The 82459-nt window shown below is 68.2% G+C and carries 81 protein-coding genes and 1 tRNA gene (1 of these 82 cut by a window edge); 44 read left to right on the top strand and 38 right to left on the bottom strand.

The window, feature by feature from the left end; all coding sequences use genetic code 11:
- The 4 genes from FHS74_RS16185 to FHS74_RS16170 all read left to right on the top strand — a co-directional run.
- A partial coding sequence (locus FHS74_RS16185; RefSeq protein ID WP_211106333.1) for a thiol-disulfide oxidoreductase DCC family protein occupies positions 1-491 on the top strand: 491 nt, incomplete at its 5' end.
- A 20-nt stretch (positions 492-511) separates the two neighbouring features.
- Positions 512-1819, top strand: a complete 1308-nt coding sequence (locus tag FHS74_RS16180) for an SDR family oxidoreductase (RefSeq protein ID WP_184802345.1) — start codon at positions 512-514, stop codon at positions 1817-1819.
- Positions 1819-2289, top strand: coding sequence for a DUF2269 family protein (locus FHS74_RS16175; protein WP_184802343.1), 471 nt, complete (start codon positions 1819-1821; stop codon positions 2287-2289). The genes FHS74_RS16180 and FHS74_RS16175 overlap by 1 nt, the downstream gene beginning before the upstream one ends.
- Before the next feature lie 25 nt (positions 2290-2314).
- Positions 2315-2611: a putative quinol monooxygenase gene (locus FHS74_RS16170; RefSeq protein ID WP_184802341.1), complete on the top strand. Its 297-nt coding sequence runs from the start codon at positions 2315-2317 to the stop codon at positions 2609-2611.
- 8 nt (positions 2612-2619) lie between these two features.
- On the opposite strand, the gene FHS74_RS16165 is transcribed toward FHS74_RS16170, so the two are convergent.
- From FHS74_RS16165 to FHS74_RS16150, 4 genes are all read right to left on the bottom strand, one after another.
- Entirely contained in the window at positions 2620-3315 is a 696-nt protein-coding gene (locus FHS74_RS16165) for an RluA family pseudouridine synthase (protein ID WP_184802339.1), read from the bottom strand.
- Positions 3316-3431: 116 nt separating this feature from the next.
- The gene (locus FHS74_RS16160) at positions 3432-4520 is read right to left on the bottom strand and encodes a hypothetical protein (protein WP_184802337.1); all 1089 of its coding nucleotides are present in this window, start codon (positions 4518-4520) and stop codon (positions 3432-3434) included.
- A 201-nt stretch (positions 4521-4721) separates the two neighbouring features.
- Positions 4722-7130 (bottom strand): penicillin acylase family protein, encoded by a 2409-nt coding sequence (locus tag FHS74_RS16155; protein ID WP_184802335.1) that lies wholly within the window; start codon positions 7128-7130, stop codon positions 4722-4724.
- Between the two features lie 176 nt (positions 7131-7306).
- The gene (locus tag FHS74_RS16150) at positions 7307-8569 is read right to left on the bottom strand and encodes a UbiH/UbiF/VisC/COQ6 family ubiquinone biosynthesis hydroxylase (protein ID WP_184802333.1); all 1263 of its coding nucleotides are present in this window, start codon (positions 8567-8569) and stop codon (positions 7307-7309) included.
- A gap of 383 nt (positions 8570-8952) precedes the next feature.
- Between FHS74_RS16150 and FHS74_RS16145 the strand changes: the two genes are divergently transcribed.
- The 5 genes from FHS74_RS16145 to FHS74_RS16125 all read left to right on the top strand — a co-directional run bounded on the left by FHS74_RS16145 (position 8953) and on the right by FHS74_RS16125 (position 15289).
- Positions 8953-9291 carry a P-II family nitrogen regulator gene (locus FHS74_RS16145; protein ID WP_184802399.1) on the top strand — a complete coding sequence of 113 codons (339 nt, stop codon included), beginning with the start codon at positions 8953-8955 and terminating at the stop codon, positions 9289-9291.
- A gap of 184 nt (positions 9292-9475) precedes the next feature.
- A complete protein-coding gene (locus tag FHS74_RS16140; RefSeq protein WP_184802331.1) occupies positions 9476-10762 on the top strand; it encodes an aminotransferase class I/II-fold pyridoxal phosphate-dependent enzyme in 1287 nt (428 codons plus the stop codon).
- A gap of 172 nt (positions 10763-10934) precedes the next feature.
- Positions 10935-13679 carry a DNA translocase FtsK gene (locus FHS74_RS16135; protein WP_184802329.1) on the top strand — a complete coding sequence of 915 codons (2745 nt, stop codon included), beginning with the start codon at positions 10935-10937 and terminating at the stop codon, positions 13677-13679.
- 129 nt (positions 13680-13808) lie between these two features.
- Positions 13809-14450 carry a LolA family protein gene (locus tag FHS74_RS16130; protein WP_184802327.1) on the top strand — a complete coding sequence of 214 codons (642 nt, stop codon included), beginning with the start codon at positions 13809-13811 and terminating at the stop codon, positions 14448-14450.
- A gap of 53 nt (positions 14451-14503) precedes the next feature.
- Positions 14504-15289 (top strand): gamma-glutamyl-gamma-aminobutyrate hydrolase family protein, encoded by a 786-nt coding sequence (locus FHS74_RS16125; RefSeq protein ID WP_184802325.1) that lies wholly within the window; start codon positions 14504-14506, stop codon positions 15287-15289.
- A 12-nt stretch (positions 15290-15301) separates the two neighbouring features.
- Here FHS74_RS16125 and FHS74_RS16120 read toward each other — a convergent pair whose 3' ends face one another.
- A complete protein-coding gene (locus FHS74_RS16120; protein WP_184802323.1) occupies positions 15302-15844 on the bottom strand; it encodes a glutathione peroxidase in 543 nt (180 codons plus the stop codon).
- A 179-nt stretch (positions 15845-16023) separates the two neighbouring features.
- On the opposite strand from FHS74_RS16120, the gene xth reads away from it, so the two are divergent.
- Positions 16024-16818, top strand: a complete 795-nt coding sequence (gene xth, locus FHS74_RS16115; RefSeq protein WP_184802321.1) for an exodeoxyribonuclease III — start codon at positions 16024-16026, stop codon at positions 16816-16818.
- Between the two features lie 9 nt (positions 16819-16827).
- Here the strand turns inward: xth and FHS74_RS16110 are convergent, their stop codons facing one another.
- From FHS74_RS16110 to FHS74_RS16090, 5 genes are all read right to left on the bottom strand, one after another.
- Positions 16828-17688, bottom strand: coding sequence for a hypothetical protein (locus FHS74_RS16110; protein ID WP_184802319.1), 861 nt, complete (start codon positions 17686-17688; stop codon positions 16828-16830).
- Positions 17689-17775: 87 nt separating this feature from the next.
- A complete protein-coding gene (locus tag FHS74_RS16105; RefSeq protein ID WP_184802317.1) occupies positions 17776-18072 on the bottom strand; it encodes a hypothetical protein in 297 nt (98 codons plus the stop codon).
- Between the two features lie 202 nt (positions 18073-18274).
- Positions 18275-21016, bottom strand: a complete 2742-nt coding sequence (locus FHS74_RS16100) for a bifunctional acetate--CoA ligase family protein/GNAT family N-acetyltransferase (protein WP_184802315.1) — start codon at positions 21014-21016, stop codon at positions 18275-18277.
- Positions 21017-21237: 221 nt separating this feature from the next.
- Positions 21238-21774 carry an inorganic diphosphatase gene (gene ppa / locus FHS74_RS16095; protein ID WP_184802313.1) on the bottom strand — a complete coding sequence of 179 codons (537 nt, stop codon included), beginning with the start codon at positions 21772-21774 and terminating at the stop codon, positions 21238-21240.
- 181 nt (positions 21775-21955) lie between these two features.
- Positions 21956-22936, bottom strand: coding sequence for a PfkB family carbohydrate kinase (locus FHS74_RS16090; protein ID WP_184802311.1), 981 nt, complete (start codon positions 22934-22936; stop codon positions 21956-21958).
- 90 nt (positions 22937-23026) lie between these two features.
- On the opposite strand from FHS74_RS16090, the gene FHS74_RS16085 reads away from it, so the two are divergent.
- The gene (locus FHS74_RS16085) at positions 23027-23731 is read left to right on the top strand and encodes an EI24 domain-containing protein (RefSeq protein ID WP_184802309.1); all 705 of its coding nucleotides are present in this window, start codon (positions 23027-23029) and stop codon (positions 23729-23731) included.
- Between the two features lie 82 nt (positions 23732-23813).
- Positions 23814-24608, top strand: coding sequence for a bactofilin family protein (locus tag FHS74_RS16080; RefSeq protein ID WP_246463165.1), 795 nt, complete (start codon positions 23814-23816; stop codon positions 24606-24608).
- Positions 24609-24689: 81 nt separating this feature from the next.
- On the opposite strand, the gene nth is transcribed toward FHS74_RS16080, so the two are convergent.
- Both nth and FHS74_RS16070 read right to left on the bottom strand, forming a co-directional pair.
- A complete protein-coding gene (gene nth, locus FHS74_RS16075; RefSeq protein ID WP_184802307.1) occupies positions 24690-25331 on the bottom strand; it encodes an endonuclease III in 642 nt (213 codons plus the stop codon).
- A 164-nt stretch (positions 25332-25495) separates the two neighbouring features.
- Positions 25496-26407 carry a LysR family transcriptional regulator gene (locus FHS74_RS16070; RefSeq protein ID WP_184802305.1) on the bottom strand — a complete coding sequence of 304 codons (912 nt, stop codon included), beginning with the start codon at positions 26405-26407 and terminating at the stop codon, positions 25496-25498.
- 138 nt (positions 26408-26545) lie between these two features.
- On the opposite strand from FHS74_RS16070, the gene FHS74_RS16065 reads away from it, so the two are divergent.
- Entirely contained in the window at positions 26546-27310 is a 765-nt protein-coding gene (locus FHS74_RS16065; RefSeq protein ID WP_184802303.1) for an SDR family oxidoreductase, read from the top strand.
- 81 nt (positions 27311-27391) lie between these two features.
- A complete protein-coding gene (locus tag FHS74_RS16060) occupies positions 27392-27883 on the top strand; it encodes a DUF2244 domain-containing protein (RefSeq protein ID WP_184802301.1) in 492 nt (163 codons plus the stop codon).
- Here the strand turns inward: FHS74_RS16060 and FHS74_RS16055 are convergent.
- From FHS74_RS16055 to FHS74_RS16045, 3 genes are all read right to left on the bottom strand, one after another.
- Positions 27880-30360, bottom strand: a complete 2481-nt coding sequence (locus FHS74_RS16055) for a patatin-like protein (RefSeq protein ID WP_343066928.1) — start codon at positions 30358-30360, stop codon at positions 27880-27882. The genes FHS74_RS16060 and FHS74_RS16055 overlap by 4 nt on opposite strands.
- A gap of 88 nt (positions 30361-30448) precedes the next feature.
- Positions 30449-31249 (bottom strand): 4-hydroxy-tetrahydrodipicolinate reductase, encoded by an 801-nt coding sequence (gene dapB, locus FHS74_RS16050; RefSeq protein WP_184802298.1) that lies wholly within the window; start codon positions 31247-31249, stop codon positions 30449-30451.
- Positions 31250-31314: 65 nt separating this feature from the next.
- Positions 31315-32259, bottom strand: a complete 945-nt coding sequence (locus tag FHS74_RS16045; protein ID WP_184802296.1) for a zinc ABC transporter substrate-binding protein — start codon at positions 32257-32259, stop codon at positions 31315-31317.
- Positions 32260-32428: 169 nt separating this feature from the next.
- Here FHS74_RS16045 and FHS74_RS16040 point away from each other — a divergent pair, with 169 nt between their 5' ends.
- The 3 genes from FHS74_RS16040 (at position 32429) to FHS74_RS16030 (ending at position 34491) form a co-directional block, all read left to right on the top strand.
- Entirely contained in the window at positions 32429-33259 is an 831-nt protein-coding gene (locus tag FHS74_RS16040; protein WP_211106332.1) for an ATP-binding cassette domain-containing protein, read from the top strand.
- Positions 33252-34043, top strand: a complete 792-nt coding sequence (gene znuB / locus FHS74_RS16035) for a zinc ABC transporter permease subunit ZnuB (RefSeq protein ID WP_184802294.1) — start codon at positions 33252-33254, stop codon at positions 34041-34043. The genes FHS74_RS16040 and znuB overlap by 8 nt, the downstream gene beginning before the upstream one ends.
- A gap of 166 nt (positions 34044-34209) precedes the next feature.
- The gene (locus tag FHS74_RS16030; protein WP_184802293.1) at positions 34210-34491 is read left to right on the top strand and encodes a hypothetical protein; all 282 of its coding nucleotides are present in this window, start codon (positions 34210-34212) and stop codon (positions 34489-34491) included.
- A 30-nt stretch (positions 34492-34521) separates the two neighbouring features.
- On the opposite strand, the gene FHS74_RS16025 is transcribed toward FHS74_RS16030, so the two are convergent.
- Positions 34522-35895: a penicillin-binding protein activator gene (locus tag FHS74_RS16025; RefSeq protein WP_184802291.1), complete on the bottom strand. Its 1374-nt coding sequence runs from the start codon at positions 35893-35895 to the stop codon at positions 34522-34524.
- Between the two features lie 38 nt (positions 35896-35933).
- Here FHS74_RS16025 and rsmI point away from each other — a divergent pair, with 38 nt between their 5' ends.
- The 5 genes from rsmI to FHS74_RS16000 all read left to right on the top strand — a co-directional run bounded on the left by rsmI (position 35934) and on the right by FHS74_RS16000 (position 39772).
- Positions 35934-36938, top strand: a complete 1005-nt coding sequence (gene rsmI / locus FHS74_RS16020; RefSeq protein ID WP_184802289.1) for a 16S rRNA (cytidine(1402)-2'-O)-methyltransferase — start codon at positions 35934-35936, stop codon at positions 36936-36938.
- Positions 36925-37314: a YraN family protein gene (locus tag FHS74_RS16015; protein WP_184802287.1), complete on the top strand. Its 390-nt coding sequence runs from the start codon at positions 36925-36927 to the stop codon at positions 37312-37314. Before rsmI ends, FHS74_RS16015 begins: the two co-directional genes overlap by 14 nt.
- A 115-nt stretch (positions 37315-37429) precedes the next feature.
- Complete coding sequence (locus FHS74_RS16010; RefSeq protein ID WP_343066927.1) at positions 37430-38335, top strand: SirB1 family protein; 906 nt, start codon at positions 37430-37432, stop codon at positions 38333-38335.
- 42 nt (positions 38336-38377) lie between these two features.
- Positions 38378-39334 carry a glutathione synthase gene (gene gshB / locus FHS74_RS16005; protein WP_184802284.1) on the top strand — a complete coding sequence of 319 codons (957 nt, stop codon included), beginning with the start codon at positions 38378-38380 and terminating at the stop codon, positions 39332-39334.
- A 240-nt stretch (positions 39335-39574) separates the two neighbouring features.
- On the top strand, positions 39575-39772 hold the full coding sequence (locus FHS74_RS16000) for a hypothetical protein (RefSeq protein ID WP_184802282.1): 198 nt from the start codon (positions 39575-39577) through the stop codon (positions 39770-39772).
- A gap of 30 nt (positions 39773-39802) precedes the next feature.
- On the opposite strand, the gene FHS74_RS30490 is transcribed toward FHS74_RS16000, so the two are convergent.
- The gene (locus FHS74_RS30490) at positions 39803-40042 is read right to left on the bottom strand and encodes a DUF1289 domain-containing protein (protein ID WP_184802280.1); all 240 of its coding nucleotides are present in this window, start codon (positions 40040-40042) and stop codon (positions 39803-39805) included.
- Positions 40043-40267: 225 nt separating this feature from the next.
- Here FHS74_RS30490 and FHS74_RS15990 point away from each other — a divergent pair, with 225 nt between their 5' ends.
- A complete protein-coding gene (locus tag FHS74_RS15990) occupies positions 40268-42292 on the top strand; it encodes a PAS domain-containing sensor histidine kinase (protein WP_184802278.1) in 2025 nt (674 codons plus the stop codon).
- Between the two features lie 51 nt (positions 42293-42343).
- On the opposite strand, the gene FHS74_RS15985 is transcribed toward FHS74_RS15990, so the two are convergent.
- Both FHS74_RS15985 and FHS74_RS15980 read right to left on the bottom strand, forming a co-directional pair.
- Complete coding sequence (locus FHS74_RS15985; RefSeq protein ID WP_184802276.1) at positions 42344-42862, bottom strand: glutathione peroxidase; 519 nt, start codon at positions 42860-42862, stop codon at positions 42344-42346.
- A gap of 52 nt (positions 42863-42914) precedes the next feature.
- Complete coding sequence (locus FHS74_RS15980; RefSeq protein WP_184802274.1) at positions 42915-43583, bottom strand: sulfite oxidase-like oxidoreductase; 669 nt, start codon at positions 43581-43583, stop codon at positions 42915-42917.
- Positions 43584-43898: 315 nt separating this feature from the next.
- Between FHS74_RS15980 and FHS74_RS15975 the strand changes: the two genes are divergently transcribed.
- A complete protein-coding gene (locus FHS74_RS15975) occupies positions 43899-46328 on the top strand; it encodes a mechanosensitive ion channel domain-containing protein (protein WP_281384655.1) in 2430 nt (809 codons plus the stop codon).
- A gap of 30 nt (positions 46329-46358) precedes the next feature.
- Here the strand turns inward: FHS74_RS15975 and FHS74_RS15970 are convergent, their stop codons facing one another.
- Positions 46359-46994, bottom strand: coding sequence for a regulatory protein RecX (locus FHS74_RS15970; protein WP_184802272.1), 636 nt, complete (start codon positions 46992-46994; stop codon positions 46359-46361).
- Positions 46995-47149: 155 nt separating this feature from the next.
- Between FHS74_RS15970 and FHS74_RS15965 the strand changes: the two genes are divergently transcribed.
- From FHS74_RS15965 to FHS74_RS15955, 3 genes are all read left to right on the top strand, one after another.
- Positions 47150-47989 carry an ABC transporter permease gene (locus FHS74_RS15965; protein WP_246463163.1) on the top strand — a complete coding sequence of 280 codons (840 nt, stop codon included), beginning with the start codon at positions 47150-47152 and terminating at the stop codon, positions 47987-47989.
- 4 nt (positions 47990-47993) lie between these two features.
- Positions 47994-48854, top strand: a complete 861-nt coding sequence (locus FHS74_RS15960; protein WP_184802270.1) for an ABC transporter permease — start codon at positions 47994-47996, stop codon at positions 48852-48854.
- A gap of 115 nt (positions 48855-48969) precedes the next feature.
- On the top strand, positions 48970-50358 hold the full coding sequence (locus FHS74_RS15955; protein ID WP_184802268.1) for a hypothetical protein: 1389 nt from the start codon (positions 48970-48972) through the stop codon (positions 50356-50358).
- Positions 50359-50627: 269 nt separating this feature from the next.
- Here FHS74_RS15955 and FHS74_RS15950 read toward each other — a convergent pair whose 3' ends face one another.
- Positions 50628-50834 carry a hypothetical protein gene (locus FHS74_RS15950; protein WP_184802266.1) on the bottom strand — a complete coding sequence of 69 codons (207 nt, stop codon included), beginning with the start codon at positions 50832-50834 and terminating at the stop codon, positions 50628-50630.
- A 752-nt stretch (positions 50835-51586) separates the two neighbouring features.
- Here FHS74_RS15950 and dnaK point away from each other — a divergent pair.
- From dnaK to FHS74_RS15935, 3 genes are all read left to right on the top strand, one after another.
- Entirely contained in the window at positions 51587-53506 is a 1920-nt protein-coding gene (dnaK, locus tag FHS74_RS15945) for a molecular chaperone DnaK (protein WP_184802264.1), read from the top strand.
- A gap of 150 nt (positions 53507-53656) precedes the next feature.
- On the top strand, positions 53657-54799 hold the full coding sequence (gene dnaJ / locus FHS74_RS15940) for a molecular chaperone DnaJ (RefSeq protein ID WP_184802262.1): 1143 nt from the start codon (positions 53657-53659) through the stop codon (positions 54797-54799).
- Positions 54800-54879: 80 nt separating this feature from the next.
- On the top strand, positions 54880-55461 hold the full coding sequence (locus tag FHS74_RS15935) for an LOG family protein (RefSeq protein WP_184802260.1): 582 nt from the start codon (positions 54880-54882) through the stop codon (positions 55459-55461).
- A gap of 179 nt (positions 55462-55640) precedes the next feature.
- Here FHS74_RS15935 and FHS74_RS15930 read toward each other — a convergent pair whose 3' ends face one another.
- The 9 genes from FHS74_RS15930 to hisB form a co-directional block, all read right to left on the bottom strand.
- Positions 55641-56051, bottom strand: coding sequence for a type II toxin-antitoxin system death-on-curing family toxin (locus tag FHS74_RS15930; RefSeq protein WP_211106331.1), 411 nt, complete (start codon positions 56049-56051; stop codon positions 55641-55643).
- A 21-nt stretch (positions 56052-56072) separates the two neighbouring features.
- On the bottom strand, positions 56073-56306 hold the full coding sequence (locus FHS74_RS15925; protein ID WP_184802258.1) for an AbrB/MazE/SpoVT family DNA-binding domain-containing protein: 234 nt from the start codon (positions 56304-56306) through the stop codon (positions 56073-56075).
- Between the two features lie 61 nt (positions 56307-56367).
- Positions 56368-56730, bottom strand: a complete 363-nt coding sequence (locus tag FHS74_RS15920) for a histidine triad nucleotide-binding protein (RefSeq protein ID WP_184802256.1) — start codon at positions 56728-56730, stop codon at positions 56368-56370.
- Positions 56731-56760: 30 nt separating this feature from the next.
- On the bottom strand, positions 56761-57078 hold the full coding sequence (locus FHS74_RS15915; RefSeq protein WP_184802253.1) for a phosphoribosyl-ATP diphosphatase: 318 nt from the start codon (positions 57076-57078) through the stop codon (positions 56761-56763).
- Between the two features lie 3 nt (positions 57079-57081).
- Positions 57082-57843 (bottom strand): imidazole glycerol phosphate synthase subunit HisF, encoded by a 762-nt coding sequence (gene hisF / locus FHS74_RS15910; RefSeq protein ID WP_184802251.1) that lies wholly within the window; start codon positions 57841-57843, stop codon positions 57082-57084.
- On the bottom strand, positions 57843-58583 hold the full coding sequence (hisA, locus tag FHS74_RS15905) for a 1-(5-phosphoribosyl)-5-[(5-phosphoribosylamino)methylideneamino]imidazole-4-carboxamide isomerase (protein ID WP_184802249.1): 741 nt from the start codon (positions 58581-58583) through the stop codon (positions 57843-57845). The genes hisF and hisA overlap by 1 nt, the downstream gene beginning before the upstream one ends.
- 21 nt (positions 58584-58604) lie before the next feature.
- Positions 58605-59189 carry a GNAT family N-acetyltransferase gene (locus FHS74_RS15900; RefSeq protein ID WP_184802247.1) on the bottom strand — a complete coding sequence of 195 codons (585 nt, stop codon included), beginning with the start codon at positions 59187-59189 and terminating at the stop codon, positions 58605-58607.
- Between the two features lie 98 nt (positions 59190-59287).
- Positions 59288-59953: an imidazole glycerol phosphate synthase subunit HisH gene (hisH, locus tag FHS74_RS15895; RefSeq protein ID WP_184802245.1), complete on the bottom strand. Its 666-nt coding sequence runs from the start codon at positions 59951-59953 to the stop codon at positions 59288-59290.
- 32 nt (positions 59954-59985) lie between these two features.
- Positions 59986-60609, bottom strand: a complete 624-nt coding sequence (gene hisB / locus FHS74_RS15890) for an imidazoleglycerol-phosphate dehydratase HisB (protein ID WP_184802243.1) — start codon at positions 60607-60609, stop codon at positions 59986-59988.
- A 139-nt stretch (positions 60610-60748) separates the two neighbouring features.
- On the opposite strand from hisB, the gene hslV reads away from it, so the two are divergent.
- The 3 genes from hslV (at position 60749) to FHS74_RS15875 (ending at position 63225) form a co-directional block, all read left to right on the top strand.
- Complete coding sequence (hslV, locus tag FHS74_RS15885; RefSeq protein ID WP_184802241.1) at positions 60749-61309, top strand: ATP-dependent protease subunit HslV; 561 nt, start codon at positions 60749-60751, stop codon at positions 61307-61309.
- A gap of 8 nt (positions 61310-61317) precedes the next feature.
- A complete protein-coding gene (gene hslU, locus FHS74_RS15880; RefSeq protein WP_184802239.1) occupies positions 61318-62628 on the top strand; it encodes an ATP-dependent protease ATPase subunit HslU in 1311 nt (436 codons plus the stop codon).
- Between the two features lie 390 nt (positions 62629-63018).
- A complete protein-coding gene (locus FHS74_RS15875; protein WP_184802238.1) occupies positions 63019-63225 on the top strand; it encodes a hypothetical protein in 207 nt (68 codons plus the stop codon).
- A gap of 201 nt (positions 63226-63426) precedes the next feature.
- Here FHS74_RS15875 and FHS74_RS15870 read toward each other — a convergent pair whose 3' ends face one another.
- From FHS74_RS15870 to FHS74_RS15860, 3 genes are all read right to left on the bottom strand, one after another.
- The gene (locus FHS74_RS15870) at positions 63427-63618 is read right to left on the bottom strand and encodes a hypothetical protein (RefSeq protein ID WP_184802236.1); all 192 of its coding nucleotides are present in this window, start codon (positions 63616-63618) and stop codon (positions 63427-63429) included.
- Between the two features lie 402 nt (positions 63619-64020).
- On the bottom strand, positions 64021-65271 hold the full coding sequence (locus FHS74_RS15865; protein WP_184802234.1) for a dicarboxylate/amino acid:cation symporter: 1251 nt from the start codon (positions 65269-65271) through the stop codon (positions 64021-64023).
- A 145-nt stretch (positions 65272-65416) separates the two neighbouring features.
- Positions 65417-66475 carry an amino acid ABC transporter substrate-binding protein gene (locus FHS74_RS15860; RefSeq protein ID WP_246463162.1) on the bottom strand — a complete coding sequence of 353 codons (1059 nt, stop codon included), beginning with the start codon at positions 66473-66475 and terminating at the stop codon, positions 65417-65419.
- A 578-nt stretch (positions 66476-67053) separates the two neighbouring features.
- On the opposite strand from FHS74_RS15860, the gene FHS74_RS15855 reads away from it, so the two are divergent.
- Both FHS74_RS15855 and FHS74_RS15850 read left to right on the top strand, forming a co-directional pair.
- Positions 67054-67518 carry a (2Fe-2S)-binding protein gene (locus tag FHS74_RS15855; RefSeq protein ID WP_184802232.1) on the top strand — a complete coding sequence of 155 codons (465 nt, stop codon included), beginning with the start codon at positions 67054-67056 and terminating at the stop codon, positions 67516-67518.
- A gap of 17 nt (positions 67519-67535) precedes the next feature.
- Positions 67536-69710, top strand: coding sequence for a xanthine dehydrogenase family protein molybdopterin-binding subunit (locus FHS74_RS15850; protein ID WP_246463161.1), 2175 nt, complete (start codon positions 67536-67538; stop codon positions 69708-69710).
- A 363-nt stretch (positions 69711-70073) separates the two neighbouring features.
- Here the strand turns inward: FHS74_RS15850 and FHS74_RS15845 are convergent, their stop codons facing one another.
- Positions 70074-70550: a MarR family winged helix-turn-helix transcriptional regulator gene (locus FHS74_RS15845; RefSeq protein WP_184802228.1), complete on the bottom strand. Its 477-nt coding sequence runs from the start codon at positions 70548-70550 to the stop codon at positions 70074-70076.
- 352 nt (positions 70551-70902) lie between these two features.
- Here FHS74_RS15845 and FHS74_RS15840 point away from each other — a divergent pair, with 352 nt between their 5' ends.
- The 3 genes from FHS74_RS15840 (at position 70903) to FHS74_RS15830 (ending at position 73517) form a co-directional block, all read left to right on the top strand.
- Positions 70903-71994, top strand: a complete 1092-nt coding sequence (locus tag FHS74_RS15840; RefSeq protein ID WP_184802226.1) for a fumarylacetoacetate hydrolase family protein — start codon at positions 70903-70905, stop codon at positions 71992-71994.
- Positions 71995-72022: 28 nt separating this feature from the next.
- The gene (maiA, locus tag FHS74_RS15835; RefSeq protein WP_343066925.1) at positions 72023-72694 is read left to right on the top strand and encodes a maleylacetoacetate isomerase; all 672 of its coding nucleotides are present in this window, start codon (positions 72023-72025) and stop codon (positions 72692-72694) included.
- Between the two features lie 76 nt (positions 72695-72770).
- Positions 72771-73517 (top strand): DUF599 domain-containing protein, encoded by a 747-nt coding sequence (locus FHS74_RS15830; RefSeq protein WP_184802224.1) that lies wholly within the window; start codon positions 72771-72773, stop codon positions 73515-73517.
- A gap of 36 nt (positions 73518-73553) precedes the next feature.
- On the opposite strand, the gene FHS74_RS15825 is transcribed toward FHS74_RS15830, so the two are convergent.
- Entirely contained in the window at positions 73554-74645 is a 1092-nt protein-coding gene (locus tag FHS74_RS15825; protein ID WP_184802222.1) for a lysine-2,3-aminomutase-like protein, read from the bottom strand.
- A 207-nt stretch (positions 74646-74852) separates the two neighbouring features.
- Here FHS74_RS15825 and FHS74_RS15820 point away from each other — a divergent pair, with 207 nt between their 5' ends.
- The 3 genes from FHS74_RS15820 to FHS74_RS15810 all read left to right on the top strand — a co-directional run bounded on the left by FHS74_RS15820 (position 74853) and on the right by FHS74_RS15810 (position 77889).
- A complete protein-coding gene (locus tag FHS74_RS15820) occupies positions 74853-76880 on the top strand; it encodes an alpha/beta hydrolase family protein (RefSeq protein WP_211106330.1) in 2028 nt (675 codons plus the stop codon).
- A gap of 222 nt (positions 76881-77102) precedes the next feature.
- A complete protein-coding gene (locus tag FHS74_RS15815; protein ID WP_184802220.1) occupies positions 77103-77546 on the top strand; it encodes a BPSL0067 family protein in 444 nt (147 codons plus the stop codon).
- Positions 77533-77889 (top strand): STY0301 family protein, encoded by a 357-nt coding sequence (locus tag FHS74_RS15810; RefSeq protein ID WP_211106329.1) that lies wholly within the window; start codon positions 77533-77535, stop codon positions 77887-77889. Before FHS74_RS15815 ends, FHS74_RS15810 begins: the two co-directional genes overlap by 14 nt.
- Positions 77890-77973: 84 nt before the next feature.
- Here FHS74_RS15810 and FHS74_RS15805 read toward each other — a convergent pair.
- Both FHS74_RS15805 and FHS74_RS15800 read right to left on the bottom strand, forming a co-directional pair.
- A tRNA-Arg gene (locus FHS74_RS15805) sits at positions 77974-78050 on the bottom strand.
- A gap of 89 nt (positions 78051-78139) precedes the next feature.
- Positions 78140-78613: a hypothetical protein gene (locus FHS74_RS15800; protein WP_184802216.1), complete on the bottom strand. Its 474-nt coding sequence runs from the start codon at positions 78611-78613 to the stop codon at positions 78140-78142.
- A 341-nt stretch (positions 78614-78954) separates the two neighbouring features.
- On the opposite strand from FHS74_RS15800, the gene FHS74_RS15795 reads away from it, so the two are divergent.
- Both FHS74_RS15795 and FHS74_RS15790 read left to right on the top strand, forming a co-directional pair.
- Positions 78955-79350 carry a hypothetical protein gene (locus FHS74_RS15795; protein WP_184802214.1) on the top strand — a complete coding sequence of 132 codons (396 nt, stop codon included), beginning with the start codon at positions 78955-78957 and terminating at the stop codon, positions 79348-79350.
- Positions 79350-79562, top strand: a complete 213-nt coding sequence (locus FHS74_RS15790) for a helix-turn-helix transcriptional regulator (protein ID WP_184802212.1) — start codon at positions 79350-79352, stop codon at positions 79560-79562. The genes FHS74_RS15795 and FHS74_RS15790 overlap by 1 nt, the downstream gene beginning before the upstream one ends.
- Before the next feature lie 3 nt (positions 79563-79565).
- Here FHS74_RS15790 and FHS74_RS15785 read toward each other — a convergent pair whose 3' ends face one another.
- Complete coding sequence (locus tag FHS74_RS15785) at positions 79566-80435, bottom strand: pirin family protein (protein WP_184802210.1); 870 nt, start codon at positions 80433-80435, stop codon at positions 79566-79568.
- Positions 80436-80721: 286 nt separating this feature from the next.
- On the opposite strand from FHS74_RS15785, the gene FHS74_RS15780 reads away from it, so the two are divergent.
- Positions 80722-82459 carry the 5' portion of a glycoside hydrolase family 31 protein gene (locus FHS74_RS15780; RefSeq protein WP_184802208.1) on the top strand. The gene runs 728 nt beyond the window's last position, so only the first 1738 of its 2466 coding nucleotides appear in the window; it begins with the start codon at positions 80722-80724; its stop codon lies off the right edge, out of view.

The following is an 82459-nucleotide window of genomic DNA, read 5'->3' as shown; positions in this document are numbered from 1 at the left end:
ATTGCCATGGGAGCCAGTATGAACCCGCACAAAAGGGGTCCCGATTGGACGCCGATCACCCCTCATACGGGGTCCTTATTCCACGCCGATTCACAGACCGGCCCATCATCATCTTCGACGGTCATTGCGTGCTCTGTTCCGGCTTCGCACGGTTCGTGCTGCGTCATGATCGCGTGGGCGCCTTTCGCCTGATGGCCGCGCAGACGCCGCTGGGGGCGGCGCTGTACCGGCACTATGGTTTGGACCCGGTGGACTACCAGACCAACATCGTGCTGGAGGATGGACGGGCGCGGTTGAAGTCCGATAGCTCCATCCGTGTCTTTGAACTCCTGGGCTTCCCCTGGTCGTTGATGACCGTCGGCCGGCTGTTGCCCCGGCCCCTGCGCGACGCCCTCTACCGCGTCATCGCCCGCAACCGGCTGCGCTGGTTCGGCCGGCAGGACGTCTGCTACGTTCCCAGCCCGGAAGAGCGGGACAGGTTCATCACCTGACATCCGGCGGGGGACGGCGCATGCGGGTTCTGGTCATCGGGGCGTACGGCCTGATCGGCGGCTATGTGGTGGCGCGGCTACTGGGCGAGGGGCATGCCGTCACCGGCGCCGGGCGTGAGGTGGGGGCGGCGGCCCGGGCGGTGCCGCAGGTCCGCTGGGTCCGCATCGACATGGCCACCGCGGGCGTCGACGATTGGCTGCCCCTGCTGGCGGATGCACAGGCGGTGGTGAACTGCGCCGGCGCCTTGCAGGACGGCCCGCGCGACGACCTGATCGCCGTGCACCTCGATGGCGTGGCCCGCCTGGCGGCGGCCTGCGTACAGGCGGGCGTACGGCGCCTGGTCCACATCTCCGCCGCCGGTGTCGCCGCCGGCCGGGGGCTGGGCCGCCAAGGCGACCGCTTCAACGACACCAAGCTGGCGACCGAGGCCTTGCTGCGTGCCAGCGATTTGGACTGGATCATCCTGCGCCCCGGCCTGGTGCTGGCGCCGGCGGCCTATGGCGGCAGCGCCCTGTTGCGCGGCCTGGCCGCCTGTCCGCTAGTGCTGCCGGTGGTGCATGCCGAGGTGCCGGTGCAGGTGGTGGCGGCGACCGACGTGGCGTTGGCGGTGGCGCGCGCCCTGCGGCCGGAAACCGCGGCGCGGCGCGGCATCGATCTGGTGCACGCCGAGCCCGTCACGCTGGCCGACTTGGTCATCACCCTGCGGCGTTGGCTGGGCCTGGCCCCGGCCCCGGTGTGGCGCCTGCCGCCCGCCCTCGCCCGCCTGGCGGCCCGGGGCGCCGATGCCCTGGCCTGGGCCGGCTGGCGCAGCCCCCTGCGCAGCGCCACGCTGGACCAGTTGCGCGGCGGCATCGCCGGCGATGGCCAGGCCATGATGCGGGAGTTGGGTTTGGCGCCCCTGTCGCTGGCGGACATGCTGGCCGCGTATCCCGCCGGTGTGCAGGAACGCTGGTTCGCCAAAAGCTATTTCCTGAAGCCAGCGATGCTGGCAATGCTATCATTTTTCTGGATCGTTTCTGGCCTGATCGGCCTCCTGCGGGTGCCCCAGGCCGCCGCCGTGCTGACGGCGGCGGGGCTGGCGCCGGGATACGCCGCCGGGGCGGTGCTGCTGGGTTCCGCCGCCGACATGGCGCTGGGTGTCGGTGTCCTGTTCCGCCGCCGGACCAAGGCGGCACTGCTGGGCATGGTGCTGGTCTCCGTCGTGTACCTGGCGGGCGGCACCCTGTGGCGGCCGGATTTGTGGCTGGACCCGATGGGACCCTTCCTCAAGACCCTGCCGGCGGCGATGCTGGCGCTGGCGGCGCTGGCCGTGCTGGATGACCGCTGATGGATCTCTATACCCTGGTGAAGGTGGGCCACATCATCGGCGCCGCCGTGCTGTTCGGCACCGGCGCCGGCATCGCCTTCTTCATGGTCATGGCCCATCGCGGCAAGGATGCCGCCCTCATCGCCCACACCGCCCACATCGTGGTGGTGGCCGACACCCTCTTCACCGCCTCGGCCGTGGTGGCCCAGCCGCTGACCGGCGGCCTGCTGGCCCATATGGCGGGATACCCCCTGTTTGGCGGGTGGATCGGCCTCAGCCTGATCCTCTATCTTGTCACCGGCGCCTTCTGGTTGCCGGTGGTGTGGATGCAGATCCGTATGCGCGACCTGGCGCGGGTGGCGGTACGGACGGGCCAGCCACTGCCGCCGGCCTATTTCCGCCTGTTCCGGGTGTGGTTCGCCTTCGGCTTTCCCGCCTTCACCGCCGTGCTGGGCATCCTGTGGCTGATGGTGGCCAAGCCCGGATTCTGAAAGACGTCAACAAGGAACCCCGTCCATGATCGCCCAGATGGTTCGCCTGGAAGTCGTCCCCGAATTGCGGGACCAAGCGTTGGCCTTGCAGCGGGCCAATGTCCTGGGCACCCGCGCGGAGCCTGGCTGCCGCCGCTTCGATTTCGCGGCGGCGGTTGACGAGCCCGGCGTCTACTTCCTGTGGGAGGTGTTCGACAACCAGGCGGCCTTGGATGCCCACTACGCCGCCCCGCACTTCCAGGCGTGGAAGACCTGGATGATGGCCCAGCCGGAGGGTGCGGTGGTCCGCACCCGCGTTCCCATTGATGTGCCGTGGTTATGAGGGGTGGGCTACTCCCCCGCCCAGCCGCAGCGCTTCAGCGCCGCGCGCAGGTGGGCGGGCACGGGGGCCTCGGCGCCCACCGGGTCGCGGCTGGGATAGAGGGGCAGACTGATGCCGCGCGAATGCAGGTGCAGGGCGCCCGCCGGGCCGCCATAAGCCGGGTCGCCCAGCAGGGGACAGCCGACATGGGCCATGTGGACGCGGATTTGATGGGTGCGGCCGGTGCGGGGGTTCAGCTCGACCCAGGCGATGGGGCCGTCCGGTGTCTCGGCCCGGCCGCGCACCCTGTAGTCGGTGACGCTGGCCTGGCTGTCCGGCGTGCCCTCGGGCACTACCTCCATCTTCCAACCGTTCCGGTTGGTGCGCTTGAACAGGGCGGCTTCGATGCGCCCCTCCTCGGCCGGGGGGGATCCCGCCACCACCGCCCAATAGGTCTTGGACACCCGGCCTTCCTGGAACAGCTTGCCCAGCTTGCGCAGCGCCTTGGGATGCCGGCCCAGGATCAGGCAGCCGCTGGTGTCGCGATCCAGGCGGTGGGCCAGGGTCGGCGCCCGGGGCAGGCCGAAGCGCAGGGCGTCGAAATGGCGTTCCAGATTGTCGCCGCCGCCGGGGCCGGCATGCACGGGCAGGCCCGCCGGCTTGTCGATGATCAGCATCAGCGCGTCGCGGTACAGCACACGCGCCTGGATGTCCTCTGGCTTCATGGGGAACGGGTCCTTAGGGGTGGCGCCGCACCGGCGGCGCCACGCTGCCCCAGCCCTTACCCCGTCAGCCGCAGCTGATCAAGCCCATGGGATCAAGCCCATGGGGGGCCACCCCGTTACGGGTCGCGCGACGGCGCCGCCGCCACCTGCTGGGTGACCCGGCCGGCACCCAGGGCCGACACGAAGGCCGGCTGGGCCGCCAGGATGGGTGTGGGCGCCGGCTGGCGGTTCAGGCCGTGGTGTAGGGCGATGTCCAGCACCCAGGTGAGATAGGTGTCGATCATGCCGCCGACATGGAAGGCGGGGCAGCCGGTGAACAGCCGGTCATGGCCCGTGGTCACGGGACGGATGCCGTCCAGCCGCAGGTCCAGGCGGCGGTCCGTCCCCTCCCCCACCAGGCGGAAGGGCGACCCCTCATGTGTGGTGGGGTTCACGGCCGAGTCGCCGTGGGGGTGCAGATGGGCCGCCTCCAGGAAGGCGACGATCATGCCCAGGCTGCCCGAGGCCAGCGTGGCGATCTCCTTGCGCGACCGCCACAGCATGGCGCGCCATTCCGCCGGCGGCAGGTCCACGCCCAAATGATAGGCCGCCTCCACCAGGCTCCAGCACACATGCAGGGCGGTGTTGCTGCCGGTCTTGGCGATGCTCAGCACGGAATGGTCGGCGCGCTGGTACAGGGCGGAACCGGTGAAGAAGCGGCGGGCGGCGCGGGCCATGCGGCCGAAGGGGCAGGCGATGGGGGCCTGCGGGGCGCCGCGCGCCTCCAGATCCGCCATCCAGGCGTCCAGCTCGCGGTTCAGGCCCAGGCAACCGGCGGTGCGCAGCAGGCCGAAGCGGTGCTGCGCGCTCATCCATTGCGGCAGAGCGGCGAAGGGGCCTTGCCCCGTGTCCTTCATCCGCTCCATGGCGGTGCCCAAGCGGTGGCGGAAATCGCGGAACAGGAAAACCAGGTGCAGGTTGCCCTTCAGCCGGTCGATGTTGTCGCGGCTCAGCGTCAGGTCGGCATGGGCGCGGGCGAGATAGCTGTCCAGCGCGTGCGGGTCGCCGGTCAGGTCCATCATCTCCAACACCGGCGTCACGGCCAGGCGCTGGATGCCGGCGGCGGCATGCGCCTCCTGATAGGCCCGGGCGAAGGAACCGCTGGGGGCCTCCGTCTCCAGGGCGGGATCGGTCGTGTTCAGGCCGGAAACAACGCCACCATCCATGATGCAGGTACCCCGCAGATGAAACCGGGGAACACCAAGCACGGGGCGGGCCATGCATCGATCACAACGGAATCAATGCATTACTGCAGAGACGGCGAGTTGTTGCAGAAAGCAAGCGGGCAGATTCTGCCGGTTTCCTTGCGAAAAGCCCAGCAGGAATTGCCTAAAGCATGACTACGTTGATGGCAATGTCGCGAACGATCAGGGCGTGGCCGGGGCCTTGCCGGGTTCCAGCGTCATGCGCCACCGGGTGGGACCGGGCAGCAGGGGCGTGGGCCGGCCCTGCACCCAATCCTCATGCCCCTTGTTGTAATAGGGCGACAGCATGTGGCCGCTCTGGCCCGTGGGCATGTGGAACAGGCCGGTGTCCTCATGGCCCGGCGACACCACCAGCCGCTCCGACGCGCCGAAGCTGGGGGCGGCCACGCGCGGCTGGTACAGGTCGCCGGGCACTGGTTCCGATGGCGGATCGAGATAGGGGCTGAGGACGGGCGCCACGTTGGACAGGGGGTGGCGGATGGCCAGGCGGTTGCGCTCGCCCCAGGTGAAGTGGGCGATATCGCCGCCGTTCTGCCCGATGCGGTCACGCACATCCTTCAGCGCCGCGTCCAGCACGGCGTCCCAGCTCTTGTACCCGGGGGGGACCAGGCCCTGCGGCTTGGCGGTCAGCAGGCGGCGGGCGGGGCCTTCGGACTGATGGCTGATCAGGTCATCGGCATGGGCCCCCGCCGGGCCGGCCATGGGGGCGGTGTAGGCCTGGTACAGCCTGTCGACCACGGCGCTGCGGAAGGTGCGCACCAGACGATACCCGACGGAAGGGATGGCGGCGCGCCCGCCCCAGCTTTCCACCGGGGCCACCAAGGCCGCCAGCCCCGGGTCGCTGACCCGTTCGCCCAGGGCCTGCAGCATCAGGCGCTGCCAGAAATCCAGCAGGGTGGCGCGGTCGTCCAGCTGGATGGCCAGCAGGTCCTTTTCGGTGAAGCTGTCCTTGGCCAGCAAATCGTCCCGGATTTGGCCGGCGCGGGCCCCCAGGCCATAACCGCCGAAGCCCAGCTTGGCCAGGGCGTCCCCGCCCACCACGCGGGTGTTGGCCGTCCACAGCCGGCCGTTCTCCGGGTTGGTGATCACCGGCACCTCGGCCGGCGACAGATAGCCGTTCCAGCCGGCCTTGCCATCCCCCCAGGGGGTGGGCAGCGTGCCGTCATGGCCGAAGCGGCGGGGCACCAGGCCGACGATGGTCCAGGCGATGTTGCCCTTGGTGTCGGTCACCATCATGTTCTCGTTGGGAATCGGCAGGCGATGGGCGATGGCCACCGCCTCGTCCACCGAACCCGCCTGTTCCAGCGCGGCGCCGGCGGTCATCACCTCGGCCCCGACATCGTGGGCCACCCAACGGTAGGCCAGCTTATGGCCCTGGGGATCGGTGCCCACCACCGGGCCCCAGTCGCTGTCCTCCACCATCAGGCTGGGACAATTGGTGGCGCACAGCGGCTCCAGATGCTTCACCAGGGCCTTGGCACCCTCCGGCGTCTTGTAGTGGTCCGGGTCTCCGTCCACGGCCTCCAGCACGACGACATCCCCGGTGTCGACATAGGCGTCGGTGTAGCCCCAGGCGATGTGCTTGTTGCTGCCGACCACCATCAGCGGGTTGCCGGGCAGCGTGACGCCCACGATGTCCAGGGTGGGCGCGTCCGCCCCGGCGGGCTTGACCACCAGGCGGGCGCGATACCAGGTGTTGGGCGTGCGCAGGCCCAGATGCATGTCGTTGGCCACCATGCCGGCGCCGGTGCCGGTCAGGCCGCCGGCCACCGCCCAGTTGTTGCTGCCGCGGATCAGGGCCTCCTGCTGCTGCGGCGCCTGGCCCACCTTCACGGCAGGAACATAGCTTTCGGGCATGGGCGGGTCGGGCAGCTTGCTGCCGTCCAGCGGCGCGTCCAGTTCCGTCCCCTTGGGGTAAAGGAAATTGGCCATGACGGGGCCCAACTGGTCCATGGCCAGCGCCAGCCGCTGTTCTTCCCACCCGTCGGAGGATTGCAGGTCGAAATACATGGCGTCCACGACCAGCAGCGTGTCCTCCAACCCCCAGGGCTTGGGGGTCTGGCGCAGCAGGGTGTATTCAAAGGGCGCGCGGCGCAGGCCGCCCAGGCCGGCATTCACGCCCGCGGTGTAGGCGGCCAGCATGGCGCGCTGTTCCGGGCTGGACCGCTCCACCGCCGCCTTGGCCCGGGCGCGGAAGCGGTGCACGCGGTGCGGGGTGTCCATCTTCACCGTCGCCGGGCCGATCAGTTCGGACAATTCGCCGGCGGCGGTGCGGCGCAGCAGGTCCATCTGGAAGAAACGTTCCTGGGCATGCAGGAAGCCCAGGGCGTAGATCAGGCTGGCGCGGTCGGGACCGGTCAGGGTGGGCACGCCGTTTTCGTCCCGCTCCACCGTCACCGGGCCGGTCATGCCCGGGATGGCGGCGGTGCCCTCAAGCTGTGGCAGGCTGGCGTTCAAGCTCCAGGCCGACCAGGCGCCCAGGCCCACGAAACCCACCACCGCCACGCCGGCGATCCCGCCCAGCCAAGCCAGAACCCGGCGCCCGGTGCGGCGGTCGGTCGTCGTTCCCATTGCTGTCCCCATGCGTCAGGCCCGGTTGTCCGTGGCCGATCGGTTCTGGCGCCTAAGCCCGTATCCACCCGTTCCACGACGGCCGCGCATTCTCGTCCAATGTATTGGCCCAAGGCAACAAATCCCCTGCAGGAATTCCTGCAGGGGTCCATGGACGCTCAGACCGGTGGGGTGATCTACAGCCGCTCCCCCCGCACCAGGCGGGGCAGGTCGCCGACGATGCCCATGGCATGGCGCATGAACAGCTTCTTCAACGGCTTCAGCGGCGGGGCGTTCACGGCGGCCAGGCCCAGGCCGCGCGCCACCTTCAGCGGGCCGATGTCGTTGGAAAACAGGCGGGTCAGGCCGTCGGTCACGCCCAGCAGGCTGACATTGTCGAAGCGGCGCCAGCGCTGGTAGCGCTCCAGCGTCGCGGCCCCGCCCACGTCCAGGCCCAGGCGCCAGGCGTCGACGATGACCTCCGCCAGGGCCGCCAGGTCGCGCAGGCCCATGTTCAGGCCCTGGCCGGCGATGGGATGCATGGCGTGGATGGTCTCGCTCACCAGCGCCAGGCGGCGATCGATGTAGCGCTCAGCATGCCGCCAGGACAGGGGATAGCTGTGGCGCCCGCCGACAGGGCGCACGACGCCCAGCCAGTCACCGATGCGGGACTGCAACTCGGCGGTGAAGGCGGCGTCATCCAAGCCCATGTAATAGGGCACGGCCGCACTCTTGTCCGACCAGACGATGGAGGTGCGGTTGCCGGTCAGGGGCAGCATGGCGAAGGGCCCGCTGGGCAGGAACATCTCCACCGCCACGCCGTGGTGGGGGAATTCGTGTTCCACCGTCACGGCGATGGCGGTCTGGTCGTAATCGTCGCCCACCAGGCGGATGCCGGCGTCCTTGCGGCACAGGCTACCCCGGCCGTCGGCGCCCACCACCAGGCGGGCGCGCACCCGCCGGCCATCGGCGAGGGAGATGGTCGCCATGGTGGGGCCGCGTTCCAGCGCGGTCACCGCCACCGGCGCCAGATGGGTGACGGACGGCAGTTCCGCCAGCCGCGCGAACTGCGCCCGGCGCAACACCACGTTCTCGACGATATAGCCGAAGGGCTGGTCGCCCACCTCGCGGTGGTCGTAATGCAGGAAGGTCGGGCGGTTCTGGTCGGTGACGCGAATGTCCAGGATGGGGCCGGCGTCGCCGTTCAGGTGGGCCCACACCCCGGCACCGTCCAGGATCTTCATGCTGCCGTGGGAGATGGCGGTGGTCCGGCCGTCGAAGGTGGCGGTCAGCTGGTGGGCCGGGCTGTCACGGTCGATGCAGATGGTGCGAACCCCGGCGGTACCCAGGGCCGCCGCCAGCGACAGACCGGCCAAGCCACCGCCGACGATGGCGACGTCGGCGGTCAGGTCGGTGGTATCGGTGGGCGCGGAGACTTCGGTGGACGCATCGATCGACATGGGGCTACGCCTTTGGCGGAGGGAAACTCAAGATCGCAGCATCGCGACCGCGCCGGGGCTTGTCCAGTGCCGCGCATATGACCGTTCCTCAGGCCCCTTCTGCCCATAATTTATGCAATTGCCCCCGCTTTGTCGGCTATCGGCTCAAGCCAGGGCAATCCGTCGGCATCGTCTGCGCGGAAAAGCGGCGAAATGCCGGGGCATTCTCCGCGTGACCTGTCCTTTGGCGCCACTCTTTGGGATGGCGCGCGACAAAGATGTGAACGCGGCACGCTTCTTGAAGACCGGGGCGCCCAGAAACGCCCCGCCGCCGTCCGTTCCCCGACCGGGGCCGCGGGTGCCGGTCCAGGGGGCGCCCGGTCCCTGGCGTTTGAGGAATGCCGATGAAGCTCGTGGTGGCGGTGCTGAAACCGTTCAAGCTGGATGAAGTGCGTGAGGCGTTGGCGGACATGGGGCATCTGGGCGTCACGGTCAGCGAGGTGCGGGGCTGCGGCCGGCAGCAGGGCCGGACGGAGATCTACCGGGGGGCCGAATACGCCATGAACTTCCTGCCCAAGGTGAAGATCGAGGTGGCGGTGCCCGACGACCAGATGGAAAGCGTGGTGGAGGCCATCCAGGCCACCGCCAACACCGGCCGCATCGGTGACGGCAAGATCTTCGTCATGAACATCGCCGAGGCGGTGCGCATCCGCACCGGCGAACGCGGGCGGCCCGCCCTGTGATCAGGGACGGAAAGGGCGCCCGGCTTTTCATCGACTTTCTAAGCGTTTAAGAACAATCCTCGGATTCTAGGGCGCTTTCCAGCCAGGCGCGGCGGGCGGGCGGGTGCCGCGGCGCTTGTATGGGGGCAGGGCCGCCGCTAGTATCGGCCCACCTACCCGATATGACGCGGACACGATTTTTCCCATGGAACTGGCGGCCGACTCCCGGCTCTCTGTCTCGACGGCCCTTGGCTTCGCCGCCCCGGTCCTCAATGGCCGCCTGGGTGGCCTGTCGGAATATCCGTTTTCACGGCTGGCCGCTTTGCTGGCCGACGTGACGCCGCGCTGCAACACGGCCCCCCTGATGCTGTCCATCGGGGAACCGCAGCATGAGCCGCCGGCCCTATTGGCCCAGACACTGGCGGCGGCCCCGGCGGCTGATTGGGCCAAGTATCCGCCCACCATCGGCACCCTTCCGTTCCGCGCCGCCGTGCATGGCTGGCTCTGCCGCCGCTATGGCCTGCCCGCCGATTTCGTCGATGTGGACAAGGGCATCCTGCCGGCCACCGGCACGCGCGAGGCGCTGTTCCAGGTGGCCCTGCTGGCGACGCCGCAACAGAAGGACGGGCGCCAGCCGGCGGTGCTGATCCCCAACCCCTTCTATGCCGTCTATGAGGGGGCGGCCGCCCTGGCCGGGGCGGAACCGGTGTTCATGCCGGCGACCCGCGAAACCGGCTTCCTGCCTGATTTGGACGCCCTGTCGCCCGCCTTGCTGGCCCGCACCGCGCTGATGTACCTGTGCACGCCGTCCAACCCGCAAGGGGCGGTGGCGGACCTGGCTTACCTGAAGAAGGCCATCACGCTGGCCCGCGCCTACGGCTTCGTGCTGGCGCTGGACGAGTGCTACGCCGAGATTTGGGACAAGGCGCCGCCGCCCGGCGGCTTCGAGGCCGCGCTGGCCCTGGAGGCTGAAGGGCGCGGACAAGCCGGGGGCGATCAGGGGGTGGCCAACCTGCTGGTCTTCAATTCCCTGTCCAAGCGCTCCAACGCCGCGGGCCTGCGCTCCGGCTTCATCGCTGGGGACCCGGCGCTGATCAAGGCCTTCACCCACCTGCGCAACTATGGCCTGGCCGGCAACGGCCTGCCCGCCCAGGCCGCCGCCGCGGCGCTGTGGAACGATGATGCGCATGTCGAGGAAAACCGCCGCCTCTACCGGCTGAAGATTGACGCGGCGGAGGCGGCGCTGGGCGGCCGCTACGGCTTTTACCGCCCGGCGGGTGGTTTCTTCCTATGGCTGGACGTGGGCGATGGCGAGGCCGCGACCCGCGCCCTGTGGGGGGAGGCCGGCCTGCGCGTGCTGCCCGGCGCCTATTTCACCCGGTCCGAACCCGACGGCGGCAATGCCGGGCGGCCCTTTATCCGCGTGGCCCTGGTGCATGATACCGAAACGGTGGCGCGGGCGTGCGAGACCATCGCCCGGGTATTGGGCTGACCGGCCCCGCTACCCGTCCGTTTGGACCCGGCGTCCTGGTGATCGGCCTGACATAAAGTTGCCTGATACCGCGTTTAACTCCTGGGATCGGTTCCCCGCCCTGACCGGCACCGGCATCGATTCCCCATCCGTTCACCCAAGCCCGTAAGTTTTCAGGAACGAGCGACGGCCCATGACGACCCGCCTTGCCTCCACCCCCGGTTCCCGGGGCAGCCGCGATCCCCTGTCCTCGGGCCAGGGATCCGCCGGATCCAGGTCCGGCCCCACCGGTCCCGGCAAACGCCGGCGCGGCAGCCTGCTGCCCGACGGCGCCTCGCAATTCCTGCTGCGCCGCGCCGCGGAGGTGGGGGGCCTGTGCGTGGTGCTGCTGGCCCTGGCGCTGGCCGCCGTCCTGTTCAGCTACGACCCCAACGACCCCTCGCTGAACACCGCGGGTCCCCACGGCGCCGTGCACAATGTGGCGGGCGTCATCGGCTCCTACGCCGCCGACGTGCTGGTGCAATGCTTCGGCTTGGCCGCCTATCTGCTGGCCGTCATCATCGCCGGCTGGGGCGCGCGCATCCTGCGCCACGACCCGCCCAGCTTCTGGGCCGGCCGTCTCGCCGCCGGGCTGATCGCCGTCATCCTGGCCGGCGTCTCGCTGGGTGGCATCTCCGCCCCCTTCGACGGCGGGGCCGGCGGCAATGTCGGGCGCGTCCTCGTCACCTTGACCGACCATTTTTTCATCGCCCATCTGGGGTGGGGCAGTCCGCTGCTGCTGGGCCTGGTGACGGCGCTAGCGACCATGGCGCTGATCGTCGTGGCCTTGGGGGTGCCCTTCTACCAGGCCTTCGCCGCCGTGGGCGCCGCCTACGGCTTTGTCCGGCGTATCGGCCAGTGGCGGCCTGCGGCCAAGCCCGCCGCCCCGGCCTCCGTCCGTCGTCCGAACCAGCCGGTCTATGACGAACCCGAAGACCACGCCGATGACCCTGTCGGGGAGGAGGCGCCCGCCGGTTTGGCCGGCCGCCTGCGCTCCGCCGCCGGTTCGGCGCTGGCCGGTGTCGGCGGGCTCGGCGGCCTGGCCGGCAGCCTTACCGACCGGCTGACCGGCGGGCTGAAGGGCCTGTCGGCGCGGGAGCGCGCGGCCCCCGCCCCCCGGCGCGAGCCCGGCTTCGGCGACGGCCTCCGCCGCGAACCCAGCCTGTCCATCCCGCCACTGGACCGCCCCGGTGACCGCCCGGCCGAGCGGCCGGAGCCCCGCGCCGGCGAATTGGCCGTGGAGGGCGAGGCGGCGCCCCGCCGGCCGCTGGCCACGGTGGTGCCGCCCAAGGCCAAGCCGGTGGAAATCGCCCGCAAGGCGCCGGCGGCGTTGCAGTCCAGCCTGGACCTGGAACCCGACGGCCCCAGCGACTATGAACTGCCGCCGGTGGAACTGCTGCAACTGCCCGACCTGTCGGTGCGGAGCCCCGGCGTCAATGAGGAGGCGCTGCGCCAGAACGCCCAGTTGCTGGAAGGCGTGCTGGACGATTTCGGCGTGAAGGGGGAGATCGGCAAGGTCCATCCCGGCCCCGTCGTCACCCTCTATGAACTGGAACCGGCGCCAGGCACCAAATCGTCCCGCGTCATCGGTCTGGCCGATGACATCGCCCGGTCCATGAGCGCTGTTTCCGTGCGTGTGGCCGTTGTGCCCGGCCGCAACGTCATCGGCGTCGAACTGCCCAACGCAAAGCGCGAAACCGTCTACTTGCGCGAACTGCTGGAGGCAGAGAGCTATGACCGGGCGCAGCACAAGCTGGCCTTGGTGCTGGGCAAGGACATCGGTGGCCAGCCGGTGATCGCCGATCTGGCCCGCATGCCCCACCTGCTGGTGGCCGGCACCACCGGTTCGGGCAAGTCCGTGGCCATCAACACCATGATCCTGTCGCTGCTCTACCGGCTGCCGCCGGAAAAGTGCCGCTTCATCATGGTCGATCCCAAGATGCTGGAGCTGTCGATCTATGAGGGCATCCCCCACCTGTTGGCGCCGGTGGTGACCGATCCCAAGAAGGCGGTGGTGGCGCTGAAGTGGACAGTGCGGGAGATGGAGGACCGCTACCGCGCCATGTCCAAGCTGGGCGTGCGCAACATCGACGGCTACAACATCCGCCTGCGCGAGGCGCGTCAGAACGGTGAGACGCTGACCCGCCGCATCCAGACGGGCTTCGACCCCGACACCGGCAAGCCGGTGTTCGAGGACCAGCCCATCGACCTGACGGAACTGCCCTACATCGTCGTCATCGTCGACGAGATGGCCGACCTGATGCTGGTGGCCGGCAAGGATATCGAGGCCGCCATCCAGCGCCTGGCGCAGATGGCGCGCGCCGCCGGCATCCATATCATCATGGCGACGCAGCGCCCGTCGGTGGACGTCATCACCGGCACCATCAAGGCCAACTTCCCCACCCGCATCAGCTTCCAGGTCACCTCCAAGATCGACAGCCGCACCATCCTGGGCGAACAGGGCGCGGAGCAGCTGCTAGGCCAGGGCGATATGCTCTACATGGCCGGCGGTGGCCGCATCACCCGCGTCCATGGCCCCTTCGTCCGCGACCAGGAGGTCGAGGACGTGGTGAAATTCCTGAAGGCCCAGGGCGAGCCCAACTACGTCGACGCCGTGACGGAAGAGGACGAGGCCAGCCCGTTTGACGAGGACGGTGGATCGGGCGGTGGTTCCGGCGGCAACACCAGTTCCGGTGACGAGCTGTATGACCAGGCGGTGGCCGTGGTCTGCCGCGAGGGCAAGGCCAGCACCAGCTTCATCCAGCGCCACCTGCGCATCGGCTACAACAGCGCCGCCCGCCTGATCGAGCGGATGGAGCAGGAGGGCGTGGTCAGCCGCGCCAATCATGTCGGCAAGCGCGAGGTGCTGGCGCGCAACATCGACGACCGGGAAAGCTGAGGGTGTACGTTCCGCCGCCGCCGGGGTGCGGTGGCGCGTACGCCCCCTCCCCTCTTCCCGGCATTTCATCCAAGCAGTTGTATCGCCACCGCAATTCCGCCTTAAAGCGCGGTCTATCCTGAAGGCACCATGATCCGCCGCACCGCCCTCGCCGCCGCCCTCCTGGCTCTCGCCGCCGTCCCGTCCCTGCCCGGGGTGGCCGCCGCCAAGCCCCCCAGCCAGTTCACGGAGGAGGACAAGGCCAAGCTGCACCAGGTTGAGACCTACCTGAACGGCATCCAGACGCTGAAGTCCGCCTTCCAACAGGTGAACCCGGACGGCGACCTGGCGCGCGGCACCTTTCAGCTAAAGCGGCCGGGCAAGATGCGCATCGACTACGACCCGCCCAACAAGAACTTCATCGTCGCCGACGGCCACTTCGTCTATTTCTGGGATGCCGAGGCCAAGGAACAGTCCAACGCCCCCATCGGCAGCACCATGGCCGACTTCATCCTGCGGCCCGACCTGCACCTGTCCGGCGACGTCACCGTCACCTCCATGGACGACAGCGCCGGGGTGCTGGAGGTGACGCTGGTCCAGACCAAGGATCCCGGCCTGGGCCGGCTGACCCTGATGTTCCAGGAACAGCCCTTCGGCCTGAGGAAGTGGCGGGTGCTGGATGCCCAGGGCGCCACCACCGAGGTGGCGCTGCTGGATCCACAGACGGGCGTCAGCCTGGCCGACGACCAGTTCTATTTCCGCGACCCCAGCCGCCGCAAGGAACGGGACTGACCCCGCGCCGGGGGTCCCGTTCGCGGGCGGCCCGACCAAGGAGGGCCCGAGCGATGACCGGCCAATCCCATGCTGGACCGCCCCGCGCGGCTCTGCCCATCGTCGGCGTCTGCGCCGATCACCGCACCCTGGGCCGCCACCCTTTCCATGTGGTGGGCGACAAGTATGTCCGCGCGGTGTCGGAGGGGGCGGACGCGCTGGCCGTGCTGCTGCCGGCCTTGGGCGACCGCTACGACCCGGCCATGGTGGTGGCGCGTCTGGACGGGCTGCTGTTCACCGGCAGCCCCAGCAACGTCCATCCCGACCAGTACCAGGGCCCGGCGTCGGACGAAGGCACCCTGCACGATTTGGCGCGCGACGCCACCACCCTGCCCCTCTACCGGGCGGCGCTGGATGCCGGCGTGCCGATGTTCGCCATCTGCCGTGGCCTGCAGGAACTGAACGTGGCCCTGGGCGGCACCCTGCACCAGAAGGTGCAGGAGGTGCCGGGCCTGATGGACCACCGCGATGACGAGACCCAGCCGGTCGAGGTCCAGTACGGCGGCGCCCACGCAGTCGATCTCACGCCCGGTGGCCTGATGGCCCGCATCACCGGCCGGGAACGTCTGACCGTCAACTCCCTGCACCAGCAAGGTATCGACCGGCTGGCCCCCGGGCTGGTGGTGGAGGCGACGGCCCCCGACGGCCTGATCGAGGCCGTGCGGGTGGAGGGGCCCACCTTCGCCCTGGCGGTGCAATGGCACCCCGAATGGCGCTTCTGGGAAGACCCGGCCTCCACCGCCCTGTTCAAGGCCTTCGGCGACGCCGTGCGGGCGCGGGCGGCGTCGCGCGCCTCCTAGCCGCCCGCCGGCTTAGGCCAGGGCGCTCTCGATGGCGCCCACCAGGGCCGGGTCCTGCGGCTCCACGTCCGGGGCGAAGCGGGCGATGACCGTGCCGTCGCGACCCACCAGGAATTTCTCGAAATTCCAGGCGATGTCACTTTCGTCCTTGGGCGCCAGGCCGTGCTGGGCCAGCTTGGCCAGCAGTTGGCCGCCTTCCTTGGCCTGTGCCTTGGGCTGTGCCGCGATCAGCGCCAGGTACAGCGGGTGCCGCTCCGGCCCGTTGGCGTGCAGCTTGGAAAACACCGGGAAGCGGACGCCGTAATTGCGCTGGCAGAAATCCTGGATCTCCTCCGGGCTGCCCGGCTCCTGCCCCGCGAAGTCGTTGCAGGGGAAGGCCAGGACCTGGAAGCCCTTGCCCTCATACTGGTCATACAGCGCCGTCAGCCCCGCGTACTGGGGCGTCAGCCCACACTTGGATGCGACGTTCACCAGCAGCAGTACCTGGCCGCGATACTCGCCCAGGCTGGCGGGCTGGCCTTCCAGGCGGGTCAGGGGAATGTCATAGAGGCTCATGGCGCAGGCTCCGGGTTTCCTTGAGAACGGAGCGACAGGGTAGGCCGGTATCGTATTGTGCACAACCGATTGCGCTTCCCTATCCACCTGCTGGCGCCATATGCGCCGCTTGGTGTTTGACGCCGGGCGCCGCCGACCGTATGCAGCGGGGGTGATCCCTTTTGCCCACGGGAAGCCTGATGCGCATCGTCACCTGGAACATCAACTCGGTGCGGCTGCGCCTGGACATGGTCTTGCGCCTGGTCGACGACTACGGCCCCGATGTCCTCTGCCTGCAGGAAACCAAGGTCATCGACGACGCCTTCCCGCAGAAGGAACTGGCGGCGCGCGGCTACGTCCATGTCCATGTCCGGGGGATGAAAAGCTACAACGGCGTCGCCATCCTCTCCCGTCTGCCCTTGTCGGGCACGGGGGGCACACTGTGGTGTGAGCGGCAGGACTGCCGCCATGTCCAGGCGGAGCTGCCGGGCGGCATCGAACTGCACAATTTCTACATCCCGGCCGGTGGCGACATTCCCGACCCGGACCTCAATGACAAGTTCCGGCACAAGCTGCGCTTCCTGGATGAACTGGCCGCCTGGGGCGAGGCGCTGGAGGACCGGGCCAAACCCCGCATCCTGGTGGGCGACCTGAACATCGCGCCCTTGGAAAACGACGTCTGGTCCCACCGCCAGCTGCTGGGCGTCATCTCCCACACGCCGGTCGAGGTGGAGAAGATGGACGCGATGATGCGGGCCGGCGACTGGGTGGACGCCGTCCGCCATTTCCTGCCGCCTTCCGAGAAGCTCTACACTTGGTGGTCCTATCGCTCCGCCGACTGGGGCCTGTCGGACCGGGGGCGGCGGCTGGACCATATCTGGGTGACGCCGCCGCTGGTGCCGCGCCTGCTGGGCTACACCGTGCTGCGGGAGGCGCGCGGCTGGGGACCCAAGCCGTCCGACCATGTGCCGGTGATGGTGGATATCGATATATAGGCCGGTAGGTCAGGTGGGCAGATAGTGGTTTGGGATTACGCGGGGTCTTCTCCTTCGCGTCGACCGCCGGACCTCGTGGTCCAGGACGTGAAGCGCGAAAATGTGGTCGATCCAGGCCGCGTTCTTGAAAAGGCGTTTCGATCGCAGGAACGCCATTGGCGCGATCTTGCGCAAGGGCCGGCTTTTATTGAATTCAGCGATGGCCAGCAATTCTCCACCCCAGGGATGGTGGCTCCAGAGATGGATATCATCGACGTGAAGCACGACCGCCGGGAGGTAAAGGTCGGCCGGGCCGTCGAACACCTTCAGGGCTTCCACGGTGGATGAGTAATAGTCCACGTCCAGGGCGGCAAAGCCGATTGGAACGGATGCGGCCTTCAAATAGGACGGTATGGTTTCATTCAAGGCCCCCAGGTGCAGCGTGGCGTTGGCGGGCAGTCCGCGCCGCAACGCGCCGACATCCATAGGGAAGTCGCCCTCCGCATACAGCTCCGGATGGTCGCGGTGGTCCTGCGGGGCTGGCATACCATGACCACTATCGAACCCGTGAATCTGTATGCGAACACCTGTGGCTGCCGTCACCCGCGCCGCGATGTGCGCCATGTTCATCAGGCCCGCCCCGCTCGCCACACCGAACTCCAGACAGGCGATCTCTGGTATGCCTTGCTCCGCGGCCATATCGGCGGCGCGCAGGAGCCCGAAGGCGTATTGCGGCCTCAGTACGAGATCAAAGGCGACCTTGCTGCGGAAAGAACCAAAGAGGATCACGGCTAAAGAAGCGATATTGAGGTGGAGAGGCTCGGTAAGCCGCTCCAGCAAGATTTTGCGCCGCCGCTCTGGATCAAGAATTTTGCCCAGCAAATATCCCATGGGATGAAGCCCGTTTAAGCCGAATAGGTGGCAACCAATTGGCTTAAACGGTAACAGGAATGCAAGATTGGATTGGTCCCCTGGGGTTTAAACCGTAACATCCAGGTTCTGACCGCGCCAAGGCGTGCCGCTGCTACGGGCGCGCACGGCATTGGCGCCGGTGTCGTTGGCCTGACCGGTGTTGGTGCCGCTCTGGTTGTCCCGGCTGTTTTCCGACTTGCCGGAGGGTTGGGCGGCCACCGTCGTTTGGGTCGCCACCGGCTTGGCCGAGCTTTGCGCACCGGCCACGGCCGCCAGGAACGACGGGTTCTGCGTCGGCGTCTGCTGTTGCGGCGTCAGTACCGGGGTCGGTACGGCCTGGGCGATGTTGGGCGGCACAATCATGCAAACGACTCAACGCCCAGGCTGTGGATAAGTCAATACACACCAAGGGTGTAAGTAACGGGCGAGGTATGTGTCGGGGGCGGTGGAGTCGTCCCTGCCTTCCGGCAGGCGGAATGCATAGAATTTTATTCAATTGTCATTAAGTCTGCGGATTGTGAAGCCTTCACTTGGGGATAGCCCCTGTCTTCAGGTGGCCCCGTCTTCAGTTGAAGATGTAATGCACCTCGACCACGCCGGGATCGTCCGGATATTCGGTCTGTTTGAAGCCCAGGTCGCGGCACATCTGCAGCATGGTGACGTTCTCGCGCAGCACCTCGCCGAACACCTCGCGGATGCCGCGGGTGCGGGCGTAGTCCAGGATGCGGGTCATCAGCAGATAGCCCAGGCCCTTGCCCTTCATGTCGCTGCGCACCAGCACGGCGTATTCCGCCTTCTCGTTGTCCGGGTCGGCGGTGATGCGCACGGTGCCGAAGATGGCCTCGTCGCCCGGCTGCAGGTCAGACCCTTCGGCCGGGGGCGGCGCGGGGTCGGGGGCGATGGCCACCAGGGCCATCTCACGGTCGTAATCGATCTGGGTCAGCCGGGCGGCCATGGCGCGCGACAGGCGGCGCATGGGCGCGAAGAAACGCAGCCGGATATCCTCGATGGCGGTCCGGGCGATCATGTCGTGGATCAGGGGTTCATCTTCCGGCCGGATGGGCCGGATCAGGAAGTCCCGCCCGTCATGGATGGTGACGTGCTGTTCCAGCCGCTTCGGGTATGCCCGGATGGCCAGACGCACCGCGCCAGGCGCCGGCGGGGTGGCCACGCGGATGCGGGCGTCCAGGGCCATGACGCCATCGGAACCGGCATACAGCGGATTGATGTCCAGCTCCTGGATTTCCGGGAAGTCGATGATCAGCTGCGACACTTTGTTGAGCGTCAGGGCGATGGCGGTCAGGTCGGCCGGCGGGCGGTGGCGATATCCCTGCAGCAGCTTGTGGACGCGGGTGCGGGCCATCATGTCGCGCGCCAGGTTCATGTTCAGCGGCGGCAGGGCCAGGGCCTTGTCCTGCACCACCTCCACCTCCGTCCCGCCCTGGCCGAACAGCAGGATGGGGCCGAACAGGGGATCGTCGGTCATGCCCACGATCAGTTCCACCGCATCCGGCATGTGGGCCATCTGCTGCACGGTGAAGCCCTCGATCCGGGTGCCGGGCGCTGCCGCGCGGATGCGGGCCAGCATGGCTTCCGCCTCCAGCCGCACCTCGTTCGGCGCCAGGTTCAGGGCCACGCCGCCCAAGTCGGATTTGTGGGTGATGTCCGGTGACAGGATTTTCAGCGCCACCCGCCCGCCGCCGCCCAGGGCCCGTTCCAGCGTGGGGCCGGCCAGCCGTCGGGCGGCCGCCTCCGCCTCCTCCGGGTTGGCGGCGGTGACGGTCTGGATCACCGGGATGCCGTAGGCGTGCAGCACCCGCTTGGCCTCATACTCCGACAGCCAGGCGCGGCCCTCGGCCAGGGCCAGGTCGATGGGCCCCCGCGCCGCCACGCCGTCATAGACGAACTGGTCGGGCACGGTCGACGGCACCTCCATCAGCTCATCCTGGTTCCGGCGATAGCGCACCAGGTGCATGAAGGCGCGGATCGCCTCATCCGGCGTCTGGTAGCTGGGGATGCGGTTGGCGGCGAACAGGCGCCGGGCCTCGGCCGCCGCCCCCTCGCCCAGCCAGTTGGCCAGCACCGGGAAGCGCTTGCCGCGCAGGGTGTCGATGACGGCGCGGGCCGCCTCGCCGCTATCGGCCAGCGCGGTGGGGCAGTTCATCACCAGGACGGCGTCGCAGCCCTTCTCCTCCATCAGGATGGCGAGGGCGTCGGCGTAGCGCTTGCCGGTCGCGTCGCCCGTGATGTCGATGGGGTTGCCATGGCTCCAGGTCGGGGGCAGCACGGCGTCCAGCTTGGCGATGCCGTCCGGCGACAGCTGCGCCAAGCGCCCGCCCTGCTCGATCAGGCTGTCGGTGGCCAGCACGCCCATGCCGCCGCCGTTGGTCAGGATGGCCAGGCGGTCGCCCCTTATCTGCACCCCGGTGGCCAGCGTCTCCACCGCGTCGAACAGCTCGCTCAACTGTCCGACGCGCAGCATGCCGGCGCGGCGGAAGGCGGCGTCATAGATGGCGTCGGCCCCGGCCAGTGACCCGGTATGGGACGAGGCCGCGCGCGCCGCCTCGTCCGACCGGCCGGCCTTGATGACGATGACGGGCTTGGATCGGCTGGCGGCGCGGGCGGCCGACATGAACTTGCGGGCGTGGGCGATGGCCTCGACATAGAGGAGGATGGCGCGGGTGTGGCCGTCCTGGGCCATGAAGTCCATCAGGTCGCCGAAATCAACGTCCGCCATGCCGCCCAGCGACACCAGGTGGGAAAAGCCGATGCCGCGCGGCGTCGCCCAGTCGACGACCGAGGTGACGACGGCGCCGCTCTGCGCCAACAGCGCGATGTCGCCTTTCAGCGGGGGCACATGGACGAAGCTGGCGTTCAGGCCGTTGCCCGGGACCATGACGCCCAGGCTGTTGGGCCCGACGACGCGCAGCAGATGGGGCTTGGCCGCGTCCAGCACCTGCTGTTGCAGGGCCCGCCCCGCCTCGCCCAGTTCGGCGAAGCCGGCGGTGATGACAACGGCGGCCTTGGTGCCGCGTTCGCCCAGTTGGCGGATCAGGTCGGGCACGGTGGAGGGCGGCGTGCAGATGACCGCCATATCCGGCGCCACCGGCAATGAGGCGACGTCGGGGTAGGTCAGCACGCCTTCAATGGAGCGGTCATGCGGATTGACCGGCATGATGGGCCCATCGAAGCCGCCGCCGAACAGGTTGCGCGCGACCACGGCACCCACCGTGTGCGGCTTTCGGCTGGCGCCGATCAGGGCGATGGACGACGGCTTGAACAGGTGATGCAGGTTGCGGATGGTCATGCGGCCTTCCCCTCTGTTCTCTGCCATCGTGGCCCGGCGACAATAGCAGCGCCATGCGGCACCGCCATGACATGTCTCAAGCTTTCCTTGAAGGTAGCCGTATCGGGCCCCCGCACCAAGGCCGGCGCGGCATTCCTTGCGGGCAAATGAAAAGGGCGGCACCCGATGGCGCCGCCCCTTCCCGATCCACAGATGTCCGATCCACAGATGAAGGACTGGGATCAGTCCTTCTGGGCGTTGTAACGCTCCATGGCCTGGCTGATCATCTTGGCGGCCTCGTCGGCGTCGCCCCAGCGGACGATGCGCACCCACTTGCCCTTTTCCAGATCCTTGTAGTGCTCGAAGAAGTGGGCGATCTGCTCCACCAGGATCTCCGGCAGGTCCTTGTAGCTGCTGACGTTGGTGTAGAAGCTGTGCAGCTTGTCCACCGGCACGGCCAGGATCTTCTCATCCATGCCGGCCTCGTCCTCCATCAGCAGCACGCCGATGGGGCGGGACCGCAGCACCACGCCCGGCACGACCGGGGTGTTGCTGACCACCAGCACGTCGGCCGGGTCGCCGTCACCCGACAGGGTGTGGGGCACGAAGCCGTAGTTGGCCGGGTAGTACATGGCGGTGTGCAGGAAACGGTCGACGTAGATGGCGCCCGAGTCCTTGTCCACCTCGTACTTCACCGGCTGACCGCCCTGCGGGATCTCGATGACGACGTTGATGTCCCACGGGGCGTTCTTGCCGACCGGGATCTTGCTCATGTCCATGGAAGTTGCCTTTGCGTCACGACAGACGGTTGAAAGGGGGCGGGCGCTGGACGCGCCCGGCGCGGCGCAGTCTATGCGAGTGCACCTGCGAAAAAAAGCGGACAAAGAAGGGTGGCTCCCGGTGGGGACCCATGCGGGAATGCCCACCCGGAACCGTCCCACCCCGGCAACCGGGCGTTGCTCAGACGCCGGCGACCAGCTGGCGCAGGTCCGCCTGTGACCGCGCGCCGTAATGGCTGATGATTTCCGCCGCGCACAGGGCGCCCATCCGGCCGCAGGCCGCCATGTCGCGGCCGCGGGTGTAGCCGTGCAGGAAGCCTGAGGCGAACAGGTCGCCGGCGCCGGTGGTGTCCACCACCTTGGCCACCGGGGCGGCCGGAACGGTCACCACCTGATCGGGGGTGACGATGACGGCGCCCTTCTCGCTGCGGGTCAGCGCCGCCACGGCCACCTGGCCGCGCACGGCCTCGACCGCCTGGTCGAAATCGGTGCCGTACAGGGCGGTGATCTCCGCCTCGTTGGCGAACAGCACGTCGACATGGCCGGCCACCAGGTCGCGGAAGCTATCCAGGTGGCGGTTCACGCAGAAGGCGTCCGACAGGGACAGCGACACCTGACGCCCGGCGCCGTGGGCCACGCTGGCCGCCTTCAGGAAGGCCTCCTTGGCGGCGGGCGGGTCCCACAGGTACCCTTCCATGTAGGTGACCTGGGCGGAGGCGATCAGCGCCTCGTCGATGTCGGCCGGCGTCAGGCGGACGGCGGCGCCCAGATAGGTGTTCATGGTGCGTGCGGCGTCCGGCGTCACCAGGATCAGGCAGCGGCCGGTGGGCGTGCCATCGGCCAGGTCGGTGGTGACGAAGCGCGAGCCCACGGCCTCGATGTCGTGGCGGTAGACATGGCCCAGCTGGTCATTGGCGACCTTGCCGATGAAGGCGCCCTTGCCGCCCAGCATGGCGATGCCGGCCATGGTGTTGCCGGCCGATCCACCGGACATTTCCATGCCCTGGCCCATCTTGGCGTACAGCGCCTCGGCCTCGGTGGTGTCGATCAACCGCATGCTGTTCTTGTCCAGGCGGTTATCCGCCAGGAAGGCGTCGTTCGTCTGGGTAATCACGTCGACGATCGCGTTGCCGATCCCCACCACATCCAATTCAGCCGCCACTTAAATCCTCCGGATCGGCAAAAAAACTGGGCGCAGTATAGAGATGGGGGCGCTTGCGGCAAGCGCGGGGGCGTATTACCTAGGATATTGATGATCCGCGCCCTGTTCCGCACCCTGGCCCAGGCTTTCGACCCCGCGCTTCTGCGGGTGATGGCGCGTTCCTTCCTGTTGACCCTGATCTCGTTCGTGGCGCTGGGTATCGCGGTGTCCTGGGGGTTGGACCGTCTGCATCCCACCGGCAATGCCTGGATCGACCCCCTGATCACGGTGGCGGGCGGGCTCGGCGTCGTGGCGCTGGCCTGGTACTTCTTCCTGGTCGTCGTGGCGGCCGTGGCCGGACTGCTGCTGGAGCCGGTGGCCCGCACCGTTGAACGACGGTGGTACCCCAGCCTGCCGCCGCCGCGCGACGCGGGCGTGGTGGAGGAGACGGCGATCGCCCTGCGATTCCTTGTGCTGCTGGTCCTCGTCAACGTGGCCGTGCTGCCGTTGTGGCTTTTGCCGCCGGTGGGTGCCGTGGCGTATCCCCTGGCCAACGGGTTTCTCCTGGGGCGGCAGTATTTCGACCAGGTGGCGATGCGGCGGCTGCCCCCGGATCAGGCCCGCCTACTCCGTCTGCGATATAGGGGGCGAATTTTTTTCGCGGGCCTCATTATTGCCTTTATTTCCTTGCTGCCTGTTGTGAATCTGTTCGCGCCGGTTCTGGCGACGGCCTTCATGCTCCACCTGTTCGGCGGTTTTGTGCCGGCGGATGGGGCCGGAATGCCTCCGCCGGGTGCAGCCCGAGCGAACCCATAAAAACACGACCCTTCACGACCGGCCTTACCCCTGAACGGGACAAGGCGGGCCGCGCGACACAAAGATTTTGGGGACAACGCCGATGTTCCGACGCAACCGACCGAACCTGGGCCCCGTTGGCGGCGACCCGGCCAAGCCGGCCGACCTTCGCACGCCCGTTCCGGTGGCTGAGCCCACGCCCCCGGCAGCGGAACCCTCAGACGTGACCGTGGCCAGCAAAGGGCCATCAGACAAGGGGATCGACATGCAGTTCAAGACGCCGACGCCAGGGACCTCGCCGACGCCGGGTCAGCCTTCGCTGGGCCTGACGCCCGGCGGCGGCCTGGTCAGCGGCAGCGCCGGCCCGATGCCGGCCACGCCCGCGATCCCGGGGGCTCCCTCCCCCGGCGGCGGTTTTCGTAGTGACATTCCGCGCCGCGTCGTGGAAATTCCCGGCACGCCCCCGCGGCGCGTCGCTCCCACCGGTACTGAAGGAAATGCCCCCTTGCCTACCAACGACATGCGCAAACTGATCGTCGGCCGTGAGATTTCCCTGTCCGGTGAAATCGCCGCTTGCGACATCCTGGTGGTGGAAGGCACGGTCGAGGCCAAGCTGCGCGAGGGCCGCGCCATCGAGGTGACGGACAGCGGCCTGTTCAAGGGCTCGGTCGAGATCGATGAGGCCGACATCGGCGGTCGTTTCGAAGGCGATATCTCTGTTCGCGGCACGCTGCGCGTCCGCGCCACCGGTCGCATCCAGGGCAACATCCGCTATGGGGTGCTGGAGGTCGAACAGGGTGGTTTGCTGGTCGGCACCATCGAGACCCTGGGCGGCGACTCCCGCGCCCGTCCGCTCAAGGAAGTCGACGGCGTCGTGGCCGCCGGCACGCAAGAGTAACCTTAGGTCCAGAATATCGGTTTCAACGGGCCGGCCCCTAAAATGGCTGGCCCGTTTCGTTAGGGAAACGATCCGGGTCCCTCAGGCCGTCAGCACCGTCTTGGCCTCGTAGGCGCACAAATCGATGACGCCACAGACGGCGCAGTCGGGTTTGCGCGCCTTGCAGACGTAGCGGCCGTGCAGGATCAGCCAATGATGGGCGTGCAGGCGATAGGCCTTGGGCACCACCTTCAGCAGCTTCTCCTCCACCGCCTCCACCGTTTTGCCCGGCGCCAGGCCGGTGCGGTTGGACACGCGGAAGATATGGGTGTCCACGGCGATGGTCGGTTCCCCGAACGCCACGTTCAGCACCACATTGGCGGTCTTGCGCCCCACCCCCGGCAGCTCTTCAAGGTCTTCGCGTTTGCGCGGCACCTGGCCACCATGCTTCTGCAGCAGGATTTCCGACAGGCGGATGACGTTGGCTGCCTTGGTTTTATAGAGGCCGATGGTCTTCACATGGTCGCGCACCGTGGCCTCGCCCAAGGCCACCATGGCGGCCGGGTTGTCGGCGATCTTGAACAGGGCCTTGGTCGCCTTGTTCACCCCCACGTCCGTCGCCTGCGCCGACAGCACCACCGCCACCAGCAGGGTGTAGGGGTTGACGTACTCCAGTTCCGTCTTGGGCTCCGGATCCCGCTCCGCCAGCCGGCGGAAGAATTCCTCGATGGTCGCGCGTTTCATGGTTGCGGCCTCAAACGCCGGCGGGGCATCCGCCCCTTGGCTTGTCCTCACGTTTCAGTCCGCTGACGCTCCCCGAAACGCTCCGGCGGCCCCGGTCGGGGCCTAGGTTTATGGGTGCCCGGTTGCGGTGGGCCGGCAAATCTACGGGTGGTGGCGTCGTTTGATCAAGCGGGGCCTTCCCAGGCCGGTTGACCATGGAAGGCGGCGGCCAGGAAGTCGATCAGGGCGCGCACCTTGGCGCTGACGTGGCGGCGGCTGGGATAGACGGCCAGGATGTCGATGTCGGGGATGCGGTATTCCGGCAGCACCGGCACCAGGCGGCCGGCGCGCAGGTCCTGGCCGATCAGGAAGGTGGGCTGCCAGATGATGCCCTCCCCCGCCAGGGCCGCCGCGCGGGCGGTGTCGCCGTTGTTGGTCACCAGGCGGACGGGGATGCGCACGGTGATGGGCTTGCCTTCGGGATCCAGGAGCACCCAGTCCTCCGGCACGCCGGTGTAGCTGTAGGCGACGCGCGCATGGTCGGCCAGATCGTCGGGCGTCTGGGGCACGCCCCGGCGGGCCAGGTAGCCGGGGGCGGCGCACAGCACGTTGCGCGAGGTCGCCAGCTTGCGCGCGGCATAGGTGGGCGACCCGCCCCGGGAAATGCGGATGCCCAGGTCGAAGCCCTCCTCCACCAAATCCACCACCCGGTCCGTCAGGGCGACGTCCAGCATCACGTCCGGGTATTGGGCCATGAAGCGCGGCCACAGGGGGGCCAGATGCAGGATGCCGAAACTCAAGGGCGCGTTCACCCGCAGCCGTCCCCTGGGTTTCAGGGCGGTGGCCGACGCCACGGCCTCGGCCTCCGCCACCTCCTCCAGGATCGTCTGCGCCCGTTCGTACAGCGCTTCCCCCGCCTCGGTCAGCGACAGGCGGCGTGAGGTGCGGTTCAGCAGGCGGCTGCCAAGGTGGGATTCCAGCTCGCTGACATACCGGGTGACGTTGGCGGGGGAGGTGTTGAGCGCGTCCGCCGCCTTGGCGAAGCCGCCCTTCGCCACCACGGTGGCGAACACCTCGAACGCGCGCAGCCTGTCCATGGGTTGGTCTTTCAACATTCAGGAAAGATGAATGAATAAGCCATTTCCACCCCATCGATGCAAGGGCGCGTGAAAGGTAACGTCCTGCTTGTGACCGGCGCATCGGGCGCCGGACCCAGGCAAGGACAGGAGATCCACATGGCTCGTTTGCAGGACAAGGTCGCCCTCATCACCGGCGCCAGCGCGGGTATCGGCCGCGCCACCGCCACGCTGTTCGCGGCGGAGGGCGCCAAGGTGGTGGTGGGCGCGCGGCGCCAGGCGGAACTGGACAGCCTGGTGGCCGAGATCACCGCCGCCGGCGGCCAGGCGGTGGCGTTGGCCGGCGACGTCCGGCATGAGGACTACAACCAGGCCCTGGTGGCTTTGGCGGTGGAACGCTTCGGCCGGCTGGATGTCGCCTTCAACAACGCCGGCACGCTGGGCGAGGCGGGCCCCACCACGGGCGTGTCCGAGGCCGGGTGGGCCGACACCCTGGCCATCAACCTCACCGGTTCCTTCCTGGGCGCCAAGCACCAGATCGCGCAGATGCTGAAGAATGGCGGCGGCTCGGTCATCTTCACCTCCACCTTCGTCGGCCATACCTTCGCCTTCCCCGGCATGGCCGCCTATGCCGCCAGCAAGTCCGGGCTGATCGGCCTGACCCAGGCGCTGGCGGCGGAGTTCGGCCCGGCGGGGGTGCGGGTCAACGCCATCCTGCCTGGTGCCGTCGAGACCGATATGTACCGTGCCGCCAACGACACGGCGGAGAAGCGCGACTGGGTGAACAACGCCCACGCCCTGCGCCGTGCCGGCCAGCCGGATGAATTGGCCCGCTCCGTCCTCTACCTGGCTTCCGACGACAGCTCCTTCGTCACCGGTACGGCCCAGTTGGTGGATGGGGGCATTTCCATCACGCGCACCTAAGCCCGCAGGGCATGGCGCCAGCCCCAGTCCCTACAGAGGGCGGCCTTTACCCCAGGGATGGGCCGCCCTACTGTTTTGTCCATGATCGATGATCAGACCAAACTGGATCAGACCCTGCTCAGCGTCATCCTGCGGCCCCACCGCAGCCTGTCGCGGCGGGGTTTCCGCATCCTGATGGGCGTGATGGCGGTGGTCAGCAGTGTCGTGGGGCTGGTCTTCTTCCTGCGCGGCGCCTGGCCCGTCATCGGCTTTTGCGGTGTGGACGTGCTGGTGGTCTATCTGTTCTTCCGCGCCAGCTATCGCTCGGCCCGCCTCTATGAACGGGTGGAACTGACCGACCAGGCCCTGACGGTGGAGCGGGTGGAACCCCGCCATCCCCCGCGCACCTGGTCCTTCATGCCCTATTGGCTGCGGGTCCACATGGACGTTCCCGCCCGGCACGACAGCCAGGTCGTGCTGTCCAGTCATGGCAAGCGCCTGGTGGTGGGCGCCTTCCTGCCCATGGAGGAACGGGTCCAGGTGGCCCATGCGCTGAGCACGGCGCTGGCCCGGCATCGGGACAGGCGTTTCTAGCTGCCTTCCGCCAGCATGGTTTCCAGCCAGCGCAACGCCGGTGATCGTTCGCCCAGGCGCTGGCGCTCGGTACGGGCGATGGCCGCGAACAGGCGGCGCTTCAGGCCGGGGCCGTTCACGCCCGGTGGATGGCCGGCGGCGTCCAGCACCAAATCCACCAGCCGGTCGGCGGCGTGCAGGCGGCCCATCAGGTAATCGCTCTCGCGGTGGGCGCGGCTGAAGAAGGCGCCGAAATGGTTGATCTCCCGCCCCTTGAGCGGGATGGCGCCGCCCATGGCCTGGCAGAAGCGGGCGTCGTCCGGACTGATGCGGTCCACCCGCACCTCCTCCAGATCATCCAGCTCGCGCCAGCCGCTGATGGAAAAGGTCAACACGTCCCAAAAGGCGAAGCCGACATAGGCGACGAACAGTTCCCGCCGCGCCGCCACGCCCAGCATGTTCAACCCCATCAGGGCGAAGATCTCGTCCACCTGCTGGTTGATGGCGTTCAGGTCGATGCGCCGCGCCAGGTCCCACATCACCTGGTCAACGGCGCGTGTGTCGGGCATGCGGCCCATGGCCAGGGGCTCGACGAAGGGCACGGCCAGGGACTCGCGTTCCTCGGCGCTGAGGAACGCGCCGGTCTCATAGACGCGCAGCCGTTCCAGGCAGTCGTACAAATTGGCCTTTATGTCATCCAGGTCGCGGGCGGTGACGTCGGCGAACTCCGCCTCGTCCAGCCGGGCATAGAGCTCGTTCAGGGCGCGGATGACGAAGCGCAGGCGCCGCCCGCGGAAGCCCACGTCGAAGGCCAGCAGGAAGCGCACCCAGGCGGGCGCATCCCCGCCGGGTCCGTCATCGCCCTTGCGCTCCAGGCTCCAGGTCGTCACCTGGTCGGGTGTGATGCCGGTGGCGTGCGCCCAGGTGTGCAGGGCGTCGGTCGCCTGGCGGGCGGCCGCCGTGCCCGGTTGATAGCCGCAGCCCACCGCCACCAGCTGGCCCATGGCATCCAGGACGGAGGTCAGCTTCAGGCGCACATAGGCCTCATAGGCGAAGCCGGCCTCCTTCGCGGCCCGGCCGTTGGCGACCTCCCGCCAATCGTGGATCTGGGCGTAGGTCAGCTCTGGCGGCGGTTCGCCCCCCACCACCTCATGCACCAGCTGGGTGATGCCGGGGCGCGCCGCGTCGATGACGGAGCGCAGCTGGCGCACCCGCGCGTTGTTGCGGTCGATGGACACCAGTTCATCGCGCACCGGCTCATTGCGCGGGATGTCGGACAGGGCGCCTTTCAACGTGCGGAAAAAGCCCGGCGTTTCGGCCCTGGCCACCCGCTTCAGGTGGGCGGGGTCCGGATCGATGTAGATCAGCCGGCGGTCGACCTCGCGATAGGCCGGGCGGCCGGAAATGGCGCGCAGGGCCTCCGCGAAGGGCTTGTTGTTCAGCACGCTACCGTCGATGAAGTTGATGCGCGCGGGGTCCATGCCGGCGGCGACATAGCGGCGGAAATTGCGCTTCAGGAAGCGTTCCCGGTCCGGCCATGCCTCGCCCCGCCGGGCCAGCAGGCCGTCCAGCGCCCGCAGGTGCGCGGGCGCGAAGGCGCCGGGGAAGGAGGAGGTGGCGCGGGCGGCGAACACCAGGCCGGGCACCGACCCCTCGCCGAAGTCGCTGTCCACCCGGCCCCCCGGCCAGCGGCGATAGTGGAACTGCAGCACATGGCGATGCTCCCGCTCCTCCACCGCCGGTGGGTCGTGGGCGGGGATGCGCTGCAGGAAGCCGTGGAAGTCGGTGACGGTGACGAACAGCGACAGGGACTGTCCCGCCGGCAGCAGCGAGGCGTAGGGGCTGACCGGGCGGCCCATGCGGGCGCTGGCGTCCAGCAGCATCTCCATCAGGCGTCCGCCGTCGAACGGCGGCTTGAACCAGCGCGAGCGTACGAACATCGACAGCTTCCAGCGCATCTCGTCGTCCGGCGCCAGGCGCATCAGCCGCCCCAGGCCATAGGCCAGGAAGGGCTTCAGGAACCACTTGCTCCACTTCGTCGCCCGGCCATCCTCCACCATCAGGTTGGTGACGTCCGCCCCCTCCAGCCACAGCTCGGTCAGGGCGTCCAGGTCCAGGTCATGGGCCAGGGCGCGGCCCAGCAGCACGCCATTGATGCCACCGGCGGACGAACCGGCGATGACGTCGATGATGATGCGCAGGTCGATATGGGCGCCCACCTCCTGCAACAGGGCGACATAGACTTCCTCGGTATCCGTCGCCTGGACCTCGCCCTCCCCGTTCAGCTGGGCGCCGCTGCTGTAGCCGATGCGCCGGGCCAGGTCGTCCTGCAGGGCCTGATAGCTGCCGTGGTTGCGCAGGCCGGGGTCGTGGGTGCCGTGATAGACGCGCGACGCGCGGGCCAGCTTCAGCAGTTCCTTGGTGACGCCGTGCATGTAGACGGCCAGCGACACCCCGCCGTAGCAGACGAGCGCCATGCGCAGTTCTTTTTCTTTCACGGCATGGCACCCGTGGGCGGTGGTTGCTCCCGCCCCCGACTGTCGCGCCGGGGCGGGCGGGGGTCAATTAAGTCTTTGAAGGGTTTCCTTACAGCCCCAGCACGTCGCGCATGCTGTACAGGCCGGGCTCCTTGGCGCCCGCCCAGATCGCCGCGCGCACCGCGCCCCGGGCGAAGATGGCGCGGCTGCCGGCCTTGTGGGTCAGCTCGATCCGCTCCCCCTCGGCGGCGAAGATGACGGTGTGGTCGCCCACCACGTCGCCGCCGCGCAAGGTGGCGAAACCGATGTGCCCGGCCTCGCGCGCGCCGGTATGGCCGTCGCGCACCCGGTCCGACACCGCGGCCAGGTCGACGTCGCGGCCGGCGGCGGCGGCCCGGCCCAGGCCCAGCGCCGTGCCCGAGGGGGCGTCCACCTTGTGGCGGTGATGCATCTCCACGATCTCGATGTCCCAGACGTCGGGCCCCAGGGTGCGGGCCACGTCTTCCACCAGGGCCAGCAGCAGGTTCACGCCCAGGCTCATGTTGGGCGCCTGGACCAGCGCGGCGGTCTTGGCGGCGGTGTCGATGGCGCCCTGCTGGTCCACCGTCAGGCCGGTGGTGCCCACCACCAGGGCCGTGCCATGGCGGGCGGCGAGGTCGGCGTGCGCGGCCGTGCCGGCGGGGGTGGTGAAGTCGATGACGGCGTCGCTGGCGGCGAACAGCGCCTCGGCATCGCTGGTGGACAGGATGCCGGCGGGTTCCAGCCCGGCCAGGGTGCCCAGATCCTTGCCCAGGTCGGGATTGCCGGGGCGCATGGTGCCCCCCGACAGCGTGGCGCCGGCGGTGCCCAGCACTTCCCGCATCAGCATGCGGCCCATTCGGCCGCCGCAGCCCACGATCCCGATCCGCATGATTCGCCCTCACCAGTCATCTTGTGGGGGCGGTCTTAACACAGCTGATCGGCCGAGACAGCCTGTTACCCGCCCAGACAGGTGGCCAGCGCATGGGCGTTGGCGCGCATCAAGGTGGCGTAAAGCTCGGGGCCCGGGGGCAGCAGCGCCCCCTCGGGGTCCAGCACGCCGCGCTTGGCCCGGGTCCCCTCCACCAGGGTGCCGATCAGCGCCGTCTCGAACTGCGGTTCGGCGAAGACGCAGGTGGCACCGGATGCCTGGATGCGGGCGCGCAGCTGGCTGAGGCGGGCGGCACCCGGCCGCACCTCCGGGTTCAAGGTGATGGCGCCGACGCCATCCAGGCGATAGCGCGCCTCCAGGTAATGGAAGGCGTCGTGGAAGACGACGAAGGGCTTGGCCCCGACGGGGGCCAGGATGGCGCCGATTTCGGCGTCCAGGGCGTCCAGGGCGCGCAGCAGCCCCGCCAGGTTGTCGCGGTAGCGGCCGGCGTTGGCGGGATCCCGCTGGATCAGGGCATCGGCCATGGCGCGGGCCATGGCCTTGGCGTTGGTGGGGTCCAGCCAGGCATGGCCGTCGATCTGGTTGTCGGCGGCGGGTGAGCCCGTCACGGCCGGCACCAGGTGGGCGTGGTCGTCGCCTTCCATCCAGGCGCCGGCGGTGCGCAGGGCCAGCGGGTGCAGGCCGGGCGCCTCGATCAGGGTGACGATCTGGGCGCCCCGGGCCAGGCTGGCCAGCGGCTTCACCAGGAAGGGTTCCAGCGTCGGGCCCATCCAGAAGACGATGTCGGCCTGGGACAGGGCGGCGGCGTCCGACGGCTTCAGGCTGAAACTGTGCGGGCTGGCCGTGCCGTCGACCAGCAGGCGCGGCTGCCCGACTCCCTGCATCAAGGTTGCCGCCAACGAATGCACCGGCTTCACGCTGGCTACCACATGGGGCGCGTCCGCCCGCGACGGGACGGTGAACGCCAGCCACAGCAAGGCGATCAGGGACGGGAGGCGGAAGGGGGACATGGGGGTACCAGTCGGTCATGAGGCGCCGGGGGAACGGCGGTCCCGGCATGCAATGTTATACTATAACATTTGTCAAGTCGGTTGGGATGCCGTAAAGCCGGGGGGTACGCATACCCGCACCGCAGGCCGCGATGGGCCTCCGCGCGGGATCCCTTGCCAGGAATGGTCCATGCCGTCCGACCAACAGCACCCACAGATGTCGCCCGACGCCCTGCTTATCAAGACCGCCAGCCTGACGGTGCGGTTCGGACGGCGCGCCGTGCTGCAGGCGGTGGACCTGACGGTGTCCGCCGGCGAGGTGGTGACCCTGGTGGGGCCCAATGGCGCCGGCAAGTCCACCCTGCTGCGCAGCGTGCTGGGCCTGCAGCGCCCAACGGACGGCATGGTCTGGCGCAAACCAGGTTTGCGCATCGGCTACATGCCCCAACGCCTGGCGGTCGACGGCACCCTGCCCCTGACGGTGCGGCGCCTGCTGTCCCTGTGGGGGCCGGTGACGTCGGAGGCGGTGGCGGAGACCTTGGGCGAGGTGGGGGCGGCGGGCCTGGCCGACAGTCCGGTGCAATCCCTGTCGGGGGGCGAGTTGCAGCGGGTGATGCTGGCCCGGGCGTTGCTGCGCCGGCCGGACCTGCTGGTCCTGGACGAACCGGCGCAGGCCGTGGACGTGGCGGGCCAGGCCACCCTGTACGCGCTGATCGACGCCATCCGCCGCCGCCACGGCTGCGGCGTGCTCATGGTCAGCCATGATCTCAGCTACGCCATCAACGGCACCGACCGGCTGGTCTGCCTGAATGGCCATGTCTGTTGCGCCGGACGGCCGGAGGATGTGCGCGGCCATCCCGATTTCCAGGCCCTGTTCGGCATCGACCCGCTGGCCATGCCCGCCTGGCTGCTGGCCGCCGGACCGCACAGCCACGGCGACACGTCCGCCCCCGGCGGCCAGCACCTCCACGCGCAGGGTCACGCCGGCCCCGCCGTCAAGGACACCCCCACCCATGGATGACTTCCTGTTGCGCGCGCTGGCCGGCGGCATCGGCGTGGCCTTGGTGGCCGGCCCCCTGGGCTGCTTCGTCGTTTGGCGGCGCATGGCCTATTTCGGCGACACCTTGTCCCACGCGGCCTTGCTGGGCATCGCGCTGGGCTTCGTCGCCGGCATCAACCTGATGCTGGCGGTGGCGCTGGTGGGGTTGGCGCTGGCCGGCGTGCTGGTGCTGATGCAGCGCCAACGCAAGCTGGCGACCGACACCCTGCTGGGCCTGCTCAGCCATACCACCCTCAGCCTGGGGTTGATCGCCGTCGCCCTGCTGCAGACGGTGCGGGTTGACCTCATGTCCTATCTGTTCGGTGACATCCTGTCCGTCAGCGATGGCGACCTCGCCTGGATCTGGGGCGGGGGGGCCGTGGTGCTGGCGGCCTTGGCCTGGCTGTGGCGGCCCCTGCTGGCCATGACGGTGAACGAGGATCTGGCCCGGGTGGAGGGCGTGCCCGTGCTGGCGACCCAGCTGGCCTTCATGATGCTGATGGCCGCCACCATCGCGCTGGCGATGAAGGTGGTGGGCGTGCTGCTGATCACGGCCCTGCTGATCATCCCGGCGGCCTGCGCGCGCCGATTCGCCCGCACCCCTGAAATCATGGCCGTCATGGCGGCCGTTGTCGGGGCGCTATCGGTCTGTGGCGGCCTTGGCGCGTCCTTCCGCGCCGATTTGCCGGCGGGGCCGGCGGTGGTGGTTGCTGCGGCCGCGTTGTTCCTGCTGTCGCAGATTTTTCCCCGGCGCGAGGCGCGTTGACGCCCGTATCGACATTAATTCGGGGTGATGGCGAGCCCCATCGATTTCGCGTCCGCACACCGTTTTAGCTAATTTTTAATCATAATTTTCCTACCGCGACCGCGTCATTTCGGTCACTATCTGATTAACAGAGCGTGAACCGGCACCCACCCTGCGTGGGGCAGACATGACGATGGAGCATGGTTTGGATCGGTTCTCCCACGCCGGCATGAAGGCCGGCCCCGTGCAGGCTCCCGCCGGCTCTATGAGCCAAGGCTTCGTGGCCGGGGATCTGCGACGCGACACCGACAATTCGGCCGCCAGCCGGGTGGCGCGCCTGGCTTGGTTCGAGTTGGCAGCAGCCGCCACCCGACGATCGCTCGCCCAGGACCAGGCCGTCGCCCTCGGCTTGTCCGAAGCGGATGTGATCGATTTGGGTGCGAATCCGCCGCGGACCGCGTCCCGGTAAGGGACGCGGTGGGAAGGCGGTGGCGCCGGGTCAGGAGCCTGGGGCGCCCGGGGTGCCGGTGACGAAGCTGGTCGGGGCGGGGTCCACCACCGTGACGCCCATCTTGCCGACCTCCAGCACCGACAGGCCCCGCTCCACCTGGCCCGTGGGCAGCAGGCGGAAGACGCCGTCGATACCGGCGAAGCCATTGGCGTCGGTCAGGTTTTCCCGAACATAGCTTTTGTGCCCCTTGGCCAGCACGGCGGCCAGCGCGGTGGCGTCATAGGCCAGCGTCGCCAGGCGCGGCGGCCGCTGGCCGTACACGTCGTTGAACCGCTTCTCGAAACCCTGGCGCGCCTCTGGTGCCGCGCTGGCGTACCAGCCGCCCACCAGGGAAGGCTCGCGCCCGATGCCGGGCTCATCCCACTGGCCGGTGCCCAGGAAGCGCACCGGGCCGGGATCGATGTCGAAGAACGGCAGCAGGGGCGCCACCTCCTTCAAGCGCTGGCCGCCCTCGGCGATCAGGATGGCCTGGAAGGGCAGTTCCTCCACCGCCGGCGGGGTCCGGCCGTCCTTGGCCGCCGCCGCCGCTTCCCGCGCCGCCGCGGCCTGGGCGTGGCGCTGGTCGAAGTTGGACAAGCGCTTGATGGTGTCGCTGACATCCCTCTGCGTCGGCTGATACCGCGCAACGCGGGTGACGTCGGCGCCGGCCTTGCCGGCGGCGTCGCGCATGGCCTGTTCCACCATGTCACCGTTGCCGCCAACCGGGGCCAGCAGCGCCAGATGCGTCAGGCCCCGGCTGGCGGCATAGCTGACCACCCGGGCCACCTGGTCCTGCGGCTGGAAGCCCATGACCCAGGTGCCGCCGGTGGGGGCGTGCGTATCGGCCACGCTGGCGTCGTTGGAAAAGCTCAAAACCGGCACGGCGCCCGCCACCGGCGCCACCGCCTTGGCGTCCACGCCGTAGACCGGGCCGATCAGCAGGGTGGCGCCGGCGGCCAGCGCGTCCCGCGCCGCCGCCACCGACCCCTCGGGCGTGCTCTTGGTGTCGCGGATCAACAGCTGGAAATGGCTGTCGGCGGTGTCGAACAGGGCCATCTGGGCCGCCTGCTGCATGGCTTCACCCAGGCTGGCGGCCTTGCCGGTGAGGGGCAGCAGCAACGCCACCCGAACCGCCTCGCCCTCGGGCACCGGCGCCGGCGCGGCCGTCGGTGCCGGGGTCGTCTCCGGCTGGGCCTGGGCGGCCTGCTGGGCGGCCTGCGGGGGGGCCTTGTCGGGCGCGGCCTGTTGCGGCGCTTGCGCCTGCGGCCGCGGCACCGCTACCGTAGGCTGGCTGGCGCAACCCGCCAACAGCAGGGGCACCGCCAGTAGCGCCGCCGCGGACTTGGCCGCCGTGGTTCTGGCCACCCTGGTTTTGGCTGCCATCCCGGCATACTTCATCGCGAAACCCACCCGTTGATCCCATGAAACCGCAGCATCCGCCTGTCGACGATGTCGATGCCGGCGACGCCCTTGACGACACGCGAGACGGCGCCCCGTTCGAGGAGGACGCCGTGGAAGACGGGGCAGAGCCTAGCGGCAGCGTCGCCTTGCGTAAACCGCCGCCTGGATTGCATGTCGTCGCCACCCCCATCGGCAATGCCGGCGACATCACCCTGCGGGCGCTGGAAACCCTGAAGGGCGTGGACGCCATCGCCTGCGAGGACACGCGGGTGACGTCCAAGCTGATGGCCCGCTACCAGGTGCGCAAGCCGCTGCTGGCCTATCACGAGCACAACGCCGCCCGCATGCGGCCGCAGTTGCTGGCCCGCATGGCGGCGGGGGAGGCCATCGCCCTGGTGTCGGACGCCGGCACGCCCCTGATCTCCGACCCCGGCTACAAGCTGGTGCGCGAGGCGCGGGAGCAAGGGCTGCACGTCACCCACCTGCCGGGCGCCAGCGCCACCCTGACGGCCCTGGTGCTGGCGGGCCTGCCCTCCGACCGTTTCCTGTTCGCGGGCTTCCTGCCGTCCAGGACGGGTCCGCGCCGCGCGGCGCTGGAGGAACTGGCGCCGGTGCGCGCCACCCTGGTGCTGTTCGAGTCGGCCCAGCGCCTGGCCGACCTGCTGGCCGACGCCGCCCAGGTGCTGGGCGGGCGCGAGGTGGCGGTGGCGCGCGAGCTGACCAAGCTGTTCGAGGAGGTGCGGCGCGGCACCCTGGCCGACCTCGCCGCCCATTACGCGGAGGCTGGCCCGCCCCGGGGCGAGGTGGTGGTGGTCGTCGGCCCGCCGATGGAGGGGAACGAGGAGGCGGTGGACATCGACGGGCTGCTGCGCGCCGCCATGCGCACCCTCAGCGTCCGCGACGCCGCCGCGACCGTGGCGGAGGCCAGCGGCGCCCCGCGCAAGCAGATTTACCAGCGGGCCCTGGAACTATCGAAAGAGGGCGTGGGGGCGAAAGAGGGCGTGGGGGAGGATGACGCGGGCTGACCAGCTGGCGCGAAAGGCGCTGAAGGGCAGGTCGGGTGAACGCCTGGGCCGCTGGGCCGAGGCCTGGTGCCGCCTGGCCCTGCGCCTCAAGGGGTATCGCGTGCTGGCCAGCCGCTGCCGAACCCCGGCCGGGGAGATCGACATCGTGGCCGCCCGGGGCGATTTGCTGGCCATCGTCGAGGTCAAGGCCCGGCCGACGGAACTGGCCGGCCATCTGGCGGTCAGTCCTGGCCAATGGCGGCGACTGGAGCGGGCCGCCGGCCTCTACGTCGCCGCGCGTCCCCGCCTGGCCCGGCACGCCATCCGCTTCGACCTGATGATCGTCCGCCCGCGCCGCTGGCCCCAGCACCTGCCGGACGCCTGGCGCGCGCGATGAGCGCCCTGGCGTGCGCGGTCGAAAAGGTGACGGCTCCGCCGGCTTTGGTGGTCGACACCCGCCCCGGCGATGCGCTATCTCCCCAAAACCCGTTGCCGGAGGGAGCGTCCAGTCCGTGACCAGCCAGGCCCCCCAGAATCGTAGCCGCCCGGGCAGAAGCCAGGCCCAGGCCCGCGCGCTGCTGCGCGCCGTGGGCCAGATGCCGGACGACCATATAGACTTGGCGGAAGCGGCGCTGGCGCTGGCGGCCGTGTCCGGGGCGGAAGGGCGGCTGTCCCCGTATCGCCGGCACCTGGCCAGCATCGCCGCCGCCGTGGCCAAGCGGGTGGCCAAGGCGGAGGCCGATGGTGCTGAACCGGACGCGCTGACGCTGGAGGATTGCCTGGCCGCCCTGCGCACCACCCTGGTCGACAGCATGGGCTACGAGGGCGACAGCGCCACCTATGAGGATCCGCAGAACGCCAACCTGGCGCGGGTGATCGACCGGCGCCGGGGCCTGCCGGTGGCACTGGGCATCCTCTACATCCATGCCGCCCGCGCCCAGGGCTGGGACATGGTGGGCCTGAATTTCCCCGGCCATTTCCTCGTCCGCCTGGATCATCGCGGGGAGCGGGCCATCATCGACCCCTTCGGCGGCGGGCGGGCCCTAAGCGTGGTCGACCTGCGCGACCTGATCAAGCAGACCTCCGGTGCCGCCGCCGAACTGGAGCCCGACCACTACGCCCCGGTGGGCAACCGCGACGTCCTGCTGCGCCTGCACAACAATGTGAAGCTGCTGCACATGCGGGGCGACCGGCCCGATCTGGCGGCCGAGGCGGTGGAGGCCATGCTGTTGATGGCGCCGGGCCAGGTGTCGCTGTGGCGCGAGTGCGGCTTGTTGCAGGCCCAGCTCGGGCATATCTCTAGGGCCATCGCGGCGTTCGAGATCTTCATGGATTTGGGAAGCCGGGCCGGCACCTCGGCCCAGCTGTTGGACCAGGCGGCGACCCTGGTCCAACATTTGCGCAATCGCCTGAACTAGGCTTACAGCACCGCCGGCGCGGCCGGGGTGGGGGAGATGAGAATGAGCCTGTCCGTTGCCATTCAGATGGACCCGATGCACTCCATCAACATCGACACCGACAGCACCTTCATGATGGCGCTGGAGGCGCAACGGCGGGGGCACACCCTCTACCACTACCTGCCGCAGGACATGGCCTTCCGCCACAATCGGCTGGTGGCGACCGCCCGGCCGCTGGAGGTGCGGCGCGAACGGGGCAACCACCACACCTTCGGGGCGGCGGAGACGCTGGACCTGGCGGGCGTGGACGTGGTGCTGATGCGCCAGGACCCGCCCTTCGACATGGCCTACATCACCGCCACCCACCTGCTGGAACATGTCCATCCCAGGACGCTGGTGGTGAACGACCCGGCCTCCGTCCGCAACGCGCCGGAAAAGCTGTTCGTCACCCATTTCCCCGACCTGATGCCGCCGACGCTGATCACCAGCGCCAAGGACGAGGTGCTGGCCTTCCGCCGGGAATACAAGGACATCATCGTGAAGCCGCTGTTCGGCAACGGCGGGTCCGGCGTCTTCCACGTGAAGCCGGATGACGAGAATTTGGGCGCGCTGCTGGAGACCTTCACCCAGCTCTACCGCGAGCCCATCATCGTGCAAAAGTACCTGCCGGAAATCCGCCAGGGCGACAAGCGCATCCTGCTGGTGGATGGCGAGCCGGTGGGCGCCGTCAGCCGCCTGCCCCAGGAGGGCGAGGCCCGCGCCAACTTCCATGCCGGTGGCAGTGCGGCCAAGACCGACCTGACCCAGCGCGAGCGCGAGATCTGCGCCACCATCGGCGGGGTCCTGCGCGACAAGGGCCTGGTGTTCGTGGGCATCGACGTCATCGGCGACTACCTGACTGAAATCAACGTCACCAGCCCCACCGGCATCCAGGAGATCAACCGCCTGAACGGCTGCGCCATCGAATCCACCCTGTGGGACGCCATCGAGCGGCGGCACGCCGCGTCACGTCACGGCTAGCGGCGGTACGCCGCGTCACGGTGATGCCAGCGGCGGCACGCCGCGTCGCGTCAAGGCCAGCGGTGGTGCCGGGACCGGGACCGTTGGAAACAGGTCACACCGGTCCCCTTTTCTCACCCTGTCCAAATGATTTGGTGGGGTTTCCCGGATGCGGGGGCGCCTGGGCCATGATACGCTTCATGATACTTGCATGAACCAGAGGGCGCCGACGCAGGCGGCGCCTGGTCGATGAGGCGGTCGATGGCTGGCGCGGACGGTAATGGCAGGGAGGATGGCCCCAAGCGGGGACCCAGGGTCCCCGGCGGGTCGCCGGGCGGCAACGTTGCCAATGCTGAGCGGTTGCGCCGACAGGGCGATCGCATCCGTGAGATCGAACGCCTGATGTGGGGTGCCCGCGCCTTCGCCGGGGAACAGGATCCGGACGCTCCGCAAGACTGAGCGCCGCCCCGTTCCTGTTGCGTCTTCCTCCTACTTCCCGAAACGGACGGCGTGGCGCCAACGGCGGTTGGCGCGCGTGGCCTCGCGGCGTTCCGGCAGACAGGCCAGCACGGCGCGGCGCTGGTCCGCCGCCATGCCACCCCAATGGGTGATTTCTTCCAGCGTGCGCAGGCAGCCGGCGCACAGGCCTGTTCGCGCGTCCACGCGGCAGACCCGGGTACAGGGGCTGGCGACGTGGTCGTCGGGATCGGGACGGGGCGTATCGGTCACGGGGATGGCACGGGGTGCGGTTGGCGGGCACCCAGATATAACGCGCCTCCCCGCCCGCTGTCCCTATTGCCGCGTCCGGCCGCCCTCTGGCTCCTCCATCGGCACTCGCCGCGACAGGGCGTTAACGCGCCATTGTTTCTTTGGCGTTGGGAATGGGGTTATCCTGTGCCCCTGCACGCCGCAGGGGGCCCCTCGATCAAGGGGAAGCGGAGAGGTACTAACAGGATGTCGGTGTTGGAGACCGCGCGGCACCGTCGCCCGGCCATCTTTTTCCTGACCCGCGGTCCGATTCTGGCCGCGTTGTCCGGTATCGCGTTGACTGTCCTTGCCGCTTTCTACGTGCAATCCATGCTGTCGGGCGTGGCGCAGGCCAGGCTGGCGGATGAGGCCGACGCCCGCAGCCGTCATGTCCAGCAGCGCTTGGATCGAATCGCCGCCACCCTGGGCGCGGAAGGGGATTTCCTTACGGCCAACCCCGCCCCGGCGGAGTTCGACCGCCAGGTGGCGCTGCTGATCGACCTGCGGCCGGAGATCAAGGCCGTATCCTGGGTGGGGCCGGGCGGAAATGTCCTGCGCACCGGTCCCGCCGGCAGTGAGACGACCCCCGGCGACCTGGCTGATCTGCCCCCTCCCCCCGCCGGCGGGGGCGTCACCGTCCGCCTGGGCGGCGACGGCGCCAGCCTGCTGCTGGCCCGCTTCACCCCTGGGGCGCCTGCGGGCACGGAGACGGCGCTGGTGGCTCGCATCGACCTGCGCGACCTGCTGACCTTGCGTATGGAGGGGGGGCAGTCCAACGCGGCGCTGTGGACGCGCCTCAGCCTGCGCTCCCGCGGTGGTGACGCGGCCTTTGTCCAAACCGGCCACACCGCCGCCGCCGCCTATGAACTAAGCCGCGCCATTTCCGTGGGCGACAGCGTTTGGTGGCTGGACATGACGGGCGATCTGGTCGCCGGGCTGGCCCGCCAATCGTGGGAGGTCGAGGCCGTGCTGGTCTTCGGCCTGGCGCTCACCTTCGGTGTCAGCCTGGTGCTGATGGTCAGCCGCCGGCGCGCCCACGACCGTGTGGTGCTGATGGATAGCCTTGAACAGGCTAACGCGGTGCTGCACGCCAGCGAGCGCAAGTACCGCGACATCTATGAGAACGCGGTGGAGGGCATGTTCACCATCACCATCGGCGGCGCCTTCCTGTCGGCCAACCCCGCCCTGGTGCGCATGCTGGGCTATGCCTCGGAAGAGGATCTGGCCAATGCCATGCCCGATGCCTGGACAAGGCTGTTCGTCGATTCTCGTCCGCGCGCGGACTTTCCCCGCGGCGTGGCGGAGCGGGGCGCCATCCAGGATTTCGTCGCGGAAATCCGCCGCAAGGACGGCAGCACGTTGTGGGCCTCCCTCTCCGCCCGGGTGCTGCTGGATGAGGCTGGGCGCGCCTATGCCATTCAGGGCACGGCCGATGACATCACCGATCGCCGCCGGGCGGAGGTGGCGTTGCGCCTGGCCAAGGAGCAATCGGAGTTCGCCAGCCGCTCCAAGACCGAGTTCCTGGCCAATATGAGCCATGAGTTGCGCACGCCGTTGAACGCCATCATCGGCTTTTCCGAAATCATCGGCAGCCAGTCGCTGGGCGTCATCGACAACCCCGCCTATGCCGAATACGCGCGCGACATCCATGATAGCGGCCGCATGCTGCTGGACCTCATCAACGACATCCTGGACTTGTCCAAGATCGAGGCGGGCAAGCGCGAGCTGAACGAGCATATGGTGGATTTGCCCCGTGTCTTCGCCTCCTGCCTGCGGGTGGTGAAGGAACGGGCCATCCGCGGCGGCATCAACCTGCAGACCGACTACGCGGATTTCCTGCCCCGCCTGCGCGCGGACGAGGTGGCGCTGAAGCAGCTGTTGTCCAACCTGCTGGCCAACGCGGTGAAATTCACCCTGAAAGGCGGCAGCGTGACCCTCGGCGCCGGGGTTGATGGCGAGGGCCGCCTGGTCATCACCGTGACCGACACCGGCATCGGCATGCGGGCGGAGGACATCGGCCGCGCCCTGGAACCGTTCCGCCAGATCGAAAATCCGCTGACCCGCACCGCCGGCGGCGCCGGGTTGGGTTTGCCCTTGGTGCGGGCTTTGGTGGAACTGCACAACGGCAAACTGGAAATCGACAGCGAGCCTGGCGCCGGCACGACCGCCCGCGTCATCATGCCGGCCGACCGGGTGTGGCCTGATATCAATCTGGTGGCCGCCGCCAACTGATACTGACGACATTTTACCGTGGCCGGTCAAATGCCGCCCCTCAACCGCCGCTCAACGATTGGCCTTGTTCAGCAGGTCCAGGATGCGTTCCATCACCACGTCGGCCAGGGGACGCACGGGCGAGGGCCATATTTCGGCGAGGCGGCCATCCGGGGTGATCAGATATTTCTGGAAGTTCCAGCGCGGCCATCCGGCCTCGCCCACGCTGCTGACCGCCCACTGGAAGAAGGGGTGGGCGCCGGGACCGACGACGGTCTGCTTGGCCGCGATGGGGAAATCGACGCCGTAGCTGGTGGCGCAGAACCGCGCGATTTCCGCCGGGCTGCCCGGTTCCTGCCCCCCGAAATCGTTGGATGGAACCGCCAGCACCATCAGCCCGCGGCCACGCAGCAGGGACCACAGGGTCTGGAGCTCGGCATATTGCGGCGTGTGGCCGCAGGCGGACGCCGTGTTGACCACCAGCACCGGCTGGCCCTTGAAGGCCGACAGCTGGATGACGCCATTACCGCTCAGGCTGGGAAAGGCGAAGCTGTGGGCGTTCAGCCTTTCCCGCGTCTTCATCCGCTCCATGAATCCATCCTGGGGAATTGAATTCGAGGGGGTGGTCCCACGCCGATGGGGATCAGCCATAGCGTTGCTCGGTCCAGGGGTCGCCTTCGTTATGGTACCCCCGCACCTCCCAGAAGCCGGGCATGTCGTCATTGGTGAACTGGATGCGCCGGATCCACTTGGCGGACTTCCAGAAATAGACCTTGGGCACCACCAGCCGCACCGGGCCCCCATGCTCCCGCGCCAGGGGCTTGCCCTCCCAGGCGGTGGCCAGCAGGACGTCGGCATCGTCAAAGACCGACAGGCTTAGGTTGGTGATGTAGCCGTCATGGCTGTGCAGGATGACGTGGGCGGCATCCGCCTGGGGGCGTGCCGTTTCCACGATGTGGCGGGCGGAAACCCCTTGCCAGTGGTTGTCATAGCGCGACCATGACGTGACGCAGTGGATGTCGGAGACGTCGCTGAACGCCGGCTGGTCCTGGAAATCCGCCCAGCTCCAGGTGAAGGGGTGGTCGACCAGCCCGTCCACGGTCAACGCCCATTGCGCCAGGGGCACATCGGGTTGGATGCCCAGGTCCAGCACCGGCCAGTTGCTCACCAGGCGTTGGCCGGGAGGCAGGCGCGGGCGCTCCGGTGACGGGGCGGCGCCGGTCAACAGCCGGCCCTCCCGGGCCCAGGCCCGCTTGGTCGCCACCAGTTTGCTTTGCCTGTCGGCGGTGTCGTCAGGATTGTCGGTGACCATACGCCGGATAACTCATGCCATGATGAAACAAGATGCGATCCGGGGCCATTTCCCGGCCGGAACCACTGGGTCCAACAACGCCGGGCGGCTACCATCGCGCCGTTCCGCCGCCACATTCGCCAGGTCCATATGGTCAGGATAATGCGGCCTGTCCCCCCTGCCTACGCCGCAGCGGCGCTTTGGGGCGGGACTGTGCTTCGGGGTCTGTGCTTTAAGGCAACGATAGATACCCTGACCGTTGGCAGGCCTACCCGTTAAGGTTAACGTTCCGCCGCCACGACGCCCTTTGCTTTGCCACCCTAATGGTTGCGGATAATGCGGAAAGTCCTTCTTCCCCTTTTCTTTTTGCTGCTGACGGCCTTGCTTCAGCCCGCCTTGTCCCCGACGGCGGGGGCGCAGACGGTCGCGCCGGCGGCGTCCGATGCGCCAATGGCGACGGACCAGAAGGCGGATCCGGATAAGGCCGTGGACCAGGAAGGGCAGGCCGGCGCCGCGCCCGTTGGCGAAGCCCCGAAGGAAGCGGTGCCGGTTCCCGTCCCGGTGCCGGTTCCCACGGCACCGGCCAATGCTGTGCCGCCAGCCGCCTCATCCCAGGCGGCGGCCTTGCTGCAGACCCTGCAAGATCCCCAGCGCCGCGACCTCCTGATCGCCCAGCTGAAGCTGCTGGCCGACGCCAATCCCGCGGCCTCGTCCGCCGGCGCCGCGCCGCCAGCTCCCGCCGCCGCGGCGCCGGCCACCCTGGTCGACGCCGAGGAGTCGGAGGTGGCGACGCTGGGCGCCCGCACCCTGGAAGCCCTGTCCGACCGCATCGGGGAATTGAGCGAAGAAATCGCGGAGGGTGGCCAGGCGTTGCTGGACCTGCCCAAGGCCTATCGCTGGCTGGACCGCCAGGTCTCCGACCCCCGTCTGCGGGAGCAGTGGGGCATCCTGGCGGGCGAGGTGCTGCTGGTGATCATCGCCGGCTATGCGGCCCGGCTGGTCACCTTCTGGGCCCTGGCCCGCCCCCGCCGGGTGCTGGAACATCGCCCGACCAAGAACCTGTGGGTGCGGCTGGGCTTGCTGCTGCCCCGTACCCTGCTGGACGCCGTGCCCATCGTCGCTTTCGCGATGGCGGCCTACGGTGTGCAGACCCTGACCCATCCGCCTAAGCCCGCGTCCATGGCGGCGCTCGGCATCATCCTGTCCAGCCTGCTGGTCCAGGGCACCATGCTGGCCAGCCGTTTCCTGCTGTCCCCGGGCGCCCCCCTGCTGCGCCTGGCGCCGGTGGGGGACGAGACGGCGCATTACATCTATATCTGGGTGCGGCGCGTGGCGCTGACGGCCGTCTACGGCTACTTCGTGGCCCAGGTGGCGCTTCAGCTCGGCCTGCCCTACCGTCCCTACATGGCACTGCTGAAGGTGGTGGGGCTGATCGTCGGTATCATGCTGGTCATCCTGGTGTTGCAGAACCGCCAGGGCGTGGCAGACTGGATTCGGGGGCGCGCGCCGCTGAAGCCGGAGGACCTGTCGGATGACGGGGCGCTTGAGGCCCAGTTGGCGGCTGAAATTTCCGGCGACAGCCCGTTGGTGACGACCCCGGACCATCCCTCGGCATGGGGCCTGGTCCGTCGGCGCCTGGCCGAGGTCTGGCATGTCCTGGCCATCGTTTATCTGGTGGCCATCTACGGCATTTGGGCGCTGGAGGTGAAGGGCGGCTTCGGCTTCGTCTCCCGCGCCACCCTGGTCAGCATTGTCACCCTGATCGCGGCCCGACTGATCATGGAGGGGGCCGACCGCCTGATCCGGCGTGGCTTCGCCATCCCCGACGACCTGAAACGCCAGTACCCCCTGCTGGAATCCCGCGCCAACCGCTACCTGCCCATCCTGCACCGGGTGGCCAAGGTGGTGGTGTGGCTGGTGGGCCTGCTGACGGTGCTGCAGGCGTGGGGCATGGACAGCTTCGGGTGGCTCAGCACCCCCTTCGGACAGCGGATCAGCGCCTCGTTGCTGACCATCGTCCTCATGGTCGTCTTCGCCTTGATCGTATGGGAACTGGTGAGTGGCGGCATCGAACGCTATCTCGCCCCCACCGACCGTCACGGCCGCCCGGTGGAGCGCAGCCCCCGCATCCGCACCTTGCTGCCCCTGGTGCGCAACGTGGTGCTGGTGGTGCTGCTGGCCATGGTGGCGCTGACCGTGCTGGCGGAAATCGGGGTGAACATCGCCCCGCTGCTGGCCGGTGTCGGCTTCCTGGGCGTCGCCGTCGGCTTCGGTTCGCAGTCGCTGGTGAAGGACGTCATCACCGGCCTGTTCATCCTGTTCGAGGACACCATTTCCGTTGGCGATTCCGTGACTCTGGCGGGCTACACCGGCACGGTGGAGGGGCTGACCATCCGCACCATCCGCCTGCGCGATGACAGCGGTGCGGTGCACACCGTGCCGTTCAGCGCGGTCACCGGCATTTCCAACCTGACCAAGGACTACAGCTATTTCAGCGCCGATTTCGGCATCGCCTACGCCACCGACATGAACCGGGCGGTTCAGATCATGACGGAAATCGGCGAGGAGATGCAGGCCGACAGCCTGTTCGCGGCGTCCATCCTGGCGCCCCTGGAAATCCTGGGGGTCAGTGAGTTCGCGGAAAAGGCGGTGAAGATCAAGTTCCGCATCAAGACCCGGCCCCGCCGCCACATGGCCGTGGGCCGCGAGTTCAACCGCCGCCTGAAGCTGCGCTTCGACGCGGAGAACATCCCCTTCCCCATTTAGGGCCCTTCCCCGTTTAAGGCCCTTCCCGGTTTAATAGGCCAGGATTTCATCCGGGGTTTCGGCATCCACCACCCGCGCCGCCGTGTCGAAGTCGAAACCGGCGCGGGCCAGGGTGGCCAGGTCCTTGTCCCGTTTCGCCGCCCGCTCCATCTCCGGGCGGAAGGGGCCCAGGCGGCGGCGGCGGGCATAGGCGTGGGCGGCGCGCAGGTCGGTCGCCCCCTCTTCCGCACCCTCCTGCGCCAATTCATCCAGGGCCGCGGTCACCACCTCGGCGTCCACACCCTTGGCCGCCAGCTTCTGGCGGATGGTGCGGGTGGATCCGCCGCGGCGGTGCAGGCTGGCGACCTTGCCCTCGGCGTAGACGCGGTCGTTCAGCAGGCCGCTTTGCTGATAGCGGTCGATCAGCGCCTCCACCCACTCCGCCCCTTGCGCCCGGTCCGTGCCGTGGGCGGTGGCCGACATCTCCACCTTGCGCATCAGCACCCGGCGCAGGGCGGCGGTGGAGGCGGCGAAGCGCTCCAGATAATGCAGGGCCGCGCGCTCCAGGTACGCGGCGCTGACCCGCTTGGGCTCGCGGCGCTGGCCCGATGGACGGTGGCCGGACGGGCCACGGGGATGGGGCCGGCCGGGTGGCCTGGCGGGGGGATCGAAAAGGTCGTCGGTCATGGCGACTATGGTAGCCTTTGGCGGGCCCCCGGCGCCATCGTTCCGCACCTTCCTGTGACGCTGCTCATATTGCCGGACGGGCGGTGCGGCGTTAAGGTCGGCCCAGCCTTGCCGGGGTGTCTTCCCCGGACCAACCCGTTCGGGCACCTGATCCCATGACCTTGCTGCAGCAATCCCCCCTGGTCTCCGGTGCCATGCCGGCGACGCCCCCGGCCCCCCGGGCCCTGGGCGCCATCAACTGGGTCGGCTTCGCCACCCTGACCAAGCGGGAGATACGACGTTTCCTGAAGGTGTGGGTGCAGACCATCGCGGCGCCGGTGGTGACCACCCTGCTGTTCTACGCGGTGTTCGCCTTGGCCCTGGGTGGGGTGGTGCGCATGGTGGGGGACGTGCCCCTCCTGCGCTTCCTCGGTCCCGGCCTCATCATGATGGGCATGGCGCAGAACGCCTTCGCCAACACATCGTCGTCGGTGCTGGTGTCCAAGGTCCAGGGCAACATCGTCGATGTGCTGATGCCGCCGCTGTCGCCCTTTGAATTCGTCTCCGCCTTCGTCACTGGTGGGGTGGTGCGCGGGCTGATGGTGGGGGCCGTCACCTGGATGGTCATCCAGATGATCGTGCCGCTGGGCATGCACGCGCCCCTTTTCGTGCTGTTCCATGCCGTGATGGCGTCGATGCTGTTGTCCCTGCTGGGCCTCATCGGCGGCATCTGGGCGGACAAGTTCGACCACATGGCGGCGGTCACCAACTTCGTGATCACGCCCCTGTCCTTCCTGTCCGGCACCTTCTACACCCTCGACAGCGCGCCGCGCTTTTTCCACGCCGTGGCCCACGTGAACCCCTTCTTCTATTTCATCGACGGGTTCCGTTACGGTTTCATCGGCCATACCGACGGCACCTTGGGCACCGGCATCGCCGTGATGCTGGCCGCCAACCTGGCCCTTTGGCTGGTGGCGTTGCGCATGGTCGCCACCGGCTACAAACTGAAGGCCTGACGCGATGGACATGCCGGCCAATGGGGCGGGGGGTGGGTTGGGTGCCGAGATGCCGTTGCCGGCGGGCGCCTACCGTCCGGAGCGCCGGCGCCATCACGGCCGTTTCAACACCCTGGGTTTCCTGACGTTGCTGGGGCGCGAGGTGAAGCGCCTGCGCAAGCTGGCCATGCTGTTCCTGGTGGCGCCCGGGCTGTCGGCCGCCCTCTATTTCACCGTTTTCGCCTTCGGTCTGGGCGACAAGCGGGGCACGCCCGAGGGCGACGCCATCCTGGCCTTCCTGGTGCCGGGCCTGGTGACCCTGTCCCTGTTGACCCAGGCGGTGCAGATTCCCTCCTTCTCCATCCTCTACGCCAAGATGGAAGGCGCCATCCTGGACCAGCTGATGGCGCCGATAGGGGCCGCGGAAATGCTGGCGGCCTACGTCCTGTCCGCCATGGCCGCCGGCATCGCCAGCGGCGCCGCCGTCTGGGTGGGCTTCCTTGTCTTCTGGCAGGCACCGATGGCCGACCCGGCGCTGGTGCTGCTGTTCGTCGTCCTGGGGGCCACCATGATGGCCACCTTCGGGGTTCTGACCGGCCTGATCAGCGTGAAATGGGACCATCTGTCGGCGGCCATGACCTTCGTCTTCACCCCCCTGATCTTCCTGTCCGGCCTGTTCGCCCCGGTGGAGGGCATGCCGCCGGTCCTGCGCGCGATCGTCCAGGCCAACCCCATCTTCTACGCCATCGATGGCGTGCGCATGGGCTTCCTCGGCCAGGGCCAAGCCCACCCGGCCCTGGCCATCCTGGTGCTGACGGTGGTGGACGTGGCACTGCTGGCGGTGGCGGGGACGCTGCTGCACCGGGGCTATCGCCTGCGGAACTGAGCGGCTTGGACGACCATCCAAGCCGGCCAGCCATGTGCTGGGCGCGCGGTTGTACTGGCTGGCCTGCTGGCGGAGGGTTTGCAACCGATGGCCGGCTTGCCTAGAGTGCCGCGCCATGGGACAGCGGACTTTGGACATAGACCTTGCCGGCGGCGACTGGCAGTGGATGGCCGTGCATGGCGGGGCCGTGCGCATATGCCTGCCCGCGACCTGGGCGCGTGTTTACCGCGACGACGGTGGCCTGGCCCTGCAATCGCCGACCTTCTGGTCCTCCACAGAGGGACGCCCGGTGGGCGGCTACCCGCTGGATCTGCTGGTTTCGGCCACCACCTACGCCAACGACTATGGCGTGGAGCCTGAGGACGCGCTGCAGTATCTGGACCGCGACCACCTGCTGCCCCCGGGCGTGACCGCCATGGCCTCGGGCGATCGCCGTTGGATCGCCTACTGCGCCGCCATGCCGGCGGCGTCCCGGCCCGACCAGCCCACCGACCACCCGACCCCCGACGCGCAGATCTTCGTCTGGAAGATGGCGGACTTCCGTCCGCCCGACCGGGTGTGCGTGGCCACCCTGCAGCTCTATGTCCCGGGCGAGGAATTCTGGGTTCCGGGGCTGGGCGGCCTGCTGGACCGCCTGGGCGACGAAATCGGGCGCATGGAATTCGGCAATGCCGACCAAGGCCCCGTCAGCGCCGTGACCATGCGCAACATCGTGCATGCCGACGTCCTGCGCTTTCGCCTGCCCTGGGACTGGCGGAGCAGCGATGACGAGGCGGACGATCCGGCCGGCGGACCGGAGACCAGCCATTTTCGCCGCCGGGATGCGGACGAATCGGACGAGATCCTGCGGGTGGTGGTGCACGACTATCCCCCGCCCGATGACATGGAGCCCGAGTCGGCCCTGGAAGCGGCCTTGGCCGCGGGGCTGGATTGGGAGGCAATCACCGCCGAGGAAGGCGACGCCGTCCCCCCGGCCGTGCTGCTGCGCCGCATCGCCGCGCAGTTCGCCGACGGGCCCGACGGCCAGGTGGGCCTGGGCAGCGTCGACACCCTGGCGGATGACGAGGTGCTGGCCCGCTTCACCCACACCGCGGTGGAGGACGGCCGTCGCCGCCGCTGCCATCTGTGGCTGCGCGGCGCCGTCGTCGGCGGCCGGGCCACGCTGGCCGTGTTTTTCTATGGCTTGCCCGAGGTGTTGCACGGTTCCCCCCTGGCGGTGGACGCCGTGGCCATGCTGGAACGGGAAATCCGCCGCGCCCAGATCGGTGGCTATGAATCCCTGCCGGTGGGCGACCCCACCGCTAACGGCGACACCGGCCTGCCGCCGGTTCTGTCCCAGGAATGGCCGGCCGGCGGTTGGGGGGCGGGTGCCTGGGATGAGGCCGACGACCTTGTGGATGAGGACGGCACCGACGAGGAGTCGGACGGCGATGGGCATTCCGACTCGGACGACGAGGATGACGGCCACCGCCGCCGCAAAGGCGACGACCCCGCCAAGAACTGAGTAACCGTCGTTTCCTGGAAAGCCGCTCCCTGACCCTCAGGCGCGCGTGCGACCCTGTGCCTCGACAGACGAAAGTCCCGGGGCGGGGGGCATCAGCGGCGGAAACGAATGAACGAAGGGGGCGGGCTGGCTCAGCCAGCCCCCCTTCCATCCATGCATCTCCCTATCCACGCCTCTTCCTGCTGCCAGGGCGTGGCACGCCCAACTCCGGACCCTCCGCCCTTCTGGGAAGGGGCCGGGCACGGGGGCGGTCAACCTGCGTGCTCCTGTCAGCAACGCCCTTGGGGAGTGCCGTCCAGCAGGGATCGCAGGCCGGTGCCACGGCCATCGGCGGCCTTGGCGGCGTCTTCCGCCGCCAGGGAGGCCAGGCCCAGGAGGTGGACCAGTTCCCCCATGTTGTTGCGGCGGGCATCCAGCGCCAGGTTATCCAGGCAATGCTTGATGGCGATGGCGGTAGTGCGGCGCGTGTCGGTCATGACTTTGTGCCCCAGGTGTGCGGGCGACCCCTCGCCCGGAGGTCACGCGACCTCTGAAGTAATTACAGCACAGATTTTGGGGTCCAAGTCAACAGGAAGAATAAAACATCAACCACTGATATACGCTACCCCCTGACTGGGCGGTTGCTGGGTTGTAACAACGCGTTAAGTTATAAATTTGCAGCAATAACGGTCTGTAAATCGCCCCGTTAACGTCACGTTAATTAAGACTCTATATTGCCGATCTGATATTCATACGGCATTCACTTGTTTGTGGTGATTTCTGACGAATTGTAACTTGCGGGGGCCAGGAATGGGGTGGTCCGGTTCCGTCGCGTCCCCAGTGATGGTGGTGCCCTGCGGCCCTCGCCCCTATCACTGGCGTGGCGGCGGCGCCTGGCGCGCAGGCGCAAGGGCTGGCGGGGAAGGTCACTTGCGCGGCGGGTTCCATTCCTCGCACCATCCGACCCCAAGGGCCGCCCCGGCCCCCACGGCGTGTGCCGCGATGGCGGGACATATGCCGGGGGTGGAGCCGGTGCGGATTCCTGGGGCGGGGCGGCTCAAAGCCGGTTGCAGCCGGCGCCGGCCCTGCCTATATCTGCGGTGCGATGCGGTTGCTCCCGCGGTTGGTTTGGGAGGATCGTGCCATGGCGGGTGCCATGATCGTGTTGAACGTGTCCCGTTTTAACAGGGGGACCGCCCCGGTGCCGGAAGGGCCGCCGCGCGTCTGCCACATTGGAAGGGTTTGAGCTATGAGCAAAGTCATCGGTATCGATCTTGGAACCACCAACTCCTGCGTGGCCGTCATGGAAGGCACGTCGGCGAAGGTGATCGAGAACGTCGAGGGCGCGCGCACGACGCCGTCCATGACCGCCTTCACCCAGGGCGGGGAGCGCCTGGTCGGCCAGCCGGCGAAGCGCCAGGCGGTGACCAACCCCGAGAACACCCTGTTCGCGATCAAGCGCCTGATTGGCCGCCGCTACGACGATCCGCTGACCCAGAAGGACAAGGGCCTGGTGCCCTACCGCATCGTCTCCGGCGACAATGGCGACGCCTGGGTCGAGGCCCATGGCGACAAGTACAGCCCCAGCCAGGTTTCCGCCTTCATTCTGCAGAAGATGAAGGAAACGGCCGAGAATTACCTGGGCGAGAAGGTGACCCAGGCGGTCATCACCGTCCCCGCCTACTTCAACGACAGTCAGCGCCAGGCGACCAAGGACGCCGGCCGCATCGCTGGTCTTGAAGTGCTGCGCATCATCAACGAGCCGACGGCCGCGGCGCTGGCCTACGGCATGGAGAAGAAGGGTTCCGGTATCGTCGCGGTCTACGACCTGGGCGGCGGCACCTTCGACGTCTCCGTGCTGGAAATCGGCGATGGCGTGTTTGAGGTGAAGTCGACCAACGGCGACACCTTCCTGGGCGGTGAGGATTTCGACGCCCGCATCATCGACTACCTGGCCGACGAGTTTAAGAAAGAGAACGGCATCGACCTGCGCAAGGACCGGCTGGCCCTGCAGCGCCTGAAGGAAGCGGCCGAAAAGGCCAAGATCGAGCTGTCTTCCGCCATGCAGACGGAAGTCAACCTGCCGTTCATCACCGCCGACCAGACCGGCCCGAAGCACCTGAACGTCAAGCTGACCCGCGCCAAGCTGGAAGCCCTGGTCGAGGATCTGGTGGCCCGCACGGTCGAGCCCTGCAAGGCGGCCCTGAAGGATGCCGGCCTGAAGGCCAGCGAAATCGACGAGGTGATCCTGGTCGGCGGCATGACCCGCATGCCCAAGATCATCGAGACGGTGAAGCAGTTCTTCGGCCGTGAACCGCACCGCGGTGTGAACCCGGACGAAGTGGTGGCCGTCGGCGCCGCCATCCAGGGTGCCGTGCTGAAGGGTGAGGTCAAGGACGTCCTGCTGCTGGACGTGACCCCGCTGTCGCTGGGCATCGAGACCCTGGGCGGTGTGTTCACGCGGCTGATCGACCGCAACACCACCATCCCGACCAAGAAGAGCCAGACCTTCTCCACGGCCGAGGACAACCAGACGGCCGTCACCATCCGCGTCTTCCAGGGTGAGCGCGAGATGGCGGCGGACAACAAGATTCTCGGCCAGTTCGACCTGGTCGGCATCCCGTCGGCCCCGCGCGGCGTGCCGCAGATCGAGGTCACCTTCGACATCGACGCCAACGGCATCGTCAACGTCCAGGCCAAGGACAAGGCCACCGGCAAGGAGCAGGTGATCCGCATCCAGGCCTCCGGCGGCCTGTCGGACGCCGACATCCAGCGCATGGTCAAGGAAGCGGAAAGCCACGCGGCCGACGACAAGAAGCGTAAGGAGTTGGTGGAGGCCCGCAACCAGGCCGATGGCCTGATGCACTCCACCGAGCGCACGCTGAAGGAAAACGCCGACAAGCTGCCGGCGGCGGAAAAGGCGGCGGCCGAGAAGGCCATCGCCGAGCTTAAGACCGCCCTGGACGGTGAGGACGCGGCCGACATCAAGGCCAAGACCGAAGCCCTGGCCCAGGTTTCCATGAAGCTGGGTGAGGAACTGTACAAGGCCGGCCAGGACGCCCCGGCCGCCGGTGGTGAGGACCACGGCGCCGCCCATGGCGAAGGGTCGGAAAAGGTCGTCGACGCCGACTTCGAGGAAGTCGACGATGACAAGAAGAAGTCCGCCTAAGTCGTTGACGACGTTCCGGGCATGACTGACTAGGAATCGGGCCCGTTCTCCGGCGAAACCGGGGGGCGGGCCTGAGCCCGATCAGGGCCCCCCCGGCCCCGTCGGCAGGACCCCGGTTCTGGCATTTCCCTGAAGGGGCTTAGGGCCGACATGGCGAAACAGGATTATTACGAACTTCTGGGCGTGGCCAAGACCGCCACGGCCGACGACCTTAAGAAAGCGTACCGTAAGCTGGCCATGCAGTATCACCCTGACCGCAATCAGGGCGACAAGGCGGCCGAGCAGAAATTCAAGGAAGTCAGCGAAGCCTACGAAGTATTGAAGGACGAGCAGAAGCGCGCGGCCTATGACCGCTTCGGCCACGCCGCCTTCGAGAATGGCGGCGGCCGTCCCGGCGCCGGCGCCGGGGGCTTCGATTTTGGCAGCGGCTTCGCCGACATCTTCGAAGAGATGTTCGGTGATTTCATGGGCGGGCGCCGGGGCGGCGGCCAGGGCCCGGGCCGTGGCAGCGACCTCCGCTACAACCTGGAAATCTCGCTGGAGGATGCCTTCAAGGGCAGTTCCACCACGGTGCGGGTGCCGACCTCCGTCGCGTGCGAGGTCTGCAACGGCACCGGTGCCGAGTCGGGCACGCAGCCCGTCACCTGCCCCACCTGCAGTGGGGCGGGCAAGGTCCGGGCGCAGCAGGGCTTCTTCACCATCGAACGCACCTGCCCCGCCTGCTCCGGCGCCGGCCGGGTGATCAAGGATCCCTGCCGCAATTGCGGCGGCCACGGCCGTGTCCGCAAGGAAAAGACCCTGCAGGTCAACATCCCGGCTGGTGTCGAGGACGGCACCCGCATCCGCCTGTCGGGTGAGGGTGAGGCCGGCGCGCGGGGCGCCCCCCCGGGCGACCTCTATATCTTCCTGGCCATCGCCCCGCACGCGCTGTTCATCCGCGACGGCGCCAACATCCAGTGCCGGGTCCCCATCCCCATGACCACGGCGGCCTTGGGCGGCACGGTCGAGGTGCCGACCATCGACGGCAGCCGCGCCCGCGTCTCCATCCCGCCGGGCACCCAGAGCGGGCATCAGTTCCGCCTGAAGGGCAAGGGCATGAGCGTCCTGCGCAGCAGCCAGCGCGGCGACATGTATGTGACGGCCCTGGTGGAAACCCCGGTCAACCTCAACAAGCGCCAGCAGGAGCTGATGCGCGAGTTCGAGAAGGCCGGCGAGGAAAAGGGCGGCACCCATCCCGAGTCGGAAGGCTTCTTCGCCAAGGTGAAGGAGCTGTGGGCCGACCTGAAAGAGTAAAATCCGGTTGTGAGAGCACGCCGGCGCGTCACCCCGCTTCCGGGGGCGGCGCGCCGGCGTTTTTGTTTGGGGAAATCACGATGAAGCGTCTCTGCGTGTTCTGCGGCTCCAGCCCCGGCTTCGATCCGCGTTTCCTGGAGGCCGCGCGCGGCCTGGGTCGGGCCCTGGCCGGCGCCGGTATCGAGCTGGTCTACGGGGGCGCCTCCGTCGGCCTGATGGGGGCAGTGGCCGATGCCGTGCTGGACGCCGGTGGCCACGTCATCGGCGTCATCCCCGAGGCGCTGAAGCGGAAGGAGATCGCGCACGCCGGCCTGACCGATCTGCGCGTCGTCGCCTCCATGCACGAACGCAAGGCCCTGATGGCGGAGTTGTCGGACGGCTTCATCGCCCTGCCCGGCGGCATCGGCACCTTCGAGGAACTGTTCGAGGTCTGGACCTGGGCCCAGCTGGGCCACCACGCCAAGCCCTGCGCCATCTACAACGTCGCTGGCTTCTATGACGGGCTGATGGCCTTCCTGGACGGCGTGGTGGCGGCGGGCTTCATGAAACAGAACCACCGCGACATGCTGGTCGCGGCCGACACCGCCGAAAGCCTGCTGGCCCAGCTGCGCGGCTATCAGCCGCCGGCCGTGACCAAATGGATCAAGCCGGACGAGCGATGATACCAGCGGCACGAGATTCTAACTCGTGCCGCTGTAGCCCGCGACTGCGGGCGCCGGAGCTTTGCGGGGAGCGTAGCGGACTGGAAAGTGAGGAAGCCAAGCGACCGGATGGTCGCGCCCGGCGATTGAGGGACGGCATTTGACCGGTCACGATCAAGTGCCGCTGGTATGACTCCTGCTTACTTCAATGCGGCTTCGGTGCGGCAGCTGCGGATGATCCAGGCTTCCAACTCCGCTTCACCGATGGCACTGGCGGCGACATCCAGCATGACCCGCGTCGCCTCCGCTTCGGAGACATCGAGGCGGAGGCCGTGGGCTCTCAGGAAGGCCACCATGACGGCGAAGGCGATGCGCTTATTGCCGTCCAAAAACGCATGGGCTTTGGCGACGCCAACCCCATAAAGGGCCGCAAGGCGTTCAGTCGTGACGGCCTGCCCATAGACCACCAGATTTTGCGGCCGGGCCAAGGCGCCCTCCAGCAGACCGACGTCGCGAATACCCGAGGCACCTCCAAACCGTTCCACCAGCCGGGCATGCCAGTTGATGACGAGGTGGGGTGGAACCCAGGTCCACCCGCTCACTTCGCCCACCTGCTCACTTCGCCCCCCAACTCACTTCGCAAGGTCTCGATAGGTTTCGGGGTAGCGATCGAGGCTCCATTCGAAGGCGGCTTCCAAATCAGCCTCGCCGGGAGCGGCGTGACGGATCTCGATCACGCCATCGTCGCGAACGATCAGGGACAGATCGTCACCCTGGCGCAGGCCTGCGGCCTCCTGCACCTCCTTGGGGATGGTGACGGCAAGGGAATTGCCGCGAGGAGATAGCTTGGCGGTGCTCTTCAACATAAGGAAACCTCGCGCACAGACGTTACAACATATGTTGTAACGTTGGGGTGGTCAAGGAACCTCAGAGGGGCGTCACCAGCCGGCCTAGCGGGCGGCCGCCCAGGATGTGGACGTGGTAATGCGGCACTTCCTGGTGGCTGTCGGGGCCGTGGTTGGAGATCAGGCGATAGCCCGAACCCTCCACGCCCGCTTCCGCCGCGATGCGAGCCACCGCGCGGGTGAAGGCGGCGATCTCCGCATCGCTGGCGGTGGCGCCAAAGTCGGCGGCGCTGACATAAGCGCCCTTGGGGATGACCAGGATGTGGGTCGGGGCTTGGGGGTGGATGTCGTGGAAGGCTAGGACATGGTCGTCCTCGAACGCCTTCTTGCACGGGATCTCACCGCGCAGGATGCGGGCGAAGATGTTGGTTGAGTCATACGCCATGGCACGTCCTCGTCAGCGGTGGCGGGCGCATCAGCCCTTGCGGTTCTTCTTCTCATCGATGCCGCTGACGCCCTGGCGGGCGGCCAGCACGGCATAGATGTCGTCAGGTGTCAGGCCGGCGTCGGCCCACAGCACCAGCAGATGATACAGCAGGTCGGCGGATTCGGAGGCCAGCTTGCCGCGGTCGCCGCGCATGGCCTCGATCACCGTCTCCACCGCCTCCTCTCCCACCTTCTGGGCGATCTTGGCGGTGCCCCGGGTGAACAGGCGGGCGGTGTGCGACTTTTCCGGATCGCCGCCCTTGCGCGCCAGGATGGTGGCGTAGAGGTCCTTCAGCGGATCGGCCATGGATCACGCCCCCCGCATGGGAATGCCGGCGGCGGCCATGTGGGCCTTGGCCTCGGCGATGGAATAGGTGCCGAAATGGAAGATGCTGGCCGCCAGCACCGCCGAGGCATGGCCCTGGGTCACGCCGTCCACCAGATGATCCAGGGTGCCGACGCCGCCCGAGGCGATCACCGGCACCGGCACGGCGTCGGCCACGGCGCGGGTCAGGTCCAGGTCGAAGCCGCTCTTGGTGCCATCACGGTCCATGGAGGTCAGCAGGATTTCGCCGGCGCCGTACTCCGCCATGCGCTGCGCCCACTCCACCGCGTCCAGCCCGGTCTCCTTACGGCCGCCATGGGTGTAGACGCCCCAGCGTCCGTCGGTGTTGCGCTTGGCGTCGATGCCCACCACCACGCATTGGGCGCCAAACTTCTGCGCCGCCTCGCGCACGAATTCCGGGCGGGCGACGGCGGCGCTGTTGATCGACACCTTGTCGGCGCCGGCCAGCAGCAGCTTGCGGATGTCCTCCACCGTGCGCACGCCGCCACCCACCGTCAGGGGCATGAACACCTGTTCGGCCGTGCGGCGCACGACGTCGAAGATGGTGTCCCGGCCCTCGTGGCTGGCGGTGATGTCCAGGAAGGTCAGCTCATCCGCCCCGGCGGCGTCATAGAGGCGCGCCTGTTCCACCGGGTCGCCGGCGTCCACCAGGTCGACGAAGTTGACACCCTTGACGACGCGGCCGTCCTTCACGTCCAGGCAGGGGATGATGCGGCGCTTCAGCATCACACGTCTCCCGCCGGGCGGTTCAGCAGGCCCAGGGCCGCCACCGGGTCGATGCGGCCGTCATAAAGGGCGCGGCCGCAGATGACGCCGGTGATGCCGGTCGATTCCTGGCGCTTCAGTGCCGCCAGGTCGGCGATGCTGGAGACGCCGCCGCTGGCGATGACCGGCGTGGTCAGGTGGGAGGCCAAGTCCGCCGTCGCCTCCACGTTCACCCCACCCAGGGCGCCGTCGCGGTCGATGTCGGTGTAGATGATGGCGGCGACGCCCACATCCTCGAATTTCAGCGCCAGGTCCAGGGCGGTCACGTCCGAGGCCTCGGCCCAGCCTTCCACCGCCACGCGGCCATCGCGGGCGTCGATGCCCACGGCCACGCGGCCGGGGAACAGGCGGCAGGCCTGTTTCACCAGCTCGGGGTCGCGCACGGCGATGGTGCCCAGGATCACCCGTTCCACACCGCGGTTCAGCCAATCCTCGATCGTGGCGATGTCGCGGATGCCACCGCCCAGCTGCACCGGCAGCTTCACCCGCGCCAGGATGGCCGACACGGCGTCGCCGTTGACCGGACGGCCGGCGAAGGCGCCGTTCAGATCGACCAGATGCAGCCATTCAAAGCCTTGCGCCGCGAACCGGGCGGCCTGATCGGCCGGGTCGGTGTTGAACACCGTGGCCTGGTCCATGTCGCCGCGCACCAGGCGCACGCAGTTGCCGTCCTTGAGGTCGATGGCCGGATAGATGATCATGGGGTTGCCCTGGTCCTGGAATTAGGGCCGGTCTTCGTGCCGGCTGGTTGCGGTGATAGCTTCCGTCAGGTCTTTGTAGAAGAACAGGCCCGGCACGTCCTGGCCGTCCACCCGCGCATAGTGGGGATGTCTGCCCCATTCGATGTAGCCGAGCGTGCGGTACAGCGCGATGGCCGCCACCTGGGTGGCGCGCACGTCCAGGTTCAGGATGCGGAAGCCGCGCTCCCGCGCCTCACCTTCCACCGCCAGGGTCAGCGCCCGGGCCAAGCCATGGCCGCGCGCCCAGGGGGCAACGAAGCTGGTGGTCAGGGTGCAGGCGAAGCTCTGCGCCTCGTTGTTGCGGGTGGGGCGCACCAGTTGGGCGGAGCCGGCGACGACGCCGTCCAGGCGGCCCACCACCAGGGTGCGCTCCGGCACCACCATCACGCCCTTCCAATAGCGCTCCATGGCTTCGCGCGCCGGCGGCGTCACCCAGCCGAAGCCGCCGCCATCGCGGATGGCCAGGTCGGCGGCATCGCACAGATCGCCCATGTCGCCGGGGCGGATGCGCTCCACCACCTCCACGGTGATCTGGCCAGTGCTGGCCGGTTGATGGGCGCCGGTCATGGGGTCCTCGACTGGGTAACGGGCGGAAACGGTCCCGTCAGGACCGTCAGTATACCGGGGACCAGTATAACTGGGACCAGTATACCGGGGGCGGGGCCTTAGGGCTTCCAGGCCAGGAAGTTGGCGATCAGCTTCAGGCCGGTGGCCTGGCTTTTCTCCGGATGGAATTGGGTGCCGGCCAAATTGTCGCGGCCAACCAGGGCCGGGATCGAACCGGCATAGTCGGCATGGGCCTTCAGCAGGGCTGGGTCGCCCACCTTCAGGCCATAGGAATGAACGAAGTAGACATGGGCCCCGGCGTCGATGCCGGCCAGCAGGGGATGGTCCGCCTGGTCCAGCACCAGCTCGTTCCAGCCCATGTGCGGGATTTTCAGGGTGGGATCGGCCGGCGTCAGTCGTTCCACGATCGCATCGATCCAGCCCAGGCCCGGGTGCACGCCATGTTCGCGCCCCTCGCGGGCCATCAGCTGCATGCCGACGCAGATACCCAGGAAGGGCTGACCGCGACGGATCACCGCCTCCTCCAGCGCGTCCTTCAGGCCGTCAACCGCCAGCAGGCCGCCCATGCAGTCGGCGAAGGCGCCGACCCCCGGCAGGATGACGCGATCGGCGCGGGCGATGGCATCGGGGTCGGCGGTGACGGCGACGGTCAACCCATGGTGCCCCGCCTCATGCGCCGCGCGCTCCACCGCCTTGGCGGCGGAGCGCAGGTTGCCGGAGCCGTAGTCGATCAGCGCCACGGAAGCGGGGGAGGTCGCGGTCATGGGGGCGAACCCTGGCTGGCAAGAAGGAAGGATTAGAGCGAACCGCCCAGCACACCCTTGGTGGAGGGCACGGCGTCAGCCTTGCGCGGGTCGATCTCGATGGCGGCGCGTAAGCTGCGGGCCAGGGCCTTGTAACAACTCTCCACGATGTGGTGGTTGTTCTCCCCGTACAGGTTTTCCATGTGCAGGGTGGCACCGGCGGCGAACGCGAAGGCCTGGAACCATTCCTTGAACAGTTCCGTGTCCATCTCACCCAGCTTGTCGCGGGTGAACCCGACCTTCCAGATCAGGTAGGGCCGGTTGGACAGGTCGATGGCCGCGCGGGTCAGCGTCTCATCCATGGGGATGTAGGCGTGGCCATAGCGGTTGATGCCGCGGCGGTCGCCCAGCGCCTTGGCCACGGCCTCGCCGATGGCGATGCCGGTATCCTCGGTCGTATGGTGGAAATCGATGTGCAGGTCACCCACCGCGCGCACCGTCAGGTCGATGAGCGAATGGCGCGACAGCTGCTCCAGCATGTGGTCAAGAAAGCCGATGCCGGTCGACACGTCGTAGCGGCCGGTCCCGTCGAGATCCACGGTCACGCTGATCTGCGTTTCCTTGGTCTTGCGCTCCACAGTGCTGCTGCGGGCGCCTGCTGGTTCGTTCCTGTCCATAAACACTACTTAGCAGCAAGGCTGTTACCGTGAAAGGGCCGGAGCATCGACTCTGGCGCATGGCTTGACCCGCATCATCGCCATCCCACATACCGTGGACCCTTCATTCCTTCCCAATTCCAACGGAAGCCTCAAGGCCATGTCCGACTACGGCAAGACCCACGACCCCATCCAGTGGCACGGCACCACCATCCTTTCGGTCCGCAAGAACGGCCAGGTGGTGGTGGCCGGCGACGGCCAGGTGTCCGTGGGCAACACGGTGATGAAGTCCAACGCCCGCAAGGTGCGCCCCCTGGCCGGCGGGTCCGTCATGGCCGGCTTCGCCGGCGCCACGGCGGACGCGATGACCCTGTTCGAACGGCTGGAGGCCAAGCTGGAACAGTATCCGGGCCAGCTGACCCGGGCGGCGGTGGAACTGGCCAAGGATTGGCGCACCGACCGCTACCTGCGCCGGCTTGAGGCGATGATGGCCGTGGCCGATAAAAACGCCAGCCTGATCCTGACCGGCAATGGCGACGTGCTGGAGCCGGAGGACGGCATCATCGGCATCGGCTCCGGCGGCGCTTATGCCCTGGCTGCCGCCCGCGCCCTGATCGACCTGCCCGACATGGATGCGGAGGCCATCGCCCGCAAGGCGCTGAACATCGCCGCCGACATCTGCGTCTACACCAACCGCAACATCACCCTGGAAAAGCTGTGAGCCCGGCGATGACCTCCTTCTCCCCCCGCGAAATCGTCTCCGAACTGGACCGTTACATCGTCGGCCAGAAGGATGCCAAGCGCGCCGTCGCCATCGCGCTGCGCAACCGTTGGCGCCGCCAGCAATTGCCGGAAGGCCTGAAGGAGGAGGTTCTGCCCAAGAACATCCTCATGATCGGCCCCACCGGCGTGGGCAAGACCGAGATCGCCCGGCGCCTGGCCAAGCTGGCCCAGGCCCCCTTCCTGAAGGTGGAGGCGACCAAGTTCACCGAAGTGGGCTATGTCGGCCGCGATGTGGAACAGATCGTCCGCGACCTGGTGGAGATCGCCATCGGGCTTACCCGCCAGCGCCTGCGCAAGGAGGTGGCGGCCAAGGCCGAGCTGCGCGCCGAGGAACGGGTGCTGGACGCCCTGGTGGGCGAAAGCGCCTCGGCCGAGACCCGCCAGAAGTTCCGCAAGATGCTGCGCGAGGGTCAGCTGAACGACAAGGAGATCGAGATCCAGGTGCAGGACAACGCCGCGTCCGCCCCGGCCTTCGACATCCCCGGCATGCCCGGCGGCTCCATGAGCATGATCAATCTGGGCGACATCTTCGGCAAGGCCTTCGCCGGCCGGACCAAGCCCCGCCGCATGACCGTTTCTGAAAGCCACACCGTGCTGATGGCCGAGGAGTCCGACAAGCTGCTGGACAACGAGACGGTGGTGGCCGATGCCATCCACGCCGTGGAGCAGAACGGTATCGTCTTCCTGGATGAGATCGACAAGATCACCGCCCGCTCGGAAAACCGGGGTGGCGGCGATGTCAGCCGCGAGGGGGTGCAGCGCGACCTGTTGCCCCTGATCGAGGGCACGACGGTCAACACCAAGCATGGCGCGGTCAAGACCGACCACATCCTGTTCATCGCGTCCGGCGCCTTTCACGTGGCCAAGCCGTCCGACCTGCTGCCGGAGTTGCAGGGCCGCCTGCCCATCCGGGTGGAACTGAAGCCCCTGACCGAGGAGGATTTCCGCCGCATCCTGACGGAGCCTGAGGCCAGCCTGATCAAGCAGTACGTGGCCCTGCTGAAGACCGAGGAGGTGGCGCTCAGCTTTACCGACGACGCCATCGACGAGCTGGCGCGCCTGGCGGTGCAGATCAACAGCACGGTGGAGAATATCGGCGCCCGCCGCCTGCACACCGTGCTGGAACGCCTGCTGGAGGAAATCAGCTTCTCCGCCGCCGACCAGGCTGGCAGCAGCGTGGCGATCGACGCGGCTTACGTCCGGGAAAAGGTGTCCGATCTGGCCAAGAACGCCGACCTCAGCAAGTTCATCCTGTAAAACGGGCGTCGGCTTGCCGTTGGCGAAGGGGCGGGGCCGCTGGGTCCCGTCCCCTTTTTTGTCAGCGCCACAAGCAAAGGGCGAGCGATTCGCCACTCACATCCCTTTGGGGTGGAGGTGTTGGACTGAAACGGAACCGCGTCCAGGCTGAAGCGACGGAATGCTGGCCATGACGCGGTGCATCAGACAACGGTGTCTTGGTTATTTAATCCATTAACACATCAATTGACTTAAATTTCTCTTGGGATTGATGTGTGTGATCCAGGACACAGAGAGAATCTTTAATGAAAGGATAGGCTAATTATACCTAAAGAGAGGTATGAAGACCCCGTTGCGTAACTTTATTGTTCACGCAGAGGGTCAACCCAGGAAAAATGTCCGGGGGTGGTGATGAGCGGCGATATTGGCGAGACGGTGGTGGATCTGCCACTGACACGGATCAGAACAACGACGGACACGAGCGCCCGCCGCTGGCTGCTGCTGGCCCTGACGGTCGTGGGCATGATCCTGTTCGCCGCCTGGTCCTCGTCGGGGGAAAGCAATGCGGCACCGGCCAAGGCTCCCGCCCAGTTGTCGGATGCGCCGCTCGAACGATAATCTTGGTGCGGACAAGGATAGACGTTTGCCGGGCGGCCCTGAGGTCGCCCTTTTTATTTGCGTGATCTCGCGGGGGCGTTTCTTCCGGGGCCGCACCCCGGCGGACGGCTCCGAGGGCGGCGGATCAACCAGGCGACGCCGGCAACGGCTCAAGCGAGTCCGGGGCGGGGGATGCGGGGGCCGGGCCTTGGGCGTAGATGCTCAGGCATGGCCCAGGGCGGGCTCGGGCGCGGCTGTTTTGGGCACGGCGGCTTTGGCCGGGGCCGCCTTCCGGGCCACGGCACGCATCATGTTCAGGACGTCATCGCGGTAAACGCCATCACGTTCCATCACCAGACGGACCACGGGGTCCTCCAGCAGATCGTTCAGGCGGGGTTCGTGGTGCACCATCATGTGTCTCACCCTCCCTTCTTGGGCTTTGTGCAAGCCTGATCCAGGCTTCCGGGTTCCAGGCGTGTCCCGCTTTCGAAAGCGCGGGACGGCCCGACCATCGCCATGGGGCATATATGAGCATGGCAGACGGCTATGACAGGGGGATGTCGGGTTTGTGGCCGTGAATGTCAGCGGCCATCCGGCATACCCTTGCGGTACATGAGGTTTTACGGCGGGGGCCGGCCCAAACCGTCGGCCATCGAACGGGGTAGGGCACCTGGCCGCAGGAGGGCCGGCAAAGCGTGGCGCCACAAGGCCTTGGCGCGACGGCCTCCAAACGGAAACGGCGGGCTTGGGGCCCGCCGTTGGGGGAGGTGCGCCATGCCACCCCCCTTTTCTGTATTGGTGTCCCTGGCGGGACGCTCAGATGTCCTCTTCCCCGTCGGCCAGGTGGCCTTTGCCCAGCAGGCCTTCCCACTTGGCGATGACGGCGGCGGCGACTGAGACACCCACCACGTTGGTGGCGCTGCGGCCCATGTCCAGCAGATGGTCCACGGCCAGCACCAGCACCATGCCCTCCGACGGGATGTGGAAGAAGGGCAGGGCGGCGGCGATGACCACCAGCGAGGCGCGCGGCACGCCGGCGATGCCCTTGCTGGTCAGCAGCAGCAGGCCCAGCATCTCCACCTGCTGGCCGACGCTGATGTGGATGCCGTAGGCCTGGGCGATGAACATGGTGGCGAAGGTGCAGTAGATCATCGAGCCGTCGAGGTTGAACGAATACCCCAGCGGCAGGACGAAACTGACGATCTTGCGGGCGGCGCCGAAGGCCTGCAGCCGCTCCAGCGTGCGCGGGTAGGCCGCTTCGGAACTGGCGGTGGAGAAGGCCAGCAGCACCGGCTGGCGGATGGCGCTGACCAGTTCGCGCACCCGGCCACCGATGAAGGGCACGGCCGCCGCCAGCAGCACCATCCATAGCAGCGCCATGGCCAGGTAGAAGCCGCCGACGAACTTGACGTAGCTGCCCAGCACCTGCAGCCCCTGCGTCGTCACCGTGGCGGCCAGGGCCGCGAAGATGGCCAGCGGCGCGAACATCATGACGTAGCTGGTGATCTTGAGCATGACCGTGGCGATCTGTTCCACCAGATGCACCACCACCGGCACCTTGTCCTTCACCGACGCGATGGCGATGCCGGCGAAAATGGAAAAGACGACGATCTGCAGGATCTCGTTATTGGCCATGGCCTCGATCACCGAGCGGGGCACCGTGTGCTCGATGAAGTTCTTCAGCGTGAACACGGCGGCGTCCGGCGCCTTGCCTCCGGCGGTGGGATCGGGCAGGGCCATGCCCACGCCGGGCTCCAGGAGCTGCACCATGACCAGGCCCAGCACCAGCGAGACGATGCCGGCCAGCAGGAACCAGCCCAGGGTCTTCACGCCCACCCGGCCGATGGCGGCCACATCCTCCATATGGGCGATCCCCACCACCAGGGTGGAGAAGACCAGGGGGGCGATGATCATCTTGATCAGGCGCAGGAAGACGTCGGTGACGATGGACAGGGTGCTGGCCAGGGCGGCGCCGTCCGCCACAGGCAGGCTGTGGCCCACGGCGCCGGTGGCGATGCCAAGGACCATCGCGCCCAGGACGAACAGGGTGAAGCGCTTTTGCTGCATTGAAACCTATCCCCCGATGGCCGGCCCCGCCCCATCTGGCTTTAAGGCCCGTCAAATTTTCTGTTGCTGTCTACTTGCCCTGAAACCGCTCTCGACACAATCGCGGCTTGCGCGCCAAGGTCCCAAGCCTGCCGAAATCGTCGTTTCACCGTATGGGCATGGCATACATCAGGCCGCCCCGGTTCCACAGCGCGTTCAATCCCCGGTCCAGGCGCAGGACGGAATTCCGTCCCACGTTGCGCTCGAACACTTCGCCGTAGTTACCGACCTGGGATATGACGCGCACGGCCCACTGGTCGTCCAGGCCCAGGGACTTGCCCAGGCCCACGCCGGCGCCCACGCCCAGCAAGCGCTGCACGCCGGGGGCGGAGGAGGCCAGGTTGTCGCGGACGTTGGCCTGGGTCACGCCCCGCTCCTCCGCCTCGATCAGGGCGAAGACCGTCCATTTGACGATGTCGAACCACTGCCCGTCCCCCTTGCGCACCGCCGGCGCCAGCGGCTCCTTCGAGATCAGTTCGGGCAGGATCAGGTAATCGTCGGCGCTGACCGTCTGCGCCGCCCGCGTGGCGGCCAGGGCCGAGGCGTCGGTGGTGTAGGCGTCGCACCGGCCGGCGAAGAAGGCCTCCACCAGTTCGCGCAAATCCTCGACGGCCAGCGGCTTGTAGCTCATGCCCACGGACCGGAAATAATCGGCCAGGTTCAGCTCGGTGGTGGTGCCTTGCTGCACGCAGATGGTGGCGCCGTCCAGGTCGCGCACGCTGCGCGCCTTGAACGCGCGGCGGACCATGAAGCCCTGGCCATCGTAATAGACGGGTGGGGCGAACTCCATGCCCTGGGCGTCGCGGGTCAGCGTCCAGGTGGTGTTGCGCGACAACAGGTCGATCTCCCCCGACAGCAGGCTGCTGAAGCGCTGGCGGCCGCTGAGGGGGATGAATTCCACCTTGCGGGCATCGCCCACCACGGCGGCGGCCACGGCGCGGCAGACGTCCACGTCCAGGCCGGTCCAGTCGCCCTGGCTGTCCGGCGCGCCGAAGCCCGGCAGACCGGTGTTGACGCCGCAGCGCAGGATGCCGCGCTGGCGGACCTGATCCAAGGTGGATGGGCCTGGGGTGGGGGGCGCGGCCGATGCCACTTGCGCCGCCAGTGCCAGGCCCATCGCCAGAACAATGCCCAGCACCGTCGCCTGTGGACGAGTCGCCGCCATTCCCATTTTCCGACGCCCCTGTCGCCCGTTGATCGCGCCAGGCTATCGCATCGGCGCCCAACTCTTTGGCCGCCCAAGATATTCACCTGACGGTGGCAAGATACAAAAGGGCCGTGCGGGCGCCTAGAGCAGATCGCCCAAAGGCGGAATCGCCTTTTGGGGGCGGAGCGCGTCAGGGCGCAACCGCAGGTCCTGGCGCGTGTTGGGCCGCGCCCACCCAACAATGGCCCCCACTGTTGAGTTGCCGCGAACAAACGCTATATCTCAATGGAAATAACGGGCATCGCCAAATAAATCCGGCGGGTCGGTACCGCAAACGCCCGTTAATGTGGGAATAAAGCGCTTCTGTCGCAAGCTCTCCAATTGGACGAGTTGGCCATTTCTACACCGGCGTGGTAGATCCGTGACTTCCGGCGGGTGAGGGGTTGCCCGCCGTTCCGCATTCCTTGCCTACCCACGGCCTTGCCACCCTGTTCGTCCGCATCGGGCCGGGGGCTCAAGCCCGTCGCCCCCGCTGGGCGGCGGCGGTGGGAAGGGGATGCCCGACACGACCTAGCCGCAGGATTGGAATCCATCCCATGCCGCCCATCAAACTCACCCTCAATGGAAAGCCCTGGTCGGTCGACGCCGACCCCGACATGCCGCTGCTCTGGGCGGTGCGGGAAATCGCGGGGAAGACCGGGTCCAAGTTCGGTTGCGGTGCCGCCCAGTGCGGCGCCTGCACCATGCATGTCGACGGCCAGCCCGTGCGCTCCTGCTCCACCCCCATCGGCTCCATCGCCGGGTCGAAGGTGACCACCATCGAGGGGCTGGAGGGCAAGGTGGCCAAGGCGGTGCAGGACGCCTGGGTCAAGCTGGACGTGGTCCAGTGCGGTTATTGCCAATCCGGCCAGATCATGTCCGCCGTGGCGTTGTTGACCGACACGCCCAAGCCCACCGACCAGGACATCGACAGCGCCATGAGCGGCAACCTCTGCCGGTGTTCCACCTATGTCCGCATCCGTGCCGCCATTCATGAAGCGGCCAAGGCGCTGGAGATCTGATCATGCCGGATGGACACATGACCGAGACGAATCGCCGCCGTTTCCTGCAGGTCACCGGCGGCGCCGGGGTGGGCCTGATGGTGGGCTTCACCTGGACCGCCACCGGCCGCCGCGCGCTGGCCGCCCCCGCCGAAGCCGGCAAGGCGTTCGAGCCCAACGCCTTCGTGAAGGTGGCGCCCGACAGCACCGTCACCGTGCTGATCAAGCACCTGGAGATGGGGCAGGGCGTCTACACTGGCCTCACCGCCATCGTGGCGGAGGAGATGGACGCCGACTGGGCGCAGATGAAGGCGGAGGCGGCGCCCGCCAACGCCAAGCTGTACAACAACAGCGCCTTCGGCCCCATCCAGGGCACCGGCGGCTCGACCTCCACCTACAATTCCTGGACGCAGCTGCGCCAGGCCGGCGCCACGGCGCGGGCCCTGCTGGTGGCTGCGGCGGCCCAGACCTGGGGCGTGCCGGCCTCCGAGATCACCGTGTCCAAGGGCGTGGTGTCCTCCGGCAAGCACAGCGCCAAGTTCGGGGAGCTGGCGGCCAAGGCGGCGACGCTGCCCGTGCCGGCCGACGTGCCGCTGAAGGACCCGAAGGATTTCACGCTGATCGGCACGCACCTGCCGCGCAAGGACAGTGTGGAGAAGAGCACGGGCAAGGCCGTGTTCGCCATCGACGTCGCCCAGCCGAACATGCTGGTGGCGGTGGTGCGGCGTCCGCCCAAGTTCGGCGCCAAGGCCCAGACCGTCGATGCCAAGGCCGCCAAGGCGGTGAAGGGCGTGGTCGAGGTGGTGGAGATCCCGCGTGGCGTCGCCGTCGTCGCCACCTCCTACTGGGCGGCGCACCAGGGGCGTGAGGCGCTGAAGGTCACCTGGGACGAGAGTGCGGCGGAGAAGCGCGGCACCGACGCCATCATCAAGGACTACAAGGCCCTGCTGTCCACGCCGGGCGAGCAGGTGACCAAGGAAGGCGATGTGGACGCGGTGAAGGCGGCCAAGGTGGTGAAGGCCGAATTCAGCTTCCCCTACCTGGCGCACGCGCCGATGGAGCCGCTGACCTGCGTGGTCAAGCTGGGCAAGGACGGGTGCGAGATCTGGGCCGGTGACCAGTTCCAGACGGTGGACCAGATGAACGCCGCCCAGGCGGCCGGCCTGAAGCCGGAACAGATCACCATCAACACCGTCTATGCCGGCGGCAGCTTCGGCCGCCGCGCCAACCTGGAATCGGATTACATCGTCGAGGGTGTGACCATCGCCAAGGCGCTGTCCGACGCCAAGGTGCAGGGCGGCAAGCTGGCGGGATCGCCGGTGAAGCTGATCTGGTCGCGGGAGGATGACATCCGCGGCGGCCGTTACCGGCCGATCTATGTCCACGGCATGGAAGCCAAGCTGGGCGCCGATGGGGCCTTGCTGGCATGGAAGCACCGCATCGTCGGCCAGAGCATCATGGCCGGCAGCATGTTCGAGCAGAAGGGCAAGCCGGACAACACCTCGGTGGAAGGGGCGGCGGAGATTCCGTACGACATCCCCAACCGCCTGGTCGACCTGCACACCACCACCTCGCCGGTGCCGGTGCTGTGGTGGCGGTCCGTGGGCTCCACCCACACCTCCTTCGCCGTGGAAAGCTTCATCGATGAGCTGGCGGTGGAGGCCAAGCAGGACCCGGTGGCCTTCCGCCGCACACTGATGGAAAAGCATCCGCGCCACCTGGCGGTGCTGAACCTGGCGGTGGAGAAGGCCGGCTGGGGCAAGCCGCTGCCCAAGGGCTGGGCGCGCGGCGTGGCGGTGGCGGAAAGCTTCCGTTCCGTCGTCGCCCACGTGGCCGAGGTGTCGCAGGACGACAAGGGCCGCCTCAAGGTGGAGCGGGTCGTCTGCGCCGTCGATTGCGGTATCGCCGTCACGCCCGACGTGGTCAAGGCGCAGATGGAAGGCGGCATCGGCTATGGCCTGGGGGCCGTGCTGTTCGGCGCCATCACCATGACCGACGGCACGGTCGACCAGTCCAACTTCGACACCTACCGCTGCCTGCGCATCGATGAGATGCCCAAGGTGGAGGTGCACATCGTCCCCAGCGCCAACCCGCCCACCGGTGTGGGCGAACCCGGCGTGCCCCCCCTGGGGCCGGCGGTGGCCAACGCCATCGCGGCCCTGACCGGCAAGCGCATCCGCGATCTGCCCTTCACCGGGACGGTCAGCGTTTAGGTATCGAATCCCGCACCAATGCCTCAGCGGCGTGAGGTCCAGCCTCACGCCGCTGTAGGCCGCGACCGCGGCCGCCGGAGATTTCCGGGGAGCGCCAGCGGACTGGAAATCGAGGACAAGCCCAGGGCCGGATGGCCCGCCGGCGCTTGAGGAAAGTCAACGCCCCCGACTGGGGCCGCCGGACCTTTGCGGGGAGCGTTAGCGGACTGCAAAGGGAGGATAGCCAAAGGCCCGGATGGCCCGCCGGCGCTTGAGGAAAGTCAACGGCCCCGACTGGGGCCGCCGGACCTTTGCGGGGAGCGTTAGCGGACTGCAAAGGGAGGATAGCCAAAGGCCCGGATGGGCCTGCCGGCGCCTGAGGAACTAATCAAGAGAGTCCGACAATGGCGCGCTGGCCGGGATCTCCTCCGCCACCCGCTGTTCCAGCCGTTCCATCAGGGCCCATAGCTGGGCGCGTTCGGCCTCGGTCAGCACGGACAACAGCTGCTTCTCCCAGGCCAGGGCCTCCGGCGCCACCTGGGTATAGAGATCACGGCCCCGGGCGCTGAACGACAGGCGCAGCAGGCGCTGGTCACGGGGGTGGGGCTGGCGGTCCAGCAGGCCACACTCCACCAGGCGGTTCACCGCCCGGCTGACCTTGGCCTTGTCCATGGCCGTGCGTTCCACGATGTCGTTGGACGATAGCGGCTGCTCCTGGCCCAGGGTGGCGAACACCCGCCACTCCGGGATGCTGAGGCCGAAACGCTCCTGATACCGCGTGGCCAGCGCCAGGCTGACCTTTTTCGACAGGATGTTCAGCCGATAGGGCAGGAAGCGGTTCAGCTGCAAATCCGGGGGCATGATGGACGGAACCTGTAACAAGACTGTGGCGACGGCAGGGGCTGCCAAAAGGCGCGTGGGCGGCCGCTTGACAGCGGAACCCCCGCAGCCTACTGTACTTATAACGTTTCATTTGAAACGATAAAACCGACCGCTGTCCACTCTGTCATTGGGGTTGTCCTTAACGGGAGCCGCCCCGGGGGGTGGAAGACGGGTTGGGAGGAAACCGCCCCGTTTATCCCGTGTGATCTCAAGGCGCCCCCGTCCTCTCCGGGCGGGCTGGCCGCCTTGAGGGCGCCGCTTTTCCTGCCGACCCTGTTCGCCCCGCTGACACGCTAGGGGCCGGCGGGGCAGAAGGAAAGGCTCCTCCCTCATGAAGCTGGCAACCCTGAAATCGCTGGACCAGACGCTGGACGCCGCCGTGCGGGCCCAGGTGGGCCGTGACGGCATCCTGGTCGTCGTCTCATCCGATCTCACCCGCTGCCGCGCCGTGCCCGGCATCGCCGCCACGCTGCAACAGGCGCTGGATCACTGGGCGGAGGTGGCGCCCCGCCTGGCCGAGGTGGCGGCGGAATTGGACGCGGGCGTGACCCCGTTCGAGGCCTTCGTCGAGTCGGCCTGCGCCGCCCCCCTGCCGCGCGCGTTCCAATGGGCCGACGGCTCGGCCTATGTCAACCATGTGGAACTGGTGCGCAAGGCGCGGGGCGCCGACATGCCGCCCAGCTTCTGGACCGACCCGCTGATGTACCAGGGCGGCTCCGACAGCCTTCTTGGCCCGCGCGATCCCATCCTGGCGGCGGACGAGGCCTGGGGCATCGACCTGGAGGGGGAGGTGGCGGTGATCACCGGCGACGTGCCCATGGGCGTGTCGGCGGCGGATGCGCGCGGCCTGGTCCGCCTGGTCATGCTGGTCAACGACGTGTCGCTGCGCGGCCTGATCCCGGCGGAACTGGCCAAGGGCTTCGGCTTCTTCCAGTCCAAGCCGTCCAGCGCCTTCTCCCCCGTGGCGGTGACGCCGGACGCCCTGGGCGACGCCTGGCGTGAGGGCAAGCTGCACCTGGACCTGCTGTCATCCATCAATGGCCAGCCGTTCGGCCGGCCCAACGCCGGCGTCGACATGACCTTCGATTTCGGCCAGCTGATCGCGCATGCCGCCCGCACCCGGCCGCTTTCGGCCGGCACCATCATCGGCTCCGGCACCGTGTCCAACCGGGGGCCGGATGGCGGCCCCGGCCTGCCTATCTCCCAGGGCGGCGTGGGTTATTCCTGCCTGGCGGAGGTGCGGACGGTGGAAACGCTGCGGCAGGGCCAGGCCACGACGCCCTTCCTGCGCTTCGGCGACACCGTGCGCATCGAGATGCGCGACGCCCAGGGCGCCAGCATCTTCGGCGCCATCGAACAGACGGTGGCGCCGTACCGGGCGCAGCCGGCGACCCCGGAGCCCATTCCCGTTCCCCTTCCCTGACCGCCCCTCAAGGACCCGCCTGATCCCCATGTCGACACTGGCGCTCTACACCTACTTCCGCTCCTCCGCCGCCTACCGCGTGCGCATCGCCCTGAACCTGAAGGGCCTGACCGCCGAGCAGGTGCCGGTGCACCTGCTGCGCGATGGCGGGGAGCAGTTGAAGCCCGGCTATCTGGAACTCAACCCGCAGGGCCAGTTGCCCACCCTGGCGGTGATCGACGACGCTGTCGGTGGGAGCCGGCACCTGCTGACCCAGTCGCTGGCCATCGTGGAGTATCTGGAGGAGGTCCATCCCACCCCCGCCCTGCTGCCGACCGACCCCATCGCCCGGGCCCAGGCCCGCGCCGTGGCCCTGGCCATCGCCTGCGACATCCATCCCCTCAACAACCTGCGGGTCCAGAAATACCTGAAGGGTGAGATGGGCGTGGATGAGGAGCGGGCCGGCCGCTGGGTACGCCACTGGATGGAAACCGGCCTGGCGGCGGTGGAGGCGATGGTGAAGCCCCACGCGGGCCGCTTCTGCTTTGGCGACACGCCGGGCCTGGCCGACCTGGTGCTGGTGCCGCAGATGTTCAATGCCCGCCGCTTCAACGCCGACCTCGGCGCCTGCCCCACCCTGGTGGCCATCGACGCCGCCGCGTCCGCCCTGCCGGCCTTCGCCGACGCGGCGCCGGAGCGTCAGGCCGACGCGCCCGCCTGAACCCTCTCGCCTGGCGGGCGGCGGCAGGGCATGATGGCCCCCGTTCCCGCCTCCGCCTGAAAACAGCCCTGCTCCCATGCCCTTCGACCTGGCCCCGCTGGACCTGCTGGCGATCGTCACCTTCTTCGTGTTGTGGGGTGGCTATAACGTCGTCTTCCGCCTGCCGGGCGCGCCGGCCAGCCTGAACCTGCACATGCGCACGGTGCGCGAGGTGTGGATGCGCAACATGCAGGCGCGCGATACCCGCCTGCTGGATGGCCAGTTGCTGGGCCATCTGATCCAGAGCGTGTCGTTCTTCGCCTCCACCACCGTGCTGCTGATCGCCGGCGACCTTAGCGCCCTGGTGAACGCCGACCGGCTGGCGGCGCTGGTGGAAAAGATGCACGTCACCAGCACGGCCTCGGGCGCCCTGGTGGAGGTGAAGCTGTTCCTGCTGCTGGGCGTGTTGGTCTACGCCTTCTTCCAGTTCACTTGGGCGGTGCGGCAGTACAACTATACCTGCGCCCTGATCGGCGCCATGCCGGACGCCACCAACCACCCACCCAACGTGGATGTGGAGGAGGCGGCGGACGCCGCGGCGGCGCTCCTGTCCCTGGCGGTGCAGAGCTTCAATGCCGGGGTGCGCGCCTATTACTTCGGCTTCGCCGCGCTGGGCTGGTTCGTCCACCCGCTGGCCTTCATGGCCTCAACCACCCTGGTGATCGTCGTGCTGGTGCGCCGCCACTTCCACTCCCGCGCCTTCCACGCCGTGCGGCGCTTCGGCACGGCGGTGCGCATGGTGCTGCCGGAACGCACCCAGCCCCAGCCGCCGGAAGGGGCGTGAGGGCGATGCCGGCCCGAGTGCCCCCGGGCCGCTGGCTTATTCCACTTCTTCGCTATAGGCGTGCCGGCCGCCGCGCGGGTCGGTGACGGTCCAGCCACCGTCGCCGTCGGGCGCCAGGTAGTCGGCGGTCAGGGGCACCTTGCCGTGCCCGCCGGGGATGTCCAGCACATAGGTCGGCTGGCACAGGCCGGAGACGTCGCCGCGCAGGGCCTTCATCAGGGCGCGGCCGCGCTGGATCGTGGTGCGGAAATGGCCTGTGCCCTTGGCCAGATCGCCCTGGTGCAGATAGTGCGGTTTCACCCGCGCCTGAACCAACGCCCGGAAGGTGCGGGTCAGGGTCTCGACATCGTCGTTGACGCCCTTCAGCAGCACGGTCTGCGACAGCAGCGGGATGCCGGCATCCACCAGGCGGGCGATGGCGGCGCGGGCGGTGTCGTTCAACTCGCGCCAATGATTGGCGTGCAGCATCAGCCAGCTGGTGACGCGGCGGCCTTTCAGGGCGGCCACCAGTTCCGGCGTCACCCGGTCGGGGTCCACCACCGGCACACGGGTGTGGAAGCGGACGATGCCGACATGGGGGATGGCGTCCAGGCGGGTGACGATGTCGGCCAGGCGGCGGGGCGACAGGATCAGGGGGTCGCCCCCGGTCAGGATGACCTCCCACACCTCGTCATGGGCGGCGATATAGGCGATGGCGGCGTCCAGTTCCGCGCCGTCCAGGGTTTCGCTGCCCGGCCCCACCATCTCGCGGCGGAAGCAGAAGCGGCAATAGACCGGGCAGACGTTGACGGCCTTCAGCAGCACGCGGTCGTGATAGCGATGGACGATGCCCTTCACCGGGCTGTACGGCCCGTCGCCGATGGGGTCATCCAGTTCCCCGGGCGTGGTCACCAGCTCATCCCCCGTGGGCACGAACTGGCGGGCCACGGGGTCGTGCGGGTCGGTGGGGTCGATCAGTCCCGCCATCTGGTCGGTGACGGAAACGGCGAAGCTGGCCGCCACCCGTTCCAGCATCGGCAGGGCGGCGGCGTCGGCCAGGCCGGCCTCGACCAGGCCGGAGGAGGAGCGGATGGGCTGCTTGCGATCGTTGGCCGGGAGGATCGAAGGCTGGCGGACGGCGATGGCCATGGAGCCTACTCCCCGGCGACGTGATGAAAGGGTGGAACAAGGGCCTAGATCGGCTCCCGCGGCCTTGCCGTCAAGCCGCCCCGCCCGCATGGGGCCCCCGCATCGGGCGTTGGCGCCGCGATGCCGCTTCGGGCACACTGGTGGGCAATGCGGGGGCATTCCTTGAAAAATCAGGCGGATGGGGGCGGACATATGGGGACAGGGGGCATGGGGCTGAAACGGGCCGCGACGGCGGCGCTGCTGATGGGATGGGTGATGGGGATGACCGACGTGACCGCCGCCGAAACGAAAACCGTGCAAACCACCACCGCCCCCTACGGCACCTGGGCCTCGCCCATCACCGCCGCGCGGCTGGCCGGCAGCGAAATCCGCCTGGGCGACCTGGTGGTGGACGGCGGCGCGCCCTACTGGCTGGAAAGCCGGCCGGCCGAGAAGGGCCGCTACGCCGTCGTCACCCCTGACGGCGCCGGCGGTGTCCGCGAGCTGACCGGGCCGGAGGTCAACGTCCGCACCCGCGTCCATGAATATGGCGGCGGCGCCCTGCTGGTGTCCGGCGGCCGGATGTATTTCAGCAACTTCAGCGACCAGCGCCTGTACACGGCACCGGTCGCCGGTGGCGCGCCGGTGGCGCTGACGCCCCCCGGCTATCGCTACGCCGACTGTGTCGCCGGCGCGCCCGGCCACCTCTATTGCGTGCGCGAGGACCACAACGCGCCGGGTGAGGCCAAGAACGCCCTCGTCTCCCTGGCGGTGGACAAGCCCGGCGACGCCGGCACGGTGCTGTTCGGCGACAGCGACTTCGTGGCCTATCCGCGCCCCAGCCCGGACGGCAAGCGCCTGGCCTGGATCGCCTGGTCCCACCCCAACATGCCGTGGGACACCACCACCCTCTATGTCGCCACCGTCACGCCCGGGGGCCTCACGGACCTGACCGTGGTGGCCGGCGGCCATGACGAATCGGTGATGGAGCCGCAGTGGGATGCCGACGGCACGCTCTACTTCCTCTCCGACCGGAGCGACTGGTGGAACCTCCACGCCTGGTCCAACGGGGCGGTGCGCGCGGTCACGCGCAAGGCGGCGGAATTCGGCGGCCCCTTGTGGAACCTGGGCCAGTCCAACTACGCGCTGACCGGCGATGGCCACGCCGTGGCCCGCTATGGCAGCGCCGGGGTGGACACCCTGGCGGTGGTGGACCTGAAGACCGGCGCCCTGCGCGACCTGCCCCTGCCCTTCGTCGCCTATGGCGGGGTGAAGCTGGCGGCGGGCAAGGCGGTGACGATGGCCTATGCCGCCGACCAGACGCCGGCGGTCATCAGCGTCGACCTTGCGACCGGCGCCCACACCGTGTTGCGCCGCCCGGCGCCGGAAAGCCTGGACGCCGGCCTGGTGTCGCGGGCCAAGCCCATCGAATTCCCCACCGCCGCCGGCCCGGACGGCACGGCGCGTAGGGCCCACGCCTTCTACTACGCCCCCGCCAACCCCGGCTTCCAGGCGCCGACGGGGGAGAAGCCGCCCCTGCTGGTCAAGGTGCACGGCGGCCCCACCAGCGCCAGCCGGCCGGCGCTGGATCTCAACATCCAATACTGGACCAGCCGCGGCTTCGCCGTGGTGGATGTGAACTATGGCGGCAGCACCGGCTATGGCCGGGCCTATCGCAACCGCCTGCGCGGCAATTGGGGCATCACCGATGTGCAGGACGCCACGGCGGTGGTGGCCTATCTGGACAAGGCCGGCCTGGCCGACGCGTCACGCGCCGCCATCCGGGGCGGCAGTGCCGGCGGCTACACCACCCTGGCGGCGCTGGCCTTCACGCAGGTGTTCAAGGCCGGCGCCAACTACTATGGCGTGTCGGACATGGAATCCCTGGCCAAGGACACCCACAAATTCGAAAGCCGCTACCTCGACAGCCTGGTGGCCCCCTACCCGGCGGGCAAGGCCGTCTATGACGCCCGCAGCCCCCTGCACCACCTCGACGGCTTCTCCGCCCCGCTGATCACCTTCCAGGGGGCGGAGGACGCGGTGGTGCCGCCCGCGCAGTCGCGCGGCATCGTCGCCGCCCTCAAATCCCGGGGCGTTCCCGTCGCCTATATCGAGTTCGAGGGGGAGCAGCATGGCTTTCGCAAGGCCGACAGCATCATCCGCGCGCAGGAGGCGGAGCTGTACTTCTACGGCCGCATCTTCGGCTTCACGCCGGCGGACGCGCTGCCGGCGGTGGCGATCGATAATCTGAAGTGAGGGGGTAAGATCTCAGGCTTTGGGGCGGGGACGCTCCCGCCCCTCGTGCTGACCGATCGGCGGCGATTTGGCGGGAAGAATTTTTTATAACGGCCATTGCCGCGCCTGAATTCCGACCAATCCTCATGCAATCAGACAGGGGGCCTTTGTCGGATGCGATACCCTCGGCGACGCGATTGCTTGGGTCGCATGCGGGAAGGCTTCGCTTCGGAGCGATTCTACATGCCTTTCGTCGCCATCGGCTACACCGCCTACCCGCAAGCCCCTGCCGGGAAATGGGTGTGCACACGAACCTCCGCGTTGGGCCCGTACGACACTGAGCCGCCGGAAGGAACGCGGCACAATCCGGACTTCTGCGGTCAGTGTGTGTCTTATGTTACCCGGGTCTGCCCGTCTTTACCGGTTGGCACGGCAGCCTGGCGGAAGGGGGCGGCGGTCAAGGACAACGCGACCATTGTCCCAGGAACGGTGATCGCCACGTTCGATGCGCACGATCGATACTACGGGCATGCGGCGATATACGAGCGCCAGGACGCCCACGGCATTCATGTCTATGATCAATGGGTTACGGGTACAGCGCCGAAGGCGATCGGGCCACGGTTGATCCGTTGGAACGGCGGCGGTGTTTCCAACCGGGGGGAGGGCTTCTTCGTTGTCGAGCCATGACATGTTGAAGCGCCTTCTCCTGGCCGCTCTCCTGGGTAGTCTGCCCCTGACGGCGGCATGCGCCCAATCGCCCGGGATCTGCCCGGCAAAGCCTGGCGATATGGTCCGCAGCCTTGATGTGTTCGACGGCAAGCCGGAGGACGGGGCCTATCTGGTTCCCGATCAGGGACCGAAGGGCGTCGACACCTTCTTGTTGGGCAATGCTTACAATGAAGGACGGACCGCGACCATCCGATGCAAGTACGCCAGCGGTGCCGCCACCGACGTAGAACTGAAGAACAAGGTTGAGCGATGCGAGGCTTCCAGGAAGAAGTCTGGCGAGGTGACGATCCGGTGTCGGTGAAGGCCGCCACTGCCCTTATGGGACTTCCCAGTCGACGATCAGTCGATCGTCTGGGGATAAGCGACGGAGATTTTGAGGGGGGAATGGTGTCCCCGGCGGGATTCGAACCCACGGCCCCAGGATTAGGAATCCTGTGCTCTATCCTGCTGAGCTACGGAGACGCCGGGGCGGGTTATAGCAGGTTTGGGCGGCTTGCACAGCCCCGGGGCGTGCAGATCCCGCTGTGCGAAAAGCGGGGGCTGGCGGCCGGTCAGCCGACCAGCAGGCTGACGATCAGGACCTCATCCACCAGGGGCTTGCCCACGGCCTCGTTCGCCACCTCCATGATGCGGCCCTTCAGGGCCTGGACGTCGGCGGTGCTCAGGCTGCGGCGGCTCACGTGGTCGACGGTCAAGGCTTCGGTCAGTTCGCCGTTGATGCGGGGCTTGAGGTTGGTGACGGTGTCCACTTCCTCGTTCAGGTGCTTGCTCATGCGCACCACCAGCATCACCTGCAGCCGGACGTAGGAGAAGCGGTCCTTTCCCGGCAGCAGCATGGGGTTCATCTTGATCTTGCGCAGGACCTCCGGGTCCTCCGACTTCTGGCCCCCGCCCCCTTCGCCGGCCCATGCTGGCGCTGGCGGCAGTGCCGTCACGGCCGCCAGCGCCAGCATGGCGCCACCCAGCAAACCCCGCAGCGCGCTGCGGCGGCGGTCATGGGGTGGGAGGTCGGCGTCGCGGAGCATCCGGGGCAGCTTCCTGTGGGCCGTCCTGCGGCCGGCGGGCGGGTGAATGGGGTGGCAACGGTTGAAAGGCAAAAACCGGGCGGGAAATTAAGACTAGCACGACCGTCCAAGGGCGGGGCCGGAGTCTTTTCCCGTCTGCCATGTCTGGATATTAACGGGTTCATCCTTAAGGCTTCCTTACGGGCGTCCCTATACCGAAGGGGAGGCTCAGCCCTGGGGCGCATGGCTGAGCCGCGATCCGGTATTGGGTCGTGACCGGCGGCCTGCTCTGAAAGTCAGGTTGACCTGACATCGCCCGTGTGTCATGTTTACCTGACAAAACGTCAGGAGATCATGACATCATGTCCTTCGCCGGCCTCTTTCCGCCCGCCACGCGGCGCTACCTCGTCACCTCCGCCGTCTCCGCAGCCTTCTACGTCCTGTCCATCAAGGCCATCAGCTGGGGCCAGCCGCAGTTGAGCGGGCCGGTGTTGTGGGGGGCCATCCTGGTGCCGGCGCTCTGCATCGCCGTCCAGCTGTGGGCGACGCTGCGGCTGATGGCCCAGGTGGACGAATTCATGCGGGCGTTGTTGGCCAGGCGTTTCATCATCGCCGCCTGCCTGGCCTTTATCGTCGCCAGTACCTGGGGTTTCATGGAGACCTTCGCGCAGGTGGAACACATGCCGGGCTTCATGGTCTATGCCGTCTTCTGGGTGGCCTTCTGCCTGGTCTCCCCCTTCATTCGGACCAGCCACTGATGCGCAACACCCTGAAAGTGCTGCGGGCCGAGCGCGCCTGGACGCAAAACGACCTGGGGGAACGGCTGGGGGTGTCCCGCCAGGCGGTCAACGCCCTGGAGACGGAGAAGCACGACCCATCCCTGGATTTGGCCTACCGCATCGCCGCGCTGTTCGATCTGCCGGTGGAGGCCATTTTCCACAATCCCCACCGGCCGGTGGACCAGGCCTGACCGTCAGCTGAAAAGCCCGGCCTGATAGTCGCGGATGGCGGCGATGATCTCTTCGCGCGTGTTCATGACGAAGGGGCCGTGGGCCACCACCGGTTCGGCGATGGGGGCGCCATGGCCGAACAGCAGCACGGCGTCATCGGTGGCGGTGATCTCCACCGCGTCGCCCTCCAGGCTCAGTTCCACCAGCTGGTGGGCGGGGGCGGTGCCGCCCCCCACGGCGATGGCGCCGCGCACGACATAGAGGAAGACGGTGCGGCCCTCCGCCCCGTCGAAGCGCACGGTGCCGCCGGGGGCCAGCGTCACGGTGGTCATGAAGATGCCGGTCAGTGACCGGATGGGCCCGGTCGCGCCGCCCCAGGACCCGGCGATCAGGTTGACGGTGCCGCCCGGCGTGGGCAGGGCGGGGATGGCGTCCCGCTGCAGGCCGGTATAGCCGGGATCGCTGAACTTCAGCCGGGCCGGCAGGTTCACCCACAATTGCAGGATCTCCATCGGCCCGCCCCGGCGGCGGAAGTCGGCCGGGGACAGTTCGGAATGCACGACGCCGCGCCCGGCGGTCATCCACTGCACGCCGCCGGCCTTGATAACGCTTTCATGGCCGGCGCTGTCCGCGTGGGTCAGTTCCCCGTCCAGGATGAAGGTCACCGTCTCGAACCCGCGGTGGGGATGGGGGCCGAAGGGCAGGCCCCGGTTGTGCGGCGGATAGACCTGCGGCCCGTGGTGGTTCAGGAACAGGAAGGGACTCAGCTGCGGCAGGGCGGGACCCGGCAGGGGGCGGCGGGTCACCAAATCAGCGATGTCGTCGCGATAGGCGGCATGCAGGCCCGTCAGGGTCTTCAGGCTGTTTGCGGGCGTGGTCATGGGCGTGGTCATGGGGGGACGATCCTTCCGGGGCGCTGTCCGGCACGCCCGCATCGTCTTACATTTAGGGCGACACGCGGTGTGGCGGTAGCCTGCGGCATCGGCACGGACTGTTGCGCGCCGGGAACGATGCGGTCCCCAGGGCGCGGTCCCCAGGGCGCGGTCCCCAGGGCGCGGGCGCCGGGGTGTTTTCGGCCCGGGTGTTTTCGGGTTGACCCTGCGGCGGGTATGACAGATGGTACCGCTATCATATGATTTATATGTATCTGCCTTAAAAAAAACCTTCAGGGGGAACACCATGAAGACGCGCGGGCGGCCGGTTATGGGCGCCACTCAAAAACATGCCGGTCGCCGCCATGTCGGCCTGGCGCTGGCCGCCACCCTGGGCGCCGCGGCGGCGATGCTGGCCGGACCGGTGTCAGCCGACACCTTGAAGTCGCCGGTGGTCGTCGACCAATCCAACAAGACCCAGGAACAGACCCTGGTGGTGGAGCCCTACGGCCCCAACATCGTCCGCGTCACCGTCAGCCTGAAGAAGGACGCGGCCCTGGCCGGCCCGGGCTATGGCGTCATTCCCGGCGCCAATGCCACCGGCTGGACCGAGACGAAGGATGAGCGCGGCGACACCGTGCTGAAGTCCGGCCAGATGTCGGCCACCATCGTCGGCTGGCACCCCAGCCCGCATGCCGTGCCGCCGCAGCAGACCGCCGTGGACATCGGCCGCTATTTCGGTGGCACCACCAACGGCGCCCACGTCACCTTCAAGGACGCGTCGGGCAAGACCATCCTGGACTTCACCGGCTGGTCCATGGGCATCCCCAATTTCAAGGATGGCAACAGCCAGCTGCTGCACGACCGCCGGCCCACGGATGATCAGTTCTACACGGTGAATGGCGTCTTCGCCTCGCCGGATGATGAGCATTACTACGGCCTGGGCCAGAACCAGGAAGGCTACCTGGATCATCGCGGCCATGTCGTCCGCTGCTGGAACGACTACAACGCGCCGGGGGGGCAGAGCACCTGCGTGCCCTTCATGATCACCAACTACGGCTACGGCATCCTGTGGGACAACCCGTCGAAGACGACCATCGAGCCGGGCTTCAACGAGGTCACCCGCTGGACGTCCGAGGTGGGCGACCGCGTTTCCTTCTTCGTCATCTCCGGCAAGACGCCGGATGAAATCTATGCCGGATACCGCCAGCTGACCGGCGTCACGCCCATGCTGCCCAAGTCGGCCTACGGCTATATCCAGTCCAAGCAGCGCTACCGCTCGCAGCAGGAAGTGCTGGACGTGGCCAAGGGCTATCGCGAGCGGCACATTCCGGCCGACGTGCTGGTGGTGGACTGGTTCTATTACACCATCATGGGCCAGTTCGATTTCGTGCCGGAGCTGTGGCCGGACCCCAAGGCCATGAACAAGCAGCTGCACGACATGGGCTTCGAGACCATGATCAGCGTGTGGCCGCGCTTCACCGCCGATGGCCGCTATTACGACATGCTGAAGAAGAAGGGCTGGTTCCTGAGCCAGGCCGACGGCACGCCCACCGATGGCCTGCCCTATGACAAGGCCGGGTCGGACATCGACACCACCAACCCCGACGCCGCCAAATGGTACTGGAACACCATCCGCGACAACATCCTGAGCCAGGGCTTCGACAGCCTGTGGTCGGATGAGACGGAGCCGGACTTGCCGCCCAATGGCAGCTATCTGCACATCGGGCCGGGCACGAAGTACTTCAACGTCTATCCGCTTTTCCACACCGGCGCGCTCTATGACGGCTTCCGCCGCGACTTCAAGGACAAGCGCACGGTCATCCTGTCGCGCGACGCCTATCTGGGGGTGCAGCGCAACGGCGCCATCGTCTGGTCGTCCGATATCACCCCCACCTGGGACGCCTTCAAGCGCCAGGTGCCCACAGGCCTGGACTTCGCCGCCAGCGGCATCACCTACTGGAGCAACGACACCGGCGGCTGGCAGTACCTGCCGGGCGAGCACAAGCCGGCCAAGGCGCCGCTGCTGGACCCGACGCCGGCGC

Origin of the sequence: Nitrospirillum iridis (assembly GCF_014205765.1) — a bacterium.
Taxonomy (GTDB): domain Bacteria; phylum Pseudomonadota; class Alphaproteobacteria; order Azospirillales; family Azospirillaceae; genus Nitrospirillum; species Nitrospirillum iridis.
Note: the sequence above shows the minus strand (reverse complement) of the source record. Positions and strands in the feature narration are given on the sequence as shown.

Bases quoted from the DNA above. Each gene is read 5' to 3' on its own strand.
- FHS74_RS16180 (WP_184802345.1), top strand. From the start codon at position 512: ATGCGGGTTCTGGTCATCGGGGCGTACGGCCTGATCGGCGGCTATGTG.
- FHS74_RS16175 (WP_184802343.1), top strand. From the start codon at position 1,819: ATGGATCTCTATACCCTGGTGAAGGTGGGCCACATCATCGGCGCCGCC.
- FHS74_RS16170 (WP_184802341.1), top strand. From the start codon at position 2,315: ATGATCGCCCAGATGGTTCGCCTGGAAGTCGTCCCCGAATTGCGGGAC.
- FHS74_RS16165 (WP_184802339.1), bottom strand. From the start codon at position 3,315: ATGAAGCCAGAGGACATCCAGGCGCGTGTGCTGTACCGCGACGCGCTG.
- FHS74_RS16160 (WP_184802337.1), bottom strand. From the start codon at position 4,520: ATGGATGGTGGCGTTGTTTCCGGCCTGAACACGACCGATCCCGCCCTG.
- FHS74_RS16155 (WP_184802335.1), bottom strand. From the start codon at position 7,130: ATGGGAACGACGACCGACCGCCGCACCGGGCGCCGGGTTCTGGCTTGG.
- FHS74_RS16150 (WP_184802333.1), bottom strand. From the start codon at position 8,569: ATGTCGATCGATGCGTCCACCGAAGTCTCCGCGCCCACCGATACCACC.
- FHS74_RS16145 (WP_184802399.1), top strand. From the start codon at position 8,953: ATGAAGCTCGTGGTGGCGGTGCTGAAACCGTTCAAGCTGGATGAAGTG.
- FHS74_RS16140 (WP_184802331.1), top strand. From the start codon at position 9,476: ATGGAACTGGCGGCCGACTCCCGGCTCTCTGTCTCGACGGCCCTTGGC.
- FHS74_RS16135 (WP_184802329.1), top strand. From the start codon at position 10,935: ATGACGACCCGCCTTGCCTCCACCCCCGGTTCCCGGGGCAGCCGCGAT.
- FHS74_RS16130 (WP_184802327.1), top strand. From the start codon at position 13,809: ATGATCCGCCGCACCGCCCTCGCCGCCGCCCTCCTGGCTCTCGCCGCC.
- FHS74_RS16125 (WP_184802325.1), top strand. From the start codon at position 14,504: ATGACCGGCCAATCCCATGCTGGACCGCCCCGCGCGGCTCTGCCCATC.
- FHS74_RS16120 (WP_184802323.1), bottom strand. From the start codon at position 15,844: ATGAGCCTCTATGACATTCCCCTGACCCGCCTGGAAGGCCAGCCCGCC.
- xth (WP_184802321.1), top strand. From the start codon at position 16,024: ATGCGCATCGTCACCTGGAACATCAACTCGGTGCGGCTGCGCCTGGAC.
- FHS74_RS16110 (WP_184802319.1), bottom strand. From the start codon at position 17,688: ATGGGATATTTGCTGGGCAAAATTCTTGATCCAGAGCGGCGGCGCAAA.
- FHS74_RS16105 (WP_184802317.1), bottom strand. From the start codon at position 18,072: ATGATTGTGCCGCCCAACATCGCCCAGGCCGTACCGACCCCGGTACTG.
- FHS74_RS16100 (WP_184802315.1), bottom strand. From the start codon at position 21,016: ATGACCATCCGCAACCTGCATCACCTGTTCAAGCCGTCGTCCATCGCC.
- ppa (WP_184802313.1), bottom strand. From the start codon at position 21,774: ATGGACATGAGCAAGATCCCGGTCGGCAAGAACGCCCCGTGGGACATC.
- FHS74_RS16085 (WP_184802309.1), top strand. From the start codon at position 23,027: ATGATCCGCGCCCTGTTCCGCACCCTGGCCCAGGCTTTCGACCCCGCG.
- FHS74_RS16080 (WP_246463165.1), top strand. From the start codon at position 23,814: ATGTTCCGACGCAACCGACCGAACCTGGGCCCCGTTGGCGGCGACCCG.
- nth (WP_184802307.1), bottom strand. From the start codon at position 25,331: ATGAAACGCGCGACCATCGAGGAATTCTTCCGCCGGCTGGCGGAGCGG.
- FHS74_RS16070 (WP_184802305.1), bottom strand. From the start codon at position 26,407: ATGGACAGGCTGCGCGCGTTCGAGGTGTTCGCCACCGTGGTGGCGAAG.
- FHS74_RS16065 (WP_184802303.1), top strand. From the start codon at position 26,546: ATGGCTCGTTTGCAGGACAAGGTCGCCCTCATCACCGGCGCCAGCGCG.
- FHS74_RS16060 (WP_184802301.1), top strand. From the start codon at position 27,392: ATGATCGATGATCAGACCAAACTGGATCAGACCCTGCTCAGCGTCATC.
- dapB (WP_184802298.1), bottom strand. From the start codon at position 31,249: ATGCGGATCGGGATCGTGGGCTGCGGCGGCCGAATGGGCCGCATGCTG.
- FHS74_RS16045 (WP_184802296.1), bottom strand. From the start codon at position 32,259: ATGTCCCCCTTCCGCCTCCCGTCCCTGATCGCCTTGCTGTGGCTGGCG.
- FHS74_RS16040 (WP_211106332.1), top strand. From the start codon at position 32,429: ATGCCGTCCGACCAACAGCACCCACAGATGTCGCCCGACGCCCTGCTT.
- znuB (WP_184802294.1), top strand. From the start codon at position 33,252: ATGGATGACTTCCTGTTGCGCGCGCTGGCCGGCGGCATCGGCGTGGCC.
- FHS74_RS16030 (WP_184802293.1), top strand. From the start codon at position 34,210: ATGACGATGGAGCATGGTTTGGATCGGTTCTCCCACGCCGGCATGAAG.
- FHS74_RS16025 (WP_184802291.1), bottom strand. From the start codon at position 35,895: ATGGCAGCCAAAACCAGGGTGGCCAGAACCACGGCGGCCAAGTCCGCG.
- rsmI (WP_184802289.1), top strand. From the start codon at position 35,934: ATGAAACCGCAGCATCCGCCTGTCGACGATGTCGATGCCGGCGACGCC.
- FHS74_RS16015 (WP_184802287.1), top strand. From the start codon at position 36,925: ATGACGCGGGCTGACCAGCTGGCGCGAAAGGCGCTGAAGGGCAGGTCG.
- gshB (WP_184802284.1), top strand. From the start codon at position 38,378: ATGAGCCTGTCCGTTGCCATTCAGATGGACCCGATGCACTCCATCAAC.
- FHS74_RS16000 (WP_184802282.1), top strand. From the start codon at position 39,575: ATGGCTGGCGCGGACGGTAATGGCAGGGAGGATGGCCCCAAGCGGGGA.
- FHS74_RS15990 (WP_184802278.1), top strand. From the start codon at position 40,268: ATGTCGGTGTTGGAGACCGCGCGGCACCGTCGCCCGGCCATCTTTTTC.
- FHS74_RS15985 (WP_184802276.1), bottom strand. From the start codon at position 42,862: ATGGAGCGGATGAAGACGCGGGAAAGGCTGAACGCCCACAGCTTCGCC.
- FHS74_RS15980 (WP_184802274.1), bottom strand. From the start codon at position 43,583: ATGGTCACCGACAATCCTGACGACACCGCCGACAGGCAAAGCAAACTG.
- FHS74_RS15975 (WP_281384655.1), top strand. From the start codon at position 43,899: ATGCGGAAAGTCCTTCTTCCCCTTTTCTTTTTGCTGCTGACGGCCTTG.
- FHS74_RS15970 (WP_184802272.1), bottom strand. From the start codon at position 46,994: ATGACCGACGACCTTTTCGATCCCCCCGCCAGGCCACCCGGCCGGCCC.
- FHS74_RS15965 (WP_246463163.1), top strand. From the start codon at position 47,150: ATGACCTTGCTGCAGCAATCCCCCCTGGTCTCCGGTGCCATGCCGGCG.
- FHS74_RS15960 (WP_184802270.1), top strand. From the start codon at position 47,994: ATGGACATGCCGGCCAATGGGGCGGGGGGTGGGTTGGGTGCCGAGATG.
- FHS74_RS15955 (WP_184802268.1), top strand. From the start codon at position 48,970: ATGGGACAGCGGACTTTGGACATAGACCTTGCCGGCGGCGACTGGCAG.
- FHS74_RS15950 (WP_184802266.1), bottom strand. From the start codon at position 50,834: ATGACCGACACGCGCCGCACTACCGCCATCGCCATCAAGCATTGCCTG.
- dnaK (WP_184802264.1), top strand. From the start codon at position 51,587: ATGAGCAAAGTCATCGGTATCGATCTTGGAACCACCAACTCCTGCGTG.
- dnaJ (WP_184802262.1), top strand. From the start codon at position 53,657: ATGGCGAAACAGGATTATTACGAACTTCTGGGCGTGGCCAAGACCGCC.
- FHS74_RS15935 (WP_184802260.1), top strand. From the start codon at position 54,880: ATGAAGCGTCTCTGCGTGTTCTGCGGCTCCAGCCCCGGCTTCGATCCG.
- FHS74_RS15925 (WP_184802258.1), bottom strand. From the start codon at position 56,306: ATGTTGAAGAGCACCGCCAAGCTATCTCCTCGCGGCAATTCCCTTGCC.
- FHS74_RS15920 (WP_184802256.1), bottom strand. From the start codon at position 56,730: ATGGCGTATGACTCAACCAACATCTTCGCCCGCATCCTGCGCGGTGAG.
- FHS74_RS15915 (WP_184802253.1), bottom strand. From the start codon at position 57,078: ATGGCCGATCCGCTGAAGGACCTCTACGCCACCATCCTGGCGCGCAAG.
- hisF (WP_184802251.1), bottom strand. From the start codon at position 57,843: ATGCTGAAGCGCCGCATCATCCCCTGCCTGGACGTGAAGGACGGCCGC.
- hisA (WP_184802249.1), bottom strand. From the start codon at position 58,583: ATGATCATCTATCCGGCCATCGACCTCAAGGACGGCAACTGCGTGCGC.
- FHS74_RS15900 (WP_184802247.1), bottom strand. From the start codon at position 59,189: ATGACCGGCGCCCATCAACCGGCCAGCACTGGCCAGATCACCGTGGAG.
- hisH (WP_184802245.1), bottom strand. From the start codon at position 59,953: ATGACCGCGACCTCCCCCGCTTCCGTGGCGCTGATCGACTACGGCTCC.
- hisB (WP_184802243.1), bottom strand. From the start codon at position 60,609: ATGGACAGGAACGAACCAGCAGGCGCCCGCAGCAGCACTGTGGAGCGC.
- hslV (WP_184802241.1), top strand. From the start codon at position 60,749: ATGTCCGACTACGGCAAGACCCACGACCCCATCCAGTGGCACGGCACC.
- hslU (WP_184802239.1), top strand. From the start codon at position 61,318: ATGACCTCCTTCTCCCCCCGCGAAATCGTCTCCGAACTGGACCGTTAC.
- FHS74_RS15875 (WP_184802238.1), top strand. From the start codon at position 63,019: ATGAGCGGCGATATTGGCGAGACGGTGGTGGATCTGCCACTGACACGG.
- FHS74_RS15870 (WP_184802236.1), bottom strand. From the start codon at position 63,618: ATGATGGTGCACCACGAACCCCGCCTGAACGATCTGCTGGAGGACCCC.
- FHS74_RS15865 (WP_184802234.1), bottom strand. From the start codon at position 65,271: ATGCAGCAAAAGCGCTTCACCCTGTTCGTCCTGGGCGCGATGGTCCTT.
- FHS74_RS15860 (WP_246463162.1), bottom strand. From the start codon at position 66,475: ATGGCGGCGACTCGTCCACAGGCGACGGTGCTGGGCATTGTTCTGGCG.
- FHS74_RS15855 (WP_184802232.1), top strand. From the start codon at position 67,054: ATGCCGCCCATCAAACTCACCCTCAATGGAAAGCCCTGGTCGGTCGAC.
- FHS74_RS15850 (WP_246463161.1), top strand. From the start codon at position 67,536: ATGACCGAGACGAATCGCCGCCGTTTCCTGCAGGTCACCGGCGGCGCC.
- FHS74_RS15845 (WP_184802228.1), bottom strand. From the start codon at position 70,550: ATGCCCCCGGATTTGCAGCTGAACCGCTTCCTGCCCTATCGGCTGAAC.
- FHS74_RS15840 (WP_184802226.1), top strand. From the start codon at position 70,903: ATGAAGCTGGCAACCCTGAAATCGCTGGACCAGACGCTGGACGCCGCC.
- maiA (WP_343066925.1), top strand. From the start codon at position 72,023: ATGTCGACACTGGCGCTCTACACCTACTTCCGCTCCTCCGCCGCCTAC.
- FHS74_RS15830 (WP_184802224.1), top strand. From the start codon at position 72,771: ATGCCCTTCGACCTGGCCCCGCTGGACCTGCTGGCGATCGTCACCTTC.
- FHS74_RS15825 (WP_184802222.1), bottom strand. From the start codon at position 74,645: ATGGCCATCGCCGTCCGCCAGCCTTCGATCCTCCCGGCCAACGATCGC.
- FHS74_RS15820 (WP_211106330.1), top strand. From the start codon at position 74,853: ATGGGGCTGAAACGGGCCGCGACGGCGGCGCTGCTGATGGGATGGGTG.
- FHS74_RS15815 (WP_184802220.1), top strand. From the start codon at position 77,103: ATGCCTTTCGTCGCCATCGGCTACACCGCCTACCCGCAAGCCCCTGCC.
- FHS74_RS15800 (WP_184802216.1), bottom strand. From the start codon at position 78,613: ATGCTCCGCGACGCCGACCTCCCACCCCATGACCGCCGCCGCAGCGCG.
- FHS74_RS15795 (WP_184802214.1), top strand. From the start codon at position 78,955: ATGTCCTTCGCCGGCCTCTTTCCGCCCGCCACGCGGCGCTACCTCGTC.
- FHS74_RS15790 (WP_184802212.1), top strand. From the start codon at position 79,350: ATGCGCAACACCCTGAAAGTGCTGCGGGCCGAGCGCGCCTGGACGCAA.
- FHS74_RS15785 (WP_184802210.1), bottom strand. From the start codon at position 80,435: ATGACCACGCCCATGACCACGCCCGCAAACAGCCTGAAGACCCTGACG.